Raw genomic sequence first — 111,553 nt, 5'->3', positions numbered from 1 at the left:
GGTGGCGCGCACTGGCGCACTGACTCACCGCCGCCTGCCACCCCACCCACAAAACCAAGATCCAAATACGGGAACCTCGCCACCTGTGAAAGCTGCGACGAGCAGATGGTGATCCTCGCCGCCGGGCAGACCCGCCACCCCATGTGCTCCCCGCCGGCCAAGCCCGCACCCCCGCCGCCGACCCACGAACAGACCACCCTCACCGAGGCGACCCCATGACCATCCCAGCCTGGCTCCTCGCCAAGCTCGGCCCACACAGAGCCGCACACCTCGCCACATGTCGATGCGGCGCACCCCTGATATGCGGGCTCGATGCCGACAACGCGGGGTGGCCCGCTAAATGTGATCCCGGCCCCATAGATGAAATCGGCGAAGCAATCGCCCTCATGAATGGCCGCCCCACATACGACCTAACCGGCGACACAAGGAGAAAAGAATTGGAATACCGCTACGAATGGAACATTAAAAGGGCGCGGAAATACCCTGTGCTCGCCACACATAAATGCGGAGCGCCCCCGCTCCCAGCCGCGCCCCCGCCCGTCATCGAACCCTTCGCAGGAGCCGGCACATCCCCGCCGTTCTGACCCGCCAGGTCGAGCCGAGACGCAAGACCAGCCCGCCCGCCAACCTCCGCAAGACGTTAAGCGCCGAATCGTGCATCCTTCCGGCGCCCTGACCACCAGCACACCCCGGGGGACCCGATGACCCAGACCCGAGCAGCCGAGGCACTCACCGCCCTCGCCTGGATTGACCACTACTGGCCCGATCTGGCAGAGTCACGATCACCGGGAACGGCACGACCGAGGCGGCGGCACGAACCCTCACCGGAACGGCAGAGACTCGTCGACGCCGCAGCGCACATCGAACGGCTTGAGCGCAGCCCGCTCGCCCTCGGAGAGAGCCCGGCCCCCCTCGACCTCGACGCCCTCGTCCTCATGGCCGAGATCAACACCGGACTCCTCGGCCTGACCCACTTCCTCCCGGGCATCGACGTCCGAGCGCTCCCGCGCTACGCCAACGACGCCGACCCCACCGAGCACATCGCCGCCGTGACCGAAGCCCTCCGCGCCATCGACACGCCCCTGCCACGCGATGACGACGGCGACTTCAACGACAACGCCTACCTCATCCAGCAGGCCACAGACATCACCACAGACCTCGCGCAGCGCCTCGCCAGCTATCTCGGCATGGTCTACGACGGCCAACACCTGGCCGTCGTCTGCCCGTGGTGCCACGGCATCACCGCATGGGCTCCTGAGGGCGGGGAACACACCTGGCGGGTCAGGATCCTGCCCCCGGAGCTGATCTCGATTGTGTGCGAGTCGGGGACGTGTGAGCCGCCGGCGGATGAGATCGGGACGTGGTGGCGGTCGTATCCGGTGTGGCCGATCTGGCGCTGGGAATGGCTCGCGCAGCGTCTCAGTTCGGCGAACGCACAATCAGACCTAGCTGCGCGTACGGGAAGATAGCCCGATGACCGACCACGTCATTCCCGGCATACACACAGCTATGGGCAAGCGTCCTGATATCGACGGCAAGATGATGGCCATCATCGAGACCGTCTCAGCGACGATCGGCGAGCAATCTCTCGCGTCCTCAGCCATCATCAAGCAAATGCTCCTGGAGCTCTTCCGGTCGCAGGACCCTCAGAACCTGGCTCACATAAACGCCGCTCACGTGCGGGTCACCCTTCACGTTGTCGAGCACCTCGCCAAAGCTCTTGGCGTCACTCCGCAGGAAGCTTGGGCATCAGTGGCCAATGATCTCCGCAGGGAGCTCGCCCAGTAGCCCTCGCGGCCTGGCTTGACGATCATCCTGTGGATAACCCATGATGTGAGCCACGCGAAGCATGCCCGCACCTACAAGGTGGCGGGCATTCGTCGTTCCCGGGGGTGCCCATGTCCCCCCGCTGCCTCCCTTTCACCCACGACTGGCGCCTCATCGAAGCCATCGGACGCGTCCGCACGCTCCGCTGCGCCCGCTGCCCAGCCACCAAGGTTCGCGTCCGGGGGTGAGCTCGTGTGCCCCAAGGACGCCCCCTCGACCCCACCGTCGAACAAGCCATCCTCGCCAGCATCGACGCCGGCCTCGCCCGCAACGCCGTCGCCCGAGAGCACAAGGTCAGCCCCTCGACCGTAGGCAAGGTCGCCGAGAAACACGGGCGCACCTTCGACCGGGCGAAGACCAAAAAGGCGACCGAGGCCGCCGTGGCCGACAGCAAGGCCGCCCGCGCCGTCGAAGCCACACAGACCCTCACCGTCGCGAAATGGCTGCGAGAGAAGATCTCAACCGCCACCACCGGCCGCGACGCCCAAGGCTGGGCCACCGCCTACGGCATCCTCATCGACAAGCACGCCATGCTCGACCGCTTCGACCACGACGGCGGAGTCGAGCACGGCAAGTCCATGCTCGGTGAGCTCTCCACCGCGCTCCGAGCCATCGCCGAACAGCTGCCGCCCGATGACGACGCTTAACCTCGAACCCGCGCTGCGGGTCATGTCCGCCAAGCAGATCCGCTCCATCGTCGGCGTCGAAGACACCCCGCAGATCGCCCTCTGGGCCGGCGCGGTCTCCTCCGGGAAGACCATCGCGAGCCTGCTCGCCTTCTTCATCCAGGTCGCCGCCGCACCCGACCACGGACTGATCGTCATCGTCGGCCGCACACTCCAGACCATCGAGCGGAACATCATCGAGCCCCTCGAATCCAGTCACCTGTTCGGCTGGCTCGGCACTCTGATCAAGCACACCCCCGGCTCCACCACAGCCGTCATCCTCGGCCGCACCGTCCACCTCATCGGCGCCAACGACGTACGCGCCGAAGGACGCATCCGCGGCTCCACCATCGCCCTCGCCTACGTCGACGAAGCCACCCTCATCCCCCAGAGCTTCTGGATGATGCTGCTCTCCCGCCTACGTGTCCGAGGCGCCCGCCTGCTCGCCACCACCAACCCCGACGGGCCGGGCCACTGGCTGCGCAAGGACTTCATCCTGAAGGCCGGCGAAGTCGGCGCCCGCCACTGGCACTTCACCCTCGACGACAACCCGTCCCTCACCCGCGACTACGTCGACCGGCTCAAGGCGCAATACGTCGGCCTGTGGCACCGCCGCTTCATCAAGGGCGAGTGGTGCCTCGCGCAGGGCGCCGTCTACGACATGTGGGACTCCGACCGGCACGTTGTCGAGAAGATCCCGCCGATCGTCCGCTGGGTCGCGGCCGGCGCCGACTACGGCACCGTCAACCCCTTCCACGCGGGCCTGCTCGGCCTCGGCCAAGATGGGCGGCTGTACCTCACGCACGAGTGGCGATACGACTCCAAGCGCGAACTCCGGTCGCTCACCGACGCCGAATACTCGGTCCGCTTCCGAGGCTGGCTCAACGGCGTGGACATCGGCGGGGGCACGAGGGGCGTCCAGCCCGACTACGTGGTCATCGACCCGAGCGCGGCGTCGTTCCGCGTGCAGCTGAAGGACCACGGGCTCAACTCGGTTCTCGGCAAGAACGAGGTCGTCCCCGGTATCCGCACCGTCGCCTCCCTACTCGCGACCGACCTGTTGAAGATCAGCGCGGACTGCCCCGAGATCATCAACGAGTTCCCCGGCTACAGCTGGGACGACAAGAAGGCAGAGAAGGGCGATGACGAGCCGGTCAAGGCCGAAGACCACGGCCTGGACATGATCCGGTACATCGTCCATACGACTCAGTCGACGTGGCGGAACCATCTGCGCGAGCGCGTTCTCGTGGCCGCGTGACGTTGCGTATTTGACGGCCATTTGATGGACGTCACGCACCGTATTCCCGCAGGTCAGGACACCTAGCCACGCAACAGACCATGCATTCTGTCCGGTATAGAAATCGCATCCCATCCGAGAGGGATCCTCATGCACCTGCCCGCCGGCACCAAGTCGGAGATCTTCCAGCTCAGCCGCTACTTCGACTACGAGCACCTCCCCGCCCACCTCCAGAAGGTGAGCAAGCCCGTCCACGACCTGGCCGAGCAGATGATCCTCGTCATCGGCTCCGGCCCGGAGCTGCACGCCGGACTGCGGAAGCTGCTGGAAGCGAAGGACTGCCTGGTGCGCGCGGCGCTCGACAAGCAGGTCTGATCATGGCCGACGAGAACCCGATCTACCGCGAGCGCGCCCACCTCATCGCACACCTGGCCACCGTCTACCCGGCCGTCATCGTCCTCGGCTCCGACCGCGAGAACCCGACCTGGCCGGTCATCTTCGTCGACACCCCGCAGGGTCAGCTCTCCTGGCACCTGTCCGGGGACGACATGGACCTGTTCAAGCACGTCCGCATCACCACGGGCGAGCACGCGCCTGCCTGGGACGGCCACACCACCCCGGAGAAGTACGAGCGCCTCGACGCGCTCACCGCCGACCGAGTCAAGGCCGCCCCCGACGGGCCCGACGCGCTGCCCAGCCTGGCTACTGGCTCCATCGTCCTTGTGATGGGCAAGCGGTACGTGATCGACAAGAGGCGGCACTTCTCCCTGGCGGACGGGCTGCCGGTCCACGTGGAACTGGAGCTCATTCCGGACCGCGACGGCGAATGATCGCCCGCCTCATCGCGGTCATCATCCACGAGATCCGCGAAGAACTCCGCGCCCTTGAGGACAAGCCCGACCACCCCGAACACATCCAGGTCACCACCCTCGAGACCGAACCCGCCGACCAAGACGAGGCCAACGAGCTGCGCTCCGGCTTCACCACCTGAAGGAGGGACTCCCCATGCCCCTCCCCGCAGGTGGCGGCACCTGGCCGCCCAAGCAACACGAACCGATCCTCGCCCACTACAACACGTTGAACACCTGGTACGAAGGCGACCCCGACGCCCTCGCAGCCCTCTACGGCGACCCCACCGCCACCGGCCAACGCCCCACCAACCGCCCCGCGCAGTACCGAGGCGGCCTCGTCGGCTGGACGGCCCGCAAATTCTGGGGAGACCCCACCCCGGATGGCGAGAAGCGCCGCAAGCTGCACGTGCCGGTCGCGTCCGACATCGCCACCATGAGCGCGGATCTCCTGTTCTCTGAGCCGCCGGCCATCACCGTCGAGAACACCACAACCCAGGCCCGGATCGACGAGATGATCCCCGCGTTGCAGGCCACCCTGCTACGCAACGCCGAAGTCGGCGCGGCTCTGGGCGGCTACTACCTGCGCGCGGTGTGGGACAAGGAGATGGCCCCCGGCCCGTGGCTCGACGGCGTTGACGCCGACACCGCGATCCCGGAGTGGCGCTGGGGCAAGCTCCACGCCGTCACGTTCTGGCGGGTGGTCGAGCAGCAGGACTCCACGTGGCTCTACCACCTCGAACGGCATGAGCCCGGCTGGATCCTCCACGGGTTGTACCGAGGCTCGATGTCCGACCTCGGCACGTCGATCGCCCTCACCGAGCATCCCGAGACGGCGAAGCTCCTGCCCGCGATCAAGACCGAGCTGACGCGCTGCACCGCCCGCTACATCCCGAACATGTACCCCAACCGCACCTGGCGGCGTGTCCCCGCCGGCGCCAACTTGGGACGCTCGGACTTCGACGGCCCTGTCATGGACCTGTTCGACCGGCTCGACATGGTGTGGACGTCGTGGATGCGGGACATCTACCTGGGCCGTGCCCGACTGATCGTCCCCCGCGACTACCTCCAGAACCAGGGCCCAGGCAAGGGCTCCGCGTTCGACCTCGACAGAGAGATCTACGAGGCCGTCGACGGCCTGTTCAACGGCGACCGCCTGGAGATCAGCGCGCAGCAGTTCGCAATCCGCGTCGTCGAGCACCGCGACACCCAGGCTGAGATCCTCGCCGCGATCCTGCGCGCGACCGGCTACTCGGCTCAGTCGTTCGGTCTGTCGGGTGATGTGGCCGTGACCGCTACCGAGGTGTCCGCCAAGGAGCGCAGGTCGCTCACCACGCGCGGCAAGAAGGGCCTCTACACGACGCCCGAACTCGCGGCCGCGATCGAGATGCTGCTCCAACTCGAATCCTCCATGTTCAGGACGGGCGTGGTGCCAGAGCTGCCGACGATCGCGCTGGCCGACTCGGTCAGCCCGGACATCATGCAGCTCGCCCAGACCGCCCACCTGATGCGCCAGGCCGAGGCCGCCTCCGACGAAACCCTGGTGCGGATGCTGCATCCGGACTGGGACGAGACCGAGGTGCAGGCCGAGGTGGATCGCATCGGCGACGCCCGACCTGACCCCGTTGTGGATCCGCTCGGACTCCCGATGACGGGCGGCGGGCCCGGCGAACCAGCCGAGGGCGAGCAGCCCGTCGAGGAGGAGTGATGTGCCGAGAACTCACCTGCCTGTACCACGGAGAGGCCAACCGCGCCCGTCGCGTAGAGGCCGTCGAGGAGCCCACCCCGGCTGAGGGCGAAGGCGAACCCTTAACCGAGAGTTAACAGTTCGCGGGGAGGTCCTCCCCGATGGCTGTGGACCAGGACCTCCTCGACGACATCGCCGCCTCGGTCGCTGACCTCTATCGCTCGGTGGAGACCGCGCTCGTCAAAACGATCGCCGCCCGGTTGCGCGCCGACCTCGCCCTCCCCTCCCCCTACCAGGAAGACAAACTCGCCGCGGTGCGCCCGCTGCGTGAGGCGGCCGTTTCGGTCATCTCCGCACTCCAGGCGTCCAAGCACCAGACCATCCGTGATGCGGTCGCGGGCGCCTACCGGCACGGCAGCGGCTCCGCGCTCACCGACCTGCCCGACGCCTTCTTCCCGAAGAGCGGCATCGCGAGCAGGGCTGAGGCGGCACGCAAGACCATCCCGAACACCGCCGTCATCGAGAACATCGCCGGCGCACTCCACCGCGACCTCGGCCGTGTCGAGGGCAACCTGCTGCGCAACGTCCTCGACGCCTACCGCAGCGTCCAGGCGGCCACAGCCGCGAGGATCGCCACCGGCACCGAGACCCGTTTGCAGGCCTCGCAGGCGGCGTGGCAGGCCCTCACCGACAAGGGCATCACCAGCTTCGTCGACTCGGCCAACAGGCGCTGGAAGCTCAGCAGCTACGCGGAGATGATCGGCCGCACCAACATCGCCCGCGCAGCCACACAAGGCCAAACCGACCGCCTCGCCTCGCTCGACGTCGACCTCGTCTACGTGTCCAACCACGGCCAGGAATGCAAACTGTGCCGCCCCTTCGAGGGCAAAGTGCTCTCGCTCAACGGCCCGACCGGCGACATCGAGATCGAGCACGCCACGCGGGATGACGAGATGGTCACCATCCACGTCACCGCCACCCTCGCCCAAGCGCAGTCCGCGGGCTTCCAGCACCCGAACTGCCGGCACAGCGTCTCGGCCTACACCCCGGGCCTGACCCGCATCCCCGACGCCACCGCCGACCCCGAAGGCGATGAGGCTCGCCAGCGCCAGCGCGCGATCGAGCGGGCCATCCGCAAGCACAAGGAGCGCGAGCAGGCCGCCCTCACCCCGGAAGCCCGGAAGGCTGCTGCAGCGAAGACGCGCGAGTGGCAGAAGGCCATGCGCGACCACCTCGCCGCGCATCCGAAGTTGAAGCGGCTGCCGTACAGGGAGCGGATCGGCGCTGGGAACATCCCGCCCGCCGGCGGCCCTCAAGGCGGCCCGGCCGAGGGCCTCGGCCCGGATGTGCAGCCGACGCTGGACGGCGGGCCCGCGCCCACGCCAGCCCGCCGCACCCCTGACCAGGCTTTTTCGGCGATCACCGAAAAAGCACCTGGGCAGCTCGACCTCGACGACGCCATCATCGAGACGCCCGCGCCCGCTGCTCCGCGCCGTCAACGTCAGCGCGCGGTCCCGAAGGGTGCGAAGCCCTACCACCGCGCCCTCGACGGCGACCAGCGCGCCCTGGCCGACGCGCTCAAGCCGAAGAACCTGCCCGATGACGACTACGACGAGAAGCGCGCACGCCGCCTCGGAGGAGCATCCGCTGAGACGTTCCTCGTCGACCTGGCCAACGGCATCAAGGTGATCAGAAAGAGATCCAAGCCGGGGCTCGACGAGATGCAGGACGCGGACGCTGAGCAGGCCGCCTACATGGTCGCCCGCGCCCTCGACCTCCGCGCCCCCGCCGTCTACCGCAGCGACGACACCAACCTGTGGATGCGCTATGTCGACGGCCACACCTCGCCCGAAGACGCAGCCGAATGGGGCGACGAAGGTCTACCCCGCGGCTTCGAACACCACCCCGGCACGGACGAAGGCCGGCGGCTCGGCCTGCTCGACGTGCTCACGGGCAACATCGACCGCAACATGGGCAACTGGCTCGTCGACTCCGAAGGCCACGTCGTCCCGATCGACCACGGGCTCGCCTGGGGCGACGCCTCCTACGACCCCACGTTCAAGTTCATCCGCAACCCGTTCACTGAGGGCATGGAGCAGGAGAACCCGTTCACGGCCGAGGACCTGGCCGAAGTACGGCAGCGCCTTGAGCAGTTGCGCCCGGACTTCGAGCACCTCGGCAAGACGAGCTGGTTGGACTACACGTTCAAGGCGCTCGACTACTTCGCCGAGCGGGCGACGGGCACCCGGAACCTGATCGCCGGTAGCGTGACGCCATGACCGTGATGCGCATCGTCTCCGTAGCCACTGGCGCGGAGACGTCCCGGGCCACGATCAACCCCGACGACACCGTCACCTACACCGGCGGAGACTCCGCAGCCTCGGCCGTGCTCCGCTGGCGGCACCACAACCGCAGCGCCTCGGAGGCCGACGCCGTGCGCGCCCTCATCCGCGACGGCTGGTCGAACGGCTACCAGATGGTCAAGCTGGACGACACCACACCTTGACGGCCTCCAGGATCAACGCGGCGCCCTCGCTGTTCACCGTCGCGTTGCCCCCAGAGAACCGAGCCTCGATGTTCGTCAGCACCTGGGCTTCGCTCTTGCCCTGCTGAATATCCAGGCAGGTGTTCTCTCCCCGGCGCACCGCCCGGGCCTCGTTCACGACCAGGCCCTGATCGATCGAGCCCATCGTCGCCAGATACACGGCCCGCTGACCGGCGGTCAGATCTGACTTCTCCGGCACCAGCTGCTCGACGGCCGGCGTGTCCGGCGTCGGAGCAGGTTCCGGGCCTGAGGCCAGGAGCCAGCCGACGACCAGGAACGCCACCACGCCCGCGGCGATCCCGCCCAGCACCTTCCAGACCACGCTCTTCTTCGGCGGTGGCGGAGGCGGGGCAACCATCGTCGGCTGCTGCATGTAGGCCGGCTGCTGCGGAGCTCCTACCGGCATCGTCTGCGCGTGCTGCCACTGCCCGCCCTGCGGCTGGAACGGCTGATATGGCTGCTGCTGCTGCTGTGGCTGCATAGCCCGCACGGTACGGCCCGACAGGACCCGATCTGTCCAGATCTGTCCAAACGCAGGCCCGAAACCCACAGTCTTGAACCCGCCGAAAGGGGGCCCAATCCGCCAGGCGCGGAGAAGGCCCCCTTTCACACATCGGGCCCTGGCCAGGCGCCAGAGCCGCTCACCACCAGCGCACCCCAGGAGGGTCCGCATGACCATGCCCACCCCGCAGCCGACGCCCACACCGGGCCCGGCGCCCGACCCGACCGGCCAGCCCCCGGCGCCTCCCGCGCCCGCTCCGGTCAACGCACCACCGGCCCCGGTCGCTCCCCCCGCGCCCGCGCCGATCCCCACCCCGCCCACGTGGACACCGCCACCCCCGGCGCACGTCGACGACGGCGGCATGGACGACATCAGCAAGCTGCCGAAGAAGTGGCAGAAGGAGCTCACCGAAGCCCGGCAGGAAGCCGCCAGCAACCGGGTCAAGGCCCGGACCGAGACGGTCATCCGCCACGCCTTCACCACGGCCGGCCAGCACGGCGTCAACCCTGAGGCGCTGCTCGGCTCGGTGGCGTTCCAGACCGCCGCCGCGCAGCTCGACCCGAGCTCCGAGGAGTTCCCGGCCAAGCTCGCCGACGCCATCAAGGGCGCGCTGACCGCGAACCCGTGGATGGCCGCCCAGACCGGCGCCGCGCCTCCCGCACCGCCCGCGCCCCCGCCTGTGAGCGGCGGCGACTTCACCGGCTCCGGTTCGACCGGGCCGACCCTCGATCAGCAGATCGCCGAAGCCGAAAAGGCCGGCAACCACGCCCTCGCCATCGCCCTCAAGCGACAGCGCGCGCTCCCCCCACCGCCCCAGTAACGCCCCACAGATAGGAGTGGCCCCGTGTCCGGTATTACCGCGATGGGCACCACCTTCAACCTGCCCAACTACACGGGCCAGTTGTTCGGGCTGACCCCGAACGCCACTCCGTTCCTGTCCGCCATCGGCGGCCTCACCGGCGGCGGCATGGTCACGAGCACCGAGTTCGAGTGGCAGACCTACGACCTGCGTTCGCCCGGCCAGAACACCAAGGTGGAAGGCGCGACCGCGCCGACCGCCGAAGGCCGGGCCCGGGCGAACGTGAAGAACGTCGTGGAGATCCACCAGCACAAGGTCAGCCTCAGCTACACCAAGCAGGCCGCCACCCAGCAGCTCGCCTCCCCGCAGTCCGCGCCGTTCAACCACCCCGGCGGCGGCACCAACCCCGTCGGGAACGAGCTCGACTGGCAGGTGCAGCGGGCCATCGAGCAGGTGGCGCTGGACGTGAACTGGGGGTTCCTGAACGGTACCTACCTGCTGCCGACCGACAACACGACCGCGCGCCGGACTCGGGGCCTGTTCCAGGCCATCACCACCAACCGGATCAGCAAGGCCGGTCTGACCATCACCGGCCTGTCGTCGGCGACGGACACGATCTCGGAGACCACGACCGGCGTCGCCAACAACGACAAGATCGTGTTCGTCAGGACCGGCGACGCCACGAACATCGTCGCGGGCCGCGTCTACTACGTCGTCAGCAAGGCCACCGACTCGTTCAAGGTGGCCACCAGCCAGGGCGGCTCCGCGATCACGCTCGGCACCTCGACGTCGAACATCGACTACGTCCGGCCGCGCACCAGCGCCCTGACCACCACCGAGATCGACGACCTGATCCAGATGGCCTACGACAACGGCGGCCTCCAGAACCCGGAGACCGCCACCATCCTGGTCAACAGCACGCAGAAGCGCGCCATCACCGCCGCGTACGCCGACGCCTACGGCAAGACCGTGACGATCACCGAGGCCAACCGGCGGGTCGGTGGCGTCGCCGTCGACGTCATCGAGACGGACTTCGGCCGGCTGAACATCATGCTCGACCGGCACGTTCCCTCCGACGCCATCGCCGTCGTCTCCCTCGACCAGTGCCGCCCGGTCCTGCTGAACACCCCCGGCAAGGGCGTGTTCTTCGAGGAGCCCCTCGCGAAAACCGGCGCGAGCGACGACGTGCAGATCTACGGCGAGATCGGCCTCGCCTACGGCAACGAGATGGCGCACGCCCTCATGCGCGGCCTGGACGTCTAATGGCCCTCTACGAGCGATACGACGCCGACGGCGTCAAGGTGGGCCGCGCGTTCACCGTCCCCGGCTCAGCCGACGACATCGAGCACCTCGCCAAGGCGCAGGCCGGGATCGAGGGGTGGCGGGTGGCCGACGAGCACGCGGTCGAGCAGACCGGCGAGCTCTACGACCCCAGCGGCGACACCGTCCCCGGAGTCCTGGCCTACCTCGAAGAGGCTGACGCCGACGAGGTCACGCGCGTCGGCCTGGCCGAGGCCGAGGGCAGGAACCGCGCCGGGGTCATCGACCAGATCGACAAGATCCTCGCCAGCAAGCAGGAGGCCTGACCCATGGCGCGCACGCTGATCACCCCCACCCGCGTCACCCTGGCCGGCGTCGACCCCGCCGACGTCGACGTCGCGGCCGAGATCACCGACGGCAACATGTTCGTCTACAAGGACGGCCGTGAGCTGTACGTCATGAACGGCGACGACGCCTCCCTCCAGGTCACCATCCCGACCCCGATCACCATCGGCAAGGGCGACCTCGCGGTCCAGGACACCATCATCGTCATCCCGGCCGGGAAGCCCCGCCGGATCAAGGGGTTCGGCCCGGAGCACCGCCAGGAGGACGGCACGGTGCACGTCGACTACTCCGGCACCACCCCGGCGTCGGTGACGGTCGCCGTCTTCGACTAAGGCTCGCGGGCGGGCGGGCCCTCATCTGAACGTGCGCTCCCGCCTGCCCGCGTTAAGAAAGGACCAAGATGCCGATCCGCATCAACACCGCCGCCCGCAACGCAGGCCTGGCCGCCATCCTCGCCCTCATCGACGGCGGCTCCGGAGCAGGCGTGCTCCGCATCTACTCCGGCAGCCAGCCCGCCACCCCGGCCACCAGCCCATCCGGGACGAAGCTCGCCGAAATCACGCTCTCCGATCCGGCGTTCGGTAGCCCCAACACCGGCAGCGCGGACATCGACATCACCCCGGCCCTCGACGTCGACGGTCTTGCGACTGCGGCCGCGGGCTGGTGCCGCTTCTGCGACTCCACCGAGGCGGCCGCGACGGGGCTGGGCGTCATCGACGGCGAAGTCACGTTGACCGGCGGCGGCGGCCTGATCACCCTCAACACCCTGGCCATCAGCACGGGTGTGGGTTTCCTGATCACCGGCGGCAGCATCAGCCAGCCCGCGAGCGCGTAGCCCCGGGAGGGTGAGATGGCCGCCCCCACCTACCGGTCGCCAGGTCTGGGCGGCACCAGCACCACCACCTCGACCACCATCACCAAACCTTCGGGTATCGCCGACGGCGACACCCTGTACGCCCTCGTCGTCAACGGCGGCGCGGCCTCCGCGCCCTCTACCGTCCCGTCGGACTGGTCGCTGGTCGACTCCAAGAGCATCAGCACGACGTTCTGGGCGGGCGTCTACGAGAAGAAGATCACCAGCGCGAGTGGCGAACCCGCGAACTACGTTTGGTCCGGGTTCACCGACTCCTGCGCGGGCTCGATGGTCGCCATCCCCGGAGCGGACACCACCAACCCGGTACACCTGTTCACCAGCCGGGCCAACACCAACGCCCACCCCGGCTGCACCGGGCTCACCACCACGGTCGCCGACTGCCTGATCATCGCCCTGGTAGGCACCGACGATAACCAGCTCATCACCGACGCCTCATGGGCGTGCGCCACCAACCCGACCACGCTCACCGAACGCACCGACCTGCTCTCCTCCGGTGGCGCGGACACGGCCTCGGCCATCGCGACCGCACCGCAGACGAGCACCGGCGCCACCGGAGCGTTCAGCGCGACCCTGGCCGGGACCCGCGACAACATCACCTTCCTCCTCGCCATCCAGCCACCCCAAGCTGGCGGCGACGTCACCGGCACCCTGGCCGGCACCCTGCCCGCTCTCACCGGCGAACTCACCGGCTCACTGCTCATCGAGGCCCTGCTGGCCGGGAGCCTGCCTGCCATCACGGGCGCGCTCACGGGCGACGTCACCGTGGCCGGGGAGCTCGCCGGCCAGCTCCCGGCGCTCACCGGATCGTTCGACGGCCGCGTGGTCGTCGAGGGCTTGCTGGCCGGGACACTCCCCGCGCTCACTGGCGGTCTTGACGGCCGAACGACCGTCACCGGCGAACTGGCCGGGAACCTGCCTGCCCTCACCGGTGAGCTCACGGGTGAGGTCGAGGTGTCCGGCGTCGTCGGCATCCTGGCCGGCGTCCTGCCCGCGATCACCGGATCGCTCGAGGGCCACCTCGTCGTCGACGCCACGCTGGCCGGGCAACTCCCAGCCATCACCGGAACCCTGACCGGCGACGTCTCCATCGAGGCAGCGCTCGGTGGCCAGCTCCCCGCACTGGCCGGAAACCTCGCCGCCCTGGTGCACGTCGACGGCCTACTCGCCGGGACGCTGCCCGCGCTCACCGGCGGCCTGGCCGGGGAACTGCTCGTCGAGGGCACCCTCGCTGGTGCGCTCCCGGCGATCACCGGTTCGCTGACCGGCGAGGTCGAGGGCGACGACACCGTGATCGGCACCCTCAACGGGGTGCTGCCTGCACTCGTCGGCAACCTCACCGGGCACGTCCACGTCGACGCCCTGCTCTCCGGATCTCTCCCCGCGCTCACGGGCGCGCTGCGAGGCGGCACCACTGTCCTGGCCACGCTGGCCGGGAACCTCCCGCCCATCGTCGGCGCGCTGACCGGCCAGGTGGGCGAACCCGTCTACCAGCCCGGCCAGCTCGAGGTCTCCACCCGGGCCCCCGTGCTCGAGGTCGTAAGCACCGGCTCGACGCTCACCATCGAGACCCACAACGCGGCGACGCACACCTACATGTAGGGGAGGGCCACAGTGCCGGACGTCGGCGACTCCGACATCATCGTCATCAAGGTCAACCCCCACGACGGCAGCACGTCGCCTGTCCTCATGGTCACCCGGCCCGACCGAACCACCGACGCCCCCGCAGTCAGCCCCGGCGACGACGCGGGCACGTGGCAGGCCCCGGTCGACTACACCATGGCGGGGATCTGGATCCTCCAGTGGACGGTCACCGGCACCGGCCGAGGTACTCAGGGCAAGAGCGTCGCGGTCTCCCCGCTCCCGACGCTCGACGGCCGGACGTATGCGACCACGACGCAGCTGGCCGACTGGCTGACCGAGGCCCCGCCGCTCGACGCCGCCCGGCGTCTGGTGCGGGCGACCCGCTACCTCGACGCCAACCCGCTCAAGACGGCGGTCTACGACGTCGACGACGACGGCCTCCCCACCGCCGCCAAGGTCATCACCGCGCTCATGGAGGCGACCTGCGCGCAGGTCGAATGGTGGATCGAGCACGGCGACGACGGCACCGGAGCAGGCGCCGACTACACCAGCGTCACCGCGGGCAGCATCTCCTACTCGCGCGCGCCCGGAGGCGCAGGCGCACCGAAGGATCCCCGCCAATCCCCTGAAGCGTGGGAGATCCTCGACGCCGCCGGCCTCACCGGCCACGCACCCCGAACCGGGTACTGCTGATGGCCGGGATCCCACCCATCCTGCTGGCCGGGATGGGGCAAGACGTCACCATCGAACCTTTCCTCGGTGCGAGCGGGCGCGGCCCCACCTACGGCCCCGCCGTCGTCGTGCGCGGCCTGGTCGAACGAAAGCGAAAACGCACCCGAGGCACCGACGGCACCGACACCAGCATCGAGACGATCCTGCGCATGCCGCTCGACACCGTCTGCCCCGTCGACTCGCGAATCACCATCGCGGGCGAGACGGCCACAGTGGCGGCCGCCGTGCCCTTCGACGGCGGGTCCCTGCCGGTGCCGTCGCATCTGGAGGTGGTCCTGTCGTGATGGCCCAGCGCTCCTCGCTGAAGTGGAACGGCCCTCAAGTCGCGGCCGCCGTCATGAAGGCAGCCGAGAAAGGCGTGAAGCTCGCCGCCGAGCACCTCCTCGAGGAGAGCCGCAAGCTCGTCCCTCACGAGGAAGGCACCCTCGAACGGTCCGGCACCGTCAGCGCTGATGGCCTGCGTGCGGCGGTCTCCTACGACACCCCCTACGCGATCAAGCAGCATGAGGACCTCAACCTCAAGCACGACGACGACCGCGAGGGCAAATACCTGGAGAAGCCAGCGCGCACCCAGGCGAAGGCGATGCAGGACATCATGGCCGCGCAGATCAGGCGGGCCATCCCGTGAGCTGGGAAGCCGACTTCCTGGCCGGGCTCGCACAGACTCTGGCCGACGCCGACATCGCGACATGGAGACCGGACACCGCCTACGCGGCGGATGAGACGGCGATCGTGCTCAGCGTCGTCCCCGCCGCCCCGGACAAGGTCATCACCCTGTCGCTCTACCTCGACGAGCCCGTGCCCGGCCTCACCGACGTGACCGCCGCCGTACAGATCCGCTTCCGCGCCGGCACCGACCCCAACGACCTCGCGGACATGGCCGACGCCGTTTACCAGCTGCTGCACGAGTCAGGCCCCCACGTCTGGGGCGTCGCGTACGTCACCCGGCTCTGGCGTGACTCCGTCGCCCCCCTCGGCCAAGACCCCCTCGGCCGCCTGGAGCGCGCCGACAACTACTACCTGCGCGGGCACCGTCCGCACTCCCGCCTCGAATAGGAGACCCTGATGACGACGCCCGCTGAGACCATCACCGCCCTCGCAAGGCGGTACCGCCTCGACGTCAACCTAGGCACCGCCCTGGCCCCGAACTGGACGTTCCTCCCGGCCATCCGCGAATTCCAGCCCGTCTACGAGCCGGTCATCGTCGACGACCGGACGTACGACGACGAGGGCGCTCCCCGCAATGTCAAGACGGCCTACAACTGGAACGTCACCCTCAAGATCAGCCACCGGAACCATCCCGAGACGGGCGCCTGGAACGCGGCGCAGGAGAATCTGCGGATGGCCGCTGAGGGCTTCAACGACGCCTCATACGCGCACGTCCGCTGGTACGACCGGGACGGCAAGCCTGAGGCCTACGAGGGCCTGGCCCTGGTCACGTGGACGCCCGACGGTGGTGACGGCACCGCGACCGACGTCGTCACCGTGCTCCTCACCGGGCACGGCGTCCGGCAGCCGATCGACAACCCGATCGTCGAGGAAGAGGAGTAATGGCGGCCGATTTCGAGGACCTCGACACCTTCTTCGACGGCAGCCTCAAGCTGCCGATCGGCGGCAAAACGTACCGCATCCCGTCCCCTGACGGGGAAACCGGGCTCAAGATCCAGCGCTGGTACGACGCCCTCTTCAAGGCCACGAAGGACCGGACCGACTCCGACCGCCAGGTCCTCGCCGACGCCGACGAGAACGACCTCTACGCGCAGGCCCTCGGCCCGGTCAAGGCAGAGCTCCTCGCAGACGACGTGGACTGGGAGAAGATCAAACACGTCGCGCTGACCGCCGTGGTGTGGATCGCATCGAGTGACGCGTCGGCGGCGAAGTTCTGGGCGCGGCCGGGAAAACAGGAGAAGACCCCGACGCCGAGCTCGACGAGGAAGCCCTCTACGGCCGCGGCGAGCAAGACCCGACGACGGGCCTCTACGAGTGGTACGAGTACCCCCCCGGCTGGGACCTCGGCCTGACCTGGCCGAAGATCCTCGCCAACTGGGCTCTGATCGAACAGGACCTGCACCAGGTGTACGGCGTCGACGTCGACGAGCCGGGCCTGCTGCGGTCCCGGTCGTGGCGTTGGCTGCGTTCCCGGATCTTCGGCCTGCTCACCACCGAATCCCGGCTGCGAACCGTCCTCATCCCCCGCAAGGAAACGCCTAGGAGGTGACCCTCCATGGCGCTCACCGTCGGCGAGCTGGTCTCATACATCGACGCGGAAGACATCGGCTTCGCCCGCACCCTGACGGACGCTGGGCAGTCGATGAACCGCCTGGAGTCCACAGCGACCGGCGCGACGCGGCGGCTTGAGGACAACGTGGCCGGCAGCATGTCAGGCATCGGGCAGGCGCTCGTCAACGGCCTCGACCCCACGGCCGCGATCAGCGATCTCGACCGGCTTGAGCTGGCTCTCGACGACAGCCTGCGGGAGATGCTGTCCGGTGCGGACTCGTTCGCGCCCGAACTCCGAGCCGCAGTAGAAGAGGCCTTCGACCTCGACGACGAGGCGCGCCGTGGTGGCCAGCGCGCCGGCGAAGCAGCGGTGGACGGCCTGGACTCCGTGCGTCCCGAGGCCCGGCGCGCTGGTGACCGAGCGGGTGACGCGTTCGGCGACGGCGTCGAATCCTCAGCCCGCCAGAGCGGTTCAGGCGCAGCCGACGGCCTGATGTCGACGATGAAGGGCGCTGGGTGGGCTGCGGCTGGCGCGGCGATCGGCGCCGCGCTGATGGAAGGCATGTCCAAGGCGCTCGAAAAGGACGCCCTGTTCACCGAACTCGCGGTGAAGGTAGGCGCGTTCGGCCCGGAGGCTGAACGCCTCGGCCGGATCGCGGGCGAGCTGTACGCGCAGGGGTACGGCGAGAGCCTGGGCGAGGTCACCGACGCGCTGGCCAAGGTCCTTCAGGGCGTCGACGGCGCCGGGAAGCTCGGCGACGACGCCCTGTCCGACATGACCGAGCAGGCGATGACGGTCGCCAAGGTGATGGACGACGACGTTAGCCGGGTTACCGCGGCGGTAGCGAACATGCTGCGCACGGACCTGTCGCCATCGGCTGAGGCCGCGTTCGACACCCTCGTCAGAGGCCAGCAGGACGGCATCAACAAGTCGGAGGATCTGCTCGACACGTTCGAGGAGTACTCGACGCAGTTCCGCGAGATCGGGTTGGACGCTGATACCGCGCTCGGCCTCATGTCGCAGGGGTTGAAGGCCGGCGCGCGTGACGCTGACACCGTCGGCGACGCGTTGAAGGAATTCGCGATCCGGTCGAAGGACGGGTCGAAGACCAGCGCGGACGCGTTCAAGGCGATTGGCCTCGACTCGGACAAAATGTTCAAGATCTTCGCCGAGGGCGGGCCGAAAGCCCAAGAGGCCATGGGCGATGTCATCGATCGGCTCCGCGACATGAAGGACCCGGTCGAGCAGGACGCCGCCGCAGTCGCATTGTTCGGAGGTAAGGCCGAGGACCTCCAGGACGCCCTGTACGCGCTCGACCCGGCCACGGCGGTAGAGGGTCTGGGCGAGGTCGGGGGTGCGGTCAAGGCAGCCGACGAGGCACTGTCCGGCTCCGTGGCCAACAGCGCCGAGCAGTGGTCGCGCGGGTGGGGTGACGCCCTCGCCTGGGTCGGCGCACAGATCATGGATTTCCTGATGGAGCTGCTGCCTGATCCGGCGGCGGCGATCGAGGAGTTCACAACCGGCTGGCAAGAGACGATCGTCCCGTTCTTCTCAGGCCTGTGGGAGGACGTCTCCACCACGACCGAAGAGGCGTGGAACGGGCTGATGGAGTGGCTGTCCGCTGTTCCTGGCGAGGTCGGGGAGTTCTTCTCCGAAGGCTGGGAGGCGGTCAGTTCCTCGACGGCCGAGTGGTGGGGGGAGATCACGTCGTCCGCCACCGCGAAGGCCGACGAACTCGTCGCAGGCGTGCAGGGCATCCCCGGCGAGGTCGGAGCCTTCTTCTCCGAAGGGTGGGCGAACGTCAAGTCGACCACGTCGGAAGCGTGGGAAGGCATCAAGCAGGCGGCGAAGGACAAGGGCGTCGCCCTGATCGCGTGGGTGACCGGTTTGCCGCCGCAGATGGTGTCCGCGCTGGGCAACGTGGGGACGCTGCTCTACAACTCCGGCGGGAAGATCATCGGCGGTCTGCTCGACGGTCTGCGGGCGAAGGCGGGCGAGATCGGCGGGACGATGGCCGGGATCGTGCAGCAGATCAAGGACTATCTGCCGTTCTCGCCTGCGAAAACCGGCCCGTTCTCAGGCAGCGGGAACCCCTACTACTCCGGCATCTCGATCATGACGCTGCTGGGGGACGGCCTGCTGAGCAGGCTCCCGAACATCAAGTCGATCATGACGTCGTCCGCTGAGGCCATGATGGACAGCTGGCGCGACGGCATCAACGCGAAACGCGACACCATCCTCGACGCCGTCAAGGTCATCGCCGCCCAAGCGCGCGCGATCATGAACGAATCCACGATGAAGACGTTGCAGCCCGGCACGTCGCAGGACATGTACGACCGGCTACAAAACCGGCCCACCGGCCAGCAGCCGGCACCGGTGAACCTGTCGGTGGTCAAACCCAACGACTCCGCCGGCAGTAGCGGGACGACGGTCAACATGTACGGCACCGTCTTCCAGGAGAACGTCGACATCGACCGCTTCAACTCGGACGTCGCCTTCGAGGTCGTCCACGCCCGCGGCTCATAACCCCTTTGCCCCCGCCCTCCCAGGAGGTGTATTTCGCATGCCCGAAACGACGCCCTACCGCGACAGCCTGCTCGGCGTTCAATCCAACTTCGGCCGCACTCGGCCGGTCCGCAGGGAGACCCGCGACGGCAACGGCCGCATCCGCCGCGAGGTGTCCCGACCGACCGACGCCGGATCCGACGTCACGGTCACGAACAGAACCGACCGGCGTGGTCGTGAGCATCAGGACGTCCACGTCGAGGCCGCCGTCATCGTGCAGGAGGCCTCGTGAGCCAGGCGAGGATCAAGGCGCGACGCCTGTCCGAGGAAGCAGAAATGCTCACCACCGTCGCCGACCTGCAAGAGGCCCTGGCCGACGCGAAGACGGCGCACGAGGCCGAGCAGACACCGGAGTCGCTCGCAGCCAAGCGGACGGCGATGGAGAACACCACCGAGTTCCGGTCGTGGGTGCGCGGTGTGGCCCGGCTGCGCAAGGTCCGAGCGAAGCTCGGAGACCCGGAGCTCACAGCGGCCAGGCGCGAAGCCTACGAGGCCGAACTGCCCGGTCTGGAAGAACGGTGGGCCGAGCTCGAAGCCGTCCTGTCCGAGTTGAAGCCGACGGCGGGCCCAGTGTCTCTGCCTGACGGGTCGGCGGTCGCGGCCCCCGAGCCCGTACGCCTGCGTTCGCAGGTCAACAGTCCTGGGGGTGCCTGATGGCGTGGGTCGGATCTGGTCTGATGATGGCCACGCAGGTGGACCAGTGGGACCCCAGCGCCTTGGCGATCGATCTGACGGCGGAGGACGGCAAGCTCGCCCTGTGGGGATCGTCGATCACCCCCAACTTCGCTACCGACACGACGTATAACTCCGCGCCGTGGAACAGCGGCCAGTCGACGGGCGCGGGCTACACGACCGGCGGGCCTCTCGCTCTCGGGTCCACACTCACCGTCTCCTCGGGCTTCGCGAAGTACGACCTCGACAACATCGAGCTGACCGAAACCACGCTGATCAGCGAGGGCGGCCTCCTCTATTTCCCGAACAAGAGCAACAGGGCGCTGCTCGCCGTCTGGTGGGGCGAAGCCCTGGAAACCCAGGACGGCACGTTTCTGATCACGTGGCACTCAGACGGTGTGGCGCGGCTCTCCAACTGACGCAGGGGGTGAGCCGTGCTTCTCGCTAACAGGTTCTCCGGCGGGACCGCAGGGAACGCCATCACCACCGGAAACTCCGGCGGAACATCCGGCGACGCGTTCACCGCCAAAGACGGGTCACCCGCCTTCAGCAGCACCAGCGCCACCGGACAGCGCGCACCCCTGGTCGGGCGCTTCCCCGTCAGTGAGGGTTTCGCCGCCCTGCACTGGAACATCACCTTGGCGGCCCGCACCCTCTACATGCGGTCCTACTTCCGCTTCCCGACCCTGCCCTTCTCCACGGGCGCGATCTTCGTGGCGGGGAACGTCTCCCTCACCCTGTTGACCAACGGCATCCTCCGACTGGTCAACACCGCCACCTCAACCACCCTCCTGACCCTCGCCGAGGACATCCCCACCAGCCAGTGGGTCCGCGTCGAAATCCGCATCACCTACGGCACCACGACCGGCAACGGATCCGTCGAAGCGCAGCTCTACCTCGACGCCGACACCGGAACCCCTTCCGACACCGGCACGGCGTCCAGCCTCAACACCGGGACCTCGGTGCCGACCACCGTGGCGTGGACCAACATCGACCTCATCGAGCACTTCCTCGATGACATCGCCGTAGGGGACGAGGGGTGGATCGGCGGCACGGCCGTCCACCAGGAGGCCGCACCCAGTTCGGTCACCGGCACGTGGAACATCCCGGTGCCTGCCATCGCGGCAGGTTCCAGCACCGCACCGGAAACCGTCGACGGCACCTGGTCCGTCCCCGCCCCCGACGTGCTGGCCCTCGATGGCGGGGCTCCGGCCCACGCGCAACCCGACCTCATCACCGGCACGTGGGACATCCCCGCCCCGACCGTGCAGGCGTTCAAAAACGTCGAAGTGTCACCGAACCCCATCACCGCCACCTGGCAAGTCCCCCAACCGGCCGTCGGCGGCTCCCAGGTCCCCGGCCAGCAGATCTACAAGCCCGGCCAAGGCGAATGGCGCGGCCTCCTCCTCGGCGGCGGCACCCCCTACAGCCTGAAAACGCTCGACGGCTGGTACAGCCTCCCCGACATCGACCCCGGCAACGTCCCGCACCCCACCAGGTCCGGGTCCTATCCCGGCCGGGACCTCGGCCAGGAGCGTTATGTCATCTGGGCAGGAACCGCGTCCGCGCCCCGCGATCAGTGGGAAGACGTCATCGACGAACTGCGGCTGCGTTTCGGCCTCAGCCCGGACGACACCGAATACCCGCTCGCGATCCGGCTCCTGGAGCGGACGTGGATCGGTTACGGGAAGGTGAGCGGGCGCGGCATCCCCGTCGACCCGGATTTCCGGATGGGCCGAGCGAACGTCACGTTGAAGTGGACGTTGTCCGATCCCCGCCTGCTCTCCCGGGAGCTGGCCAACGCGGTCGTCGCCGACGGCGCCACCGTCTCCCTCGCCTCCGTAGGCAACGCCGACGCACGACCAGAGATCCGCATCCCCGGCCCGGCCACCGACCCGGAGCTGCTGATCGAGCAGCACGTCGGCAACGAGGTCGTTAACGAGAAACTCCTCGCCTTCGACCTGACGATCGGCTCCGGGGAACGCCTGAGCATCGACGTCCACCTCGGCATCGCCTCCGTCGACGGCGAGGACGTCATGAACCACCTCACCCAGACCAGCGCCCCCGTCACCGACTTCGTTTTCCCGCCCGGCACCCTCGATTTCTCCTACACGAGCGCCGGCGGATCCGCCCCGGCAGCAACCGTTCTGTGGCGCCACGCCGTCGAGTAAGGAGGTGACGGGTTGCCATCGATCCGCACCGCCTACACCGTCGTCATCTCCGGGGCCAGCGACACCATCCCCGCCCCCGGGAACGCACGCCCGGGTGACGTCATCCACGTCTTCCAAGGCGTGGATGAAGGTTCCGTGGGGCAGATGGGGATCAGCGGCGGCCCCGCCTGGTCCTCGCCCTACGACCTGACGCCGATTCCAGGGCAGTTCGTCACCAAGGTCCACCGCCGGATGATCACCTCATCCGAGCCAGACGAATACGAGGTGACCCAGGCGCCCGGGTCGGTCGGCGTCGCCACCGTCCTCGTCGTCCGCGACGCCTCCTCGTCCGTCGTCATCGCAGGAGAGTCCCTCGAAGCATGGGACGGCGGCCTCGACGGCGTCGCGACCCCGGGCGCGAACCCCGCCTTCGGCTCCGGCTCGAACTTGGACGTCCGGGTCTCCTACGCGTTCGGGTACGGCAACACCGACTGGGACGACCCCAGCGGCTACATGCCAATCACGAGCGGGAACACCGGGTACGTCGCCGCGCACGTCGCCGCCCGGGCCCTCTACTCCTCGTCGCCCGTCGGCCCGCGCACGTTCGAAACCGATGGGTACGTCGCCGGTTCGGCCGGCTACACGCTGATCTTCTCCCAGGGTGAAGCCGTACCACCGCCGCCGCCTCCGCCCGGCTTCACCCCCGGCCTCGGCATCAGCCCCTACCGGTACACCGCGCACGACCTCCTGACCGGCGACTACATCACAGACGTCGAGCTCACGAACGTCCATTTCGACCGGCGGATCGGTGAGCCGGGCACCTTCTCCGCGATGATCCCGCTCGCCAACCCGGTCCAGGCCGCGAAAGCCCGCAAGATCGTCCCCCGCAAAAGCTCGGATCTGTCGACCGGGCCGGGCCGGACGACGATCCGGATCTGGCGGGATGGGGATCTGTGGGGGGAGTACTGGCTCCACGGCGCCCGACCAGGCCGGTCCCGTCGAGGCACGGAAACCATCACGCTCCGCGGCTCGACGCTGGACGCCTACATCCTGAACACCCAGATGGATCTCCCCATTAACTTCACCGGGGAGCAGTTCGCGAACTTCCGCGCTTTGCTGGCCCACCTCCAGGGCGACTTCCACGCCGACATCGGCCTGGCCCTCACCTCAGGCAGTTCGTCGGTGATCCGGCCCCTCACCGCACAGCCTGAAGACCGACGGACGCACGGCGCCATCATCACCGCCTACGCCCGGGAAGCCGGGGAGAACGGTTTCGAGTTCTACTGCGATCCGCGCATCTCCGGGACCAGCGTGGACCGGCGGATCGTTGTCGGCGCCCCCCGGATCGACACGGGCGTCGTCCACCTTTTCGAGGAGTCACCGCGCGGCGGTTCGATCGTCGAACGAAGCGAGGAAATCGATGCCCTACGCGCCGGCACACGCATGCTCGCCCGGGGCGGCACCCCGGAGACGACGGATGCCACCCAGTCGGCGGTCCCCACCGTCAGCACGTGGGTGGAGGCGACCGCACACTATGAGGCGGGCTGGCCTCGTATCGACAGGGTGATCGACCACCCCCTCCAGTCGACCGATTCGGGCACCCTCGACGACTTCGCCGCGCGGTGGATCAACACGTTCGCCGGCGCTCTGCGCGTCCACAGCGTGACCGTGGTCCTCGGCAAAAAAACCACGCTCACGCCGTCCAGCTTGGGTGATCAGGTGCGCCGGAAGATCGTCAGCGTCTGGCACCCGTACATCGACGGCGAAGTCTCCTTCGACGAGAGCCAGCGCCTGCTGGGGATCGGTATCACGCCGATTTCTCGGATGTCCGGCAAGGAAGAAGCCCAGCTGATTCTGGAGGAGCCGACCCTATGAGTTCCGACCAGATGCCTGGCGGCCTGGACAGGATCATCAACGACCTGCGACGCGACGTAGCCGAGCTGAAGCGCCAGGCGGGGATCAAGACCGGTCTCCAGATCAAGCAGTCGTCCGGGGCGTTCAACGTCGTGTCGAGCTCCGACCCGGGGACGCCGGTGTCGGGCTGGCACCTGTGGTCGGACTCCGGCACGTTCAAGATCAAGCACAGCAACGGTGTGGTGCGGACGATCCCGGCGGCAGGCGTCAGCAACGCCTCGTTCAGCTCCGGCAGCATCTCCAACCCGCCGACGCAGGCCCAGGTCACCAACGTCCAGTCGGGCGTGTCCAGCGCGGTGACCACGGTCAACAACCTGCTCGCTGTGCTCCGCGACGCGAACCTCATCACCAGCTGACCGGCCCCCACGAACGTGCCGTCTCCCGGGAGCTCGGGCCCGGGGGACGGCACCACCCCCTTTGCAGGAGAGCGATGAACGACGGCAGCGGAGACCTGTCCCTCTACGAAATGGCCAGAACCTTGGTCCGGATGGAGGGGGAGATCAACCGCCGCTTAGGTGACGTGGCGCAGACCTTGAGCCAGATGGTCACCCGCGACCTGCACGACGCCCACAGGGCGGCCATGCAGCGCGATATCGACGACCTGGTCGCCGAGATCCGCGCCGAGCGGGAACGCCGAGCCGCCGACAAACGGATGGTCACGGCCGCGTTCATCACCGCCGGCCTGTCTCTCGTGGTCGCCGTCGTGGCGGCCGCCCTGCTGATCTCCCCCAACCTCCCAGGAGGCTGACGTGCCGGACCCTCCCCTGACACAGGCCGCCCTCGACATCCTGCGCAGCCACATCGGCTACCGCGAACGCGGCACCAACGACACCATCTTCAACCGCGAATTCGGGAAGCTCCCCGGCTACCCCCATGACGGCTACGGCTACCCCTGGTGCTCGTCGTTCCTGTCCGTCTGCCTAGAGCGCGCTGGCCTCGACCCGGGCGTCGACTTCCCGTGGACTGCAGGGTGTGAGGCCGGGGTGGTGTGGTTCAAGGCCCGCGACCGGTTCGGATCCACGCCCCGCGTCGGCGCGCTCGTCTACTACGGGCCCCGCGGCGGCACCCACGTCGAATGGGTGGCCGAGGTCACCCAGACCACCATCACCACCATCGGCGGCAACACGTCCGGCTCGCTGGACGGCCGGTTCCACAACGGCGACGGCGTCTACCGCAAGACGGTCGCCCGCAGCAGTGACCGGATCTACGGCTACGGCTACCCCGTCTACCCGGCGCCGGGCCCGGTGGCCGCGACGATGACGCCGACGGAGGCTCTCATGCGCCAGCTCCCGCTGATCAAGGTCGGCTCGAAGGGCTGGGCGGTGAAGCGGGCGTTCTACCTGCTCATCTCCCACGGCCAGAAGCTCGACCCGAAGGTCCTGGACGACACCGTTTTCACCCCGCAGATGGAGACCGCGGTCAAGGCGGTCCAGAAGCAGAACGGCAAGAAGGTCGACGGCGAGATCGGCTCGGAGACCTGGGCCGTACTGGTCCTCCCGTAACACCCACCCTGAAGGAGAGTCCCCGAGATGACCGATCCCCACCTGTACCACAGCCCGCGCACGGCGGCGAAGGTCGAGCCGAAGGTGAAGGCCGCCACCGTCGGCTCCTACCTCGGCCTGCTCGCGATCCTCGCCCCGCTCCAGGCGGTCAACGCCGACCTCGACCTGATCGCGTTCCTGCCCGACTGGCTGGAAACCCTTGCGGTCCCGCTGCTGCCCGGCCTGGTGACCTACGTGTCGGGCTACGTGGCCCGGCACGCGCCGCGCCCGGATCTGCCGGCCTCGCAACGCTGACCTACGCAGCGCAGCGCCCCCGCTCCCCTCCTCGTGAGGGTGGCGGGGGCGCCCTTTTCGCGTTCCCGGGGGCTACTTGGCGTTGTGGGCCTCGTCGAGGTGGGCGGCCCAGACGTGCTCGGCCAGCTGCATGTCGGTCGTCTCCGGAAGCGCCCCGGCGAGCTCGTCATCCATCTGGCACGGCGCGTGGGAGCTGATGTGGGCGAGCAGCTCGGCGCGGGTGCCGGGGATCTCTCCGATGATGATGGCGCGGAGGAACACCCAGTGCTCAGCGTCCTCGACCGGGTGGTAGAAGCCCTGCTCGGCCTTGGCGCGGGCCTGGAGTACGGTGCCGCGGTGGCGGAGCTGGCGGGTGTGCTCCCCGGTGACGGGGTGGAAGACGTTGACGATCTGGAAGCCGACGCCTTCGACGGTGCGCTCGGCGGGGATGTTCTGGGTCATGATCTTGCCCTTCTGGCTGGTGGTTTTCCTGGCCGGTTCGGGGCTCTCACCCCCCGTTCCGACACCTCAAAATCTACAGCACTGAGACTGATCTGTCTAGGGGTACCCTGAAATTGGCCAACCTGGCTGGTGGGCCACGCGAGCCCGGCGGACTCTCACCCCGCCCCCGACCTCGGTCGAGGGCGGGACACCCGCCGGGCTCGTTCACTTCTCCCGGGGCCGAGGCGGCCGGCCCGGCTCCCCCGGATTCTCCTTCCGGTGCACCAGCTCCCGCCGGCGGAAATGCGTCACCCCGCACACGTCGACGCGCGTGAGCCGCCCCTCGGTCGCGTAGGCCCGCACCGTCGACGTCCCGACGTCAAGCACCTCGGCCGCCTCGTCCTGGTCGAGCAGGTCGAGCGGATCCGTCCTGGTGCCGACGCGCCACACCGGCAGCTCCCGGCCGGCGGCGAACGCCTCCCACTGCGCGCGGTCGTAGAGGGGCCGGCGGGCGCCCTCCTTGAACGGCTTGGGCGCTCCCGGCAGCTCCCACAGGCGGCGGTTCTGGACCTGCTTGCGGGTGAGGCCGTAGATCTCGCCGATGCCGCCGGTGTCGATGGCTGTGCGGCCTGCGGGGATCATCTCGGGTGGTCCTTCCATGCGGGAGGCCCGCCCCCGTCGAGGGAGCGGGCCCGGGCGGGTTCTAGTAGGTGCAGCCGCGGACGAGGTCCAGCAGGACGGTCTCGACGCGCTCGCGGGTGAACCAGCGGATCTCCTGGGGCACCCGGTCGTACCAGCAGCCGTCGGTGCCGAGCTTCTGGGGGTAGTTGGCGTGCTCGATCGTGAAGACGCCCCCGGTGCGGACCACGAAGACCACGTCGTCGGTCCCGACGGTCAGGGTGACGCCGTGGGCCCACTCGCCGTCCATCTCGACTCGCATGTCGTGGCGGCACAGTGCGGCGCGGAGGTCGCGCTGGGCTCGGGGGGTGAGGGCCTCGTAGCGGGTGCGGGCCTGCTCGTCGGTCTGGTTGCGCCAGTCGGTGGCGGTCTGGGCGTCGCTGGCGGCGGTGAAGGTGGCGCTCATGGTGGGCTCCTTGGCTGGTGGTGTGGTGTCTTCCGGGGCTCTCACCCCCCGTTCCGACACTTCAAAATCTACAGCATTGAGACTCATCGCGCAAGTCTCAGCGCTGCAAATTCCGAAAATCCCTATCAGCCCTGCTCGGGAGCCCCGTCGCCCTCGGCCGGCACCACGAAGCTGCCCATCCCGCGCACCCGCCGGGTCAACCCCGCCTCGACCAGCGCCTGGAGGGCCTTCGCCGCCGTCCGACTGTTGATTCCGAACTCAGCGACCAGCTTCAGCTCAGACGGCACCCGCGTCCGGGGCGGGTATTCGCCGGACGCGATCCGCGCCCGGAGGATGGCCGCGACCTGCTCAAATTTCGGCTCGTCAGGAGCCAGCTCGGTCATGCGCGTCACAGTAGGTCGCCATCCCGCAGCGTCCCAATGCATGCGGCAGTGTGGTGCAGTATGCGGCACCTAGGTTAACCTGCGGTTTAACCGGACCTTCCCCCTTGAGCCCGGAGCCGCCGCATGGGCGTAGCCCTCCCCTCCGTTCACGGCCCGCACGTCCCCCAACATCCGCAGCCGCAGCCTGAGAAACTGCACTGGCGCCTCGGCACCTCCACGAACCGCTGCACACGCGAGCGCGTCATCAGTCACACCTGCGAGTGCCGGACCGTGCTGTTCGAGCTCCGGGCCGCCGGCGGCGTCTACTACATCCGCCGCACCGACCGCACCTCGGATCCGGTCGGCCTCGCATTCCTGGCTCGGGCGGTGTGGGAGACGGAGGGCTACCTCCATCGGCGGGCCTTGGAGGTCTGGGATCGGCTGCTCGTCGGCCTGGCCGTATAGAGGGAGGGGCCGGTGCGCGTGACGGCGCACCAGACCCCTCGGCCACCGCTGTACCCCGCTTCACCCCTACTCACACCTGCCTACGCCTAGGGGTGCCGACGCCTGATTGCAGGGGCGTACAGGTGTGCACCTAGGGTCCTGCGCATGGAATGGCGCGAGGACCTGCCGCGGTGGCAGCAGGTGGCGAGGATTGTGGAGCAGCGCATTTCCACGGGCGTTTATAAAAAGGGCCGTCTCATTTCCGAGAATGGCCTGATGCAGGAGTTTGGAATTGCGCGCTCGACCGTTCGCAAGGCGACCGCGCACCTGCGTTCCGAGGGGTTGATCTACACTCGCCCGAACCTCGGCAGCTTCGTGGGTCCCGACCCCGATGCCGAGCCTGCCGGGGATGGCGAAGCCCCGGGCGCCTGAGGGCGGTTCCGGGGCTGTACGGTGCTTGACCTGGGCTTTAGGGAAGATCAGCGACGCCGGGTTAGGGCGTCTGATTCGCGTGCACACTGGTGGCTGCTCATCTGCGTATTCGCAGGACTGCACACAGGTGGATATCGGATAATCCGTAGTCAGATGCTCTATCCATTGAGCTACGGCTGCTTGCAGAACTAAGCATAGCGGGTCCCGGCCCCTACTCCGAACCGGTTACCCCAAGACACCCGTCCCCCAACTCCCGGCCAAAATCCGGACCCCACCGCATACCCCCGATCACCGCCGGTTAAGAACCGACATAACCGCACAGATCAGGGGCCTAATGTGCTGAACCTGGGCGTCCTCGCCATCGTCATCCTGCTAGCCACCACAACGATCATCCATCGCAGAAAACGAAGACGCGCCGAGGAGGCCGAGCACCTCCTGGTCGAGCGCATCAACGGCGTCCTCGGCGCCGATCACCGCAGTCTCACCGACCCGATGGACCTGTTCCAGCGTGGCAAGCAAGCAGGCCTGACCACCCGTCTCCACATCCAGGGCCCCGCTAGGGACCTGCCGAGGGACGTCGACCTGGCCGGCTACAGAATTGTCCAAGAGGCGCTGACCAGCGCACTTGAGCACGGCACCACGTCGGCCACGGTCATGATCTCCTACCTGCCGTCAGCGATCACGCTGACCATCGACAGCCCGATCGGGGTCCGGGCATCCCGTCGGTCCGGGGTCAGGCTGATGCGGGCCAGGGCCGCCCCCTTGGGGGGAAGTGTCCACGCCGGGCCGCACATGGGGGGTTGGCGGGTCATCGTCCGGCTTCCGACGGAACTGACGCCCCAGTGAGTCGGCCACCGGCCAGATGAGGGCGATCAGCGGTACCTTCGCGGCGTTCAGCATGAAACCGGTCAAAGCTGAGGTCCGGGAAGCGTCCCCCACCATGACGATGGCGCCGAAGAGCAATACGCACATGATCGTGTACGCTCCGGCGATCCTGATCCAGATCGCCCACTCGCTGAGTACCTTCGGCGGCTTCTTGAAGCCCCGGGCGACCCACTCGTCGGCCCACTTGACGGTCCGGTGGCCGAAGACGACCGAATAGGCGATGTACGCCCCCGCCAGCCCGTGCTGCCAGGTCGCCACGGCCCCCGAGCGCATGTCGATCACGGCCGCCACGAGCAGCACGACGTCCAGCACCGGGGTCAGGGCCAGAAGGGCCCAGCTGGTGCGGCGCAGGCGTAGGCCGTACCGGACGGAAAGTCCGGCGGCGAGGATGATCCAGAAACCGGCCTCGGCCGCGATGATCAACCACAACAATGGAATCCACCTCCGGAAACCATGCTCGTGCCGCCGGAGTCGGCGAACCTCACCGCTGGGGACGAAGTCCCATACATCTAAAGATGTATGCCCATTTCAGGCGGCTCGTGGTGAGATGAAACGCATGACTCCCAACCGGCAGGACACGCTGATGGCCGTGGCGGCCTTCGCCGTTGGGGTCGTCCTGCTGATCGCGGGGGCTTACGACCACAAGTCGGGCGTTCCGCTGCAGCTGTTCCTCATCCCGCTCGCGATCACCTGTGTCGGTGTGGTGATCCGCCGGAGGAGGCCGGTGACGGCGCTCGTCATCGGGGTGATCGCGCTGGTGGCCGACGCGTCGATCGGGCCGTCGCTCGGGACGGCCGTCGTGTTCAGCGACAACGTCTACGCGGCGTCCCTCTATGGGCCCCGGAAGCTGATGACCCTTCTGCTGCGCATCAGCCCGGTTTGGGCGTTGGCCGCGGGGGCCGCGACGGGCTTGCAGACGCATGATTGGGGGTGGGGAACGGTCATGGCCTTTCAGGTCGGACTGATCACTGTCATGCCGGTCACCACCGCCGCGATCGTCAGGAATCACCGCGACAACGCCCGGCAGGCCGCGATCATGGCCGAATTCGATCGAAAGGCAGCGATCTCCGCCGAACGCACCCGGATGGCCAGGGAACTGCACGATCTGGTCGCGAACCACTTCAGCGCGATCGCCATCCAGTCGAGTGCTGTTCTGTCCAGGAAAGATTTGGACGCGAAGTCCGTCCGGGAAATCGTCGAGTCGATCCGGGAGAACAGCGTCCAGGGCATGGCCGAGATGCGCGGCATGATCGGGCTGCTCCGGGCCGAAGGCGAGTGCGAGGCCCTCCGGCCGAGCCTCTCCGCAGTCGACGACCTGGTCAAACGCTCAGGGATGACGACCACCGTCGACGTCCTGGGCGCACCGAGAGATCTTCCTCCGGCGGTCGATCTGGCCGCGTACAGAATTGTCCAGGAGTCCCTGACGAACGCGCTCAAACACGGCTCCGCGCCCGTTTCCATCGCGATCGACTATCGTCCCGACGAACTGGCGCTGACCATCAACAACCCGGTCACCGACCGGCCCCGCGACCTGCCCGGCGCGCGGGCCGGCCTGATCGGCATGCACGAACGCGCCACCCTGCTCGGTGGCACGTTCGAGGCGGGGCCGAGTGAGCGGGGCTGGCGGGTCAGCGCGATCCTGTCGACATGATCACGGTACTGATCGCCGACGACCACGCGGCGGTGCGCATGGGAATCCGCCTGGTCCTGGAGGGCGCCAGCGACATCCGGGTCGTCGGCGAGGCCGCGGACGGCCGGGCCGCCGTCACCCTGGCGAAGCAACTTCGTCCCGATGTGGTGATCATGGACATCAGGATGCCCCGGCTCGACGGCATCGCGGCCACCCGGGAGCTCGCCGGGCTGACGGAGATCCTCGTGCTGACCACTTTCGACCTGGACGAATACGTCTTCGGCGCACTACGGGCCGGCGCCGCCGGGTTCCTGCTGAAGAACACCGACGCCACCACGCTCGTCGAGGCGGTCCGGCTGGTCGCGGGCGGCGACGGGCTGATCTCCCCGCAGGTGACCAGAAAGCTCATCTCCGCGTTCGCCCGCACGAGACCGGTGAGAGCCCCCGACAGCCTCACAGCCCGGGAACGGGACGTCCTCAACTGCCTCGGGCGCGGCCTGTCGAACGCGGAGATAGCCCGCGAACTCGACATCGCCGAGCCGACCGTGAAGACGCACGTCAGCCGGGTGCTGGCCAAACTCGGGCTGCAGAGCCGGGCCCAGGCCGCCGCCTACTACGCCGGAATGTAGAGAATCAGCTGCTCGGCGACACAGGCCGGTTTCGGTACGCTCTCGACCTCGATGATCAGTTTGAGCGTCCCCAGCACACCTTGGGCCGTATCGGTGAGTTCCACGATCTCGCCCCCCGCCCGGACGCGCGATCCGACCGGGACGGGCGCGGGGAACCGCACCTTGTTGAGCCCGTAGTTGATCCCCATGGCCAGCCCCTCGACCCGGATGAGCTCGCTCATCAGCCCCGGAAGCATCGACAGCGACAGGAACCCGTGGGCGATCGTCCCGCCGAACGGCCCCTGGGCCGCGCGCTCGACGTCGATGTGGATCCACTGGTGGTCGTCGGTGGCGTCGGCGAACAGGTTGACCTGTTCCTGGGTGACGGTGCGCCACTCCGTGAAGCCGAGATGCGTACCTTGAGCGGCTTTGAGCTCGGCGATATTCGAGAAGATCCGCATGACTCGAACTTTATTCTGCTGCCAACTCATGTGTCGAGATAAAGGCAGAAGGGATGACCGGCCGGATCCAGCATGACGCGGACATCGTCCTGGGGCTGGAAATCAGCGACGGTCGCGCCGAGTGCCAACGCCCTGGCGACCTCTTCTTCCAGGCCCGTGACGCCCACGTCGACGTGCAGCATCATCTGCTGCTTCCCGGGCGCGTTCGGCCAGGTGGGGGGCTCGTAGTCGGGCGAGGTCTGGAAGGCGACGTACGACGTGCCCTCGCCGGGGTGGACGGCCTCGCCGTCGTTGATCAGCTCCCAGCCGAGGAGGTCGGCGTAGAAGCGGGCGAGCTTTCGCGAATCAGGAGCATCCAGAACGACACCCCACCAACCGGTAAGCATGCCCTGGAAATACCCAAGGCTCGGGGGAAATGTCGGAGTCTTCCGATGAAACGTACACGCCCGAGAACGCTGTTCAGCGGTCGGCCGCCCGATAGCTGGACTTCGTGAAATCCGAAATCTACCCTCCGGGCCTCGGTAATTCCGAACCGGATGAGGTGTGAATTGATCACGCACTCGAAATGGCGCACATCGATCGCCGCCGCGCTCGCCACCCTCGCGCTCGTCGTCCTGCCGGCCGCCCCCGCCCACGCGACCTACGGCCCCGACCAGACGGTCTACGTCCAGCTGAACGCGACCGGCACCGGGCAGAACCTGGCCCTGCTGCAGGGCGTCGTCGCGTTCGACGACGGCAACCAGCGGTACCGCTACACGCTGAGCCTGTGCTGGCAGAGCGGCGCCTACCCGCAGCCCTCCTTCCTCATCGTCGTCAACGGCTCGACGACCCAGTCGCCGGTCTACACGGGGATGAGCTCGGCCCCCGGGTGCCAGTTCGTCTACAACTACTACTCCGACACCAACTTCGGCGGCACCGTCCAGAACGTCCGCTTCGACGTGACCGCCGGCTGGTTCGGCAACATGGGCCAGTACATGATGCGGACCCGGAGCAGCGGGACCTACGACAATCCGTACAACTAGAGAAAAACCTATACTTTAGGTAGGGAGTACATGCAATAAGAGGGAGACGCACGTGGCCAGGCATGAGGTGGATGTCGTCGTCGTCGGTGGCGGCGGCATGGGATCGGCGGCGGCCTGGCGGCTGGCCGGGCGCGGTGCCGATGTGGTGCTGCTGGAGCGGTTCGAGCCCGGCCACGTGCGCGGCGCCTCCCACGGCGCGTCCCGGATCTTCCGGGTCTCCTACGGCGAACCGGTCTACATCCGGCTCGCCCAGGAGGCCCAGGAACTGTGGCGGGAGCTGGAGTCCGAGTCGGGGACGCCGCTGCTCACCATCATCGGCAGCGTCAACCACGGCCGGACCCCTGACCTCGACCTTCTCGCCGCCGCGGTCGAGGCGGCGGGCCTGCCGGGCGGCTGGCTGACCCCCGAGGAGGCCGGCGAACGCTGGCCCGGCCTGCGCTACGACGGCAAGGTCTTCTTCCATCCGGCGAGCGGGCGGCTGCACGCCGACCACGCGGTCGCCGCGCTCCAGGAGCGCGCCGCCGCGCTGGGGGCCGTGGTCCGGCACAGGTCTCCGGTCGTCTCGATCGTCGTGAAAGACGACGATTCCGTGGACGTCATCACGGACGACGACGTCTACCACGCCAGGCGCGTCGTGGTCGCGGCCGGCGCGTGGGCGGAGAAACTGCTCGGCGGCCTCGTGCCGCTGCCGCCACTGCGGGTCACGCAGGAACAGCCCGCCCATTTCGCCCCGCTGCGCGCCGACGACGAGTGGCCCAGTTTCGGGCACCACTTCGACGAGGAGACCCTCGCCGCCACCGGCTTCCTCAGCGGCATCTACGGCCTGGCCACCCCCGGCGAGGGGATCAAGGTCGGCTTCCACGGGACCGGGCCGGTGGTCGACCCCGACAACCGCGACTTCCTGCCCGAATCCCGCCACGTGCGCGCTCTCCAGGACTACGCGCGCGCCTGGCTGCCGGGGGTCGATCCCGACGCCTACACCTCGATCAGCTGCACCTACACCACGACGCCGACCTCGGACTTCGTCCTCGATCGGGTCGGGCCGGTCGTCGTGGCGGCGGGTTTCTCGGGGCACGGCTTCAAGTTCGTGCCCGCGGTGGGCCGGGTGCTCGCCGATCTCGCCCTCACCGGCGAGCGCCCCGACGCCCGCTTCAGGCTGGGGTAGGCAGAGCGAGGTGCTCGCGGAGCGTGGTGCCCTCGTACGCCGTACGGTAGGCGCCCCGCTCCTGAAGCTCGGGCACCAGTTTGTCCACGACGTCCTCCAGTGACGACGGGACCAGGTGCGGGGTGATGTTGAAACCGTCCACCGCGCGGGTGCGCACGTAGTGCGTCCACTCGTCGGCGATCTGGGACGGCGTGCCGACGAACGTGCGGTGTTCGGGGGTGACCCGGCGCACGAGCTGGAGGATCGACAGGTTCTCCGCCTCGGACAGCGCGCGCCACTCGGCGATGAGAGCGTGCTTGCCGGTACGGCGCTCGATCGGGATCGTGCCCCGCGACGGGTCGAGCTCCCCCTCCGACGGCTCGATGCCGGGCAACGGGCCGTTCGGGTCATAGGCCGACAGGTCGGTGTTCCAATACTGCTCGAGGAAAGCGATGGCCCGCGGCCCCGAGATCTGCTCCTCGCGCACCCACCGCGCGCGCTCGACGGCCTCCTCCGGCGTGTCGCCCAGGATCACCGACGCGCCCGGCAGAATGCGCAGCGAGTCGGGCGAACGGCCGTGCCGGGTCAGGCGGGCACGGAGGTCGGCGGCGTAGACGACGGCCTTGTCGTAGTCGGTGTTGGCGGAGAACACCACGTCGGCGTGCCTGGCCGCCAGCTCGCGACCGCCGTCGGAGTCGCCGGCCTGGAATAGCACCGGTCGTCCCTGGCGGCTCGCGGGGACGGTGGCGCGGGCGTGAAGTCGTACAAGATCAGAATCTTTCTGTACGTCATGCACCGCGCCCGGCCGAGCCCACGACTTGGCCTCGGCCGAGTCGGCGACGGCGTCGGGCTCCCACGACGACCACAGGGCCTTGGCCGTCTCGACGAACTCGGTGGCCCGCTCGTAACGCCGCTCGTGCGGCAGCCAGCCGCCATGGCGGAAGTTGGCGCCGGTCCAGGCGTTGTCGGTGGTGACGACGTTCCACCCCGCCCGGCCGTCGGACAGCAGGTCGAGGCTGGCCAGGCGACGGGCCAGGTCGGCAGGGTAGTTGTACGTCGTGTTCTGGGTGGCCACCAGCCCGATGCGCTCGGTCACGGCGGCCAGCGCGGACAGCTGGGTGATCGCGTCGGGCCGACCGGCGACGTCGAGATCGTAGATCCGCCCCTGGTTCTCCCGCACCCGCAGCCCCTCACCGAGGAAGAACGCGTCGAAGAGACCGCGCTCCAGCAACTGCGCCACCTCTGTGAAGGTCTCGATGGCGACATGCGGCTTGTTGCCGGTGCTGGTCCAGATGAGCTGCGGACCGACCCCGGTGTAGAAGACACCGAGGTGGACCTGGGCGTTCGGGTCATACGGCGTGGTCATGGCTACCTCCGGGCGAAACGACTGGCGGGGCGGGGCAGGCCGAGCGTCGATCGCAACGTGGCCCCCTTCTGAGGCGGCGGGAACAGCCCGGCGACCTCGCGCGCGAGAATCGGCAGGTCGACGGCCAGAGTCGCGGGATGCAACCGCACCCCGTCCACCGCCGGAGGCAGCGAACGCAGCAGATCGACGAGCGCCGCGACCGACCCGGTGTGCCGCAGCCGCCCAGAATCAGGCCACGGACTCGCGCCGTCGAGTTCGGCCAGCCGTTCGTCTCCCGGCGCACCGGCGTCCAGCACCACTTCGATCTCAGCGAAGACCAGCGGCGCCCCCGCCTCCTTCGCCTGTACGGCCCTGGTGAAGTCCCGCCCGACGAGCACGATGTCGGCCTGGAAGTCGATGTCCAGCTCGGCCGGCGCCAGCACGACGACCTGCCCCTGCGGCGGCCGGGGAGTGATGAGCGGCCCGGTCACCGAGAACGAGGCCCCGGCGTAGTCGACATGGTGAACGCGGTCGGCGTCGAGATACCGCCCGGTGGCGACATCCTTGATCACGGCGTCGTCCTCCCAGGAATCCCAGAGCCGGCGCGCGACCTCGACGACCTCGGCCGGGTCGGTCGGACTGTCGGCCCCGACCGTGGCGAGGTCGTCCGGATCACTGGCCGTGCCGACGACCCACCCCGCGCGGCCGTTGCTGGCGTAGTCGAGGCTCGCCAGCTGGGTGGCCAGGTGAAACGGCTCGGTGGTGGAAACGTGCAGCGTGGGGGCCAGGCCGATCCGGTCGGTCAGCGGCGCGACATGCGCGGCCCGGGTGCCCGCCTCCAGCCGCCCCGCCGCCTCCAGCCCCCGACTTGGTGGCAGCGGCGAGTCGGCGAAGGTCGCCAGCGCGAATCCGGCCGCCTCGGCCGCGCCGACGACTTCACGCAGCGCGGCTGCCGTCAGCACGTCACCCGGCCGCCGGCCACTGTGCCGCCAGGCGGCCGGATGGGCGCCGTCACCATCCAGGTCCACCGCGATCAGCATCATCGATCCCCTTAATTAGCGACATTTTTGGTAGGAATACCATAAATCACACCGCGAAGGGAGACCAGCAGGGCGAAGGTGGCCACTGCGGCACAGGTGAGTACCGCGTGGAAGAAGGCCAGGTCACCCCCGTTGAGATAGATGCCGGAAACCGCGGATATGCAGATGGCGGCCGCGATGCGCTGGGACATCTGCAGGATGGCCCCCGCCACTCCCGCCGCCTCCGGCGACGCGTGCCGCAGCACCTCCGCCTGCAGCGGCGCGATGACCAGCCCGGCGGCTGCGTTCTGCCCGGTCGCCGCCAACGCCAGCAGGACGGGCAGGTGCTCTCTCGGCGCTGCCAACGCGATCAGACCGCTGACCAGGGCGAATCCCGCTGTCAGCGCGAGCCCGGCCGAGATCGTGTGCCGGCCGAAACGCCGGGCCACTCGCCAGGCGAGCGAGGAGGTGATCACCATCGCCAGCGCTCCCGGGAGGGTGACGAAGGTGGCCCCGAGCGCCGAGAGATGCAGCTCCTCCTGGAGGAACATGACCAGGACCAGCGAGTACGCGAGACCTGAGCCGAAATAGCCCATCGCGGCGACGGTGCCGGCGACGTACGGGAGCGACTTTCCCAGCGCCGGGGGGATGAGCGGCCGACGGCCGGAACGGGCGTAGTGACCCTGCCACCTGAGGAACGCCACGGCCAGGACGGCCACGACGGGCAGCCAGAAGAGCAGGCTCTGCGACGGCTGGACGAACGGGATCATGAGGGCCAGGGTCAGGCCGCCCATCAGGAGCAGGCCGACGAGGTCGAGGTCGGGCGCCCCCTCTTTGCGGGTGGAAGGCAGGTGGCGTCCGGCGAGAAACAGCGTGACCAGTCCGACCGGCACGGCCAGGAACAGGACCAGCCGCCATCCCACTTCCGGCCCCACGGCCGCGATGACCGCGCCGCCCAATGGCGGGCCGAGCCCGGCGGCGGCACCTCCGGTGACGGCGTACAGCCCGAGGGCTCTGGTTCGCGCGTGACCGGTGAAGGTGTCCTGCATCGTGCCGATCATCTGCGAGTTGACCAGGCCCGCGCCCAGACCTTGGAGCAGGCGGGCGGCGACCAGTGCGCCGGCGCTCGGCGCCGCTCCGGCGATGGCGGCGCCTACGGTGAAGGCGGCGATTCCGGCCAGGAAGAACGGCTTTCGGCCGTGTACGTCGCCCAAGCGTCCGCCGGGGACCAAGGCCAGGCCGAAGGCCAGGGAGTAGCCGGCGACCAGCCATTGGATCTGGGTGGGGTCGGCGTGGAGGGATTGGCGTAAGGCGGGGAGGGCGACGGTGAGGACGGAATTGTCCAGCAGCGTGGTGAACCCGCCGAGCGCGCAGACCACGAGGACACGGCGACCGGCGGCGTCGAAGCCGGTGGATGGCGTTTTGACGGGATCCCCCAGGAGCGTCGACATCTCCTGGCCGTAACTGCGGAGAGATCTCCTTTATTTCCGGTAGGAAAACCCTTTTTATCGCTTGCCTCAGCTCAGAAGGCGGAGCGAATGGTGCCCCCGTCGACGCGGATGGTGGCGCCGCTGACGTAATCGGCATGAGGTTGTGGCGGGCGGCGAGCCCGGCCGGATCCGCTTCTGACGACTACATGACCGACTCTCTAGCTGACGGGGAGGCGGAGAACGAATCGTGCACCATGGGGGCTGTCCTCGATCTGGAGGGAGCCCTGGTGGGCCTCAGCGATCTGCCGGGCGATCGGCAGGCCGAGTCCGGTGCCGCCGGCACCTCGGTCGCGGGCGGTGTCGAGGCGAGCGAAGCGCTGGAAGACCAGTTCTCGCTTGTCCGGGGCGATTCCGGGTCCGTCGTCGGTCACCTCCAGCAGGGCGATGCCGTGCGGGTAATGGTGGGCGTCTCGTTTGGTGCTGGGCTCTTGTCGTAGGTGGAAGGTGATGGTGGCGGCGGCATGTCGTTCGGCGTTGTCGATGAGGTTGGTGAGCAGGCGGGACAGCTCGGCCGGGTCGCCGTTCACCGTGATGCCGGGTTGGAGGGCGTAGGTGAAGTTCTTGTGGGGGTGGGGACGCCGTTCGCCTTCTGCGGTCACGAGTTCGGTCAGGTCGATCGATTGATGGGCGAGGATCTTGCCGGCGTCTGACTGGGCGATGTTCAGCAGGTCGCCGATGATGGCCTCGAGTCGGTCCAGGCTGGGCAGGATGGTGCCGGTGAGAGTGAGCACGCTGGTGTCCTGGGGTGCCAGTTGTGCGTCTTCGACCTCGGCGCGTATCGCGGCGATGGGGCTGCGTAGTTCGTGGGAGGCGTCGGAGGTGAAGGTGCGCTGCTGTTCCATCGCGGCCTGCAGGCGGGCCAGCGTCCGGTTGGCGCTGTCGGCCAGGTGGTGGATCTCGTCTTGGCTGGGCGGGTAGGGGACTCTGCGCTGAGGGCAGGTCTCGTTGATCTCGTCGAGTTCGGCGCGGATGGCGGTCACCGGCCTGAGGCAGGTGGTGACGATCCGATGGCCGAGTGCGGTGATGGCCGCGGCCAGCACCAGCGTGGCGGCTGCCACCGTGGCGGCCAGCCACGGATTGACATAGAGCGGGACGGCGGGTGAAGCGCCGTAGACGATCCAGTCTCCGTCCGGTCTGTGTGCCGACTCCGCGACCACGATGTTGCATTCACCGGACGGGAAGACTCCGCCGCAGACGATGGACCTGGTTATCTTCCTGTCGTCGGTGAAGTGCGCCATGGCGGGCTTGCCCCGAAGCTGCGGCGTGGAGTCGACAACCACGCCGCGCGGATCCACGATCTGCATGTTGCGGTTGCTGAGCTCGGCCAGCGGAGTCGGCAACTGGAGTCGCTCCACCTCCCTGGCCACCCGGTCGGTGGCGGCCCTGACCTCCGCGGTGACGGATTCGGTGACGTACCGCTGGAAGACGGCCATGATCATTATGGCCAGGAGCGTGGACATCAGCACCGCGACCACTCCGGTGAACAGGGTGATCCGCGCGGTGATCGTCCTAGCGTGTCGGAAGTGCATGTTGCCATCCCCCCCAGCCAGTCGAACACATGGGCGTTCGCATCCGGTGAAGGGGGAGGGCGGGGTTTCGTTTGGTGACATCAAGACGTCGTCAACACAAGGCATAACGAACGGCAGGCGCCCAGTTGCCTTCCTCAGAGAACACAAAAAGGCCCTCGTCCCGTTAAGGGAAGAGGGCCTCTGTACTGCGGAGGTTCGGGGATTTGAACCCCGGATGGGCTTGAGACCCAAACCGCATTAGCAGTGCGGCGCCATAGACCGGACTAGGCGAAACCTCCTGGTAGCCATATCGGCTCCCGACAGAGTACCGGCGATCCGCCGACGCGGCAAAGTGGATAGCCAGCGCGTCGCACAGACCTTATCCACAGGCTGTGGATAAGGTCTGTGCGCAAGCACACAAGGGTCAGGCCTGGCGAGAGGCTTCGCCCTCGATCTCGATCTTGATCTTCTTGCTGACCAGGACGCCGCCGGCCTCGAGGGCCTGGTTCCAGGTCAGGCCGAAGGCCTCACGGTCGATCTCGGTCTCGGCCGAGTAGCCGAAGATCTCCTGGCCCCACGGGTTGGTCGCCGCGCCGCCGAACTCGACCTTCAGGGCGACTTCCTTGGTCACGTCGCGGACGGTCAGCTCGCCGACGAGGGTGAACTCGTTGCCGTCGACGTTCTCGACGCGGAGGCTCTTGAAGGTGATCTGGGGGAACTTGTCGACGCCGAGGAAGTCGTCGCTGCGGAGGTGGGTGTCGCGGTCGGCGACGTGGGTGGTGATCGAGGTGGCGTCGAGGGTGACGTCGGCGCTCGACTGGAGCGGGTCCTCCGCGACGGTGATGGTGCCGTCGAACTTCTCGAAGTTGCCCCGGACCTTGCTGACCATCATGTGCTTCGCCACGAACCCGACGCGGGTGTGCGCGACGTCAAGGACGAAGGTGCCGGCCGCGGGGATGGTCTGGCCGTTCCACTCGCGAGTGCTCATGATCCATAACTCCAGAAGAGGCGGTAGTTGTCCTGCGGATGTTTGCTCCAACAAATGTCTACAGCAGAGATATTCCTGCCGTCAACCATCGTGGCGTACAGTGGACTCATGGATCCATTCGACGACCCTCGGCTGACCGCGATGGGGCTGTTCGCCGAGGTCTACACGGGCATCGCCGACAAAAATCGGCGAGCCTTCGCGGAGGCCGGCCTTTCCGACGTCGACTTCGAGACGCTGATCCGCCTGGCCCGATCCCCCGGCCAGGGGCTGCGCATGAGCGACCTCGCCGCTCAGACCAACCTATCCACCAGCGGCATCACCCGCGTCGTCGACCGGCTGGAGCGTGAGGGCCTGGTCGCCCGCGAGGCCTGCGTGACCGACCGCCGCGCCTTCTACCCTCGCATCACCGAGGCCGGGCGGGCCCGGCTGATGGAGGTGCTGCCCCGGCACCTCGAAGACATCGAGCACTGGTTCACCGGCCTGCTGCCCCCGGCCGAGCTCGACCGGTTCCTGGAGAGCCTTCGCCTCATTCGAGATGTCGTACGGCCCTGCGCGACAGCGGGTGCGGAGGAAGTCGAACCTGCCACCTAAAAAGGAAAGGTGGTGATATGCCCCGACACGGGGGACATGGGATTCCATCCAGTACGAGGATTCTGATCCCGCTCGGCACCCAACGCCTGAATTATGCCTCTATTAGGGCAGACGACATGTGAGGCTACAGAGCGTGGGGATACCAGCGAAACGCCGGAGAGCCTTGGCATCGGCCGTGCTCGGCCGTGAGCTTGAGCCGCCGCGTGCCAGCGCCGAGAACGGGGTGCTGCTCGACGCGGTCAGCGGGACCATCCTCGACGTCAGTCCTCACCTGATCATCATCGAGAACGACGAGGGCCGCGAGGAGCGCCTGGTCATCGCCCACTGGGCCAAGGCCTGGCGAGGGGCCTTCATGGCGCCGGCCGACTTGCCCGTGGGCGCCCGGGTGATCATCCGGGCGCTGCGGCAGGGCAAGGTCGTCGACCGCATCTGGGCCGATGTGACCAGGATGACCGGGGTCATCCTGTCCGTCTCCGGCCGGGACGACATTTCCGTCGTGCTCGACTGCGGGCCCCATCGCGGACGCCGTTCGATCGTGATCCCCTACCGGTCGTCGGGCCGGGTCCGGGTCCGCTATCCGCGTCTCGAACCCGGCTACCTCTTCGACGCGATCGGCACGGTCGAGGGCACCAGCGTGCTGGCGCAGATCCCGGCCACCTCGCAGCCCGCCTACCGGGCGGTCCATGTTCCTGACCCACCGGCGGCTTTCGGCGGCGTACAGGCGAAGATCTCCGGTACGGCCGTCTGGTCAGACCACATCGAACCGGGTGTGGCCTACCCGATGCTGGAGCAGTCGGACACCGGCTGCGGCGAAGCGAGCGTCTCGTGCGCCGCTCTCCCCTATCTCGCGCTCGGTTCGAGCGTTCATGTACGGAATGTCTGCGCCGATCGCGCGACCGTGCTTCCCGTGGTGGCCTGCGGCTGCATGGCGGGCAAGTTCTGCGACCGATGCGTGGAATGCGGCACCTCGCCCCGTGGGCGAGTGGTGGAACTGTCGGCCACGTCCTATGTCGAACTGGGCGGCGACCTGACCAACGGCTGCTTCAACGTGCGGGTGGGATTGGGATGAGCGGAATGATCGCCGCGGCGGCGCAACCGATTCTGCTGGTCGTGCTGGTGCTCGGTGGCGCGGCCAAGTTGGTCACAGCCGGGCGCGACTCGGAGCCGGGCGCCCTCGGGCGGCTCGGTCCGGCCGTGCTGGCGCCGGAGAGGTGGCGCAAGAACGCCCTCATCGGCTGCGCGATCGGCGAGTTCGGCCTGGCCGGAAGCCTGTTCCTGATCGACCACCCGGCTCCGCGCTGGATGACGGTGGCGTTCTTCACGGTCGCCACCTATGTCCTGTGGGACCTGCGACGCCGTCGTCCCGACGCCGGCTGCGGCTGCTTCGGGGACGTGAGCGCGACCCCGGTGGGCCGGCGGGCGATCAGCCGCACCGTCCTGCTCAGCGCGATGGCCGTGGCCGTCGCCCTCGACGGCGCTCCCGGCTGGCCGGTGCTGAACTGGCAGGTCATGGCCTGGCTGGCCGGTTTCATCGCGGTTCAGCTGGCGCTGTCGCCGGAGATCGAGGAGACCTACGCCCGGCTGAAATATCGCGCGCCGTGCGAGTTGCGCCCGTTCGCGCCCGAGAAAGCAGCGGCCCGGCTCCGGTCGAGCACCGCCTGGCGGCACCACGCGCACCTGCTCGGCAGCGAGATGCCGAGCGACTCGTGGCGCGAACTCTGCTGGCGCTTCTTCGTCTTCGAGGCGCTCAACGGCTCTGAAGTGGTCTTCGCGGTCTACCTGAGCGGGCGGCGCCCGCCGGTCCGCGTCGCGGTCGTCGGCGGGCACGCGCCCATCCAGGAATCTATCCCTGTATCGGCTTCGCTTTAGAAACCCTTATACATAGGTCGATTTAGCTCTCTACGGCTCTCTAGCTTCCCCTCTAGAAAGCCGTAGAGAGGTCAAGGGGATCAGACGGGCTGCGCTCGCAGGAACCGGCCGAAGTGGGGGACGGTGAACGCGATCAGGCCGCGTTCAGCGCTGTAGATCAGGCCTTTCTTGATGAGGCTGTCGCGGGCCGGGGACAGACTCGACGGTTTTCGCCCCAGCGCGTCGGCCACCTCGGCGGTCGCCACCGGGTCGTCGCCGAGCTGCGCCATCGCGTGCATGTAGTCGCGTTCGGCCGGGGTCGCCCGTTCGTACCGGCTCCCGAAGAAGCCCACGGCGAGCTCCTCCTCGGCCTCCGGCGCCGACACCTTGATGTCTTCGGCGGTGATCGGACTGCGCGGCGCCAGATCCCAGGCGACCTTGCCGTAGGCCTGGACGAAGTAGGGATAGCCGTCAGCCGCCTCATAGAGGGCGTCGAGGGCGTCGCTGGTGAACTCCACGCCTTCTTCCTCGGCGGGAACGATCAGTGCCAGGTCGGCGGCCTCCCGGTCGAGGCGGTCGATTCTGGCGTAGCGGAAAAGCCGTTCCGAATAGCTCTTGGACGCCGACAGCACCGACGGCAGATGCGGCAGCCCCGCCCCCACCACGATGAGCGGCCCGCCGATCTGCGACAGCTCATGACAAGCGGCGCAGAGCGCGGAGATGTCGGTGGCCGGCACGTCTTGCATCTCGTCGATGAACAGCGCGATCCCGACCCCGAGATCGGTAGCGACCCCGGCGGCATCGCTGAGCAGCTCGGTCAGGTCGATCTCCAGATCGCCGGAGTCGGCCCGCCCCCGCGCCGCCGGGACGTCGATGCCCGGCGACCAGTGGGTCGTGCCCTTGGCGGCGGAGGGATCGCGCATCGCGAAGGCCTTGAGAACACCGAGGAACTCGTCGATCCGCTCGGGAGCCCGATGCCGGGGCGCCAGCTCGCGGACCGCCATGTGCAGCGCCGCCGCGACGGGCCGCCGGATCGACTGCTCAGGCCGGGCCTCGATCTTGCCGGTGCCCCACAGCCGCTGGATCGCCATGGACTTGAACGTGTTGAGCAGAACGGTCTTGCCGACACCGCGCAGCCCGGTGATCACCATGCTCCGCTCGGGCCGCCCGCGGGCCACCCGCTCCAGCACGATCTCGAACTGCTGCAGCTCACGATCGCGCCCGGCAAGCTCGGGCGGACGCTGCCCCGCACCGGGGGCGTAGGGGTTGCGCACAGGATCCACGCTGTCGGACTTTATGACCGGATATAGCGGCCGTCGTAGATTTCCGTAGAAAGGCCTACGGCGTGTCGCGCCACGCGGCCCCGACACCAGCCCGACCGCCATCGCACACCACCTACCAGGGCTTTCGCAGGGAACATCTGTTCGATCTGATGCGCTCGACTGTAGCGCGGGATCGAACATGCGCGCGAGTGTTTCTCCGTAAAACCCTGACGATGGCCGGAAAGTACGACACCCGCGTGGGTACGCTCGAAGCATGTCAATCCGCAGGTCAGCGCTGGCAGTGGGGCTGACGGTCAGTCTGGGAGCCGTCGCGTGCGGCGCCGAGACCAACACCGGCGTCGCCTCGACCACCCCGATCGTCTCGGAAACCCCGACAACGAGCCCGGTGGCGAGCCCGTCGGCATCGCCGACTCCGACGGCTCCGCCGGAGTTCACGTCCAAGATCACGAAGGTGACCCGGGACCAGGTCAAGTATTCGTGGCGCCCCGGCTGCCCGGTGAGCTTCAACGACCTGCGGATGATCACGATGACGTACTGGGGCTTCGACGACAAACCCCACACCGGGCAACTCGTCGTGAACGCCTCGGTGGCCGAGCCCGTGGCCTCGGTCTTCAAGAAGTTGTACGACTTCAGATACCCGATCAAGCGCATGGAGCCGGTCGACAAGTACAAGGCCGACGACTACGCCTCGATCGACGCCGACAACACCTCGGCCTTCAACTGCCGCGCGGCGACGGGTTCGACCAACTGGTCCCAGCACGCCTACGGGTTCGCGGTCGACCTGAACCCGCTGGAGAACCCCTATGTGGAGGCGGACGGGGCGCACGCGCACGGCAACGCCGACAACTACGTGGACCGGCCGCTGAAGAAGCCCGGCGTGATCAACGCCGGCGACCGGGTCGTGGAGGCCTTCGCGGGCATCGGATGGGGCTGGGGCGGCGACTGGAACGGCACCAAGGACTATCAGCACTTCTCGAAGTCGGGCCGTTAGAACCTGCGGAGGGCCGTCTGTGGCTACGGCTGGTGCGGCACCGTCAGAACCGCTCTCGGACCCACTGTTCGAAGGGCACCGGCTCCCGCCCCAGCAGGTCACTGACCACTGAGGTGGCCGGGTGCGGGGTGCGCTGCCACGCGGCGAGCACCTCGACCAGCTCCTCGCTGTGCCCCGCCGCCCGCCACCGCTCCCGCGCCTGCTCCTCGCTCAGCTCGGCGAACTCCAGCCGCCGTCCCAGCGCGTTCCCGATCACCGCGAGCCGATCCCGCGCCGTCAGCCCGACCGGCCCGGTGATCGTGTACGACCGCCGCGCGTGCCCTCCGTCGATCAGGACCCGCGCCGCCACCGCACCGACGTCGCCCTCGTGGACGACCGCCACCCGCACATCCCCGAACACCTCCTCCACCCGGCCCTTCTCGATCTGGGGAAGCCATTGGAGGGTGTTGCTCATGAAGTCGGTCGGTTCCAGCCGGGTCCACTCGACCGGGCCGGCGGCGAACGCCTCCTCGACCGGTCCGACCTGACCGTTCCACAGCAGGGCGACCCGCCGGACGTCCGCCTCCGCGAAGAGGGCCACCAGCTCGGGGCCGGTGGTGAGGGTGGCGTAGTCGTCCCCGCCGGTGGTCAGCAGATGGACGCCGACGACGCCGCGCAAGGCGTCGCGCAGCGAATCGGGGTCGGTGAGATCGCCCCGCACCACCTCGACCTGCGCGGGAAAGATCACCTTGCCGGGATGCCGGGTCAGCGCGCGCACGCGCTGCCCTTCGGCCAGCAGCCGGTCCACGACGTGGCGTCCGGCTTTCCCCGTCGCCCCGGTCACGAGAAAGGTCATGCGCCCGAGGCTACGGACGCCCCACTTTCGCCACCTCGGCCAACGGTCTGAGCCGGACCTCGGACTTTGGACCCGAGTGACAAGCGGCCTCTGCGTCCGGCGCCTCCGCAAGCGCAGCCCGTCATGGCGGGCATGTCCCGCTATGAGAGGCTGCGCACGTGAAGATCAAGGCCGCGGGCGCGCTGATCGCCGCACTTCTGCTGACCGGCTGTTCGGACCAGTTAGGCGACCGGGGCGGCAACGAGAACGCCCCGCCCGACAAGATCGGCGACGTCGACTACGTCGAGATCTTCCGCAACGCGGACAACTTCCCCAACGTGGCCCGGATCTGCATCGAGGGCCTGGCGTTCGCCAGCACGTCGAGCGGATCGCGCGGCGAGAGCGTCGCGAACCCGGCGCTGCTGCGAGTCCCCGAGTGGGACGCCAAATGCGCCGCCGTCAGTAAACCACGGTGATCTTCCGGGCCGGCCCGTCGATCCGCATCACCCCTCCATAGGGGATGACCACCTGCGGGTCGGTATGCCCGAGATCGACGTCGAAGACCACCAGCGCCTCCGGTGCGTAGGCGGCCTGCGCCCTGAGGATCGCCTCACGCTGCTCCCGCGCGTAGAGCGCCTTGGCGTCAGGCCCGTTGCGGTTCTCGAACGACCAGGTCTTCGCCCGCCCGCACACCACCGCCGCGAACCGCCCGAGGATCCCGCGCTCCCCCAGATTGCGCAGCATGCGGAACACCTCGGTCGCCGAGGGCATCTCCTCACTGGTCTCGATGACCAGGATCATCCCGTCGTACGCCTCCGGCGCGGCGATGTCGCGGTCGGCGGCCAGCATCCACGTGAGGATCTCCAGATTGCCGCCCCACGTGACGCCCTCGACCACCTGATCGTCGTTGTGCCATATCCAGCCCGCGCATTCCTGCATCGCGGGTTCGGTATCAACGAATCGCGGATCTTCCCAGTCCTGCTCGACATCCCCGTATTCCGGGGACTCGCCGAGTTCGAATGGACCGGAGGTAAAAAGCGCGGCATGTAAAGACGCCTTGGTGATCGGATGCACGGCGCCGCCACGGCCTAATTGCACCATCACCGAACCCCCGTGATAGCTCACGACACCCAGCCGCCACAGGTGTGCGAGCAGGTTGGTGTTGTCGCTGTACCCGAAGAAGGGCTTGGGGTTTTCCTTGATCACTTCGTCGTCGAGATAGGGGATGACGGTGATCTGGTCATCGCCTCCGATGGCCGCGATGACCGCCTTGATCGAGGGATCCGCGAACGCGGCGGTGATGTCGGCGGCCCTCTCCTGTGGCGTCGCGTCCATCCTCCTGGTGGTCGGAAACTCCACCGGGACCAGGCCGAACAGGTCTCGGAGGCGACTCAGACCATGATCGAACGGGATGGGGAACACCTCCGGGAGACCTCCCGAAGGCGAGACGACGGCAATTCGATCACCCTGCTGGGGCTTCCTTGGGTAAAGCATCCGCCGACGCTACCACCCCCCTCCGACAGGCCCAGAGCACGCGATCCCCTTGTTTCCAAGGGAATTGGCCAAAGGTAAAAACGCTTCATCGAAAGCAATAAACCAGGTAAAGAGTAAAGAACCCCGCGAACCGTTTGACCTCTGCTTTGGCGTGGATAGATTGGGACCTGTCGCGGTAATCCGTGACCAAAGTTGCCGCAATGATCGCCCCTCTCCGGTGCCCACGCCGGTAAAGCGAGAACTGCCCCACTGTCTACAGAGAGCGAATCCGATCTACCGCCTGCGGCGCGGTTGATTCACCGGATCGGAAACGTTCAGGATTCCCATGACGAACTATGCTGACGCGCTGATCAACATGGCCGGTTCCCAGATGGGTTACGCCGAGGTCAACGGATCATCCAAGTTCGGCGAGTGGTTCGGCCAGAACGTCGTCAAGAAGCCCGGCTACAAGGACGCCGCCTGGTGCGACATGTTCGTGTCCTGGGCCGCGCACCAGACCGGCCAGGCGCAGGACGTCGGCCAGTTCAGCTACACCCCGCAGCACGCCCAGTGGTTCAAGGACCAGGGCGCCTGGGGGACCACGCCCGTCCCCGGTGCGATCGTCTTCTTCGACTGGGGACACTCGAAGAACATCAGTGCCATCGACCACGTCGGACTGGTCAAGAAGGTCATCAACGACCACACCGTCCAGACGATCGAGGGCAACATCAGCAACGCGGTCGTCACCAAGACCCGGACCGACAGCGCGATCGTCGGCTACGGCTACCCGGAGAAGATCCGCGAGAAGGACCAGGCCAGGGAGAAGGCCGCCACGGTCAAGCTGGCCGCCAAGAAGACCGCGGCCGAGACGACCCAGTCGATGACCGCCCAGAAGGCCAACCCCGACGACTTCCACGGCATGATGACCGGCGCCCCGGAACCCGTTGCCGCCGGCACTCTCCTGCTCCCCGTCGCCCTCGGCCTGGCCGCCGCCAAGAAGAGCGGCGCCCTGAAGAGCGGCGCGTGGAAGAAGCTCCTCCCTTCCTGGGTCGCGTGCGGCAAACGCTGACCCACCCGCGACCGGGGTGAACGTCGGGATTCCCCTGCCCGGCGTTCACCCCGGTCGTTTTTTGTACGAGTCGACGCACTATTCGTACGGCTCCACCGGCTGCGGGATCTCGGTCACGTCGACCGCGGTCATCTCCGGAGCGGCCGTACCCGGCGGAGGCGCGCCTTCCTTCGGCGGCACCCAGGTGCCGGTGACCTCGATCCACTGGTCTTCCTCCGGGGCGGGCATCCCGAGGACCGCCACCTTCAGCGGTACGGCATCGGCCGCGCAGCAGGCGATCTGCATCCGTGCGACATACCACTGCCCGTCCTTCTTCGACGGCACCGCGAACCCGGTCAGCTTCACCTGTTTGCCCGCCATCGACTGGGTGCTGTCACCCCACGCCCGGCCGAGGAACTCACCGATGGTCATGTCGGAGACCGGCTTGGTCAGCGGCGTGTATGCCGTCAGCGCCGACGCCGCCGGTCGCGCGGGCGCATCCTCCGACCGGGCGGCGTAACTGCCCAGCGGCGGCGGCGCGATCAGGAAGATCGCGAACACGGGCAGCGTGAGCAGCCAGGCCACCCCCGGCCCGCGATGGCCGTCTTCCTTCTTGAAGAGCCCGGCCACCCCGAGGATCAGCACGACCGCCCCTGCGGCGATCAGGAGGAAGCGGAAACCCGGCTTGACGTAGTTGAGGTATTCGCTGGACACCGTGGTGATCCGCAACACCGCCCCGCCCAGCAGGATGAGCAGCAGGCTCTGGGTCATCCGGTTCACAGCAGCACCGTCCCGGTGACGACGCTGACCAGCACGGCCAGCGAGAACGTGAGTGGCACGAACCTGACGGTGAACCGGCGGCCGAACGTACCGGCCTGAAGCGCGATCAGCTTCAGGTCCACCATCGGCCCGACGACGAGGAACGCCAGCCGCGCGGTCGGCGAGAAGGCGGTCAGCGAGGCCGCCACGAACGCGTCGGCCTCCGAGCAGATCGACAGGATCACCGCCAGCAGAGCCAGCGCGAGCACCGACACCCAGACGTTGTCGGCGAGCGCGTTGAGCCACTGGCGAGGCACGATCACGTTCATCGTGGCCGCCGCCATGCCGCCGACGACCAGGAAGCCGCCTGCGTGCAGCAGGTCGTGTCGCATGGCCTCGGCGAAACTCGCGTGGTCGTGGTGCCGCCGCGCCTGCAGCCACTCCCCCTTGCCGAACCGCAGCCAGATCCACCCGACCAGCACCGCCACCGCGAGCGACGCCACGAACCGCGCCACCGCCATCATCGGCTGACCGGGAAACGCGACCACGGTCGCCACGATGACCACCGGATTGATCGCCGGCGAGGACAGCAGGAACGCCAGCGCCGCCGCCGGAGTCACCCCGCGCGAGATCAGCCCGGACGCCACCGGCACCGAAGCACATTCACACCCGGGCAGCACGGCCCCCGCCACCCCCGCCACCGGCACGGCCAGCGCCGCCCGTTTGGGCAACGCCCGAGTCCAGAAGGAAGCCGGGACGAAAGCCGTGATCGCCGCAGAGAGCAGCACCCCGAAGACCAGAAAAGGCAGCGCCTGGACGCAGATGGCGACGAAGACCGTCGACCAGGTCTGGAGCGCCGGAGAGGTCAGATACGGCGCGTAGACGAACTGCCCGAGCAACAGCAGGCCGAGCACGGCGATGAACACCCACGGCCCGAACGACGGCTGACCCTTCCGCCCCCAATCAGCGGGCGGAACCTCGGCAGGGGGAACCTCAAGACGCTCGACCACGGGCTCGATGCTTCCAGATCACCGACCACACCACAGGCGACAACGCGGACTTGTGGAAAACTCCGGAACAAACAGCGTCTGTGGAAAACCACCAGACCGCGCATGGCCACTGGCTTTGGTCATGTCCCGCGACCGAACCCCCGACGTTCCGGCCACGATCCCGCCCGGCCAGAACCTCCGGGAAGCTGCCCCAGCAGCCACTTCGGCCCGGTCACCAGTGCGCCTTCGGCCAGCACTCGCTCCCGCAGCCCCCGGTCAGCCGTCACCACCAGCACCTTCTCCCACTCCTGAGCTCCTCGGACGACGCCCACGATCGCGTCGTCCCCGCTCCCGGCTGCCGCCCGTACATCAATCGGGCCCTCGGGAACCGCGGCGCCTCGCGCCGCGCCTTCCACAACCACGACGATCTGTGGAAAACGCCGGGTCAGCGACGGCAGTCCTTCAACGGGAGCGACCACCCCGGCACGGGCCAGATCGGCGAGCTCGGCCAGCAGTCGCGACGTCGCCCCGGCCCGGTCGCGCCACCACCCGTGTTCCGCCCTTGCGCCGATCACGTTGGCCGCGTCGACCACCACGACCAGCGGTTTCAGCATTTCGCTCACCACTGGCCACGTCTCCGCGAATCCGGGGTGCAAACGCCGGCGGGGCAGTTCGGCCAGGCTCACCCATCTGAGAGCGATGCTCTCCAGGTTCAGGCGCACGGGGAGCTTTTCCACAGCCGTCGCGATGACGGTCTGGTAGGTCCAGGCGCCGTGGTCATCTAGGTACACGCCCTGCACCCGCAAGGCCTCCCGAGGAAGGGCGGCCTCTTCACGTGCCTCACGCAACGCGCCGGTGATCGCGTCCTCGTGACTGTCGATCGCACCCCCGGGAAGCCCCCACGTTCCGCCGTGGTGGCTCCACAGGGCTCTTTTCTGCATCAGGACGAAGGGACCCTTCGCCGTGTGGTGCACGACGAGCAGGCCGGACGCTCCGTAGACGCCCCAGTGCTGGTGACCGCGTTCGCAGGAGGCCCAGCCGTCCCCATCCTTGGCTGCCATGAGGTCAATAATCGGCTACCAGGACTCCAGCGGAACCACCGCCTTGTGGTCGAAAAGGACGGCCCCGTCGTCGATCCGGACGACGGTCACATTGGTGGCCCACCCTGACGACATCAAGTTCTCGGCCGACTCCAGCGCCAGTTCGGCGAAGTGATATCGGTCAACAGATGTGAAATCGGGTGCCGGTCTGGTGCTCTTCACCTCATACCGGTCAGTCGGCCACACCTGCTGTAGCGGGGTCGAGCGGCGCCACTGTTGCATCGTTATCTCTCCCTGTCGCGCCTGTCACCTTTAACCTGGGGCGCCGACTGAAGTTGACCCTGAGCGGGACTGCTACCGGCTGGTTGTGACGGGCCCGATGGCTGATCGTTATGGACTGGTAAGACATCCTTCCCGACCCGTCCGGATAGGACGACTAACGTATGGCTCCTCACCTGCGAACCGCACTCGTCGACATTTCACGACACACGGCAGCGGGCTGTCCATAGCACGGCAATCCACGCCCGCCCTTCCCACGGGAAGGGTGGGCGCTAGGGTGATTTTTCATGATTCGACTCGCTACCACTCTCGCTGTTGCCGTCATCGCCGTCGCAGGATGCGCGGGAGACGCGGAGACGGCGACCCCGGCGACGTCAGAGGCACCTCCGGCCGCAGTCCAGGCCAGCCCGACGGAGATCACGATCGCCGCCGCACCCGAACCTTCAGAAGCACAGAAGAAGGCGTTTTTCACCGCACTGGCCTCTATCGACCCCGCTCTCGCGACCAACCAGGAGCAGGCCCTCACCATCGGCTCCCAGGTCTGCGAGAAGATCCTCTCTTCACCCGAAGACCCCATGCAGTTCTCCACGTTCGCCGCCGAGCAGCTCTCGGTGGCGGCGCCGACGGCGGAGGGTTTCGTCGCCGCGGTCGCGGAGTGGTGCAGCCCCGAATAGATCGGTCCCGCGAGGTTGCGATAAACGGCGGCCCGCCTACGTCCGGGCCGCCGATGCGTCAATATCCGTACGTCCATCGGCACGCCGCAGCCCCATAACGCCCCATCGGGGTGTCCGATCGCCACAGGTCACCGCCGCAGCCGCCCGATGGGCGAATTTCGGACCGGCGGGTGGACGCGACCTCACCCGCCGGAGCCAAATGGAGGACCAGCGTCACTCCGAGCCTTCCGGGAGATCATCCGCGTGCATCGCGCCCTCACCGGGCGCCCCGGACAGGTACGCGTGCTGGTGGCCGTAACCGGCCTCGACATTGAGCTGGTCGAGCTGGGTGGCGGCGACCGACCAGATCGTGATGCCGAGAGTGCGCTGCCGGGTGGCCAGCTCGACGTACGTCGCCCGATCGGCCTCAGGCAGCTTCTGGGCCGCGGCGAGCAGGTCGACGGAGATCGACAGAGCGTTCACCGCGCTCTTGAAGCCACCTCTGGCCACATTGGTCTCGGTCATCCCGCTTGGCGTCTCAGCGTGGCGTTCAACCGCTTTGCGAAGGGTCTCCTGCCACACCGCGATGTCCGGCGGCCCGCTTTCGGCCATGGTGGGCAGGATCTTGTCCAGTTCCTCGACCGTCTCACGGGCCTGGCCGGTCAGCGTCTTGATCTGCTCGGCGTCCCGCTTGAGGTCGGAGATCTGCATCTTCTCCACCTCGTCGGGAGTCCCGACCAGATAACCGATGCCCACACCCGCGGCCAGCACGATCACGAGCAGCACCGCGATGAGGTACGGCTTGCGCGGAGCCGGCGCAGGCGGGGGTACCGGTCGGCGGCTTACCTTGACAGCCATGGGGCGACGTTACTTCTTCTGCCGAAGATCGTCCACCTTTTGTACGTTGAGAATCGAAACTCGGCGACGCGCCGCGACGACCCGGACGACCAGAGCCGCCAGCACCCCCAGCAACACCACCAGCGCGATCCCCGCCCCGAGCAGCGCACCCAACTGCTGGTCGCCGGCCCGATCCGGCACCCAGTCGACGGCGACCAGGCCATACCAGCCCTCAGCGTGCAGAGGCCCGAACACCAGCAGCCCCGCGACCGCGACCTGCACCGCGATCGCGATCCCGACGAGCTGAATTCTCGTGTACGTGTGCACGGCGCGCGGCAGCGGATCCACACCCGCGACCACGACGAAGAACACCAGCCCGGCCACGACCTGGACGACGACCACGGTCAGGTGCAGAGCGTGGCTCGACTGGGCGAGCTCGAAGAAACCGAGAACGTAGAGGAAGACAGGCGAGGCGACATAGAGCCCGAGCGCGACGGCCGGGTTGGCGAGGAACTTCGGCAGCACCTCACGCCCCTCAGCGAGGCTGATCGGCGCACCGAACGCCATCAACGCGGGAGCCAGCGTTCCGAGTAGCGCGTACTCGACCGAGACGACCGAGAAGACCGCCGGGCCATAGGCGGACAGACCGCCCGTGGAGGCGTAGAGGAGAACCAGCAGGCCCAGGAACCAGACCAGTGTGCGGCCGACCGGCCAGACCTGGCGGCGCAGCCCGACCAGGTAGGCGATCGCCAGCCCGGCGACGCCGAGCAGCAGGATCGGGTCGAGCCGGGACTCGGAGAAGAGCCGGTCGAGCGAGATGGGCGGCAGCGCGTAGCCGAGTGCCTGGTTGACGTTGGGAATGTCAGCGGTGGTCGGCGGCGCGGTACGCGACAGCCCCACGGCGAGCGCCATAGTGGCGGTCATGATCGCAACCTCGACGGCAGCCAGCCGAAGGAAGGGCCGACGATCATCCTTCGCGGACTCGTCGACCGAGATATCCGCGTCAGCGACCGCCACAGACCGGTCATCGGCGGCCACCGAATGCTCCTTGGTCGGCTCGCCCTCAGACGTATCGCCCTCAGACGTATCGCCCGCAGAGGGCGCAGCCTCGTCCGAGTCGTTCCCAGGCAGTCGATCCTCAACTCGCTGCCCATTGGGCAAATCTCCCTCGAGCGATTGCTCCTCGGAAGGCCTGGCGTCCACGCCATCTGCCGAGTTCGCCTTCCGGCCGGCCGCAGTCAGGGCACCGGCCTCCAGCTGGGCGATCGTCACCTTCCGGTGCCGCCAGCCGAACCAGCCGAGGACCGCCAGAGCCGCGACCTTGGCGAGCACTAGCAGGCCGTACCGAGAATCGAGCAGTGTCGTCAGCCCGCCCAGCCGGACCCAGGCGTTGATCAGCCCCGACGCACCGACCGCCGCGTAGGCGCACAGCGCCACGGTGCTGAACCGGCGCACACCCCACACGAGGTCGCGGTCTCGCCGCACCAGGGTCAGTACGCCGAACAGGCCGCCCACCCAGACGGCGGCGGCGCCGATGTGCAGCATCAGGCTGGACACGGCGAGGTTGTGATCGGCGGCTGAGGCCGAATGTCCGACATACGCGGGCGGTAGCGCGGCGAAGATCGCAGCGCCCAGGAGCACCAGTTCGGCCCCCCGGAGCATGGCGCAGACCGCGATCACGATCGCGATCATGGCCACGAGCAGGAACGCCTGCCCCTGCGGGATGTAGAGGACGAACGTCTGCAGCACCCCCGCGCCCAGAGCTTCGTGGACCGGCAGGCCGAGGAAGTCCGACAACGTCAGCGCGATCGTGGCCAGCGCGGTCAGCGCCCATCCGGAGGCCCACCACACGACCCCGCGCCGCGCCCGCGAGCGGATCTCCTCGTCACGGGTGAAGGCGACCGACGTCAGCAGCAGTCCGACCGTCGCGACCGCGCAGATGTCGTGCAGCAACCTGACGAACGGGAGCCCCCATTCGGTCAGCAGGCCCGGCGAGGGCAGCCCTTCGACAAGCGCCGCGGGACGCCCGCCGCCATACCAGAGGACCGCGAACAGGACCGTGACCGTCGCGACGACGGTGACGGCCACCTGGGCACGTGGGGGGAACCTCATATCCAGCCTTCCGGGGGTAAAGCCGGTGAAAGTACTTCTGGGGGTGAAGCTAACGATCGTGCTGATGGGATGAAAGCGACAAATGCGCTTCCAGGGCAAGGTCAAAGCACACACTTCTGGAACGGCGCCAACCGGGACGAAGACGGCGAGCACATTGTCCAAGGTGAGCCGCACCCGCCTTTTGGACAATCGGCACCGGGCCCAAGGAGCCCCGATGTCCAAGCCGAGCCCACGGTTGGCACCGGTGATCACGATCCTTGGACGACATCGGCGACCGGACCTTCGAGATCAAGCTGCCTCTCGAATGTCCGGCGACCCTGTCCCCGGCTCAGCCAGGCGACCCAGGACCACAGCCCTGGAGCCGCGCGCTCGCCGCAACCGCCGAACTGGCCGGGCCGGGAAGATCACGCCGTCCCAGAACCCGATCACCGTACGGCCGTCAGGTGCCGGGAAGGCGCGTCAGTCGCCCTTGTTCGGTCTCCGTCTCGTCGCCGTGACCACGGCCGCCACCGCGACCACGCCCACGCCGATCGCCAGGATGATGAACCCGCTGCCCCCGCCGGAGTCCGCGTCTTCGGCGGCGCTTTGCGGGGTGGCGGCCACCGGTTGCGGCGTCTGCACCGCCACCGGCGTCGGCTCCGTCGTGGCGGGGGCCGTTTCCGAGGGTTCGGGGGACGGGGACTCCGACGGTGTCTCCGCGGCGAGCACCGTGAACGGGACCTCGCCCGTCCTCGGATGTCCGTCCGACGACACGATTCGGTAAGCGATCACGTATTTCCCGGCCGGCAACGGCCCGGACACCGCTTGGGTCACCTTGTTACCGTCGCGCTCGGCCTCCCCTGAGGCGTAGTTCTTGTCATCGGGGCCGTTGACGACGACCTTCGGGAAACTGACCTTGCTGCTGAATTCCAGCACCACCTCGGTCAGCTTCTCGACCTTGGCGTTTTCCTTCGGGTTACTGGATTTCAGTACGTCATGCGCCAACGCCGACGATGCGGGCAGGAGCGTGGCGGCCGCCAGGAGGATGACGGCCGCCGTTTTGCGAAGCAGCATGAAAAACTCCGTCCGATGGAGTCAGGTCACCATTCGACCGGCAGCGAGTCGAGGCCGTAGACGATCGCGACCTGGCGATACGCCGGTTCGCCCGCGAGTCGGAGGCCGGGGAAACGCCGCAGCAGGGCGGGGTAGGCGACGCGCATTTCCATCCGCGCCAGAGGGGCGCCGATGCATCGATGAATGCCGTGGCCGAAGGCGAGATGGGATTTGAGTTCCCGGCGGTTCGGGTCGGCGGTGTCCATGTTCTCGCCGAGGATCGCGTCGCGATTGGCCGCCGACAGCGAGCAGAGCACCATTTCGCCCTTCGCGATCGGCTGCCCGGCGAGTTCGAGATCCTCACGCGCGAAACGCGGGAACGCGACCTGGACGACGGTCATGTAACGCAACAGCTCTTCCACGACCTGGTCGATGTGGTCGTCGCCGTCGCGTACGAGAGCGAGGAACTCGGGGTTCTCCAGCAGCCAGAGAGTGCCGAGCGCGAGCATGCTCGTGGTCGTGTCGTGGCCGCCGGTCAGCAGGCCGTCGGCGAGACTGGCCAGCTCACGGTCGGTGACGTCGTCTCCGTGCTCCCGCAGCAGCGCCCCGAGCAGACCGTCGCCGGGCGCGCGGCGTTCCCGCGCGACGAGCTCGGTCAGATACGCCATGGCGTCGTTGATGGCCTGCAGAGAGGCCTCAGGACCGGCGGAGAAGTCGAACCGGTCGGTCGAGAAGCGCAGGAAGTCGGCACGATCCTCGTAAGGGACGCCGAGCAGTTCGCAGACGACGAGAGACGGGATGGGCAGCGCGAACGACGGCACGAGGTCGGCCGGCGCGCCTTCCTTCTGGATCAGGTCCAGCTGCTCGTTGACGATGGCGGTGATGCGGGGTTCGAGCCGCCGCAGGCGGTGCATCGTGAACTCGGGCGTGAGCATGCGGCGCAGCCGCGTGTGCACAGGAGGGTCACTGAACCCCAGGCCGCCCGGGTCGTCCTGATTCGACCCCATGCCGGTGATGTTGCCGAAGTCGTTGCTGAACCGCGCGGTGTCACCCAGCACAGCCCGTACGTCTTCGTATCGGGTCACCAGCCACACCGTCGAGCCGCCCGGAATGGTCAAAGGATGAACGGCGCGTTCGGTGCGGATCTGGGACAGCTCGGCTATGGGATCCATCCGGTCGCGCAGGAACTGCACAAGCGGAAACTCGGAATCGGACATTACACGTGGTTCCTCATCGTCAAGGGTGGAAGGTGCGTACGGCCTCAGAGAGGTGGGCCACGCCCTTCGACAGGATGACGATAGGTGCTCTTCACGACAACCGACGTGAGCAGCACGGGAACGCCTGTTACCGAAAGAGGTCGCGGAAGCGACAGAACGCGGACAATCCGGCTGCCCAGACGGCGCAGCAGCGTCCAGAACAGTTCCTCGCCCCGGCCCAGCCACCACGCGGTGACGACGACCGCCCAGACATGCAGGACGATCATGCTCAGACTCGGCATGTGCAGGTGGCCGGCGAGGCGCTCGGGCGAGGAGACGTGCAGAACCGAGAAGAGCAGGTGCAACAGAACCTGCATGATCCCGAGGACGGGCACGATCCCGGCTGCGGTGCGCTCCCGCGCACTCAGCGGAAACGCGGCGACCAGCGTGAGGCCGAACGCGAGAGACAACCCTGGAGCGGTGACCGATCCACCGGCGAAGCCGTGGGCGACAGCGGCAAGCCCCGAACACACCACGGCGAACACCGTGGCACGGGCGAGACGAAAGGGCAGCGCCGCAGACATAGCCCCGCAATCATCGCACGCGCACCAGACATCCGGCTGCCAGAGCCGATCAAGACAGAGCCACTTCCGCGCCGAAGCGAGAACAGCGTCGAGCCGTCAGCAGACGGAACAAGAGCTCGAACCACCCGGCAGAAGAACCCAACGCCCGGCCCTCACCAGTTCAACGGCAACGGCAGCCGCTCAGCCCCGATCCGTGTCGCGCCGTCAGCTGCCGCAAGGGGCTGCCGTCAGGTCGAAGGGTGCGGCCGATCCCGCGAGGTCGTCGATTTCCGACAGCATGGCGCCGATCTGGGGGTCGTAGGCCGTCAGCCCGGTCGCACGTTCGATGATCTCGGAGACCGCGCGCAGTTGGGTCGCGAGCTCCCCAGCCGCCTCGCCCGAGGGCCAGTAGGGGACCGAGACGCTCCACTGGCCCAGGTAGCAGGCGGCCTGGAGGCCAGTGGAGAGCTGGGTGACCTCGCAGTTCAGGAGGTCTTCCGAGGCCACGCCGAGCACCCCGTGCGCGGCGACCGCGACGACCGACCAGACCGCGTAGTCGACGGTCTCGGGGGCCCGGGTCGCCAGCGCCTCGTGGGCGTCGTGCCAGGTCTGGCCGGGCTCGCGGCGCAGGAAGCTGATGCCGTAACTCATACGAACACGCTATCGAGCGCCACCGACAAAACCCGGGGCGAAACCCGGGCTCACCCGTGCAGCAGGCCGAACGCTCCTCGGATGATCGCCAGGTATTCGGTCGCGGCGGCCATCTCGGGGAAGGCCTTCTTCTCGTCCGTTGCCTCGACGACCACGACCGCGATCTTGTCCTTGTCGGACTTGGCCAGGTAGCCCAGCGTCAGCACCCCGGGCTCGGAGCCGCCCTTGAACCACACCGTGGGCCAGGTCTTCTCGTCGAGCCCGAGGCCGGCGTCGGCGGTGCTCATGACCTCGTTCAGTTCGGGGCCACTCAGTCCGTCGAGGTTGACCAGGGCCCGGCACATGTCCGTCGGGCTGCCGAACCATTCGATCGTGTTGACCTCGCGCGGGGTCGTCCAGGCCTTGATCTGGCTGGTCGGGACCTTGTCCACGGTGTCTTCGAGGTAGGCGCGTTTGTCCGGGGCCCGCAGGTATCCCTTGGCGTACTTGGGATAGTCGGCGCCCTTCAGGACGAACAGCTCCCGGGTCGTCAGGAGGGGGATGTTGCGGTCGGCGTGTGCGGACCAGGTGCGGATGACGCCCTCCACCGCCGGTTTGCCCACCCGGTTGATCAGCAGGTCGGTGGCGGTGTTGTCGCTGATCGAGATCATCAGTTTGGCGGCCTCTTTGACCGGGACCTTCGTTCCGTCGGGACGGTCCTGCAGCTCGCCGCTGGGCAGGCTCTTCTCGGTGTCGGTGATGGTCAGCTGGTCGTCCCAGGAAAGGCGGCCGGCTTTGATCTCCTGGGCGACGGCGCCCAGAACGTACAGCTTGAACATCGAACCCAGGGGGCGGACCTGGTCGGCGGCGATTGCGTGGACGGGTTTGCAGTTCTCGCCGGCGGCGAGGAAGCTCGACGAGCCTACGGCCGCGAGGCGGGTGTCGATCTCGCCCCAGCTCGCGGGGGTGGGTGAGTCCGGCGGGGCGACGAGCAGGCCGACGATCTTGCCGGACGGGTCGACGGCCATGGTGAGTTTCGCCTGGTTCGCCCCTGACTGGACGAGCGTGACCAGGTCGGTCTCGGTGGCGTGCTGGATCTCGACCACGCGCAGGCCCTTGAGCGTGGTGCTGACCTCGTTGATCTGGTCGGCGGGCACCTGCTTGAGGAACGACGGCGCGAAATGCTGCTCGATCTGGTCGGCGGGGATCGGCAGCGCGTCGAGCGCGCCCAGGTACCAGGTGAGTTTCCTGCCCACGGCGGTGGTGGGGATGGGAACGCCGGTGGACGAACCCGCCGCGGCGGCCGGCGGGGTCTCGGCAGGCGCGGCCCGTTCGGTCGTCGCGCATGCGCTGAGCAGCAGTGCCAACGGAAGCATGAGTTTCGCGGTCCTCACGGCATCTCCCCCAGTCGATGAGCCGGTGCCGTTCTCGGATACCCGCAGTCACGAAGGTCATCCGTCCGGTAATCGTCCAAAAGAAAAATCCCCGTCCAGCTGGAGCGCTGGACAGGGATTTCGGACAATCCATCGGCTAGTCGGTGCCACTTTCCATGGCGGCCGCGTCGAGGAACGCGTCGTCGGCCGAGACCTCGCCGCGCGACGCGATCACGTTGGCGCCGCCCTCGGGCATCGCGCCGATCAGCTCGGTCGGGGTCGCCTGCAGGGCGATCAGGTCGCCGTGGGCGCTGCCGACCAGGCCGAGCCCGGCGTACTGCTCCAGCTTGGCGCGGGAGTCGGCGATGTCGAGGTTGCGCATGGTCAGCTGGCCGATGCGGTCGAGCGGGCCGAACGCGGAGTCTTCGGTGCGCTCCATCGACAGCTTGTCGGGGTGGTAGCTGAACGACGGGCCGGACGTGTCGATGATCGAGTAGTCCTCACCCCGGCGCAGCCGCAGCGTGACATCGCCCGTGACGGCGGTGCCGACCCAGCGCTGGAGGGCCTCGCGGAGCATGAGCGCCTGGGGGTCGAGCCAGCGGCCTTCGTACATGAGCCGGCCGAGGCGGCGGCCCTCGTTGTGGTAGCTGACCAGCGTGTCTTCGTTGTGGATGGCGTTGACCAGGCGCTCGTAGGCGGCGTGGAGCAGCGCCATGCCGGGAGCCTCGTAGATGCCGCGCGACTTCGCCTCGATGACGCGGTTCTCGATCTGGTCGGACATGCCCATGCCGTGGCGGCCGCCGATGGCGTTGGCCTCCAGGACCAGGTCGACCGGCGAGGCGAACTCCTTGCCGTTGATCGCGACCGGGCGCCCCTGCTGGAAGCTGATCGTCACGTCTTCGGGCGCGATCTCGACCTTCGGGTCCCAGAAACGGACGCCCATGATGGGGTCGACGATCTCGATGCCGGTGTCGAGGTGCTCCAGCGACTTGGCCTCGTGGGTCGCGCCCCAGATGTTGGCGTCGGTCGAGTAGGCCTTCTCGGTGCTGTGCCGGTAGGGCAGATCACGCTGCTGGAGCCACTCGGACATCTCCTTGCGGCCACCGAGCTCGTGGACGAAGTCGGCGTCGAGCCACGGCTTGTAGATGCGCAGCGACGGGTTGGCCAGCAGGCCGTAGCGGTAGAACCGCTCGATGTCGTTGCCCTTGTAGGTCGAGCCGTCGCCCCAGATCTGGACGGCGTCGTCGAGCATCGCGCGGACGAGAAGTGTGCCGGTCACCGCGCGCCCCAGCGGGGTGGTGTTGAAATAGGTGCGGCCACCGGACCGGATGTGGAAGGCCCCGCAGGCCAGCGCCGCGAGCCCTTCTTCGACCAGGGTCACACGGCAGTCGACGAGCCGGGCGATCTCCGCGCCGTATTCCTGGGCGCGACCGGGCACGGACGCGATGTCGGGCTCGTCGTATTGCCCGAGCTCGGCCGTGTATGTGCACGGGATGGCCCCTCGCTCGCGCATCCACGCGACCGCGACGGAGGTGTCGAGGCCACCGGAGAAGGCGATCCCGACTCGTTCACCGACAGGGAGGGAATTCAGCACCTTAGACACAAGAGGAACTATACACAGTCATGCATGACCATGCAATCAAGGCCCCTGACCTGCCCACTCATGCCTCACCAGCCACTTCAATGCTGCTCAACATCGGGTCCCTGGGTAGGGAGAACGGCATGGGATCCGAATCCGGCCACACGCACACCATCGGGCTGGTGGCGCATCCGCGTAACCCCGTCGCCGGTTCCGTCACGCTAATCCGTGAGTTCGCGGCGACCCGTGGTGCCACGCTGATCGCGCCCGAGGCCGACGCCGCCCGGCTCGGGGCCGACGTTCATCCCGTCACCGCCGCCGAGTTCGCCGAGCGGGCCACCGCCGTGGTCAGTCTGGGGGGTGACGGGACGATGCTGGGGGCGATGCGCCTGGTGGTGGGGCGGCCGACGCCGGTGTTCGGGGTCAACCACGGCAACCTCGGGTTTCTCGTGGAGGTCTCGCCCGCCGAGCTTCCGGTCGCGCTCGACAGGTTGACCAGGGGTGACTTCCTGCTGGAGCCGCACAGTTGCCTGATGGTCGACGGCGCGGCGGCGTTCAACGACGCGGTGGTGACGGGGACGCGTCAGTGGGCGACCGTGAACGTCGATCTGGCCGTCCACGGCGTGCAATACGGCTACTACCGGTGTGATGCGGTCGTGGCCTGCACCCCCACCGGGTCGACCGCCTACAACTACGCGGCGGGCGGGCCCGTGTTGTCGCCTTCCGTCCCGGCGCTGGCGTTGACGGCGGTGGCGCCCATGACGGGCATCGATCGCACGGTCGTGTTCGGCGTCGACGACGCGGTGACGCTGACGAACCGGTCGGGCGAGACCGCCAGGGTGCTGCTGGACGGCGTGCACACCCGCGATCTCTTGCCAGGCGCCGGGCTGGGGGTGCGGCTGCATCAGGACGCGGTGAACCTGGTGCGCTTCGACGCGGCCACGCACGCCCGCCGGAACCGGGTCAAACTCAGCCTGCTCGACCTGCCGATGCGGCCCGACCAGTTGCTGGAGCTCGTGCCGGAGGAGATCAGGGAACAGGCTCAGCGCCTGCGGAGCAGATAGGTGTCCATGATCCAGCCCTTGCGTTCCCTCGCTTCGGCGCGCAGTTTCCTGATGCGCGGGCCCGCTTCGGCCACCGGGCCAGAGACCAGGATCTCGTCGGGGGTGCCCAGATAGGCGCCCCAGTAGATGTCGAAGTCGTCGAGGCCCTCGAAGGCCAGGCGGGCGTCGAGCATGATGACCATGTCGTCGGCGCTGGGGCCCTCGTCGGCGAGGCGGCGGCCGGTGGTGAGGTGAACGGGGCGGGCGATCCGGGTCAGGCCGATCCGGTGGCGGGCGGTGAGGGCCGCGACCGCGCTGATGCCGGGGATGACCTCGATCTCGAAATCGGCCGGGAGTTGTTCCAGGGCGGCGAGCGTGCTGTCGTACACGCCTGGATCTCCCCAGATCAGGAACGCGCCGGTCTGGCCCTCTCCGAGGGCGTCGTCGATCATCCGGTGGTAGAGGACGCCGCGGCGCTCGCGCCAGTCTTCGACCGCTTCGGCGTAGGCCGTCGCGGTGCGGTCGCGCTCGGGGTCGGTGGCGGTGACGATCCGGTAGGGGTCCCGCGCGTGATCCTCGATCATCTGGTGGCGGAGGTCCGTCAGGTCGCGCTTCTCCTCGCCCTTGTCGACGATGAAGAAGACGTCGGTGGCCGCGATGGCTTTGACGGCCTGGAGGGTGAGATGGTCCGGATCGCCGGCGCCGATCCCGATGAGGAGGAGGCGTTTCACGCAGACGAGTGTGTCATCGCGTCGCGGCGGCGATCACCCGGGTCAGCGCCTTGTGCAGGTCTTGCAGTTCGGCCACGTCCATGCCGAGGCGTTCGACGATCGTGGCGGGGATCTTCTCGGCCTCGGCGCGGAGGGCGCGGCCGGTGTCGGTGAGCGTCACCGCCAGGGAGCGTTCGTCGGTGCTCACGCGCCGCCGCTCGACGAATCCGGCCGCTTCCAGCCTTTTGAGCAGCGGCGACAGCGTGGCCGGGTCGAGCTGCAGCAGGCCGCTGAGGTCTTTGACCGACAGGGGCGCGCTTTCCCACAGCGCCAGCATGACCAGATATTGCGGGTGGGTCAGGCCCATCGGCTCCAGCACCGGCCGATAGAGCCCGATCACCGACCGCGAGGCGACGGCCAGGGCGAAGCAGACCTGGTTCTCCAGGGACAGCGGATCAACGGTGTCGCCCATCTCACTCAAGTAAGCCTCCTCGGAACTAGTACACTAACAATTAGTGTACTAACTACTCCGTCCGAGGGATGGTCATGATGCGGAAGCCCCTGGAAGAGCGGATCGCCGACCGTCAGGCGAAGCGCCCTCCCCTCAAGGAGGACAAGACCTTCGAGCACGGCCCGGCGAAGTGGCTGTTCGTCGCGTTCATGGTGTTCATCGTGCTGATCCACCTCGTCGGGCTCATCATCGTGATGGGGATGGAGAGCTGAGCTACCCCTGGGCGGGGATCCAGCCGGCGCTAACGGCCAGGATGACGAACGCCCCGAGCACGAGCCGGTAGATCACGAACGGGGTGAACCGGTGGGTGCTGATGTAGCGCAGGAACCACGCCACCGCCGCGTAACCCACGAAGAACGAGATCACCGTCGCCAGGATCGTCGGGCCCCACGCGGGGGCCTGGCCCTCGCCGATCTCGAACAGCTCCAGCCCGCCCGAGGCGAGCACGGCCGGGATGGCCAGCAGGAACGAGTATCGCGCGGCGTCTTCACGCCGGTAGCCGAGCAGCAGACCCGCGGTCACGGTGCCGCCCGAGCGGGAGACGCCGGGGATCAGGGCCAGCGCCTGGGCGAAGCCGTAGCCGATGGCGTGGCGGGTGTTGAGGTGGTTCTGCAGCGACAGGGTGTTGCGCGCGGTGTGGTCGGCCCACCACAGGATGAGCGCGAAGACGATCAGCGTGACGCCGACGATGCGCAGGTCGCGGAAGACGCCCTCGATCTGGTCTTTCAGCAGCAGGCCGAGCACGCCGATGGGCAGGGTGCCGGCGATGATGTACCAGCCCATGCGGGCGGGGAAGGTGCCGCGCAGCTCCTTGTTGAACAGCGAGCGCGTCCAGGTCGAGATGATCTCCCAGAGCTCTTTCCGGAAGTAGATCAGCACGGCGGCCTCCGTGCCGAGCTGGATGACCGCCGTGAACGCCGCTCCCGGGTCGGGCCAGCCCGCGAAGGCCGAGACCACCCGGATGTGGGCGCTTGAGGAGATCGGCAGGAACTCGGTGAGCCCTTGGATCAGCCCGAGAATGACTGCTTCGAACCAGCCGATCACGGCCGCACCTTCCTCTGTTCAAGTGGGGGAGCGGCCAGGCTAGCGGATCTCAGGAGGCCCGACGGCGACGCAGGATCGGCCGCCTGAGCCCTGTCAGTCTCCGGCGAGTGCCGTGTGGACGGACGAGACGGCGCTCGCCCCCTCTCCGACGGCCGTGGCCACGCGTTTGGTCGATCCCGAGCGGAGGTCGCCGACCGCGAAAACCCTGGGCGCGCTGGTCTGGAAGGGCAGGGACGACTCGGTGCGGATGAATCCGTCGTCGGCTGTGGCCACGCCGGCCAGCCAGCCCGACACCGGGTCGGCGCCGACGAAGCAGAACAGCGCCCTGCTGGGCAGCCGTTCCGAAGACTCGACCACGATCGACGTCAGGACGTCGTCGCCGGCCAGTTCGAGGATCGTGCCGCCGGTGTGGACCCGGATCCGCGGATGGGCCAGGATCCGGTCGGCCAGGTAGGACGACATGCGCAGCTTCAGGTCGTGCCCCCGGATGACCAGGTCGACGTGAGCGCCGTTGGCGGCCAGGGAAAGAGCCGCCTGCCCGGCCGAGTTGGCGCCCCCGACGACGGTCACCGGGTGGTTCTCGTAGCCTCGGACGTCCGACTCGGTGGCGGCGTAACGGATGCACCCGGACTTTTCGAACCTCGCCCAGCCGGGGATGTCGAGACGCCGGTATTGGGCGCCGGTGGCGGCGATCACCGCACGGCACGGGATGCGTTCCCCGTTCTCCAGCACGACGACCGGGCGTCGCTCGTCGGAGAGGTCGAGGCTCGCCACGGCGCAGGGGGCGTGGATTCGTACACCGAATTTGAGGGCCTGAACCATGGCCAGGCGGGCCAGGTGCAGGCCGCTGACCCCCTCGGGGAAGCCCAGGTAGTTCTCGATGCGGGCGCTCTTGGCGGCCTGGCCGCCGATGCCGCTGCGGTCGAGCAGGACGGTGACCAGTCCCTCGGACGCGCCGGAGACGGCGGCGGCCAGTCCCGCCGGGCCGGCGCCCACGACGACGAGGTCGACCGGGCGGTCGCCGGGGCGGTAGGTGAGGCCGAGCGCCTCGGCGAGGGTGCCGGGGGTCGCGCGCCGCAGCGACGAGCCGTTGACGATCGCGGCCGGGAGGTCGTCGTCGGCGCTGTCCGCCTCGCGGAAGGTGTGCGGGAGGAGTAGTTGCTCCACGTAGGTGCGCAGTGCCAGGGTCGCCGCGCTGTCCGGGTGACCGATGATCTCCAGGGCGCCGCCGGCGGCGGAGCGGATGGCCTCGCGGCGGTCCCGGAAGGCGGTGAGCAGCACGTCGGCGATGTCGACCTGCTCGGCGAGGGCGCGGCGGAGCCGCTCAGCGTCGATCCGGACCACGGTCCCGGCGGCGACCACCCGGGCGGTCAGGTAGACGTGCTGGCCGGTCAGCAGGCTGAGCTCGCCGAGGAAGTCGCCGGGGAGGGTCCGGTAGATCACGTGGTCCGGTTCGAGGACGATGTCCACTTCCGCCGTCAGGAGCAGGAAGAGGTCGTAGGAGTCGTCGCCGGTGGAGTACAGGTTCCAGCCGGGCTCCACCTGCTCCGCCTCGCCGTAAGCGGCAAGGCGGAGAAACTGCTCCTCGGTGAGGACCTGGCCGCGCTCAGCCTGCGGCATGTCTGATGAGGTCGGCCGCCGCGCTGGGCTGGGAGATCATCGCGACGTGGGAGGCGCCGACCTCGTCGATGTGCGCACCTGCCCGCTTGGCCATGAACCGCTGCGCGGCGGCGGGCAGCACTTGGTCATTCTTGGCGACCAGGTAATAGGAGGGGATGGTCTTCCAGGCCGGGACGCCCGAGGGCTCGCCGAGCGTGCGGGCGTCGGCGGGGCGCTGAGAGGCCTGCATCACCTCGGCGGCCGACTTCGAGACGTCGCCCGCGAAGACGTCGCGGAAGAACTCCTTCTTGATGTACCCGTCGACGAGGCCCTCGGCGTAGGGACGGAAGTCGAGCGCCGCCTCGTTGAGCCGGCTTCCGGGGAACTGCGTCTGCATCTGGAGGAGCGACTCACCCTGGTCGGGGGCGAAGGCGGCGACGTACACAAGGGCTTTGACGTTGGGGTTTCCGGTCGCGGCGTTCGTGATCACGATCCCGCCGTAGGAGTGTGCGGCCAGGACGATCGGGCCGCTCAAGGTGGCGAGGATGCTGGCCAGGTAAGAGGAGTCGGAGGCCACGCTGCGCAGCGGGTTGGCCGGCGCGATGACCGGATAGCCGTCGCGGACGAGCTTGGTGGCGACGCCGTTCCAGCCCGAGGCGTCGGCGAAAGCGCCGTGCACGAGCACCACCGTGGGTTTGGGCCGGGAGTGCGCCTGGGCTTCGGAGGTTCCCAACAGGGCGCCGGTCGCGAGCGCGGCGGATCCGGCAAGCACTGCTCGGCGAGTCGTTGTCATGGACTCAATTGTTCAACTGGAGCACTTGACGATCACTGAACGGACGGTTCAGTCACCGTCCACTGGGCGGCATCAACATTGGGGTTCCTGACACAGGCTGGCAGGTATCGGGCCCAGGATCGATTCCATGACGACGATCGCGAAACTGATCGCAGTGACCATCGACTGCGCTGAGCCCAAGACCCTTGCCGAGTTCTACGCCACGATCCTCGGCTTCGAGGTCCAGCACTCCCAGGACGAATACTCCGCGATCGGCGACGGCACCACGAGCATCTACTTCCAGCGCATCCCCGAACGCACCCCGGCGGCGTGGCCGGGGCCGGGCAAGCAGTTCCACTTCGACGTGCGGGTCCCGGACGTGGCCAAAGCGGTGGAGGAATATCTCGCGCTGGGGGCCACCAAGCCCGAGTTCCAGCCGGGCGAGGAGAACTGGACGGTCATCGCGGACCCCGAAGGACACCTGATCGACGTTTGCCCCGAACGTTGAGTTCTTCGACGAGAAGCCCTTCCGGCGCCGATCCGGAAGGGCTTTCGCAGGGGGTGGGTCAGACGCAGATGGCGTACACCTTGAGCTTGGCGCTCTCGCGGTCTTCGAGCAGGAGCTTGACCGACCAGCCGGTGCCGTTGGGCTTGCTCATGGAGACGAGTTTGACGTCGTCGGCGTCGTGAGTGATCTCGTAGCCACCGCCGATGAGCTTCTTGCCGGCGTCGCAGTTGGTCGTGACGGCAGACGAACTGTTGGTCACCGTGGTCTCGTTGCCGATCTTCACCGTCGGCGTGACGGTGCCGGCAGCGCCGGGAGCGCCGTCCTTACCGTCCTTGCCGTTCAGACCGTTCTGACCGTTCTTGCCGTCTTCGCCCTTCGGACCGGCGGGGCCGGTCTCGCCCTTGGGACCCTGCGGGCCGGTCGCGCCCGTCTCGCCCTTCGGACCCTGGGGACCCGCCGGGCCGGTCTCACCCTTCGGGCCCTGCGCGCCGGTCGCGCCGGTCTGGCCCTTGGGACCCTGCGGACCCGTCTGGCCGCGTAAACCCTGCGGGCCCTGGGCACCGGTCATGCCCTGGAGGCCCATCGGGCCCTGCTCGCCCTGGCCACCCCAGCTGATCTTCGTCTCGGTGACGCGGCACTTGGTGGTCGCGGTCACGACGCGCGCGTACCGGGTCTTCTTGTTGACACAGGCGTAGATGACGGTGTCAGCAGCAGAAGAAGCGGTCGCCATACCTCCGACGGCGAAAATCGAACCCGCAAGCGCACCGACGGTCAAAATCCCGATCGAGCGTCCGCCCGGCAACCTGATAGCCACTGAACTTCCTTCCGAGAAAAACGTGTGTCCTCTTGTTACGGAGGAGAATCATGTGGTTGACGGTCCACCGTTACTCGCGGAGCACACGTCACACATCACATCTCGATATCAGTAAGTGGTCATAGTCCTTAATGGCCGCGACTTACATCGGCGCGTGAAATCTGACTGACCCATCTGACCCGGCCGATACGGAGCAAGTGAATTTGTTGCCGGTAAGGCCACGGCGAGGAAACGCGTTTTGTACGTCCCCACAAAACGACTGACCCACTGAAATGGCGCGTTCTCAGGCCCGGGGCAGCATCGATCCGGTCAGCTTACCGCGGGGGTCGTAGACCACGCACATGATGTCGCGGTCGCCGTCCGCCCAGGTCTCGGCCGTCGGCAGGATCGGGTAGTAGTCGAGCTCGCCCCTCGCCGCATCGGGCCAATAGTGCACGAACCCCCGCTTGCAGCTGCTCCAGCCGAACGCGGCCAGCGCGGCGCGGTCATAGCGCCCTTCGTCGGCGTGCACGAAACCGTAGGACTGGTTGTCGGCGTGCTGGTCGCAGGTCGTGTAGAGGACGATCTCCTCACCCGAGGCCGGGGAATACTCCGGGTCGGTGAAGCACTCGCCCGCCTCCAGGTTGAGCACTCCGGTCGTCTCCGGGGTCATGAAGTCGTCGCCCTTGTGCACGGCCGGCGTCGCCGGGACGACGAAGAGCGCGCCGAGCGCCAGCACGGCCGGCGCCATCGTCAGAAGGCGGAACGGCCGGCGGGCGGCCTGCCGGGCTACGGTCATCGACACCTGTCCTGACGGGCGATCATGCTGATCCCGCCAGATTGGCGGATCCAGTGAAATATCACCGCAACGCCGGGTGTCGGCCGTGCGGAGTCCGGATGACGGCTCGGCTCACCGGCCTGACCTCGGGTGACCTTGCTCACAACGGCGCGGGAGAGATCGTCAGTTCACGTCGCGGCAAGGTTCTGGCCGGGCTTTGGTCAACCGATTCTGCGTGGATTCGGACATCCCACCGTGCTCCCTCGGTGGGGTGATGTCCCCTTCCTCAGGAGTGAAGCTCGACGTGAGTGACGCCACCCGACCCTGGTCCCTGCGGACCCGGCAGGGCAAACTGATCGTGATCGGCGCCAGCGCGCTGCTCGTCGGCGGTCTTGCCTTCAGCCCGATGGCGTTCGGCGCTGCCGCACCGCCGAAGTTCCCCGCCGCCGAGATCCACAAGCCCACCCCGGTGCCCGACCGGGTCATCCTCACCCCGACCGCCACGCCTTCCTCGTCCCAGAAGGTCACCTGGCGCGCCGAGACCACCGCCGAGTTCGCCCAGGCCGAGATCCTGGAGTCGCCTCGCGCGCTGGGCGAGGTCGCCCCCGCCGCCGGCGCCGTCACCAACGTGAAGGCGCAGTCGAGCACCCCGGTCAACACCACCCTCGGGTACGCCTCGACGTACCACACGGTGGAGTTCGCCAGCCTCAAGCCCGCCACCCGGTACACCTACCGCGTCGGCGACGGCACCAACTGGAGCGAGTGGAACGACTTCACCACCGCCGCCGCCGGTTTCCAGCCGTTCTCCTTCATCTACTACGGCGACGCGCAGAACTACATCGACTCGTCGGTCCCCCGCGTGTTCCGCCAGGCGTTCGCCGACCGGCCGCAGGCCAAGATGATCGTCAACGCCGGTGACCTCATCGACTCCGCCAACAGCGAGGAGCAGTGGGGCCAGTGGTTCAAGGCCGGCGGCTTCATCGACAGCCAGGTCAACAACCTGTCGATCACCGGTAACCACGAGTACAGCGGCGCCTCGCTGTCGTCGTTCTGGGTTCCGCAGTTCCCCTACCCGGACAACGGCCCGGCCTGGACCGACTACCCGGGCGCCGAGAACATCGCCAAGACCGCGTACTACGTGGACTACCAGGGCGTGCGCTTCATCGGCCTGAACACCAACGTGCAGTCCATCCCGGACCTGATGGCCAAGCAGACCGCGTGGCTGGAGGGCCTGCTCAAGGACAACCCGAACAAGTGGACCGTGGTGACCTTCCACCACCCCGTCTACTCCAACACCGGCACCCGCAACAACCCGGTGGTCCGCGCCCTGTGGGCCCCGCTGCTCGAGAAGTACGGCGTCGACCTGGTGCTGCAGGGCCACGATCACTCCTACGGCCGCGGCAACCTGAAGAGCGCCCGCCAGTCCGCGACCACGCACAACGGCGTCTCGTACGTGGTGTCGGTCTCCGGCGGCAAGATGTACGAGCTCAACGGCGGCGTGAACTGGACCGGCAACGGCGCCGAGGTGATCAGCACCAGCGAGAACACGCAGCTGTACCAGATGATCGACGTCGACAAGGACCAGCTGCGCTTCGAGGCCCGCTACGCCAACGGCGAGCACCACGACGGCTTCCTGATCCGCAAGAACGACGCGGGTGAGCGCACCGTCACCGAGCTCGGCACCGGCAACACCGGCGAGCAGGTCACCGTGGACAAGACCAGTGTCGAGCCGGGTGAGCAGCTCACCGCCACCGCGTTCGGCTACGACCCGGCCGAGAAGGTGAAGGTCTACCTCCTCCGTACCAAGGGCACGGTCGACAACCGGATCTACGTCGGCGCCCAGACCGCCGACGCGCTGGGCAAGCTGAGCTACGGCTTCAAGCTGCCGGCCGACCTCGACAAGGACAGCACCTACCGGGTGTACCTGGAGAGCGCCACCCAGAAGATCACCAGCCCGGTGATCACGGTCAAGTAGCAGCCCCACCGGATGCGGCCTCGCCCCGGTATCGGTCCTCCGGGACGGTACCGGGGCGCGGCTCGTCCCCGCGGACCGGGCCGGCGTACCGCGCCGGCCCGGCCGCTCGACAGGAGATCCCGTGACCTTCCGTACCCGTCTGGCGGGCGCGCTGCTCGCCGGGGCGGCGGTGGCCGCCGTGCCGTCGGCGCCGGCCGCCGCCCATCCCTTCGGCCCGCCGTCCACCGCGCGGATCAGCGTCGACGGCTCGCACGTGGCCATCGCCTGGCTGGCCGCCGAGGACGACTGGGTCGCACTCGGCCAGTCGGTCGGCGCGTTCGAGAACCCCGCCACCGAGTCGGTGTCCACCACCCTCACCGGCGAACAGAAGCTGCAGCGGTCCGCGGCGGTCCGGGACTACCTGCTCGGCCGGATCACCGTCGCGCAGGGCGGCACACCGTGTCCCGGCCAACTGGAGTCGCTGGAGCAGTTGGTCGCCCAGGGCGCCCGGCTCACCTTCGACTGCCCCGGCCCGGCCGTCGACCTCGACGTCACCGTGAGCGCCCTCACCGACCTCGACGAGAACTACCGGACCATGCTCACCGCCGAGACACCCGCCACCCCGGCCCAGACGCTCTACACCGCACAGCAGCAGACCACCCGGCTGCGCTTCACCGCCTCCGGCGGCGGCACGACCGCGGCCGTGACCACCGTCGCCGCAGGCACCGCCGCCGCGGCCGTGATCATCGGCGTGCTGGTCCTGCTGCGGGCACGACGCCGGAAGGACGCGCAGGCATGAACGGAATGGGCGGGGCGGACAACCGCCTGATCGCGATGTTCGACGGCGGCACGGCGTTCTGGCTGGTCCTGGCAGTGGCACTGGGCGTCGGCGTGGTCCACGCGGTGGCTCCCGGGCACGGCAAGAGCATCACCGCGGCGTACCTGATCGGCACCCACGGCCGATACCGGGACGCGGTGCGGCTCGGGGTGATCGTGGCGGTCATGCACACCTTCTCGGTGCTGGTGCTGGCGGTCGCGTGGGTGGGGCTCAGCGACGTCGCCGGCCTGGGCACGGAGAGCATCACGGCCTGGCTGCAGGTACTCGCCGGGCTGGTCGTGATCGGCGTCGGCGCCCACCTCGTCTACCGCCACCTGCGTGAGCGGCGAAGCGGAACAGGCCATGGTCACGGTCACGGACATGGGCACGGGCATGGACATGGGCACGGGCACCCCGGAGCCGGGCCGGAGTCGCCGGTTTCCGTCGAGGCGCACGGCGACGTCGTGACGCGGTCGCCGACCGATCCGTGGTCGCGGCGCGGGCTGGTCGCGCTCGCCCTGTCGGGCGGGCTGCTGCCCTCGCCGTCGGCCTTCATCGTGCTGGTGAGCGGGCTGCTCACCGGGCGGGCGCTGGACGCCGTCGTGCTGGTGATCGCGTTCGGGGTGGGAATGGCGGCCACCCTGACCGCCGTCGGCGTCGTGACGATCAAGGGTGGCGGGCTGCTGGCCCGGCGCGCCCACCACTGGTCGCCGGCCGCTGTGGTAGCCGGTTGGCTCCCCGCCATCGCCGGCGTCGCGGTGTCGCTCGGTGGTTGCCTCTACCTGTACGCGGCCATCGGCGTGCTCGCCGCGTGACAGGTCAGGCCATGACGAGCTCCTAGGCAAGCCACGCTTCCACGGCGATGCCGGTCAAATCGGTGGAACCGGTGACCAGTTGCGCGACGACCGTGGCGGTGCGGCCGTCGGAGAGGGCTATCTCCACCACCGCCTCCTGCCCCTGCGCCACCAGTCTCACGGCGGCGTCCTCCATGGCGAGCCGATCACGTTGACACAGCTCCGGGGGCATTGGCGTGGAGGCTGGAACGGCGGCGGCTTCACTCGTCCGCGCCGACTCCAGGAATTGTCTGTACAGGGCCCGCTCGCGGGCGGTGCTCAGGTCGAGCAGGCTCTGCTCGACTTCATGGGCCGTCTGCCGGACCATCGCCGTCATCCGCGTGCTCATCCGCTCGGACAGAGAGGCCATGGCCACGACCCCTTCCACCCGCCCGCTAAGCGGGTTGAGCACGGGGCTTCCCACGGCGGCGTACCGCTGGAATTCCTCCCAGAGGTGCTCTTCTCCCAGGACCTGGCAGGTGCGCCCCTCCATCAGGGTCGAGCCGATGGCGTTGGTGCCGATGTCCGACTCGGCGTAGCTGAAGCCGGGGAGGACACCATGGGCGTCCACCGCTGTTCGCATCGCCGTGTCGCCCAGGACGCGCCGGAACAACACTCCGGACGCGTCGCCCAGGAACATCGCCGACGGGGTGTCGGCGATGGCGATCTGCACCTGGTCGAGCACGGGCTGTGCCGCGCGGGCCAGGACGCTGTCGAGATCCAGGTCGTCGAGCAGGCGTGCTTTGACCTCGGCAGGGTTCAGCCCGGCGTCCTGACAACGCCGCCACGAATTCAGGATCGGTAGGCGTACCGCCTTCTCCGCGGATTGTCTGCTCAATTCAACTCCATGGTTCTCGCCTGTCCGCGAGAAAAGGCCGCCGCACGGACTGTCGCAACATTTCACGATAAATCTGAGTAGCGCGAGTTAATGCATGAGCCGGGTAAATATTCATGCTGGACGGGCAAAGAATCACGTCCCGGCCAGCGGGAGGCGCAGGACGAAGCGTGCCCCGGTGGGGGCCGCGTCCTCGACGTGGAGGGTGCCGTGATGAGCCCGGGCGATGTCGCGGGCGATGGCCAGGCCGAGTCCGGTGCCGCCGCGATCGCGGCTGCGGGCGCTGTCCAGCCGGGTGAAGGGCTGGAAGATGTGCTCGCGTTCCGACGCGCGGACGCCCGGGCCGTCGTCGATGACGCTGAGCTCCGCGATGTCGCCGGTGCGGCGCACCGCCACCGTGACGCGGTGTGCGGCGTGCCGTTGCGCGTTGTTCAGCAGGTTGTTCAGCACCCGGCAGATCTGAATGTGGACGACGTCGGCCAGCGCGCCGGGGACGAGGTCGAGCCGTACCGGGTGAGGATCACCGATCCGCCGGGCGATGTCGGCTTCGACGAGTTCGGCCAGGTCCACGGGCTCCAAGGCGGTGAGCGGGCGGGCCTCGCTCCTGGCCAGCGAGAGCAGGTCGGTGAGGATGGCCTGTAGCCGGTCGACATCGGTCAGCGCGTGGCGGAGCAGGTCGGCGAGATCGGTCTGATCAGGGTGGAGCTGGGCCTCCTCCAGCTGGATCCGCAGTCCCGCCAGCGGAGTGCGCAGTTCGTGGGAGGCGTCGGCGGTGAACCGCCGCTGGTGGTCGAGCGAATGCCGCAGTGACGTGGTGGCGTCCTCCAGTTCTCTGGTGATCGCGCGCTCATGGGCGTAGCGGCGGGCGTTGTCGACGCACACCGCCGCGCGGTTGACCAGTTCCTCGGCCAGGGCGAGGTCGTCCTCCTCGAACGGGTTCCTGGCCGCGGAGCGGTAGAAACTGACCACACCGAGTGTCATGCCGCGGGCCCGCATAGGCACCGCCACGAGGGAGTGGATGCCGTGCTCGCACGCTGTCCGCCCACGTTCGGGATCTTGCGCCAGCCAGCCGATGTCAGTGGACAGCACCGGTTCGATCACCGGCTGCCCTGTGGCCATGCTGCGAGCCTGCGGCGTGGAGGGAAGCAGCAGAATCGGCGCGTCGACCGGATGCAGACCCGAGCCCTCTCGTATACCCGCGAAGGCGGCCCGGCGGAGAACCTCCTCAGGGGTGGTGGGCTCCTGTCCCCGCAGCACCCCGTCGTACAGATCGACTCCGGCGTAGTCGGCGAACCGCGGGACGGCGATCTCGGTCAGTTCTTCGGCGGTCCGGGTAACGTCCAGTGAGGTGCCGATGTGGGAGCCGGCGTCGCACAGCAGGTTGAGCCGTTCGCGTGCCCGCAGGGCGAGCCGGCCCATTCCCGGCTCGCTCACGGCGAGCAGCCACCTCTCGCTCACGGCAGCCGGTGCGGCCGGGATGAACGGGGCGGCGGGCTCCCCGGTACGCGGCTGCGTCGCCTTGCCGCGCCTGTGGTTCGAACTCACCACCCGCGCGCCCTCCGTCCTCTGAACTCGACGTCCGGCGCCGGCTGCTTCGACGGCCTCCCCGGAGAATTCGGCGTTCCAGCTCCTGCCCTACCGCCATGGTGTTGGTGCGTTCGTGGGCCAGAAGCCCGTCCTTCCGTCTTTATCCCTCTATGTGTACTCAACATCGACAACTGAGCCCATACCGATTTACCGAATCCATTACCGATTTCAAGCAAATGAGGTGATTTCTTGGTCGGCGCCCGGGAGGTCAGGGGCGTCGCCGGGCTGCCGACGTCCGGCCCGCCGAAGCTCGGCCATCCGAGAGCGAGTCATCGCCGGAGACCGGGAACCAACGGCCAAGGTGCGGGCCACCGGTTCGGTGGTCCACTCGTGGGAGAGGTGAGGCGAATGAGGTCAAGATCACCCCGTGCACGCCCAGGGAATGATCACCCAGGCCAGACCATATTTCCAAGCTAGGCGGAGAGCGTGGGATTCGAACCCACGAGGAATGTCGCCACCCCTAGCGGTTTTCAAGACCGCCGCCATCGTCCACTAGGCGAGCTCTCCAGAACCCCCCACAAGAGGGGTTTCAAAACGCAACCCTACTCTCTCCCGCCCCCACCAGAGGACGGGAGAGCCACGCCATCAGATGTGGTCAGGAATCTCGGAGTACCGCCGCTCCCCAACCCCAGGCGCCCCCGCGAACCCATCCCCCACGCAAGCAGCCAGCCTCAGGAAAGCAGCCCGAGTAGGCTCCTGCAGCCGCTCCAGATCGATCTCCGCCCCTTCCTCAAGGTGCGGGTCATAGGGCACCCGGACAACAGCCCGGCACCGAGCCGCGAAGTGCGCCTCAAGCCGCTTCAGGTCCACAGTCGACTTGGACCGGGGCCGTACGCTGCACAGCACCACAGTCGCCGACTTGACCAGGTCCCCGTAGTGGTGAGCCTCCAGCCAGTCCAGCGTCGCCGACGCCGCCCGAGCCCCGTCCACAGAAGGACTGCTCACCAGGACGAGCTGGTCAGCCAGCCCCAGCACGCCGGACATGGCCGAGTGCAGCAGGCCCGTCCCGCAGTCGGTGATGGCGATGGAGTAGAAGTTCTCCAGGACGGTCGAAACCGACTGGTAGTCCTCGGCGGAGAACGCCTCGGACACGGAAGGGTCCCGGTCAGAGCCGAGAATCTCCAGCCTGGAGGGCGTCTGTGAGGTGAAGGCCCGGATGTCCACGTACCGCCGGATGTCCCCGCGCTCGTTCAGCAGGTCGCGGATGGTCGCCGACGTCTCCAGCTCCACCTTGTCCGAGAGCGTTCCACGGTCGGGGTTGGCGTCGACGGCGATCACGCGGTCGCCGCGCACCTGTGCCAGCGTCGCGCCGAGGCCCACGGTCGTGGTCGTCTTGCCGACGCCGCCCTTGAGGCTCAGCACGGCCACGCGGTGGTGCCCGGCCGAGACGGGAGTGCGCGCCCGCGCCACCAGTTCGGCCCGCTTGCGGACCTCGGGCGCTTCACCGGGTTTTATCAACCCGGCCGTCGCCTTGAATATCACCCGTCGCCAGCCGGTGGCCGGCCCGTCCTTGCGCCCCTTGAGGAGGGTCGCGGGGTCGAGGCTGTCGGGAGGCGGCTTCGTCGAGCGGGGCACCAGGGCCCGTGACGTCGAGGTGAAGGCCGGGGCGGGCAGGTTGTCGGGCTGCCGACGCCGAGCCTGGTAGGGCTCCCGCTCCGCGATCTCCCGCGACTCCGAGAGCGGCGGCTGAACTTCTCTCGTGTACGACTCCAGCGCCTCCCGCGCAGACGATCGGAAGGCCTCTCCGGGTCCGGCTGCGGCTTCGGCCGACTGGTTGAGGTTGTCTCGCAGCGAGCCTCTTAACGGCTCGTCGGCGTCCCGGATGGGACGGAACCGGTCGCCGGGGTCGGTGTCCTCGGCGGCCGGGGTCTCCTCGGCCTCCGTGCCGGGCCAGGAGAACCGCCCGGATTCGTTGTCGGGGCGCGAGAAGTCCGTGCGCCCGAAAGCGCCCCCGGACTCCGGAGCAACGCGGAAGGGGCCCGAGTCGGAGTCCGAGCGCCCGAAGCCGCCGGAGTCACTGTCGGGGCGGGAGACCCTGAAGCCGCCTGAGTCACTCTCGGGCCGCGAAACCCGGTCGGTGTCGGTGCGGGAGAACCCGAAAGCCCCGGAGTCCTCGTCGGCGCGGGAGAACCCGAAGCCGCCGGAGTCGCCTTCGGTACGCGAGAACCCGAAGCCCCCGGAGTCACTGTCGGGGCGCGAGACCCTGAAGCCACCGGAGTCGGACTCCGATGACCGTCCAAGATCCGCGACCGTCTCCGGTGAGAATCGTCCCGTCTCCGCGTCCGGCCGCGGGAATCGTCCCGACTCGGCCGGTTCGTCGTGCACGGGAATGGCCGGCTCGAGCCAGCCCCGTACCGGCTCGTCGGAACCGTCAGGCTCGGCGGGAAGCCGCTCCCCGAACGCCCCCACGTTGTAGGAGTCGGTGTCGACCGGTGTGTCGGCGAACGCCCCGCGCCCGTTTCCGAACGGCAACGGATCAAGTGTCTCCACCCCGCTGTCGGAAGCGGGTGGCTCTTCAGCCGCGGCGACAGCCCGGAACGGCGCCGGCTCGGCCGGAACCGACCGCCAGGGGTCCTTCGGGTAGGGCGAAGGCACCTCGTCCGTCGGCGGCGCAGGCTGTGGAGCGGCCAGAGATGACGCCGTCACCGCGGATACCGCGATGTCGACCTCGTCGGGCATCTCCTTGATCGCGTCGAGCCAGGCCAGCTGGTCTTCGAGCGAGTGGGGATCCTCACGATCGTGTCGTGCCACCGTGTTTCCCCCTCGGGATGGGCTAAAGGGGCAGCAAACACATTGCAGATTAGCGCCCCGTATACAGGCGAACGCGGCCAACCGTCGAGTTGGCTGCTCGGTTACTTTAGGTCACATGCGTGCGATCGTGATTTCTAGCCCCGGTGGGCCCGGCGTTCTGGAGTGGCGCGAGGTGCCAGATCCGGTTCCCGCCCGAGGTGAAGTGGTGATTGAGATCACTGCGTCAGCGGTGAATCGAGCCGATCTTCTGCAGCGGCAAGGACTCTACCCGCCTCCACCCGGTGCGTCTGAAATTCCCGGGATGGAATGTTCTGGGGTGATCAGCGAGGTAGGTGAGGGTGTTGACACCCTCACGGTAGGTGACGAGGTCACCGCGCTCCTCGCCGGCGGCGGGTATGCCGAAAAGGTGGCAGTTCCGTGGCAACAAGTGATGCCCGCCCCCACCTCCCTGGCTGAATCGGCCGCGCTGCCCGAAGTGGCGTGCACGGTCTGGGCCAACGTCTTCATGGCTGCCCGCCTGCGAAAGGGCGAAACCCTGCTCGTCCACGGCGGCGCGAGCGGCATCGGCACGATGGCGATCCAGCTCGCCAAGGCCTTCGGATCGCGGGTGATCGTCACGGCCGGCTCGGAGGCGAAGGTCGAGCGGTGTCTGGCACTCGGCGCGGATAGAGGAATCAACTACCGAGTGGAAGATTTCTCCCAGGTACTCGAAGACGATCGCCCCGACGTGATCCTCGACATCATGGGCGCCAAATACCTCAAATCCAACGTCGCGATCCTCGCCAAAGGTGGACGTCTGACCATCATCGGGATGCAGGGTGGCACCAAGGGCGAACTCGACATCGCCGCGCTGCTGCGGAAGCGTGCGACCGTCATGGCGTCGGCGCTACGGAGTCGTACACCCGACGAGAAGGGCGTGATCTGCCGGGGTGTGACCGACAGTGTCTGGCCGCTGGTCAGCGCGGGTGCGATCAGTCCCGTCATCCACGCTGAGATACCGATGGAACACGCTGCGGAGGCCCATCGGATGCTCGAAGCCGGGGACCACATCGGCAAGATCCTGCTAGTAGGTTGAGGGATATGAACGCTGACGAGAGCACTCCACACGTCGTGGTTCTTCCGTCCGGGGAAGAAGCGCCGGAAGGTGAAGAGCGGTCGGTCGCCGACCTGGTGGAACAGCCCGCGAAGGTGATGCGGATCGGCAGCATGATCCGCCAGCTTCTCGAAGAGGTCCGCGCGGCCCCCCTCGACGAGGCCAGCCGCAAGCGTCTCATGGAGATCCACCAGAGCTCGATCAAGGAACTCGAAGACGGCCTGGCCCCCGAACTCGTCGAGGAACTGGAGCGCCTCTCGCTCCCGTTCGCGACCAACGGCACCCCGCCCAGCGAGGCCGAGCTCCGCGTGGCCCACGCCCAGCTCGTCGGCTGGCTGGAAGGCCTCTTCCACGGCATCCAGACCACCCTGTTCGCCCAGCAGATGGCCGCCCGCGCCCAACTGGAGCAGATGCGCCGCGCCCTCCCGGGCGGCTTCTCCCAGGGCCAGGAAGACCAGGGCCGCGGCGCCTCGGGGCCCTACCTCTAAATACCGCTTTCCTGTACGGGCTGGGCGACCCCCAAGTCACCCAGCCCGACCTTCATGTCAAGACCCACTCGCCTCAGGCCGCGGGAGTCACCCCGTACAGGCGCTCCAAAACGACAGCCACCCCGTCGTCGTTGTTGGCCGCCGTCACATGGTCGACCGCCGCCAGCACGTCAGGGTGAGCGTTGGCCACCGCCCATGACGTCCCGGCCCACCCCAGCATCGGCAGATCGTTGGGCATGTCGCCGAAGGCCACCGCGTCCCCCGGTGTGATCCCGTTACGCGAGGCGAACCGGGCCAGGGCCGTCGCCTTGGTCACCCCCACCGCGCTCATCTCGATCAGCGCCCGCCCGCTCGAATGGGTGGGCGTCACCATCTCCCCCACGAGCGCCACGACCTGCTCGTAAAGATCGTCGGCAGCCATCGTCTGGTGGTAGGCGAGGAGCTTGGCGCAAGGTCGTCCGAGAACGGAGGCGACAGGCGGACGCCCGTCGCCGAAACGCCGGTCCCAGCTCCCCAGCGGGAAGTCGCTCTCGTAGGCGTACCCGTCCTCGTACTCGACGGAGAAGGTCAGCGAAGGCACCGCGCCCCGCAACAGCGAGACCGTCTCGGCGACGACTGACGCGTCGATCAGGTGGGAGTCGGCGATCGACTCGGTGTGGAGGTCGTAGAGGAGTGCGCCGTTGGCGCAGATGGCCAGGCCTCGGTGGTTCACGACGTGGCTGACGGAGGTCATCCAGCGCGGCGGCCGGGCGGTGACGAAAACCAGGGTCGCCCCTGAGTCTTCGACGGCGGCGAAGGCGGCGGCGGTGCGGGCCGAGATGGTGCCGTCGGAGCGCAGTGCGGTGCCGTCGAGATCGGTGGCGATGAGTCGCGGTGGGGCCATAACAGGACCCAGTTTGCCCTGCCGCCGAGACGCACCGGACAGGGGGATCTCAGGACAAGAATTCTCCCCCGGACAGGGAACATCTTGGGGCTCTCATAGTGTTAGATATGGATCGCGTTGTATTAGCTGTTCCCGATAGCGAAAACCAGCTTGACTGTTATGAGCCACCCGGGGAGCTGTGCGACACACCGGGGTTCACGAGGTGTGTGCCCCAAGATTCACTTCCTTAGGGAGAGCGTTAATGGCTCAGGGAACCGTCAAGTGGTTCAACGCTGAAAAGGGCTTCGGCTTCATCGCCCCCGACGGCGGCGCGCCGGACGTGTTCGTGCACTTCTCTGCCATCACCGGTTCCGGTTACCGGAACCTCGAAGACGGTCAGCGTGTGGAGTTCGAAGTGACTGAGGGCCCGAAGGGTCCGCAGGCTTCGCAGGTCCGCGCCCTTTAGACCAAGACAGCCTGAAGGCCGGAGTTCTTTTCGAGAACCCCGGCCTTCAGTGTGTTTATTTGACCGGTTCGAGAACGTCGAGCCCGACAAAGGGCCGCAGCGCCTTCGGAACCACGACCGAACCGTCGGCCTGCTGATGGTTCTCGAGAATGGCGACAATCCACCGGGTGGTGGCGAGTGTGCCGTTCAGGGTGGAGACCACGCGCGGCTTACCGTCGTCGTCGCGGAATCGCACCTTGAGGCGGCGCGCCTGGAACTCGGTGCAGTTCGACGTCGAGCTGAGTTCGCGGTAACGCCCCTGCGTGGGGATCCAGCCTTCGCAGTCGAACTTGCGGGCGGCCGACATGCCGAGGTCACCGGCGGCGGTGTCGATGATGCGGTAGGGAAGCTCGCACTTGTCGAGCATCTGCCGCTCCCACCCGAGCAGTCGCTGGTGCTCTTCGGCCGACTCCTCCGGCTTGCAGTAGGAGAACATCTCGACCTTGTCGAACTGGTGCACCCGGATGATGCCGCGGGTGTCTTTCCCGTACGACCCGGCCTCCCGGCGGAAGCACGACGACCAGCCGGCGTAGCGATAGGGCAGCTGGGGGCCGTCGAGGATCTCGTCGGCGTGGTAGGCCGCGAGCGGCACCTCGGAGGTGCCGACCAGGTAGAGGTCGTCTTCGGGCAGCCGGTAGATCTCGCTGTCGTGGGCGATCGTGAAGCCGGTGCCCTGCATCGACTCGGGCTTGACCAGCACCGGAGTGATCATCGGCGTGAACCCGGCCTCGATGGCCTGCTGCATGGCCATGTTGAGCAGCCCGAGCTGGAGCCGGGCCCCGGCGCCGCGCAGGAAGAAGAAGCGGGAGCCCGACACCTTGGCGCCGCGCTCCATGTCGATCGCGCCGAGCAGTTCGCCCAGCTCGAGGTGGTCGCGCGGGGCGAAGTCGAACTCCCGGGGGGTGCCGACGTGTTCGAGGACGACGTAGTCGTCTTCGCCGCCGTGCGGCGCGGCCGGGTCGACGATGTTGGGCACCGACATGGCCATGGCCTCGAGCTCGGCGCCGAGCCGCTCGGCCTCCGCCTCGGCCGCCTTCACCTGCGCCGCGAGATCCTTCGCCCGGTCGAGCAGCGCCTGCCGCTCCTCACCGGACGCCCGGGAGACCGACTTGCCCACGTTCTTCTGCTCGGCGCGCATCGACTCGAAGGAGCCGAGCGCACTACGACGACGCTCGTCGAGGGAGAGCAGCGTGTCGACGACGGAGTCGTCCTCCCCGCGGGCGCGCTGCGAGTCACGCAGCCGGTCGGGATCTTCGCGTAGGGTTCGCAGGTCAATCACAGAGCAAACGCTACCGTTGCACGGAACCTGACCGCATTCGGCTTAGCCACCCGGCGGCTTCGGCGAAATCGGCGTCGGCGACGCCCCGCTTGATCTGCGTCGGCACCTGGTCGGCCCGAGGGTAGCTCCCGAGGAACCGCAGATCGCCAGAAACGCGGTGCAGCCCGGAGATGGCCTCACCCACCCGGGCCTCGGCGATGTGCCCCTCACAGTCGAAGTGGAAGAAGTAGCTGCCGATCCCGTCACCGGTCGGACGCGACTCGATTCGGGTCAGGTTGACGCCGCGTACGGAGAACTCGGAGAGCATTTCCAGCAGCGCGCCCGCGTGGTCGTCGCGCAGGAAAGCCACCATCGACGAACGGTCGGCGCCGGTCGGCTCGGGGAGCGTGCCGGGGGCCGCGACGCGGACGAACCGGGTCACGGTGTCGTTGCGGTCGCCGATGTTGGAGGCCAGCTCGGTCAGTTCGTAGATCTCGCCCGCGATCGACGGCCCGATGGCGGCGTCGTAGGGGGACTCGGGGTTGGCGATCTCCTGGGCCGCGCCGGCGGTCGAGGAGGAGTGGACGACCACGGCGCCAGGAAGCTCGCGGTCGATGAAGTCACGGCACTGCGTGTGGGCGGCGGGGTGGGTGAAGATGCGCTTGATCTGGCGCGATTCGGTGCCCGGACGGACCAGGAGAGCGAACTCGACCGGCAGCAGCAGTTCCGCGACGATCAGCAGCGGCTGCCCCCAGGCGAGCTCGTCGAGCGTCTGGGCGATGCCACCTTCGAGTGAGTTCTCCAGGGGAACGACGGCCCCGTCGGCCTCACCTTTGCGGACCGCGTCGAGCGCGGCACGGACGTTGGCGCACGGCAGGCGCTCGGCCTCGGGCGCCAGCACACGGAGGGCGGCCTCACAGAAGGTACCCTCGGGGCCCAGATAGGCGAGCTTTGACATAAGACCAGGTTAGCCACAGTCGGCCGTGGTGTATGCGCATCCTTACGACTTCAGCGCGCGGAGTTGCTCCAGAGACCTCCGGCGGGTCGCAGCAGGTCACCGTCGGCCACCTCGACTTCGGGCCCCAGCCCGAGCCGGGCGGCCCGCACCGCCTGCTCCTCTTCGGGCGAGAGGGGCTGGAGCCCTCTGCCGCCTCTAAGGGCCCTGACATAGGTACGGGTTTCGGTCCGCCCGTTGATCGAGGTCAGCACGATCCCGTCGCCCAGCCCGTTGATCAGCGCGACCGAGAACGACATCCGCCCGGTCATCTCCTCCAGGGCGTCGTAGCGGAAGACCGCGACGTCGCGGATCGCCTTGGTGTCGACGACCCCTTCGACGGCCGCCCGCCTGGCCAGGACGTCGAGGCACTCTTCGACGGCCGCCCGCGCGTTGCGCAGCGTGTAGAGCCCGATGGCGACCCCGGTGAAACCGGCGAGCAGCCCGACGATCACGAAAGCGGTAACCAGCACGCGACCGAGCGTAATGGCGCGGTCACGCTTTCGCCCGCTTTCGGGCAAGGAGGAACACGAGCGCGATGGCCCCGAGCCCGAAGGCGTTTTGGACGATCTTCCCCAGCGTCGGGGACAGCACCGGGATCTCCCACATCTTGATGTAGGCCCCCCACCACGGGATCGGCAGCACGTAGAACACCCACGTGGCGACCTTCTCCCTGATCTCGGGCAGCGCGGCGATGACGACGACGATCCAGGCGAGATGGTGAATCCACGCCACCGGCGACAGCAGCACGGCCATCAGCCCGGTGAGCGCGACGGCGGTGAGGGTGTGGCCGTCGAGGTAATGGCGACGGGCGGCGCGGAAGCCGTACCAGCCGATAAAGGCAAGGGCGGCGAGCCAGAGCACGGTGGTCAGCGCATCGGGCCAATAGAGCCGCAGCAGCATCCCGCGCATCGACTGATTCGTCGTCGCCGTATTGGCCCCGAGCCTTTCCGAATCGAGCAGCGCCCCGAACCAGAAATCGACGGCGTCCCTGGGGATGACGAGAAACGGAATGACGGTGAGCACCGCCGCGGTCCCCGACGCCGTGAGGAACGCTTTCATTTCCTCATTCCGGTACGGCTTCCGCCACGCGACCAGCAACAAGAGGATGAGGAACACCCCCGGCGTCAGCTTGACGGCGGTCGCGATACCGATGAGCACCCCGCGCGGCCACCACGGCCTTTTCACCGCGACGTCGAACAGGCACAACGCCACGAGAAACAGATCGACCTGCCCGAACCGGATCTGGTCGCGGATCGGCATGAGGTAGAGACACGCGATCGTGAGCAGCGGCAGCCATTTCCGCTGCTCGGGAAAGGCGACCCAGACAACGGCGGCGAGGGTGGCGACGATGGCCGCCGTCCACACCCACTGGAGCACCGGCCACGGCAACAGCGCGAGCGGCACCGCGAACATCGCCGAAATGGGCGGATAGGTAAACGGAAGCAGCTGCGGCGCCGGCGTGACCACGCCGTAAACAGGCAGCCCGTCGAGCAGCGCCTGCCCGCCGAGCCGATAGACGTCGAGGTCGACGAGCCGCTGATCCTCAGGGTTGGTCAGCCAGTAATGGACGAGCGGCGCGGCCGCGGCCAGCACGAGAAGCAACCCCAAGGGCCACCAGGCCGACCGGCTCCGCACGACGCTCCACACGACGAGGCAGGCTACCGTGTGACCCGCTATCAGACCGCAGGGAAGGACCCTCCGTGCACAGACCCTCCCCACACGTGGCCGCACGGGGCAACGGTCTGACAGCGAGCGCGGAAGGCACCGCCCCTCATCGACTGGGTGGTGGCGATCCCTCCTCAAGTGCCGCAGCCCCACCGGTGCGCCGGGCCGTCTGGGTCCTGTTGGTCTCCTTCCTCGCAGGAGTCTTCGGGTTGCCGGGAACCGCGCTCGCGGCGCCGCCGGGTCAAGTGGTGATCATCGGTGTTCCCGGGCTGGAGTGGGCCGACCTCAGCTCCACTCGCACACCCCACCTGTGGAAGCTCGCCGAGAACGCCGGAGACGCCTCGCTGTCGACCCGCGCCGTGCCCCTCGAAGGCCGTGGCATCACGTGCCCGGTCGCGGGCTGGCTGACGGTGTCGGCCGGGCAGCGGGCCGCCTCGCCCGGCTGCGAAGCGCCCGCGCGGCCCACAGGCAACGCGGTGCCCGACTGGCGGGCGCTCGTCGCGTTGCAGCAGCAGTCGTCGTTCCAGGCCGGGATCGGCACGCTGGGCCAGGCCGTGCAAGACGCAGGTGGCCGGGTCGCCGCCGTCGGCCCGGGTGCGGCGCTAGGCGCAGCCGACATTTCCGGAAATGTCACCACCTACTCCGCCACCATCGACGACCTCGACCTCACCGGCTACCAGCTCGTCGTCACCGAGGCCCCCGAGATCTCCGACGCGTGGCTCGCGGGCGGCATGACCGACCGGGGCAGAGAGCAGGCCGTCGCCGCCGCCGACGCAACGGTCGGCGCGATCCTCGCCAAGGTCCCCCAGGGCGCCACGATCCTGGTCGGGGGCATCTCCGACGCCCGTACCGCGGCGCATCTGCACGTCGCCATGGCCACCGGCCCCGGGTTCGGCAAGGGGCTGCTGACCGCGGCGTCCACCCGTCAGGTCGGGCTGGTCACGATCACCGACCTGACCGCCACCGCGCTGACCGCGCTCGCCCTCCCCATTCCCGACGGCGTCGTAGGCCGCGCCTGGACCTCGACGGCCGGCCCCGCCAGTCCGACAGACCTGGCGGACGACGATCTCGCCAGCCAGGTCCTCAGGGACGTCCGGGAGCTGTTCTTCTTCTCGCTGGTCATGATCCAGGTCGTCTTCTACGCCGTCGCGGCGTTCGTCATGCGCCGCCAGGTCGCCGGTGCCGGACGCGCCATGATGATCGTCGGCGTGGTCAGCGGCGCGGTGCCGATCTCGACGTTCCTGGCGCAGCTCGTCCCGTGGTGGAGCGTCGCGCATCCGATGCCCGCGCTGGTCGGCACCATCCTCGGCTTCGCCCTGCTCATCGCCGCCGTCGCGTTCGCCGGGCCGTGGCGCCGCGACCCGCTCGGCCCCCTGGGCGTCGTGGCCGGCGTGTCGTCGATCGCGCTGCTCCTGGACGTCATGACCGGCTCGTCCCTCCAGGTCAACGCGGTCACCGGCTACGAACCGGTCACCGGTGGCCGGTTCTACGGCTTCGGCAACATGGCCTTCGCCGTCTATTCGACCGGCACGATCCTGTTCCTTGCCGCCGCCGCCCACTTCATCCGCCGCCGTACGCTGGCCCTGGTTTTCTGCGTCCTGTACGGCCTTCTCGCCATCGCCGCCGACGGCTGGCCCTCCTGGGGGGCCGACTTCGGCGGCGTGCCGTCGTTCGTCCTCGGTTTCGCGGTGTTCCTGCTGCTCCTGGCGGGCCTGCGGGTGTCGGTGACCAGACTCGCCCTGATCGCCGTGGCGGGGGCGGCCCTGATCACCGCGATCGCGCTGGCCGACTGGTCGCGTCCGAAAGAGCAGCGCACCCACCTGGGCGCGTTCGTCCAGCAGGTCATCGACGGCGAGGCCGGTGGGGTGCTGGCCCGCAAGCTCGGCGCGATGCTCGGCACGCTGGGCAACTGGCCGCTGACCCTGCTGTCGCTGGTCGCGCTGGCGTTCCTGTTCCTCGTGCTGGCCAGGCCCAGGGAGATGAAGGTCGCCGCGCTGAGCGTGGCCTACGAGAAGGCCCCGGAGCTGCGGGCCGGATTGATCGGCGCGCTGACGGCGGCGTTCGTCGGCTTCCTGATCAACGACTCGGGGATCGCGATTCCGGCGATGGCACTGACGGTGGCCGTACCGCTGACCCTCGCGGCAGCCGTACGAGCAGAAACACCACCACCCCCAGCAGCAGCCACGGAACGACCTGCGCCCTGACCACATCGACCAGCCACTCAGAACCGGCGGGCTGGTCGAACTGCCGCGCCGGCAGATACGCGAACGACAGCAGCGAGATCCGGGCGACCATCGCGTAGTCGAGCCACGACCTCGGAATGAGCGCCAGCAGCGCGAACGCGAGCCCGTCGTACCAGGGCAGCGCGTAGGGCGTGGAGAAGAGCCACGCGACGGAGAACGCCACGGCGACCCGCGCGGCGTCGAGCGGCGCCAGCGCCCGCAGCAGCAGCGCGGCCAGCGCGGCGAACAGGATGATCGACCCGATCTGGATCCAGACCCGGTAGGCGCCCGACCCGAAGATCTCCTGCAGCCCGTATTGGACCAGCTTCCACGGCGTGGCCCACGAGATCGACTTGCTGGCGTTGAGCACCTGGTCGAACGAGTTCGGCCCCGCGAGCCAGTAGGCCACCCCGCACACCGCCAACGCCGTGCCGGCGACCAGGGCCAGCCTGCCCAGGTTCTTGCGCAGCTCCCACGCGACCCCGAGCGCGACCACCCCGACGGTCACCTTGGCCGCGACCCCCAGCCCGAGGAAGACGCCCTTGAACCGGGTGACCAGCGCGGCGACCACGAAGGCGATGGCGAGCGTGTCGGCGTGCATGCCGGCGACCAGATGGAAGACGACCAGCGGATTGGCCGTCCACAGCACGACCCCGCGTGACCCCAGCATCCAGGCGATGGCGAGGAACGCGGCGGCGTTGACGAGCGCCATCACGAACACGGTCAGCCGCACGGAGTCGCCGCCGATGAAACTGGCCAGCGCCTGCACCCCGGTCGTCACCGGGCCGTAGACGCTCGGCGTCGCGGCCCACTCCTCGACCGCCCCCAGAACGGGGTCACCAGGGATTCGGTCAGGGGTGACCGAATAAGGGTCATGCCCCAAATTGAGCAGCCGCCCGTAGGCGGCGTAGTTCAGATGATCAGACGACCCGATCGGCGGCAGAAACGCCAGCACCACGACGGCGCCGATCCCCAGCCACCGCAACACCCGCAGTGAAGGCGCGCCGTAGAGCCCCAGCAGCACCCCGGCGGTCCCGAAGACGACCACGGCAGCGGCCAGCCCGATGGCCGTCCACCCGGGAAGCCCGGCGTCGACGAAGAACGGCACCCACCCGGTCCCGGCGAGCCGAGGCTGGAAGGCCGAAGGCCCCAAGAGGGCCAACAGCACCGTCAGCCCAAGGGCCGCCGCCACACACCCGACGGCCAGCCTGCCCGCAGCCACACGCTCCACGCCGAGAAGCCTAGGGGTGAGTCCCGAACGTCAACCCCGCCCGGCGGCAACCTGTGAATAGCTCCAGGCCCTGTGGAAAACACGTGCGCCCGCGTCAACCCGTACAGAAAATCTCAAGGGCGGGTCTGTGGCCGGAGGCCCTCGATCGTCTCCATGGCCTTGACCACCGTCGGTTCCCGAGCCGCCAGCGCCCGCGACACGTCTCGCAGTTGCTTGGCGCGGTGCAGCTGGGCCCGCCAGTCGGTGCCGGTGGCCCGGTGGGCCATCTCGACCTCGACCTCGACCACCCGGAAACCCTTCCGGATGAGGTCGACCGTTAACCCGGTCTCCACGCCGAACCCGGCGGCGAGCGGACGTGCCGCCTCGAAGGCCGCGCGGGTCAGGCAGCGCTGACCGTTGAGCGGCTGCACGGTGTCGAATCCGGTCAGCCGTTTGATGCCGTCGCGGGCGACCCGAACCACGACCCCGTGCCCCCCGAGCTTCACCCGGGTGGCGAAAGTCGCGATGGTCATGTCGGCGGCACCCGAAACGACCGGCCCGAGAAGAGGAGCCGCCGCGGCGGCCGTCTCTCCCAGGTCGGCGTCGAGAAAGAGCAGGTGGCAGTCTTCGTCGAGGAGCCGGACGGCTTCCGCGCCGCTCTCCATCGCCGCGGCCTTGCCGCGATTGCGGCTGTGGCGCACGACGCGGGCACCGGCGGCCCGCGCCACCCGCCCCGTCTCGTCAGACGACCCGTCGTCGACGACGAGAACAAGGGCGACGCCAGGCAGGCGGAGAGCAGCGGTAACCGTCGCGGCGATGCGGTCGTCCTCATCCTTGGCGGGGATGACGACCGCGGCGTCCGAGCGGGGGGAAAGACTGCTCATCCGGTCAGTTCGGCCAATTCCGCCGGGACGCTCTCGTGCACGGTGAACACCGAGTCGAGACCTGTCACCTGCAGAATCTTGCGGACCGCTGGACGTGGCGCGGCCACCTCCAGCACGCCACCGCGTTCCTTGAGGCGCTTGAGCGCGGACAGCAGCACGTTCATGCCCGTGGAGTCACAGAACTCCACGCCGGACATGTCGATGACAACCCGGTCAAGCGCGGACTCTTCGAGCACTCGGGTGAACTCCGACTGCAAGCGAGGCGCGGTATACAGGTCGATTTCTCCGGATACGGCCATCACAGCGTGACCCGCATGCGATCGAGTCGAGACTTTGAGCTCCACAGCGCGCACACTAGCGCCGGTCGGGCGCTGGGTCACGTTCCTCTGGGATTACCGAAGAGTCGTTCGCCCTTTGTCCCCGATTTCGGTCCCATGTAAACGCAGAGTGCGCGAAGCTTGACGCTATGGAACCGGCTCCCGCCGGAGCCGGAGGAGGAGCGGCGCTCATGAACACGGAACTCCCTGAAGATCCACAGAGACGTCGGCTTCGTGAGCGGCTGGAAGTCATCCAGATCCGCGCCGACAAGGCGAGTTCGTGGCGTGATGCGGTCAGACCGCTGAGGCGGCTGCTCAACCGTGAGGGCTTCGTACCGATCAAGACCCGGCTGGCCTCGACCGACCTCGACTTCCTCGAATCGTCCCGCGATGACCTGCTGGCCTTCTCCGAACTGTCGCTGCGCCTGATCGACCTGCACCAGCCGCGCGACGCGGGCGGCATCACGAGCGACACGGCCCACCCGATCCTGCGCTGCCGCAGTTGTATGTGGCGCTGGCCATGCCCGACGTTCCGGGCGATCACCGAGGCGTTCTCGATCGGTCACGAGACCGGTTCGTAGCGGTAGCCGACGCCCCACACCGTGATGATGCGGCTGGGATCGGTCGGGTCGTGCTCGATCTTCTCCCGCAGCCGGCGCACATGGACGGTCACCGTCGAGGAGTCGCCGAAGGCCCAGCCCCAGACCCGGTCGAGCAGGTCGGTGCGGCTGAACGCCTGGCGCGGGTTGCGCAGCAGATAGACGAGCAGATCGAACTCGCGGGCGGTCAGGGTGACCTCCGCGTCGCCGAGGAGCACGTGGCGGGCCCCGACGTCCACCACGAGGTCGGCGTCGTGCAGCACACCCGTTCCGGCCGGCACGATCGATCCTCGGGCTCTGCGGAGCACCGCCGCGACGCGCAGGGCCAGCTCACGGGGGCTGAAGGGCTTGGTGACGTAGTCGTCGGCGTCGGCGTCCGGGTCGAGGTCGACCAGGTCGATGGCCTCGCCGAGGATGATCACGGGGACCGGCCAGCGGGCGCGCAGCTTGCGGCCGACGGCGAGCCGGTTCATGTCGAGGATGAGCAGGTCGGGCGGGTCGATGCTGTTCAGGACGTCGTCACCGGCACACTGCACTTCATGGCCGTCGCGTTCGAGATAGCGGGCGATGACCTCGGCCACGGCCGGATCGTTGTCGACGACGAGGACACGGGCGGCGGGACTTACGGTCACACCCCAAAGACTAGGTCGCACGGAGATCGGCGAACGCGTAGTTTGTCAGCCATGACCCGTACTGTTTTTGCGGTCGTGGGGATCTTCCTCGCCATCTGGCTGGTGGTTGGATTCGTCATCCCCGCGCTCTTCGCGACGCTGAAGTTCCTCCTGGTGATCGCGCTGATCGCGGCGGTCGTCGTCGGAGCGATCACCCTCGTGGCCAAGAAGAAGTAGCGCATGTTCGTCCAGGCCCTGCTCGGTGCGCTCGCCATGCCCGGTGGCATCGCGCTGCTCGCCGTGCTGGGCCTGCTGCTCCTGACGTGGGCGCTGCGCCTGCTGGCCGCCGCGCCGCGCGTCGGTCCCGCGCCGCTGGGCGCCGGGGTCGAGGCGGTTTCTGTACGGCTCCGCCACCCCAATTCACCAGGCCGCACCCGGTCAAGAGCTCCAACAGGAAACCCGGCGCCCCGCTGATCGCCATTGATCGGCACGGGCGCCTTCGTCATGCCCAAAGCGAGACGCGGACGGCCGAAGGCCGGCCGTGGCTCGCGCTGTGAATCTGCCTCAGAAGCAGAGTGACGAAAGGTTCCTGAATCATGTTCGACTTCGTACTCGGACCGGCCTACCACGCCACGGCGGCGCTGGCCGGTCTCGTCGGCGCCGCGCCGGCGATCGTGCTGCTGACCCTGCTGGTCCGCCTCGCCCTGCTCCCCCTGGCGCTCCGGCAGGCGAAACTCCAGCGCCTCCGCGCGAAACTGGCTCCCGATGTGGCGAAACTCAAGAAGCGCCACGCCAAGGACCCGGAACGGCTGGTCCGGGAGACACAGGCCCTCTACGCCGGCGCGGGCACCTCGATGTTCGCCGGCGTCGGGACGGGCCTGGCCCAGATCCCGTTCGTGTTCGTGCTGTACAACCTGTTCACCCACCCGGTGATCGCCGGGCAGCAGAACGTGCTGATGACCCACAGCGCGCTGTCGGTGCCGCTGAGTGACCATCTCGGAGCGGTGATCGCCCACTCGGGTTTGTTCGGTGCGCCCACTCTGGTGTTCGTCGGCCTGATCGTGCTCATCGCATTGGTGGCCTGGCAGTCGTCGCGACTGGTGATCGGGACGCCTGAAATGCCGGGTAGTGGGCTGTTGAAACTGCTTCCGTACGGAACCGTGCTCGCCGCCGCGTTCCTGCCCTTCGCGACGGGCGTCTACCTGCTGATCAGCACCGCGTGGACGACGACCGAGCGGCGACTACTCACCGCTCAGACGACCTGACTTATCGCGCTAATTTCGGACTCACCGGACTGCCCATTTCGGGCAGGATGAGGGCAGTGGACGATGGCCCAAACGGTCGTCGTCTCGCCCTCGTGGCGAACCCCCCAGCGCTCTGCCAGAAACTCGACGATGCCGAGCCCCCGGCCCCCCAGAGACGAGAGAGTAGGCCGTCCGGCCCGCGGCTCGGTGGTCGCGCCACCGTCGCTCACGGCTACTTCTATATGTCCGTCACCGCAGGCCCATGTGACTCTGAGCTGCCCAGACGCAAGGGGGTGTGCGTGACGTAGGGCGTTGCTCAACAATTCGCTCATCACCAGGACCGTGTCGTCGACCGCCGCATCGAAAACTCCGGACGCGAGCAGGTCGGCGCTGAGGCGCTGACGCGCCACAGCAACGCTCGCCAGAGCGTACGGCAGCATGATGACGCTCGACGCACTCACCTCCCCGTTCTCCCGAACCCCCTGAAGATGGTCACCCCAGTACGACCGAAATGCCCCGTTAGCTGACTCTGGAAACCGAGACCTGATTACAGCTTGTGCACATTGGACAATAGGTCAGCTTCGGTGTTACCCCGGCCTTACCGCCCCGGTGTGTCGGGTGCGGTGACAAACCCCTCTCTGCGGAGCACGAACTGCATACGTGTACCACCCTCGGGTCGGGGCAGTGCGGCCACCTCCCCGCCTTGGGCCCGCGCGAGGCTCCGGACGATGTAGAGACCGAGCCCCACCCCGCCGAATCGGCGGCGATCACCGCTCTCACCTTGGACGAACCGTTCGAAGACGCGTTCCCGGTCGGCCGGAGGGATGCCGATGCCCTCGTCGTCGACCGTGAGGACCACTTGGGTCTCCTCTGACCAGGCGGAGACCTGGATGAGGCCGCCGTCGGGCGAATATTTGAACGCGTTCTCCAGTAACTGGTCGAGCAGTATGTCGGTGGCGAGCGCGTCGCCGCGTACAAGAGGAAGGTCTTCGGGGACCCGCACCTCGACGCGGTGGCGGTCGGACAGGACGGGGAGCCCCAGAGTCGCGGCCCGCACGCGTTCGGCCAGGTCGAAGGCCTCGTCACGGACCGAAGGCTCGGCCGCGCCGGCGCGGGCGCCCAGCAGCAGGTGGTCGATCAGCCGCCCGAGCGACTTGGCGCGTTCGGCGATGGTGTGGACGTGGGCCCGCCGGTCGCTGTCGGAGAGTTTGTCCCACCGGTCGGCCAGCGTGCTGGCGAAGCCGGTCACGACGGTGATCGGGGTGCGCAGTTCGTGGCTGGTGGTGGCCAGGAACAGGTCCTTGGCCTCTTCGAGCTCCTTGGCGCTGGTGATGTCGCGGAAGTCGGCGACGATCTCGCCGGTCTCCGGGATCGTCGCGCAGAGCACGTCGAGCCAGCGGCCCGATTCGAGCTGGAAGGTCAGTTTCTCGCCGGGTTTGGGCAGGTTGAAGGGAGGTGGACGGCCGATCACGTCCTCGTAGGCGAACCCGGTCAGCTCAGCCGCCTTGGGGTTCCATCGGGTGACCGTGCCGCTCTCGCTGAGCACCGCGATGCCGTCGGCGCTGGCGTCGAAGACCGCGCGCTCGTGGGCACGCTGCCGGACCGCGTCCTGGTAGGCCACCGCGTTGCCGACCGCGATCCCGGCGTGCCCGGCGAGCAGTTCGAGCAGCTCGAGCTCAAGGTGGCCGGGCTTGCGCCGGGCGAACAGCGCGTAGAGGGCGCCGTAGGGCCGGCCGCCGACAGCCGCGATGCCGACCGCGATGGTGTGGAGGCCGTCGAGTTGAGCCCAGATGAGATCCTGCAAACCCTCGGGGCCGGTCTCGAGGATGACCGGTTTTCCGGTGCGCAGCAGCTTGCCCACCAGGCTGCTGCCCAGGTCGGCGGTGGCGCCCTTCATGCCGCCGGGTAGCCGGTGGGAGCTGACCAGCCGGAGCTTCTCCCCCTCGATCAGCACGAACCCGCCCGCGTCCGCCCCGGTCAGCTCGGTGAGCGAGGCCGCGATCCGGTCGAGCACCACGTTCTGGTCGAGTTCGGCGTTGATGTCGCCGACGACGTCGGTGAGACGGCGGACCAACTGGGCCCGGCGGACCGACCGCGCCCGCGCGGCCTCGTTGTCGTCGCGCAGGTGGTAGACCCCGACATACCCGAGCAACGCGCCCGAGGGTGTGCGCAGCCCGCTGATGTCGGCCTGCACCTCGATCAACGCGCCGTCACGCCGGAACCTGCGGGTTCTCAGCTGGACGTTGCCGCCCGTGCGCACCCGTTCGAGCACCGCGTTGTGCTCGGCCATCAGCTCATCGGGCACGAAGGGCGGCCGGCGGCCGACGATCTCGTCGGCGGGCCAGCCGAACAGCCGTTCCGCGGCCGGATTCCACGTGACCACCGTCAGATCGCGATCGAGTGCGACGATGGCATCGGCCGCGCTGGCGACTACCGCCCGCGCGATCCCTTCGTCCTCGTCGTCACGTTTGTCCCAGTGGTCACATTCCACGGATCCATCGTGCCGCTTTTCCGATCGTGATCATGGCCTTTTCCAATGCTCCGATACGCTGCCCTCGAACCCGGGGAAGGGAAGTGCCATGGACGCGTCGGCCGCATCGGGCGACCTGGAGGCACTACTCCGGGTCACCTCACCCACGTACGTCGGGGAATCCGCCCCCACCATCGCCTTCGGCACCCACGACACGATGGCCGGACGGCTCGTGCTGGCCGTCACCTCGCGGGGTGTGATTGCCACCACATTCGACGACGAACACGAGGTGTACGCGCGGGTCCACCGGGAGGTCGGGTCGTTCATCGGCCACGACTCCAAGCGCCTCGATCCGCTGAAGCGGGAGATCGACGCCTACTTCGACGGGCGGCTGCGCACCTTCACCCTCGCGTTCGACCTCCGGCTGGCGACGGCGTTCGCCCGGAGCGTGCTGCAGATGATCACCTCGACGCCCTACGGCACGACCACCACCTACGCCGCGGTCGCCGCCCGCATCGGCCGGCCCCAGGCGCTGCGCGCGGTCGCCAACGCGATCACCGAGAACCCCGTCTGCCTGCTGGTTCCGTGTCACCGGGTCGTCGGCGGATCGGGGACGCCGGGGGCCTACGCCGGTGGAAAAGCCGCCAAAGAGATGTTGCTGAACCTAGAAATGGCTTAGCGCAACGGGTCTGTCCCCACACAGTAAACCTGCGATCACTCAATGTGATAGTAATCTCACGCCGAGCAATCACCAGGTCACTAGTGGGGAGTGGTCATGCTGGGATTCATCGTCGCCGTGGGGTCGGCGGTCGCAGTGGTGGCACTGTCGGCGTTCCTTTTCAGAAAGTTCGGCGCCGGGAGTGAAGACTCCGACCCCGGCGGCCCGACGGTCGGCCACGCCGGAGCGATGTTGTCGGCGCTGTTCCTGCTGGTCTTCGCCATCGCGATCGTGGTCCCGTGGACGACCGCCGACGCCGCCCGGCAGAACACCTACACCGAAAGCCAGTCGGCCGTCGAGGCCTACTGGGCCGCCAACGAGCTGCCCGCGCCCGCCGCCGCGCAGGTCCAGGCCGGCCTGCGCGACTACGTCGGTTTCGTGGTCGACCGGGAATGGCCGCTGATGGCCGACGGCCAGCTCAGCGCCGAGGGCACCACGCGCCTGAACACGCTGCGCATCCAGGCGTCCGGCCTGGTCGTCGACGGAGACGACCAGGAAGACGCCAAGGCGGCCGTGGTCGACCAGATCTCCCAGCTCAGCTCGTCGCGGCGGCAGCGCGCCGCCGACGCGGGGGCCACGCCGCCGACGATCCTGCTGGCGCTGACCGTGGTGACCGGCCTGATCGTGCTGGTCTTCCCGTTCCTGGCCGGGGCCCGTCCGAGGGGCATGGCGCTGCTGCCGATGCTCGCGATGGCGGGGCTGCTGGGGGTCGGCATCTACATGGTCTTCGACATCATCCATGTGTTCGACGGCGGGCTCGCAGTGATGCCCGACGCGTTCACCAGCGCACTGGCCGAATTCGGCCGAATCTCAGGGTTGAGCTGATGACAAGCCGAATAACCGCCGCGACACTCGGCTTCCTGATGCTGGCCACCCTGTCGGTGGCCTCGGCCCCGGCCGCGACGGCCGACGACATCCTCGGGGTCGACGTCGGCATCGGGCCGGGCGTGGGAGTGTGCGTCCAGGTCGGGGTGATCCTCGACGTGGAGCTGGGGGTCGGCATCCTCCAGCAGCCGCCGTGCGACCCGCCACCACCGCCACCTCCTCCGCCCCCGCCGCCACCGGCGCCGGTCGAGGAGCCACCGGCGCCGACTCCGTCGGAGACGCCGTGCCCGCCGCCCCTGCCCGAGGAGCCGGAGGTGCAGCCACCGCCGCCACCCCCGCCGCCTCAGGTCGAGGAACCGCCACCACCGCCACCGCCTCCTCCGCCGCCCCCACCCCCGCCACCGCCTCCTCCGGTGCAGGAGCCGAAGCCGCGGGTGGAGCAACCGGCCAGGGTCATTCCGGTACGACTGCCGAAACCGGCCCCGACCACGAAGAAGCCGTCGCCGCGTCCCAAGCCGACCCCGTCGGCGACGCCGGAACGGCGTGAACCGAGGGTCGCGGCCGTGGCCAACCCGAAGAAGCGGGACAACCCGCTGAAGTCGGTGCTGTTCATGGTCGTCCTGTCGACCGTGATCGCGTCAGCTGCCGCGGTGGCTTTCACCCGCATCAGATAGTCGCGGCCGAGCGCCGCGTGAGGCTCCGATCGCCAGCGTGACCAGCGCGGCGACCAGGAACGAGCCGAGCGCGGCGCTCATCCACGGCGCGGGGGTGAACCCGACGGCATCCCGCGCCGACACCCAGATGTCGCGCCACCAGGGCACGTCGGGCAGCGCGCCGAGCATCCACCAGGCGGCGAACCCGAGCACCCACGGAACCGTCATCAGCCACCGCGACGGCGCGGTCACCGAGGTGTCCCACCTGCGCGAACCGCCCAGCAGGAAGTAGTCGACCACCAGCACGGCGAACATCGGCACGAACACCGCCCCGATGATCCCCAGGAACGCCGAGTAGGTGTCCGCGCTGACGAAGATCGCCAGCAGCGTGACCAGCGTCCCGATGACGACCGAGAGAATGCGCCGGTCGACCCTCGGCACCAGGTTCTGCAGCGACATGGTCACCGAATAGACGTTCACGAACGACTGGTCGGTCTCCCGCAGCACCAGGATCCCGAAGAAGACCGCCCCGAGCGACGCGGTGACGAACGGGTCCCAGACCTGGTTGGTGTCGTTCCCGACCAGCGCCAGCGCCGCTATCCCCAGCGCCAGGCAGGAGACCTGGGCGATCGTGTAACCGCCGACCACCCCGCCGAACGCCGCCCTGCTCGACTTCGAGAACCGCGAGAAGTCGGCCGCCAGCGGCACCCACGAGACGCTCAGCGCGATGACGTAGTCGACCGCCGGCGTGAACGCCTCCCACGACCCGGCGCCCAGTGAGGGCCCGCGCGAGATCAGCTCGTACGCGAAATAGATCATCGCCAGGACGACGCCGACGGTGACGTACCTGCGCAGAATCCTTACCGCGCCCAGCGGTTTGATGGTGAGCGCCGTGGTGATCACGCCCGCTATGACGACCCAGACCGCGTAGGGCACGGTGACCCCGAACTGCCCGGCGATGGCCTGCGCGCCCTGGGCGATGACCCAGAGTTCGAAGGCGCCCCAGCCGAGCATCTGGATGATGTTCAGCACACTCGGGAGATAGGAGAGTTTCGCCCCGAAAAGCCCTCTGAGCAGCATCATCGCCGGGGCGCCCGTCTGGGTGCCCGGAATGGCGGCCAGCCCGACCATGGCCGTACCGATGAGACTGCCCACCACGGCGGCCGTCAGCGCTGCGACGAAGCTCAGCGGACGGTCCCCGAGGGGGTTGACGAGTGCGATCGCTCCTGAGAACCCGAGCAGTGATACTCCGAGGTTGGCCCAGAGTGCGCCCTGGTCGAGGAGGCCGAGTGTTTTCGGCGGAGCCTCGTCAAGGGTGAGGGGGGCCTCGGAATCGATGACAACTGTCATCCCACACGCTCCCTACGCCGGCATTACCCGGACAGGTTCATGCGGTCGGCGACGCTGGTCGCCCTCTCAGCCCGGTTACGCCCGAGCTCCCGCGGTTCTTAGGTTGTACGCGAACCGGGATCATCCCAGGTCGCCCCCACATGATGCATCATGAGCCCCCGTTCGGCCACCCTCAGGTGCCCCGATTCCGACGGGCAGCAACCGTCCGCCGGGTACGCAGAAGTACAGCCACATCCGAGGTGGTAGCTGTACTTTCGAGCTGTACGAAAGGCCTACGGTTGCACGCTGACCAGGCAACACACTCCGGACCGCCTGTGCTCCAACGCGACTTGACCCACGTAGGGCCCGGCCTACGTCCTTGCAGCCCACAGCCCAACTCCGCCGACGGATTTACACTCTCACGGCAAATTGTCGCTGGCCTGCAGCGATAAAGAGTCGGCCACCTCCAAAGGAACACCGCGGGAATTGCACCATCCGCGAGCCTGGCCCGAGGCGCCGGCAGCTCGTCAACAGCTTGGGAAGCCTTTCAAGATCATGGGTCCTACCTGTGGAAACAGTGAACAGGTCGAGTGTAGATCCAAATCCACTGAGTCCGCGTGATTCTCCGCTGGTAGCTGACCATACGGGCATGCATCGGGCACACGACTTGGGTGGACTTGAAAGATCATTGTCCGTTTGAGCTGCAGGACTGTTGAGCGTGCGTGTCGCCGTGGATCCCCCTAACCATCGGCCAGGCGGGCGCCTATCTCGTCGCGTTGTCAACTTGGAGCACTCGGGAGTGGGACGCGTTTCCTGTATGGGCTACTTGTCACGTTGTCGGTGAGTATGCTCCAGGGGCAGGATTACTCTCTACCCTACCGGAGAACCACTTGAGCTTTAGCGACATAGTGGGAATTGTCGGATTGATAATATCATTGATCGGAATTCCCTTAACATTTATATTGGCAAGGCGCGGGCGCCAGAAGCCCGAGATTGCCTTCGGGATTGATTTCGATGTTTTGATACGACCACATAATGGTCTGCTGGATAGTGGATTAAAGCTAAGCTTTCACGACGAGGATCTTATTCATCTTAGTCTTTCCCGAATAGCTATATGGAACCGTAGGGGCGACACGGTAAGGGGGGCGGACGTTGTTGACACGGATCCATTAAGGGTTCAGTTTGCCGATTCAGATAAAATCTTACAGGTGCGCTTAATTGCTTGTAGTCGAAAATCCCTGGGCATTGCACTTGTGCGTACTTCGTCCAATCCTTCCGGGGTGGTCATTGACTTTGATTTTATGGATGCGGGAGATGGTGCGATCGTTGAAATTCTTCATGAAGGCAAAAGGGCTCCGACAGTCACCGGCACTGTACGTGGTACAACTCTAAAAAATTATAGATCTCTTAAATTGAATGCCGCGGTTTTCGAAATTATCGAGGCTGGCTCCGGAATTAAAGGGTTCATCAAGGCGAGAGGGGGGTGGAGGCCGCTACTGCCAATGCTGTTACTTATAGCTACAATTATTTCCTTCTCTGTTAAAGATATCATAGATGGCATAAATGGCGGCAAGTTGGTAGATGTTAAGGGATACCGTCTAGACACAGTGGAGGGTCAGGCAAAATTTGCGAATGAAGTTAACGAGTTGGGAGTCCAGGAGCCGTGGACTTTTGTTAGCTACGCATCTTTAGTCGGTATCGTAATCGTCCTTCTTTTGTTTATGAACTATGTTGGGGGTCGTCGTGTGATTCCACGGACCATCCTCAAAGACCGAAGCGTTGAGGAGTAGACGGCATTCTCCTCTTGTAATCACTCCTGCCTGTGCCTCATCCCGTCTGCCCGTCGACCCACCGCGGAGCGGCAGCGGGCCGGTGACGGAGGTGTAAGCCCGGCTTGACGGGTCCCTGAGCCAGGCATCTTCCGCGGTCATCGGACGCCAACGGCCACAGCCGGGGCTTGTGGCGGAGGGCTCCTGATCCCGTGTCGGCTCATTACGCCAGCTGTGGGATCTGGTTGGGCCTTCAACTGAGAAGAATCCCCGTCCGTTGACAGAGGTGACAGCGTTGACACTGTCGTTCATTTCTCAAGCTCACAGCTGCTGCATAGTTGTGGTGACAGACATTGACAGCGAACCAATCAATCGGACTCTGTCAACGAGCGTCATCGCGTGTCAACGCTGAACAGAACGTCCCACCACGCTCAATGAGCAGGTTGAACACATCACCGTGTCATCGCTGTCACCTCTGTCAACGGGCTAGAGGACCAGAACAGCCTCGCTCTATGCCGGGACAGGCCTTTCAATCGCCAGTGTCGTCAGACACGTCACCGATGATCTGGTTCAGCAACCCAAATGGCGCCTGCGGTGGCAGCGCCGCCGCCCAGAATTGCCCCGGGGGCCGCCCTGGTGCCTGCGGACCGATGGTTTCTCAATCAAGTTATGGCACTTCGATGCAATCGGTAGAAGCCAAGGCAGCGACTGAACTGCTTATAAACCGGATCTCATCCGCCATGCCACCCGACTAATCAGCCATAAAACGCCTGATCCAGTCCTGCACTCGACGACCATTGCAACAGCGAGTATGGTCCGACTAACGTACTTCATGGGCTGTAGAGGACAGGTTTTCAAAGAAATCGCCCTGCGTCAGGTCCGAGCCGGACACTAACATTCTGACTAGCCAAGTGCAGCAAGTATTAAGCCAGAGGTTTGCACCAAGCTTCTCCTGGGACCAAGGTGAATATCAGAGTTAACGTCGAGGGGGAAAACAGATGGATACTAATGGATGGGCCCTGCTTGGGAATGGGCTCACTCTCGACCAGGTGCGTCAAGCCGCGAAATCATCCGAGATATCCGCTACAACTGGCTGTTGGCGAAACACTTATCGATCATGGATTCTCCTTACAAGATGAATGGTCCTATCCGGACAAGTACACAGGCTAGACCAGAGGCATCGACGTTCTCGCATCCATGCCACTCAAAGAGCTTCCCGCGAAAGAGAGTCGGATCCGCCCGCACTTGACGTCCATAGTTGAGCGCAAGAAATCGGAAATGCCCTACGTCTTCTTTCGCGCCAGAAACCCGCCAGGCCTTGACTTTCCCCTCATTTCTGGACTCCGGGCGGATAGAATACACATCAAAACGGATGACGATAGATCCACATGGAGCTATCCGGTTCTGTACACGCTTGAGATGGATAGCGACAGTCATATCAGCGATGCGGTATTTTCAAGCGTATTCAGCAAATGCGTGAGACGAGGGACGGAAGTTGAGCTCTCTGGGAGCGAGGCTTACACGAGTACGGTATTCCCGCTCGCTAGTGCAGTACAAAACTTCAAGGAAGTTTGCACCCCTCCAGACACATGGCACTGGCTCGATGTCCACCTCACAGTTTGTCTTGTTGTTCTGGATGCTCCCATGATTGCCCTCGCACCGGCAGCTGGAGCCGAGGATGCTGTACCAATACCTTGGGTTCGCGTCTTACGAAATGAACCCGCCGAAAAAGACTCAACCCTTCGCGAGGATCAGCCAATTGTGGGCGATCGAGTTCGTGCACAAAGACTTCTTAGGGAGCTACATCCGCGACCATGCACTTCCTTACGCTCACACATTCGCGGAGAAATCATGTCGCCATGACCGCGTACTGGCCGATATGCGGGCGTTCGCTAAGGGCTGTGGGAAGAATAGTCACTCTGGAATTGAGGAAAGGCTCAGGCCTGCAAAGAGATAGGATCACCTGAACGGTATTCAGTCCTTCGGCTGCACCACCAAAACGGCCGAGGAACCATCGTGTCGCTTCGCACGATAAGGCGGCACGTGATCTATACAGTGCTGCGCCCAAGGCAAGGACGCACGACGTCCAGTCGAACACCGGAACGCGGCCCGCCGGCGGCGCTGCTGCGCGGTCGGCAACTGCTGCGACCAGACCCTCGAGGAGAACTCCGTCCAGAAGGCGGTGAAGATCCTCCGGAGTCTGCTGTCCAACGCGATCTCCGAAGACCTGATCAGCAAGAACGCCGCTGCGGCGGTACGACTGCCGACCGTACGCAAGCGCCGAAACAGCGCCTGGTCGGTGGACGAGGCCCGGCGACTACTGGAGAGCGCGCGGGACGAGGCCGACCCGCTGTACGCGGTCTACGTGCTGACCCTGGTGCTTGGGCTGCGCGAGGGAGAGGTCTTAGGGCTGGACTGGAAGTACGTGGACCTGGACGCCGGAGAGTTGTACGTCGGGGGGAACAGCTCCAGCGAGTCCGTGACCAGCTCCTACGGCGGCCGGTGAAGACGGAAGAGTCCGAAGCCCCGCTTCCGCTCCCCGGCATCTGCCTGGCCGCGCTCAAGCTGCGCAAGAAGCAGCAGGAGCACGACCGGCAGGCAGCCGGGAACGACTGGCGCGACACCGGCCTGGTGTTCACGTCGCCTCTCGGCAAGCCCCTTGACCCGACGAAACTCAACGGCCGATTCGACGCCCGGATCGAACGGGCCGGCGTGCGACGCATCACTGTCCACGGCACGCGCGGCACGTGCGCCACCCTCCTCGCTGCCCTGGACGTCCACCCACGCGTGGCCATGCGGATCCTTCGCCACAGCAATATCAAGATGGCGATGGAGGTCTTCACCAGCAACACCCACCGCGCCGACGCCCTGCAACCATGGCTGGAGCACTACAACACCCGACGACGTCACAGCTCACTGGACGGTCACCCTCCGATCAGCCGACTGTCACCAACGTCATGACCGAGTACATCTAGCGCCAGCTCAGCCATTCGTCCTTGGCCAGACTCGCCGCCTTGAGGGGATAGTTAGCCAACGACGACGGCAAATATGGGTTTGCGGCGATCTACCTACCAACCCATCGGGGGCTCAGATTTAACTTTGACCCATTTTCGCTTATCGGGATGCCAATCGTACACAGGTTCATATTTTGGCATATCGGGCACTGCCCATCTAAGCGGATTAGCGACATCACCCAAATGCAACTCCTGATCCTTTCCATTTATGTTCGCAAATATAATTAATATACCGTCATAAAGATACCCCCTTCGAGAATCGATGTGCGCCAGCACACCCTCAACTCCTCCGTCTTTAAGCGTGATTGTGGCTGGCGGCATTCGACTCGATTTATCCGACCCGGAACCCCACACATGCGTCGTTCGCTTAACAGTGTCGAGCACTGCCTCATAACCCTCCCAACCCCCGGCACCATACTCGCAACGAATAAATACGAAAGGTTCTTGCAAGCGCGTGCGATTCAATATTCTCAAATCGATCTTATATATCGATACTACATCTGAACTGTCAGCTATTAATCGTGCGACGATGGATGGATCAAGCGCATAGATCCGCTTATCTGTCGACAAGAAATCTTCCCACCAGACGCAATGAGAGGCCGAATATTCCTTGTCGAAATACGGCGCTTCCGGCAGATCGGCGACACTGCCGACGAAAAGTGGATTGGTAATTCCCCAGCTCAGGCCAATATTGGCGAACCTAGGCCTTGGCGTTATACTCAGATTTTTACTCTCAGCACCTCCCTCTGCTACACGAGGGTTCGATTTGGGCATTATTTGAAATATGGCCACAAAGAGGCTCAGGGTTCCAATTACTGCGCCGACACCTTGCCACCAGCCTCGACCCAGAAATATCCGCATACAATTGCGGACCGGCAGCCTCCGAGGCGATTGGTAATTATAAACAGCAATTCGATCACGAGCATTGATCCATTTGAGAGGATCCTCTCCACATGCTCGCACGAAGGCTTCAATTGTTTCCGCCTTAGGTAATTCATGCCCACCTCTGACGATCCGCTGAACCGTAGTTGGACTCAGCCCGGCGGAGCGACAGAACTTAGCGAGTCCCGAAGTCTGCCTTTTATATAATTGGGCCAATTGAGCAACAAGATCTTGCTGAGTGACGATCCGCTCAGGATCAATGTCTGTCACGGCACCGTTCAACCCCTAGAGTCTGCGATGCAGACAGCACAGCATGGTAATCATGATCGAGATAGAGGAGTGCTTCGCGCCTCTCCTTCTTGCGATCAGGGCAGTCTTAGATGCGCTGACTGAAGAGATCTCTTGAGTGACCCGGCTCTGGGATGACCTTCTACATCGGTCAGCCACGTGCAAAGCACCGCCGACTCCGATGGGCCGTAAACCCCGTAGGACCGCGCCGGCCCGGGACCGTCTGATCAGCCACAGCGGGCATGTCTTGGGGGTCGACCTTCCGCCCCGACGATCACGCATCGCCACCGTCAACGAAGACGGAGCGCGGGTCGCTGCGAGTCGCCAATGTGATGCAAAAACGAGTGGCTGCTGTACTTCGTTGCTGTACGAGGAGCCAAAGAGGTGCCTACCAGCACCTAGCAAACCCCTGACCTGAGCACCAACAGCACCGCACGCGGAGGCCGCACCATCCGGACAGGTCAATGCGGTCGGCGACGCTGGTCGCCCTCTCAGCCCGGTTCGCCCCACTTGGTGCACCATGCCCCCTCGCACGGCCACCCTTGGGTCATCTCTTTCGCTGCCGATAACGACGAACAGGACGGATATAAAAAGAATATAGGCCACAACGGCAGGCTCAGCCGAAACCTCCGTTGCCATCTCTGACCTGGTCAGAAGGATGGCAACCCATCACGAAGGAGAGCCTGTTGCGCAAGGTAACCTCAGTCATGGCCCTCGTCAGCGCCATCGGCGTGCTGGCGCTCGCGGCGCCCGCGTCCGCCCATGTGACGGCCGTCGAAGTCAAGAACACGAAAAACATCAAGGTTGGATCGGCCTCGGTCAACTCCTCCCACACGGTCTTCTACGCCTGCGACATGCTGCCCGACAATGTGGGCGTCTACGGCCGCATGAGGCTCTCCAACGGCCAGATCCGGGACGTCGCCGACGGGAACGGCAGCGCGGACGGTTGTGGTGTCGGGAACGCGCCCGCCGGCACGACCATCGTGGCGATCGAGGCCGTCTGGCGTGGGGGGACGACTTCCGGCTGGAAGGCCACCTGAGATTGAGCCGTTCTCGCCGTTGCCTACGAGTCGCCGTGTTCGGTCACCTGTCCGGTCGTCCGGGAGCCGGCCAGTGTCGTGAGCTGGGCCACGTCCAGCCCGTCGCAGGTGAGTTCCGTCGAGGCGAGCGTGGCGCGGATGACGGGATCGGCGGGTCCCGGCACGGCCACCGTCGCGGTCTGCATCGCCGCCCAGTCGCGGAGCGCGTCGATCGACGGCTGCGGCAGCTGCGGCGAGTACTGGACGATCAGGGCGTTGTCCAGGGTGAGCAGGTGCTCCAGGCTGGCGCCGTTGGGCACGTCCTGGTCGGCCGGGGCGTAGAAGGACCGGTCGGGGTGGCGCCACTCGGTGTCACCGGACGTGGCCAGAGACGTACGCGGCCCTGATTCGCAGGTGACCGCCGCCGGCGCGGGATCGGCCGGGGTGCCGCACGCGGCGCACAGGACGAGCGCGGCCACGGCGGGGATGAGAGAGCGGCGCATCGATCCACTTCTGGTTGTTCGCCAGGCCGGTGGCCCGAAGTACTCGGGCCACCGGCGGTGAGACGGATGGGTCAGCTGACCTGCAGGACCGCCGAACGCGAGATGATCGCGCCGGTCGGGTCCGTCGCGCGGACCCGGTACTCGGAGCCGTCCAGTTCCGGCGCCGCGACCACAGCGATCGCGAACGAGGTCTGGCCGGGCACGTCCGCCCAGTCTGCCGAGCCCGGTGCCTTGACCTGCCACTGGTAGGTGACGTTCTGGCCGTCGGCGGGCGCGGCGAAGACCGCGTCGTCACCGGGCTGGTGGGTGGCCCCCGCCGGCTCGGACACGAAGCGCAGGATGACGGCGTCGTCGGCGAGCACCTTCATCCACTCGGCGAGCTCCTTGGCGCGCTCCCGGATCGGGGTGTTGTCGGGACCGGGCAGGTTGGCCTTGACCTCGCGGCGGACGACCTTGGCCTGCTCCATGGCCTCGACGTAGTCCTTGACCAGGTAGGCGTTGTACGAGGCGTCGATCGCGCCGTTCAGCGTGGCGGCCAGATCGGCCCCGACGGACCCGTCGGTCACTCCGGCGGCGACCAGCCCACGCATCTCGAGGTGGGTGGAGCAGTTCCCGGACGACTCGCCGGCGGCCCACTTGATGCCTTCCAGGATGTTCTGCTGGAAGATCGGGTTGGCGGTGAGCTGCCAGTTGTGCAGGAGCGCCTGGGTGAAGGAACGCCCGCCGTCGTAGTTGACACACCACGAGATCGGGTGGTCGGCGCCCTCGATCCGGCCCGCGCTGTTGCCGATGCCGGACACGTAGGTCGACTCGGTCAGCGTCTGCAGGATGTGCCCCTTCTCGCGGGGAAGGAAGCCCCGCCAGTTGTAGAGCTCGTCCGAGATCGTCATCTTCTTGTCGAAGTGACGGGTGGCCGGGTGAGTGCCGTCCTCGGTGACCAGTTCGGCGACGAGGCAGCCGCCGCAGGTGTTCTGGATGCCACCGGCGTTGGAGCCGTGGTTGTCGAACTCGCCGCCGACCAGGTTCTTGTACCAGTCCCAGTTGTGCATCGAGTCGGTGGCGCCGTGGATGGCCACGAAGCCGCCGCCGTTGCGGATGTAGGTCTGGAGCGCGGCCTGCTCGTCGACGGTGGCGCCGGGGGTGGTCGTCGAGGGGCGGTTGGTGACGAACACGTCATTGCCGACGCTGGAGACGCCGACCAGGGCGTCGTACTGCGACAGGCGCTCGGCGCTCTCGAACGGGTTGCCCTGAACGGAGACCTCGGGGCTGAGGTAGTCGTAGACGTCGACGTCGAAGGAGTTGGCCCGGCCGAGGTCCTGGATCGTCGCCATCGTCAGCGGGATGTGCTCGTGCCGGAACGCTCCAGGGCGGTTGCCGAACAGCAGGATCTTGAACTTGGGCCGCTTGTTCCGCACGGCCTCGCCCGGAGCCCGGAACGGGTAGCGGTCCAGGCCCTTGCCCGCGCTCACCGCGATGCCGGTGACGACGTCGGGGTGGTCGACGCCCTGGAGTTCCTCCACCAGGTAGGCGGCGTCCTTGACCAGCGAGTCGCGCATGTAGCCGGCGGGCGTCACCTTCGCGGCCAGCGCGCCGAACTTGACCAGCGCCGCCTCGGCGGCGCCGCCTTCAGCTTCGGTGAGCAGCGCCAGCAGGCGAGCACCGTTGGGCGTGGAGACCTTCCCGGCGGTCACGTAACGCTGGACCAGGGCGCGCAGGTCCGCGATCGAGGTGGTGATCTCGAAGGTCAGCGTGTACTTGGCGCCGTTGCCGGCGGAGTCGCCGAGGTTGACCGCCCAGGTGTGCTGACCGACGGAGAGGGTGGCGAGGTCCAGCGGCATCGGGTAGGTCCAGACGCCGTCGATCCACATGTCGCGCACCGCCGCGCCGCCCGAGCCGGGGGTGGCGTCGGTACGGGTCGGTGAGATGGCGGCGGGGAGCGCGCTGTGCGCGACCTTGCCGTTGGGGATGCCCGGCCAGGCCGCGACCGGCGCCTTGGTGTCGATCCGCACGGTGATCGTCCGGGCGGCCGAGGCGTTGCCGGCCGCGTCGACGGCGACATAGCTCACGCTGCTGTTGCGGTCACCGCTGATCACGTGCGCGGCCGTGCCCCGGGTTCCGTTCTGCACAGCGGGCACGTCGACCGCGCTCCCCGCGATGGTCACCCGGAACAGGGCCACGGCGTCGTCGTCGGTCGCCGACAGGTTCAGCGTGACGTCGTTGCCGGTGAACCAGCCACCGGCGCCGGTGCTGCTGGAGGTCACGTAGGCGTTGTTCGCCACGCCGTTGTAGTTCAGGACGGGGGCCACCGGGGAGAGGGTGGCGACGTCGAGGACGGGCGGGGCTCCGGTCTCGGCGGCGAAGGCCACCCCGGGCGTACCGATGAGCAAAGCAGGCACTGCGAGTAGCGCAGTAGCTAATGATCGTTTGGCGTGGAGTGGGCGAGAGGACGGCATGTCGCTCCTCTTGTCGGGTCTTACAGGAACTCCACCGCGCGCGTTCGGTGCCGACCCAATGCCTAACGCGATGAATGTCGGAAGTGTGAGCTTCGTCGCACACATTTGTCAACGATCTTACGAACTTCTGATTTTCATCGGCGAAAGTTTTCACCTAAAAGTTTCGTCTGATCACCCGCCGTACGCGTCCCCGAGAAGGTAGCGCTGCAGGGTCGGCCCCAGCCAGGCGACGACCTCCTGGTGCGTCATCTCGACGACGGGCGGCAGGCGCAGGACGTAGCGGCACAGGGCCAGGCCCAGCATCTGGGTGGCGACGAGACCGGCCCGGCGCGCGGCGCTCCCCGGGTCGCCCGACAGACTGACCGCCAGGGGGCCGAGCTGGCCCGCGAAGATCTCGCGCATCCGTCCGGCGACCTCCTCGTTGGTGACGGCGGTACGCAGGAGCACCATCAGCGCCTCGTCGGCCTCCCAGCGCTCGACGAAATGGGCGGCCAGTGTCGCGCCGATCCGGTCTCGGGGGACGTCGGCCAGGTCGGGAAGCTGGAGGTCGAAGTCGGCCGCGGCGGCGAACAGCTTCTCCTTGTTCCCGAAGTAGCGCATCACCATCGAGGGATCGATGGCGGCGTCGGCGGCGATGGCCCTGATGGTCGTGCGGTCGTAGCCGTCGGCGGCGAAACGCTCCCGGGCCGCGACCAGGATCGACGCCTTGGTGTCCTCGGACGATCTCCTCATGCCAACAAGTGTAGGCCAACATGTGTTGACATTGACCGAACGGTCGGCGCACACTGATGCCAACAAGCGTTGACATTGGAGGTCATCATGCTTCCCACCACCACCGACGTCCTGGTCGTCGGGGCCGGGCCCACGGGACTCACCGTGGCGGTCGGGCTCGCGCGGCTGGGCCGCCACGTCACCGTCGTCGACGGTCAGGCGGAGGGGGCCAACACCACCCGGGCCGCCGTCGTGCACGCTCGCACCCTGGAGGTGCTGGAGCCGCTCGGCGTGGTCGACACGCTCGTCGCCCAGGGCCTGCACGCGAACCGCTTCACCGTTCGTGACCGCGACCGGGTGCTCGTGCCGGTGCCGTTCGGGGGGCTGCCGACGGCCTATCCGTACACGCTGATGATCTCCCAGGAGGTCACCGAGGCGGTGCTGCTGGCGCGGCTGACCGAGCTGGGCGGGCGGGTGCTCCGGCCGTACACCGTGACCGGGGTCGAGCAGGACGCGGCCGGGGCGACCGTGACGTTCGCGAGCGGCGAGAGCGTCCGCGCGGCCTACGTGGTCGGCGCCGACGGCATGCACAGCACGGTGCGCGCACAGGCCGGCATCGCCTTCACCGGGAGTGCCTACCCGGAGTCGTTCAGCCTGGCCGACGTGCGGCTTTCCGGAGGAGTGCCGGACGACGAGGTGATCCTCTACTTCTCCCCCGCCGGGGTGCTCGTGGTCGCGCCCCTTCCCGGTGGCACCTACAGGATCGTGGCGACCGTGGCCGAGGCGCCGAAGGAGCCCGACGTCGCGTTCGTCCAAGGCCTGCTCGACACGCGCGGGCCCGAGGCGAGCCGGGCGGTCGTCAAGGAGGTGGTGTGGGGCTCGCGGTTCCAGGTTCACCACCGGATCGCCGACACCTACCGTGAGCGGCGGATCCTGCTGGCCGGAGACGCCGCTCACGTGCACAGTCCGGCGGGCGGGCAGGGCATGAACGCCGGGATCACCGACGGGGTCGCCCTCGCCCAGGCGCTCGACGCGGTTCTCGGCGGCGGCTCCCCCGACCTGCTCGACGCCTACGGCGCCACCCGCAGGCCGGTGGCTCAGCAGGTCGTGTCCCTCGCCGACCGGCTCACCCGGCTCGCCACCGTCGACCGGCGGGTCCGGCCGGTCCGGAACGTCGTCCTGCGGCTGCTCGCCACCATCCCGGCCTTCCGCCGCCGGCTGGCCTGGCGTCTGTCCGGTCTCGTCTATCGGTGACGCGTTCTACGAACTCTCGCGGGCCAGGACCGTACGGGCACAGTCCAGGAGGGCCAGGACGGTGTGGCTGGTGTTGCCGGGATGCCAGGCCAGCGCGGCGGTGCTGTCCGGCAGGTCGACGACGTCGACATAAGCGATGCCGGGGCGTGGGTAGAGGCGGCGCGCGGCGGCCGGCAGGAACGTGATCGCCTGACCCCGGGCGACCGCCAGCAGCATCGTCTCGATGTCGTTGGCGATCGGGCCGAAGCGCACGGACGTCCCGTCAGGGCGCGGGTTGATCGCCCACTGGTCCCACCAGGAGCGAGGCACGTCCGGTACGACGTCCACGAAGACATGCCCGCTGAGCTGCGCCAGCGTGATCGACGTATGGGCGGCCAGTGGATCGGCGGCGGGCAGGCAGACGACCCTCGGCTCGATGGCCAGATTCAGCGTGCGCAGCGTGAGCGGCAGCGGCGAGCGCAGGAACGACGCGTCGACCTCGCCGTGGGTGAGCGCGTCGAACTGGTCGATGTAGTCGACGTTGCGCATCTCGACCGAGATCGCGGGATGCCGCGCGGCCAGTTCGGCCAGGATCGCGATCGTGTACGGCATGGCCGCCTCACCGCCCACCACTCCCAGCCGGAGATGCCCCTTGATCTCCCGGGCCAGCCCGGCGGCGACCCGCTGGAACTGGCCGATCGCCTGCACCACGGCCAGGGCCTCCGGGACCAGCGCCCGGCCCGCGTCGGTGAGCTCCGCCCGGCGCGACGTCCGGATCAGCAGATCGACGCGTAATCGCTCTTCCAGCGTGCGGATCTGTCTGCTGAGGGCGGGCTGGGTCATGAACAGGCGAGCGGCCGCACGACCGAAATGCAGTTCCTCGGCGAGCACGAGGAAGAGCCGCAACTGGTGGGGGCTGGGTTCGCGGTCGGCGGCGAGAGCGGCATAACAAGCGGGATCACCGAGATTCATGCATTTCAGGTTATCGATCTTGCGGCAAAAGCAATCGCCCGGACCTATCGGCGCGGGGGCCGTCGCGGGCAC

123 protein-coding genes, 2 tRNA genes, 3 pseudogenes and 1 riboswitch (1 of these 129 only partly in view) are annotated in these 111,553 nt (G+C 67.6%); of the genes and pseudogenes, 70 read left to right on the top strand and 58 right to left on the bottom strand.

Annotated features, from left to right (window positions below):
• From AW272_RS01485 to AW272_RS01440, 11 genes are all read left to right on the top strand, one after another.
• Positions 1-219, top strand: the final stretch of a protein-coding gene (locus AW272_RS01485) for an AAA family ATPase (RefSeq protein ID WP_066360298.1). It extends 2,577 nt beyond the left edge of the window; 219 of the gene's 2,796 nt are visible here — the last part of the coding sequence; the start codon falls outside the window, past its left edge; its stop codon occupies positions 217-219.
• 482 nt (positions 220-701) lie between these two features.
• Positions 702-1,469, top strand: a complete 768-nt coding sequence (locus tag AW272_RS01480) for a hypothetical protein (RefSeq protein ID WP_066360297.1) — start codon at positions 702-704, stop codon at positions 1,467-1,469.
• A gap of 4 nt (positions 1,470-1,473) precedes the next feature.
• The gene (locus AW272_RS01475; RefSeq protein ID WP_066360296.1) at positions 1,474-1,788 is read left to right on the top strand and encodes a hypothetical protein; all 315 of its coding nucleotides are present in this window, start codon (positions 1,474-1,476) and stop codon (positions 1,786-1,788) included.
• A gap of 233 nt (positions 1,789-2,021) precedes the next feature.
• Positions 2,022-2,474 (top strand): hypothetical protein, encoded by a 453-nt coding sequence (locus AW272_RS01470; protein ID WP_066360295.1) that lies wholly within the window; start codon positions 2,022-2,024, stop codon positions 2,472-2,474.
• A complete protein-coding gene (locus tag AW272_RS01465; RefSeq protein ID WP_066360293.1) occupies positions 2,461-3,750 on the top strand; it encodes a PBSX family phage terminase large subunit in 1,290 nt (429 codons plus the stop codon). Before AW272_RS01470 ends, AW272_RS01465 begins: the two co-directional genes overlap by 14 nt.
• Before the next feature lie 129 nt (positions 3,751-3,879).
• Positions 3,880-4,104: a hypothetical protein gene (locus AW272_RS01460; protein WP_066360292.1), complete on the top strand. Its 225-nt coding sequence runs from the start codon at positions 3,880-3,882 to the stop codon at positions 4,102-4,104.
• Positions 4,105-4,106: 2 nt separating this feature from the next.
• Positions 4,107-4,559, top strand: coding sequence for a WDGH domain-containing protein (locus tag AW272_RS01455; protein ID WP_066360291.1), 453 nt, complete (start codon positions 4,107-4,109; stop codon positions 4,557-4,559).
• The gene (locus tag AW272_RS41660; protein ID WP_157518137.1) at positions 4,556-4,720 is read left to right on the top strand and encodes a hypothetical protein; all 165 of its coding nucleotides are present in this window, start codon (positions 4,556-4,558) and stop codon (positions 4,718-4,720) included. The genes AW272_RS01455 and AW272_RS41660 overlap by 4 nt, the downstream gene beginning before the upstream one ends.
• Before the next feature lie 14 nt (positions 4,721-4,734).
• Positions 4,735-6,285, top strand: coding sequence for a hypothetical protein (locus AW272_RS01450; RefSeq protein ID WP_066360290.1), 1,551 nt, complete (start codon positions 4,735-4,737; stop codon positions 6,283-6,285).
• Positions 6,286-6,425: 140 nt separating this feature from the next.
• A complete protein-coding gene (locus AW272_RS01445; protein WP_066360285.1) occupies positions 6,426-8,543 on the top strand; it encodes a phage minor capsid protein in 2,118 nt (705 codons plus the stop codon).
• Positions 8,540-8,770, top strand: a complete 231-nt coding sequence (locus AW272_RS01440; RefSeq protein WP_066360284.1) for a hypothetical protein — start codon at positions 8,540-8,542, stop codon at positions 8,768-8,770. Before AW272_RS01445 ends, AW272_RS01440 begins: the two co-directional genes overlap by 4 nt.
• On the opposite strand, the gene AW272_RS01435 is transcribed toward AW272_RS01440, so the two are convergent.
• Positions 8,745-9,290 carry a DUF732 domain-containing protein gene (locus AW272_RS01435; protein ID WP_157518134.1) on the bottom strand — a complete coding sequence of 182 codons (546 nt, stop codon included), beginning with the start codon at positions 9,288-9,290 and terminating at the stop codon, positions 8,745-8,747. The two genes, AW272_RS01440 and AW272_RS01435, sit on opposite strands and share 26 nt — an antisense overlap.
• Before the next feature lie 190 nt (positions 9,291-9,480).
• Here AW272_RS01435 and AW272_RS43965 point away from each other — a divergent pair, with 190 nt between their 5' ends.
• The 23 genes from AW272_RS43965 (at position 9,481) to AW272_RS01320 (ending at position 26,220) form a co-directional block, all read left to right on the top strand.
• Entirely contained in the window at positions 9,481-10,131 is a 651-nt protein-coding gene (locus tag AW272_RS43965) for a hypothetical protein (protein WP_218010757.1), read from the top strand.
• A gap of 24 nt (positions 10,132-10,155) precedes the next feature.
• Positions 10,156-11,373 (top strand): SU10 major capsid protein, encoded by a 1,218-nt coding sequence (locus tag AW272_RS01425; protein WP_066360280.1) that lies wholly within the window; start codon positions 10,156-10,158, stop codon positions 11,371-11,373.
• Positions 11,373-11,696 (top strand): hypothetical protein, encoded by a 324-nt coding sequence (locus AW272_RS01420; protein WP_066360278.1) that lies wholly within the window; start codon positions 11,373-11,375, stop codon positions 11,694-11,696. Before AW272_RS01425 ends, AW272_RS01420 begins: the two co-directional genes overlap by 1 nt.
• A gap of 3 nt (positions 11,697-11,699) precedes the next feature.
• The gene (locus AW272_RS01415; protein ID WP_066360273.1) at positions 11,700-12,047 is read left to right on the top strand and encodes a hypothetical protein; all 348 of its coding nucleotides are present in this window, start codon (positions 11,700-11,702) and stop codon (positions 12,045-12,047) included.
• Positions 12,048-12,115: 68 nt separating this feature from the next.
• Entirely contained in the window at positions 12,116-12,550 is a 435-nt protein-coding gene (locus AW272_RS01410; protein WP_066360271.1) for a hypothetical protein, read from the top strand.
• 15 nt (positions 12,551-12,565) lie between these two features.
• Positions 12,566-14,188 carry a translocation/assembly module TamB domain-containing protein gene (locus AW272_RS01405; protein ID WP_066360269.1) on the top strand — a complete coding sequence of 541 codons (1,623 nt, stop codon included), beginning with the start codon at positions 12,566-12,568 and terminating at the stop codon, positions 14,186-14,188.
• A 12-nt stretch (positions 14,189-14,200) separates the two neighbouring features.
• Positions 14,201-14,863, top strand: a complete 663-nt coding sequence (locus tag AW272_RS01400) for a hypothetical protein (protein ID WP_066360267.1) — start codon at positions 14,201-14,203, stop codon at positions 14,861-14,863.
• A complete protein-coding gene (locus tag AW272_RS01395) occupies positions 14,863-15,186 on the top strand; it encodes a hypothetical protein (protein WP_066360264.1) in 324 nt (107 codons plus the stop codon). The genes AW272_RS01400 and AW272_RS01395 overlap by 1 nt, the downstream gene beginning before the upstream one ends.
• Positions 15,186-15,530 (top strand): minor capsid protein, encoded by a 345-nt coding sequence (locus tag AW272_RS01390; protein WP_066360262.1) that lies wholly within the window; start codon positions 15,186-15,188, stop codon positions 15,528-15,530. Before AW272_RS01395 ends, AW272_RS01390 begins: the two co-directional genes overlap by 1 nt.
• Positions 15,527-15,958 carry a minor capsid protein gene (locus AW272_RS01385; RefSeq protein ID WP_066360260.1) on the top strand — a complete coding sequence of 144 codons (432 nt, stop codon included), beginning with the start codon at positions 15,527-15,529 and terminating at the stop codon, positions 15,956-15,958. Before AW272_RS01390 ends, AW272_RS01385 begins: the two co-directional genes overlap by 4 nt.
• A gap of 9 nt (positions 15,959-15,967) precedes the next feature.
• Positions 15,968-16,453, top strand: coding sequence for a phage tail tube protein (locus AW272_RS01380; protein WP_066360258.1), 486 nt, complete (start codon positions 15,968-15,970; stop codon positions 16,451-16,453).
• Positions 16,453-16,923, top strand: a complete 471-nt coding sequence (locus tag AW272_RS01375; RefSeq protein ID WP_066360254.1) for a DUF7426 family protein — start codon at positions 16,453-16,455, stop codon at positions 16,921-16,923. The genes AW272_RS01380 and AW272_RS01375 overlap by 1 nt, the downstream gene beginning before the upstream one ends.
• Positions 16,924-16,976: 53 nt before the next feature.
• A complete protein-coding gene (locus AW272_RS01370) occupies positions 16,977-17,120 on the top strand; it encodes a hypothetical protein (RefSeq protein WP_218010756.1) in 144 nt (47 codons plus the stop codon).
• Positions 17,121-17,126: 6 nt separating this feature from the next.
• The gene (locus tag AW272_RS01365) at positions 17,127-19,649 is read left to right on the top strand and encodes a phage tail tape measure protein (RefSeq protein ID WP_066360247.1); all 2,523 of its coding nucleotides are present in this window, start codon (positions 17,127-17,129) and stop codon (positions 19,647-19,649) included.
• 37 nt (positions 19,650-19,686) lie between these two features.
• Positions 19,687-19,920, top strand: coding sequence for a hypothetical protein (locus AW272_RS01360; RefSeq protein WP_066360245.1), 234 nt, complete (start codon positions 19,687-19,689; stop codon positions 19,918-19,920).
• Positions 19,917-20,342 carry a hypothetical protein gene (locus tag AW272_RS01355; RefSeq protein ID WP_157518131.1) on the top strand — a complete coding sequence of 142 codons (426 nt, stop codon included), beginning with the start codon at positions 19,917-19,919 and terminating at the stop codon, positions 20,340-20,342. Before AW272_RS01360 ends, AW272_RS01355 begins: the two co-directional genes overlap by 4 nt.
• A gap of 26 nt (positions 20,343-20,368) precedes the next feature.
• A complete protein-coding gene (locus AW272_RS01350) occupies positions 20,369-20,779 on the top strand; it encodes a hypothetical protein (RefSeq protein WP_157518128.1) in 411 nt (136 codons plus the stop codon).
• A 15-nt stretch (positions 20,780-20,794) separates the two neighbouring features.
• Positions 20,795-22,531 (top strand): hypothetical protein, encoded by a 1,737-nt coding sequence (locus AW272_RS01345; protein ID WP_066360239.1) that lies wholly within the window; start codon positions 20,795-20,797, stop codon positions 22,529-22,531.
• Between the two features lie 12 nt (positions 22,532-22,543).
• Entirely contained in the window at positions 22,544-24,385 is a 1,842-nt protein-coding gene (locus AW272_RS01340) for a hypothetical protein (RefSeq protein WP_066360237.1), read from the top strand.
• Entirely contained in the window at positions 24,382-24,780 is a 399-nt protein-coding gene (locus AW272_RS01335) for a hypothetical protein (RefSeq protein ID WP_066360235.1), read from the top strand. Before AW272_RS01340 ends, AW272_RS01335 begins: the two co-directional genes overlap by 4 nt.
• 74 nt (positions 24,781-24,854) lie before the next feature.
• On the top strand, positions 24,855-25,172 hold the full coding sequence (locus tag AW272_RS01330; protein ID WP_066360233.1) for a hypothetical protein: 318 nt from the start codon (positions 24,855-24,857) through the stop codon (positions 25,170-25,172).
• A 1-nt stretch (position 25,173) separates the two neighbouring features.
• Positions 25,174-25,926, top strand: a complete 753-nt coding sequence (locus AW272_RS01325; RefSeq protein ID WP_066360228.1) for a C40 family peptidase — start codon at positions 25,174-25,176, stop codon at positions 25,924-25,926.
• 27 nt (positions 25,927-25,953) lie between these two features.
• Complete coding sequence (locus AW272_RS01320; RefSeq protein ID WP_066360225.1) at positions 25,954-26,220, top strand: hypothetical protein; 267 nt, start codon at positions 25,954-25,956, stop codon at positions 26,218-26,220.
• Between the two features lie 72 nt (positions 26,221-26,292).
• Here the strand turns inward: AW272_RS01320 and AW272_RS01315 are convergent, their stop codons facing one another.
• From AW272_RS01315 to AW272_RS01300, 4 genes are all read right to left on the bottom strand, one after another.
• The gene (locus AW272_RS01315) at positions 26,293-26,661 is read right to left on the bottom strand and encodes a hypothetical protein (protein ID WP_066360224.1); all 369 of its coding nucleotides are present in this window, start codon (positions 26,659-26,661) and stop codon (positions 26,293-26,295) included.
• Positions 26,662-26,865: 204 nt separating this feature from the next.
• Positions 26,866-27,282: a helix-turn-helix domain-containing protein gene (locus AW272_RS01310; protein ID WP_066360220.1), complete on the bottom strand. Its 417-nt coding sequence runs from the start codon at positions 27,280-27,282 to the stop codon at positions 26,866-26,868.
• A gap of 61 nt (positions 27,283-27,343) precedes the next feature.
• Complete coding sequence (locus AW272_RS01305) at positions 27,344-27,724, bottom strand: hypothetical protein (protein ID WP_066360218.1); 381 nt, start codon at positions 27,722-27,724, stop codon at positions 27,344-27,346.
• Positions 27,725-27,849: 125 nt separating this feature from the next.
• Entirely contained in the window at positions 27,850-28,107 is a 258-nt protein-coding gene (locus AW272_RS01300) for a GntR family transcriptional regulator (RefSeq protein ID WP_066360208.1), read from the bottom strand.
• Positions 28,108-28,230: 123 nt separating this feature from the next.
• Between AW272_RS01300 and AW272_RS41655 the strand changes: the two genes are divergently transcribed.
• Both AW272_RS41655 and AW272_RS01295 read left to right on the top strand, forming a co-directional pair.
• Positions 28,231-28,551: a hypothetical protein gene (locus AW272_RS41655; protein ID WP_157518125.1), complete on the top strand. Its 321-nt coding sequence runs from the start codon at positions 28,231-28,233 to the stop codon at positions 28,549-28,551.
• 144 nt (positions 28,552-28,695) lie between these two features.
• Positions 28,696-28,962 (top strand): winged helix-turn-helix domain-containing protein, encoded by a 267-nt coding sequence (locus AW272_RS01295; RefSeq protein WP_066360206.1) that lies wholly within the window; start codon positions 28,696-28,698, stop codon positions 28,960-28,962.
• A 372-nt stretch (positions 28,963-29,334) separates the two neighbouring features.
• Here the strand turns inward: AW272_RS01295 and AW272_RS41650 are convergent, their stop codons facing one another.
• Together AW272_RS41650 and AW272_RS01285 are read right to left on the bottom strand one after the other, a co-directional pair.
• Positions 29,335-29,481 (bottom strand): hypothetical protein, encoded by a 147-nt coding sequence (locus tag AW272_RS41650; protein ID WP_157518122.1) that lies wholly within the window; start codon positions 29,479-29,481, stop codon positions 29,335-29,337.
• 153 nt (positions 29,482-29,634) lie between these two features.
• Positions 29,635-30,279 (bottom strand): hypothetical protein, encoded by a 645-nt coding sequence (locus AW272_RS01285; RefSeq protein WP_157518119.1) that lies wholly within the window; start codon positions 30,277-30,279, stop codon positions 29,635-29,637.
• 124 nt (positions 30,280-30,403) lie between these two features.
• Between AW272_RS01285 and AW272_RS01280 the strand changes: the two genes are divergently transcribed.
• Together AW272_RS01280 and AW272_RS01275 are read left to right on the top strand one after the other, a co-directional pair.
• Positions 30,404-31,498, top strand: a complete 1,095-nt coding sequence (locus AW272_RS01280; protein WP_245657157.1) for a sensor histidine kinase — start codon at positions 30,404-30,406, stop codon at positions 31,496-31,498.
• Positions 31,495-32,106, top strand: coding sequence for a response regulator (locus AW272_RS01275; RefSeq protein ID WP_066360200.1), 612 nt, complete (start codon positions 31,495-31,497; stop codon positions 32,104-32,106). Before AW272_RS01280 ends, AW272_RS01275 begins: the two co-directional genes overlap by 4 nt.
• Here the strand turns inward: AW272_RS01275 and AW272_RS01270 are convergent.
• Positions 32,091-32,546, bottom strand: coding sequence for a MaoC family dehydratase (locus tag AW272_RS01270; RefSeq protein WP_066360198.1), 456 nt, complete (start codon positions 32,544-32,546; stop codon positions 32,091-32,093). The genes AW272_RS01275 and AW272_RS01270 overlap by 16 nt on opposite strands.
• A 26-nt stretch (positions 32,547-32,572) precedes the next feature.
• Positions 32,573-32,932 (bottom strand): VOC family protein, encoded by a 360-nt coding sequence (locus AW272_RS01265; RefSeq protein WP_066360195.1) that lies wholly within the window; start codon positions 32,930-32,932, stop codon positions 32,573-32,575.
• A 162-nt stretch (positions 32,933-33,094) separates the two neighbouring features.
• On the opposite strand from AW272_RS01265, the gene AW272_RS01260 reads away from it, so the two are divergent.
• Both AW272_RS01260 and AW272_RS01255 read left to right on the top strand, forming a co-directional pair.
• Complete coding sequence (locus AW272_RS01260) at positions 33,095-33,568, top strand: hypothetical protein (RefSeq protein ID WP_066360194.1); 474 nt, start codon at positions 33,095-33,097, stop codon at positions 33,566-33,568.
• Positions 33,569-33,620: 52 nt separating this feature from the next.
• Positions 33,621-34,733, top strand: coding sequence for an FAD-dependent oxidoreductase (locus AW272_RS01255; RefSeq protein ID WP_083957808.1), 1,113 nt, complete (start codon positions 33,621-33,623; stop codon positions 34,731-34,733).
• Here AW272_RS01255 and AW272_RS01250 read toward each other — a convergent pair.
• The 6 genes from AW272_RS01250 to AW272_RS01225 all read right to left on the bottom strand — a co-directional run bounded on the left by AW272_RS01250 (position 34,720) and on the right by AW272_RS01225 (position 41,062).
• The gene (locus tag AW272_RS01250; RefSeq protein ID WP_066360193.1) at positions 34,720-36,078 is read right to left on the bottom strand and encodes an NtaA/DmoA family FMN-dependent monooxygenase; all 1,359 of its coding nucleotides are present in this window, start codon (positions 36,076-36,078) and stop codon (positions 34,720-34,722) included. The genes AW272_RS01255 and AW272_RS01250 overlap by 14 nt on opposite strands.
• 2 nt (positions 36,079-36,080) lie before the next feature.
• On the bottom strand, positions 36,081-37,097 hold the full coding sequence (locus AW272_RS01245; RefSeq protein ID WP_218010755.1) for an LLM class flavin-dependent oxidoreductase: 1,017 nt from the start codon (positions 37,095-37,097) through the stop codon (positions 36,081-36,083).
• A gap of 11 nt (positions 37,098-37,108) precedes the next feature.
• Positions 37,109-38,527 carry an MFS transporter gene (locus tag AW272_RS01240; RefSeq protein WP_083957806.1) on the bottom strand — a complete coding sequence of 473 codons (1,419 nt, stop codon included), beginning with the start codon at positions 38,525-38,527 and terminating at the stop codon, positions 37,109-37,111.
• A gap of 197 nt (positions 38,528-38,724) precedes the next feature.
• Complete coding sequence (locus tag AW272_RS01235) at positions 38,725-40,095, bottom strand: sensor histidine kinase (RefSeq protein WP_066360186.1); 1,371 nt, start codon at positions 40,093-40,095, stop codon at positions 38,725-38,727.
• A 188-nt stretch (positions 40,096-40,283) separates the two neighbouring features.
• Positions 40,284-40,373, bottom strand: a tRNA-Ser gene (locus AW272_RS01230).
• A 125-nt stretch (positions 40,374-40,498) separates the two neighbouring features.
• Positions 40,499-41,062, bottom strand: a complete 564-nt coding sequence (locus AW272_RS01225) for a YceI family protein (RefSeq protein ID WP_066360182.1) — start codon at positions 41,060-41,062, stop codon at positions 40,499-40,501.
• Positions 41,063-41,170: 108 nt separating this feature from the next.
• On the opposite strand from AW272_RS01225, the gene AW272_RS01220 reads away from it, so the two are divergent.
• The 3 genes from AW272_RS01220 to AW272_RS01210 all read left to right on the top strand — a co-directional run bounded on the left by AW272_RS01220 (position 41,171) and on the right by AW272_RS01210 (position 43,522).
• Positions 41,171-41,653: a MarR family winged helix-turn-helix transcriptional regulator gene (locus AW272_RS01220; RefSeq protein ID WP_066360180.1), complete on the top strand. Its 483-nt coding sequence runs from the start codon at positions 41,171-41,173 to the stop codon at positions 41,651-41,653.
• 163 nt (positions 41,654-41,816) lie between these two features.
• The gene (locus AW272_RS01215; RefSeq protein WP_245657156.1) at positions 41,817-42,722 is read left to right on the top strand and encodes a hypothetical protein; all 906 of its coding nucleotides are present in this window, start codon (positions 41,817-41,819) and stop codon (positions 42,720-42,722) included.
• Positions 42,719-43,522, top strand: coding sequence for a MauE/DoxX family redox-associated membrane protein (locus AW272_RS01210; RefSeq protein WP_066360176.1), 804 nt, complete (start codon positions 42,719-42,721; stop codon positions 43,520-43,522). Before AW272_RS01215 ends, AW272_RS01210 begins: the two co-directional genes overlap by 4 nt.
• 80 nt (positions 43,523-43,602) lie before the next feature.
• Here AW272_RS01210 and AW272_RS01205 read toward each other — a convergent pair whose 3' ends face one another.
• Complete coding sequence (locus AW272_RS01205; protein WP_066360174.1) at positions 43,603-44,784, bottom strand: ATP-binding protein; 1,182 nt, start codon at positions 44,782-44,784, stop codon at positions 43,603-43,605.
• 253 nt (positions 44,785-45,037) lie between these two features.
• Between AW272_RS01205 and AW272_RS01200 the strand changes: the two genes are divergently transcribed.
• Positions 45,038-45,775, top strand: coding sequence for a M15 family metallopeptidase (locus tag AW272_RS01200; protein ID WP_066360172.1), 738 nt, complete (start codon positions 45,038-45,040; stop codon positions 45,773-45,775).
• Positions 45,776-45,818: 43 nt separating this feature from the next.
• Here AW272_RS01200 and AW272_RS01195 read toward each other — a convergent pair whose 3' ends face one another.
• Entirely contained in the window at positions 45,819-46,610 is a 792-nt protein-coding gene (locus AW272_RS01195) for an SDR family oxidoreductase (RefSeq protein ID WP_066360170.1), read from the bottom strand.
• Between the two features lie 158 nt (positions 46,611-46,768).
• On the opposite strand from AW272_RS01195, the gene AW272_RS01190 reads away from it, so the two are divergent.
• Positions 46,769-47,065 carry a hypothetical protein gene (locus AW272_RS01190; protein WP_218010754.1) on the top strand — a complete coding sequence of 99 codons (297 nt, stop codon included), beginning with the start codon at positions 46,769-46,771 and terminating at the stop codon, positions 47,063-47,065.
• On the opposite strand, the gene AW272_RS01185 is transcribed toward AW272_RS01190, so the two are convergent.
• On the bottom strand, positions 47,049-48,083 hold the full coding sequence (locus AW272_RS01185; protein WP_066360168.1) for a S66 family peptidase: 1,035 nt from the start codon (positions 48,081-48,083) through the stop codon (positions 47,049-47,051). The two genes, AW272_RS01190 and AW272_RS01185, sit on opposite strands and share 17 nt — an antisense overlap.
• 325 nt (positions 48,084-48,408) lie before the next feature.
• On the opposite strand from AW272_RS01185, the gene AW272_RS01180 reads away from it, so the two are divergent.
• Positions 48,409-49,131, top strand: a complete 723-nt coding sequence (locus AW272_RS01180; protein ID WP_066360167.1) for a CHAP domain-containing protein — start codon at positions 48,409-48,411, stop codon at positions 49,129-49,131.
• A gap of 78 nt (positions 49,132-49,209) precedes the next feature.
• Here AW272_RS01180 and AW272_RS01175 read toward each other — a convergent pair whose 3' ends face one another.
• From AW272_RS01175 to AW272_RS01160, 4 genes are all read right to left on the bottom strand, one after another.
• Positions 49,210-49,881: a TIGR03943 family putative permease subunit gene (locus tag AW272_RS01175; RefSeq protein ID WP_169807470.1), complete on the bottom strand. Its 672-nt coding sequence runs from the start codon at positions 49,879-49,881 to the stop codon at positions 49,210-49,212.
• A 5-nt stretch (positions 49,882-49,886) separates the two neighbouring features.
• Positions 49,887-50,879: a permease gene (locus AW272_RS01170; RefSeq protein ID WP_083957803.1), complete on the bottom strand. Its 993-nt coding sequence runs from the start codon at positions 50,877-50,879 to the stop codon at positions 49,887-49,889.
• Positions 50,880-50,998: 119 nt separating this feature from the next.
• On the bottom strand, positions 50,999-51,919 hold the full coding sequence (locus AW272_RS01165; protein ID WP_066360162.1) for an NUDIX hydrolase: 921 nt from the start codon (positions 51,917-51,919) through the stop codon (positions 50,999-51,001).
• Between the two features lie 15 nt (positions 51,920-51,934).
• Positions 51,935-52,180: a hypothetical protein gene (locus tag AW272_RS01160; protein WP_066360160.1), complete on the bottom strand. Its 246-nt coding sequence runs from the start codon at positions 52,178-52,180 to the stop codon at positions 51,935-51,937.
• A gap of 284 nt (positions 52,181-52,464) precedes the next feature.
• Between AW272_RS01160 and AW272_RS01155 the strand changes: the two genes are divergently transcribed.
• The gene (locus tag AW272_RS01155) at positions 52,465-52,851 is read left to right on the top strand and encodes a hypothetical protein (protein ID WP_066360158.1); all 387 of its coding nucleotides are present in this window, start codon (positions 52,465-52,467) and stop codon (positions 52,849-52,851) included.
• Between the two features lie 213 nt (positions 52,852-53,064).
• Here AW272_RS01155 and AW272_RS01150 read toward each other — a convergent pair whose 3' ends face one another.
• The 8 genes from AW272_RS01150 to argG all read right to left on the bottom strand — a co-directional run bounded on the left by AW272_RS01150 (position 53,065) and on the right by argG (position 62,176).
• A complete protein-coding gene (locus tag AW272_RS01150; protein ID WP_066360156.1) occupies positions 53,065-53,688 on the bottom strand; it encodes a hypothetical protein in 624 nt (207 codons plus the stop codon).
• Between the two features lie 9 nt (positions 53,689-53,697).
• On the bottom strand, positions 53,698-55,779 hold the full coding sequence (locus AW272_RS01145) for a bifunctional copper resistance protein CopD/cytochrome c oxidase assembly protein (RefSeq protein ID WP_157518116.1): 2,082 nt from the start codon (positions 55,777-55,779) through the stop codon (positions 53,698-53,700).
• 459 nt (positions 55,780-56,238) lie between these two features.
• Positions 56,239-56,832 carry a copper resistance CopC family protein gene (locus AW272_RS01140; protein WP_066360153.1) on the bottom strand — a complete coding sequence of 198 codons (594 nt, stop codon included), beginning with the start codon at positions 56,830-56,832 and terminating at the stop codon, positions 56,239-56,241.
• 26 nt (positions 56,833-56,858) lie between these two features.
• Positions 56,859-58,028, bottom strand: a complete 1,170-nt coding sequence (locus tag AW272_RS01135; protein WP_083957801.1) for a cytochrome P450 — start codon at positions 58,026-58,028, stop codon at positions 56,859-56,861.
• Between the two features lie 44 nt (positions 58,029-58,072).
• Positions 58,073-58,591, bottom strand: coding sequence for a hypothetical protein (locus AW272_RS01130; protein WP_066360152.1), 519 nt, complete (start codon positions 58,589-58,591; stop codon positions 58,073-58,075).
• A 204-nt stretch (positions 58,592-58,795) separates the two neighbouring features.
• Entirely contained in the window at positions 58,796-59,221 is a 426-nt protein-coding gene (locus tag AW272_RS01125) for a hypothetical protein (RefSeq protein WP_066360151.1), read from the bottom strand.
• 50 nt (positions 59,222-59,271) lie between these two features.
• Positions 59,272-60,576: a serine hydrolase gene (locus AW272_RS01120; RefSeq protein WP_157518113.1), complete on the bottom strand. Its 1,305-nt coding sequence runs from the start codon at positions 60,574-60,576 to the stop codon at positions 59,272-59,274.
• A gap of 154 nt (positions 60,577-60,730) precedes the next feature.
• A complete protein-coding gene (argG, locus tag AW272_RS01115) occupies positions 60,731-62,176 on the bottom strand; it encodes an argininosuccinate synthase (protein WP_066360148.1) in 1,446 nt (481 codons plus the stop codon).
• Between the two features lie 119 nt (positions 62,177-62,295).
• On the opposite strand from argG, the gene AW272_RS01110 reads away from it, so the two are divergent.
• Positions 62,296-63,216, top strand: coding sequence for an NAD(+)/NADH kinase (locus AW272_RS01110; RefSeq protein WP_066360147.1), 921 nt, complete (start codon positions 62,296-62,298; stop codon positions 63,214-63,216).
• On the opposite strand, the gene cobF is transcribed toward AW272_RS01110, so the two are convergent.
• The gene (cobF, locus tag AW272_RS01105; protein WP_066360146.1) at positions 63,195-63,926 is read right to left on the bottom strand and encodes a precorrin-6A synthase (deacetylating); all 732 of its coding nucleotides are present in this window, start codon (positions 63,924-63,926) and stop codon (positions 63,195-63,197) included. The two genes, AW272_RS01110 and cobF, sit on opposite strands and share 22 nt — an antisense overlap.
• Before the next feature lie 13 nt (positions 63,927-63,939).
• Positions 63,940-64,377 (bottom strand): MarR family winged helix-turn-helix transcriptional regulator, encoded by a 438-nt coding sequence (locus AW272_RS01100; protein WP_066360144.1) that lies wholly within the window; start codon positions 64,375-64,377, stop codon positions 63,940-63,942.
• A 77-nt stretch (positions 64,378-64,454) separates the two neighbouring features.
• Between AW272_RS01100 and AW272_RS01095 the strand changes: the two genes are divergently transcribed.
• Positions 64,455-64,628, top strand: a complete 174-nt coding sequence (locus tag AW272_RS01095) for a hypothetical protein (RefSeq protein WP_245657155.1) — start codon at positions 64,455-64,457, stop codon at positions 64,626-64,628.
• Between the two features lies 1 nt (position 64,629).
• Here AW272_RS01095 and AW272_RS01090 read toward each other — a convergent pair whose 3' ends face one another.
• The 3 genes from AW272_RS01090 to AW272_RS01080 form a co-directional block, all read right to left on the bottom strand.
• Entirely contained in the window at positions 64,630-65,460 is an 831-nt protein-coding gene (locus AW272_RS01090) for an undecaprenyl-diphosphate phosphatase (protein WP_218010753.1), read from the bottom strand.
• Between the two features lie 93 nt (positions 65,461-65,553).
• Entirely contained in the window at positions 65,554-67,080 is a 1,527-nt protein-coding gene (locus AW272_RS01085; RefSeq protein WP_066360141.1) for an FAD-dependent oxidoreductase, read from the bottom strand.
• Positions 67,067-67,852 carry an alpha/beta fold hydrolase gene (locus AW272_RS01080; protein ID WP_066360140.1) on the bottom strand — a complete coding sequence of 262 codons (786 nt, stop codon included), beginning with the start codon at positions 67,850-67,852 and terminating at the stop codon, positions 67,067-67,069. Before AW272_RS01080 ends, AW272_RS01085 begins: the two co-directional genes overlap by 14 nt.
• Before the next feature lie 127 nt (positions 67,853-67,979).
• Between AW272_RS01080 and AW272_RS01075 the strand changes: the two genes are divergently transcribed.
• Positions 67,980-68,339, top strand: a complete 360-nt coding sequence (locus AW272_RS01075; protein WP_066360138.1) for a VOC family protein — start codon at positions 67,980-67,982, stop codon at positions 68,337-68,339.
• A 58-nt stretch (positions 68,340-68,397) separates the two neighbouring features.
• On the opposite strand, the gene AW272_RS45510 is transcribed toward AW272_RS01075, so the two are convergent.
• Positions 68,398-69,069, bottom strand: coding sequence for a collagen-like domain-containing protein (locus tag AW272_RS45510; RefSeq protein WP_066360136.1), 672 nt, complete (start codon positions 69,067-69,069; stop codon positions 68,398-68,400).
• A 367-nt stretch (positions 69,070-69,436) separates the two neighbouring features.
• Positions 69,437-69,931, bottom strand: a complete 495-nt coding sequence (locus tag AW272_RS01065) for a hypothetical protein (protein WP_157518110.1) — start codon at positions 69,929-69,931, stop codon at positions 69,437-69,439.
• A 283-nt stretch (positions 69,932-70,214) separates the two neighbouring features.
• Here AW272_RS01065 and AW272_RS01060 point away from each other — a divergent pair, with 283 nt between their 5' ends.
• The 3 genes from AW272_RS01060 to AW272_RS01050 all read left to right on the top strand — a co-directional run bounded on the left by AW272_RS01060 (position 70,215) and on the right by AW272_RS01050 (position 73,496).
• Positions 70,215-71,885 (top strand): purple acid phosphatase family protein, encoded by a 1,671-nt coding sequence (locus AW272_RS01060; RefSeq protein WP_218010752.1) that lies wholly within the window; start codon positions 70,215-70,217, stop codon positions 71,883-71,885.
• Positions 71,886-72,006: 121 nt separating this feature from the next.
• A complete protein-coding gene (locus tag AW272_RS01055) occupies positions 72,007-72,663 on the top strand; it encodes a hypothetical protein (RefSeq protein WP_066360132.1) in 657 nt (218 codons plus the stop codon).
• Positions 72,660-73,496, top strand: coding sequence for a nickel/cobalt transporter (locus tag AW272_RS01050; RefSeq protein ID WP_066360131.1), 837 nt, complete (start codon positions 72,660-72,662; stop codon positions 73,494-73,496). The genes AW272_RS01055 and AW272_RS01050 overlap by 4 nt, the downstream gene beginning before the upstream one ends.
• Positions 73,497-73,518: 22 nt before the next feature.
• Here AW272_RS01050 and AW272_RS01045 read toward each other — a convergent pair whose 3' ends face one another.
• The 4 genes from AW272_RS01045 to AW272_RS40230 form a co-directional block, all read right to left on the bottom strand.
• On the bottom strand, positions 73,519-74,352 hold the full coding sequence (locus tag AW272_RS01045) for a GAF domain-containing protein (protein WP_066360130.1): 834 nt from the start codon (positions 74,350-74,352) through the stop codon (positions 73,519-73,521).
• Between the two features lie 132 nt (positions 74,353-74,484).
• Positions 74,485-75,894: a GAF domain-containing sensor histidine kinase gene (locus tag AW272_RS01040; protein WP_157518107.1), complete on the bottom strand. Its 1,410-nt coding sequence runs from the start codon at positions 75,892-75,894 to the stop codon at positions 74,485-74,487.
• A gap of 460 nt (positions 75,895-76,354) precedes the next feature.
• A tRNA-Ser gene (locus AW272_RS01035) sits at positions 76,355-76,443 on the bottom strand.
• A 78-nt stretch (positions 76,444-76,521) separates the two neighbouring features.
• The gene (locus tag AW272_RS40230; protein WP_245657154.1) at positions 76,522-78,687 is read right to left on the bottom strand and encodes a MinD/ParA family ATP-binding protein; all 2,166 of its coding nucleotides are present in this window, start codon (positions 78,685-78,687) and stop codon (positions 76,522-76,524) included.
• 115 nt (positions 78,688-78,802) lie between these two features.
• Here AW272_RS40230 and AW272_RS01025 point away from each other — a divergent pair, with 115 nt between their 5' ends.
• Together AW272_RS01025 and AW272_RS01020 are read left to right on the top strand one after the other, a co-directional pair.
• Positions 78,803-79,762: an NAD(P)H-quinone oxidoreductase gene (locus tag AW272_RS01025; RefSeq protein ID WP_066360124.1), complete on the top strand. Its 960-nt coding sequence runs from the start codon at positions 78,803-78,805 to the stop codon at positions 79,760-79,762.
• Positions 79,763-79,767: 5 nt separating this feature from the next.
• Positions 79,768-80,268, top strand: coding sequence for a bacterial proteasome activator family protein (locus tag AW272_RS01020; RefSeq protein WP_066360122.1), 501 nt, complete (start codon positions 79,768-79,770; stop codon positions 80,266-80,268).
• 73 nt (positions 80,269-80,341) lie between these two features.
• Here the strand turns inward: AW272_RS01020 and AW272_RS01015 are convergent, their stop codons facing one another.
• Positions 80,342-81,151, bottom strand: a complete 810-nt coding sequence (locus AW272_RS01015; protein WP_066360118.1) for an HAD family hydrolase — start codon at positions 81,149-81,151, stop codon at positions 80,342-80,344.
• A 241-nt stretch (positions 81,152-81,392) separates the two neighbouring features.
• Here AW272_RS01015 and AW272_RS01010 point away from each other — a divergent pair, with 241 nt between their 5' ends.
• Positions 81,393-81,596 (top strand): cold-shock protein, encoded by a 204-nt coding sequence (locus AW272_RS01010; protein WP_030455233.1) that lies wholly within the window; start codon positions 81,393-81,395, stop codon positions 81,594-81,596.
• Positions 81,597-81,651: 55 nt separating this feature from the next.
• On the opposite strand, the gene serS is transcribed toward AW272_RS01010, so the two are convergent.
• The 4 genes from serS to AW272_RS00990 are packed head-to-tail and all read right to left on the bottom strand — an operon-like array spanning position 81,652 to position 85,537.
• Positions 81,652-82,914: a serine--tRNA ligase gene (serS, locus tag AW272_RS01005; RefSeq protein ID WP_066360116.1), complete on the bottom strand. Its 1,263-nt coding sequence runs from the start codon at positions 82,912-82,914 to the stop codon at positions 81,652-81,654.
• Between the two features lie 10 nt (positions 82,915-82,924).
• Entirely contained in the window at positions 82,925-83,851 is a 927-nt protein-coding gene (pheA, locus tag AW272_RS01000; protein WP_066360115.1) for a prephenate dehydratase, read from the bottom strand.
• A 50-nt stretch (positions 83,852-83,901) separates the two neighbouring features.
• Positions 83,902-84,360 carry a DUF4446 family protein gene (locus AW272_RS00995; protein ID WP_066360114.1) on the bottom strand — a complete coding sequence of 153 codons (459 nt, stop codon included), beginning with the start codon at positions 84,358-84,360 and terminating at the stop codon, positions 83,902-83,904.
• A gap of 22 nt (positions 84,361-84,382) precedes the next feature.
• A complete protein-coding gene (locus AW272_RS00990) occupies positions 84,383-85,537 on the bottom strand; it encodes a glycosyltransferase 87 family protein (protein ID WP_066360113.1) in 1,155 nt (384 codons plus the stop codon).
• Positions 85,538-85,764: 227 nt separating this feature from the next.
• Here AW272_RS00990 and AW272_RS44755 point away from each other — a divergent pair, with 227 nt between their 5' ends.
• Positions 85,765-87,759, top strand: a complete 1,995-nt coding sequence (locus AW272_RS44755; protein ID WP_157518104.1) for a hypothetical protein — start codon at positions 85,765-85,767, stop codon at positions 87,757-87,759.
• 502 nt (positions 87,760-88,261) lie between these two features.
• Here AW272_RS44755 and mptB read toward each other — a convergent pair.
• From mptB to AW272_RS00970, 3 genes and pseudogenes are all read right to left on the bottom strand, one after another.
• Positions 88,262-88,885, bottom strand: a pseudogene (gene mptB / locus AW272_RS44750) (polyprenol phosphomannose-dependent alpha 1,6 mannosyltransferase MptB); the annotation flags it as partial.
• Between the two features lie 236 nt (positions 88,886-89,121).
• Entirely contained in the window at positions 89,122-89,871 is a 750-nt protein-coding gene (locus AW272_RS00975; RefSeq protein ID WP_066360108.1) for a glycosyltransferase family 2 protein, read from the bottom strand.
• Positions 89,868-90,215 (bottom strand): STAS domain-containing protein, encoded by a 348-nt coding sequence (locus AW272_RS00970; protein ID WP_082801324.1) that lies wholly within the window; start codon positions 90,213-90,215, stop codon positions 89,868-89,870. The genes AW272_RS00975 and AW272_RS00970 overlap by 4 nt, the downstream gene beginning before the upstream one ends.
• Before the next feature lie 164 nt (positions 90,216-90,379).
• Here AW272_RS00970 and AW272_RS00965 point away from each other — a divergent pair, with 164 nt between their 5' ends.
• Complete coding sequence (locus tag AW272_RS00965) at positions 90,380-90,769, top strand: hypothetical protein (protein ID WP_066360104.1); 390 nt, start codon at positions 90,380-90,382, stop codon at positions 90,767-90,769.
• Here the strand turns inward: AW272_RS00965 and AW272_RS00960 are convergent.
• The gene (locus AW272_RS00960; RefSeq protein WP_066360102.1) at positions 90,751-91,419 is read right to left on the bottom strand and encodes a response regulator transcription factor; all 669 of its coding nucleotides are present in this window, start codon (positions 91,417-91,419) and stop codon (positions 90,751-90,753) included. The genes AW272_RS00965 and AW272_RS00960 overlap by 19 nt on opposite strands.
• Before the next feature lie 51 nt (positions 91,420-91,470).
• Between AW272_RS00960 and AW272_RS43040 the strand changes: the two genes are divergently transcribed.
• The 3 genes from AW272_RS43040 (at position 91,471) to yidC (ending at position 92,663) form a co-directional block, all read left to right on the top strand.
• Positions 91,471-91,635, top strand: a complete 165-nt coding sequence (locus tag AW272_RS43040; protein ID WP_169807468.1) for a hypothetical protein — start codon at positions 91,471-91,473, stop codon at positions 91,633-91,635.
• Positions 91,636-91,638: 3 nt separating this feature from the next.
• Positions 91,639-91,872, top strand: coding sequence for a DUF6412 domain-containing protein (locus AW272_RS00955; protein ID WP_066360100.1), 234 nt, complete (start codon positions 91,639-91,641; stop codon positions 91,870-91,872).
• Positions 91,873-91,994: 122 nt separating this feature from the next.
• Positions 91,995-92,663: a membrane protein insertase YidC gene (gene yidC, locus AW272_RS00950; protein WP_066360098.1), complete on the top strand. Its 669-nt coding sequence runs from the start codon at positions 91,995-91,997 to the stop codon at positions 92,661-92,663.
• Here yidC and AW272_RS00945 read toward each other — a convergent pair.
• Both AW272_RS00945 and AW272_RS00940 read right to left on the bottom strand, forming a co-directional pair.
• Positions 92,651-93,082, bottom strand: a complete 432-nt coding sequence (locus tag AW272_RS00945) for an ATP-binding protein (protein ID WP_066361169.1) — start codon at positions 93,080-93,082, stop codon at positions 92,651-92,653. The genes yidC and AW272_RS00945 overlap by 13 nt on opposite strands.
• Positions 93,083-93,240: 158 nt before the next feature.
• Complete coding sequence (locus AW272_RS00940; RefSeq protein WP_066360096.1) at positions 93,241-95,133, bottom strand: PAS domain S-box protein; 1,893 nt, start codon at positions 95,131-95,133, stop codon at positions 93,241-93,243.
• Between the two features lie 88 nt (positions 95,134-95,221).
• On the opposite strand from AW272_RS00940, the gene AW272_RS00935 reads away from it, so the two are divergent.
• The 3 genes from AW272_RS00935 to AW272_RS45505 all read left to right on the top strand — a co-directional run bounded on the left by AW272_RS00935 (position 95,222) and on the right by AW272_RS45505 (position 97,329).
• Positions 95,222-95,791, top strand: a complete 570-nt coding sequence (locus AW272_RS00935; protein WP_066360095.1) for a methylated-DNA--[protein]-cysteine S-methyltransferase — start codon at positions 95,222-95,224, stop codon at positions 95,789-95,791.
• 96 nt (positions 95,792-95,887) lie between these two features.
• A complete protein-coding gene (locus tag AW272_RS00930; protein ID WP_066361168.1) occupies positions 95,888-96,655 on the top strand; it encodes a bestrophin-like domain in 768 nt (255 codons plus the stop codon).
• Positions 96,655-97,329 (top strand): hypothetical protein, encoded by a 675-nt coding sequence (locus AW272_RS45505; protein ID WP_169807467.1) that lies wholly within the window; start codon positions 96,655-96,657, stop codon positions 97,327-97,329. Before AW272_RS00930 ends, AW272_RS45505 begins: the two co-directional genes overlap by 1 nt.
• Here the strand turns inward: AW272_RS45505 and AW272_RS00920 are convergent.
• Positions 97,294-98,658 carry a purine-cytosine permease family protein gene (locus tag AW272_RS00920; protein WP_066360093.1) on the bottom strand — a complete coding sequence of 455 codons (1,365 nt, stop codon included), beginning with the start codon at positions 98,656-98,658 and terminating at the stop codon, positions 97,294-97,296. The genes AW272_RS45505 and AW272_RS00920 overlap by 36 nt on opposite strands.
• Positions 98,650-98,761: riboswitch (TPP riboswitch) on the bottom strand. It overlaps the preceding gene by 9 nt.
• A 766-nt stretch (positions 98,762-99,527) precedes the next feature.
• Here AW272_RS00920 and AW272_RS41635 point away from each other — a divergent pair.
• From AW272_RS41635 to AW272_RS46275, 4 genes and pseudogenes are all read left to right on the top strand, one after another.
• Entirely contained in the window at positions 99,528-100,427 is a 900-nt protein-coding gene (locus AW272_RS41635) for a hypothetical protein (protein ID WP_157518101.1), read from the top strand.
• Between the two features lie 2,161 nt (positions 100,428-102,588).
• Positions 102,589-102,912: a site-specific integrase gene (locus tag AW272_RS41630; RefSeq protein WP_066360092.1), complete on the top strand. Its 324-nt coding sequence runs from the start codon at positions 102,589-102,591 to the stop codon at positions 102,910-102,912.
• A pseudogene (locus AW272_RS45500) lies at positions 102,909-103,235 on the top strand (tyrosine-type recombinase/integrase); the annotation flags it as partial. The gene AW272_RS41630 and the pseudogene AW272_RS45500, both read left to right, overlap by 4 nt.
• A 6-nt stretch (positions 103,236-103,241) precedes the next feature.
• Positions 103,242-103,367 (top strand): annotated as a pseudogene (locus AW272_RS46275) (integrase core domain-containing protein); the annotation flags it as partial.
• Positions 103,368-103,474: 107 nt separating this feature from the next.
• On the opposite strand, the gene AW272_RS41620 reads toward AW272_RS46275, so the two are convergent.
• Positions 103,475-104,584: a helix-turn-helix domain-containing protein gene (locus AW272_RS41620; RefSeq protein WP_157518098.1), complete on the bottom strand. Its 1,110-nt coding sequence runs from the start codon at positions 104,582-104,584 to the stop codon at positions 103,475-103,477.
• Between the two features lie 692 nt (positions 104,585-105,276).
• Here AW272_RS41620 and AW272_RS00905 point away from each other — a divergent pair.
• Positions 105,277-105,630: a hypothetical protein gene (locus tag AW272_RS00905; protein WP_157518095.1), complete on the top strand. Its 354-nt coding sequence runs from the start codon at positions 105,277-105,279 to the stop codon at positions 105,628-105,630.
• Positions 105,631-105,653: 23 nt separating this feature from the next.
• On the opposite strand, the gene AW272_RS00900 is transcribed toward AW272_RS00905, so the two are convergent.
• The 3 genes from AW272_RS00900 to AW272_RS00890 all read right to left on the bottom strand — a co-directional run bounded on the left by AW272_RS00900 (position 105,654) and on the right by AW272_RS00890 (position 109,297).
• A complete protein-coding gene (locus AW272_RS00900; protein WP_066360085.1) occupies positions 105,654-106,112 on the bottom strand; it encodes a hypothetical protein in 459 nt (152 codons plus the stop codon).
• Positions 106,113-106,183: 71 nt separating this feature from the next.
• Positions 106,184-108,508, bottom strand: a complete 2,325-nt coding sequence (locus tag AW272_RS00895) for a ThuA domain-containing protein (protein WP_157518092.1) — start codon at positions 108,506-108,508, stop codon at positions 106,184-106,186.
• A 228-nt stretch (positions 108,509-108,736) separates the two neighbouring features.
• On the bottom strand, positions 108,737-109,297 hold the full coding sequence (locus AW272_RS00890) for a TetR/AcrR family transcriptional regulator (protein WP_066360077.1): 561 nt from the start codon (positions 109,295-109,297) through the stop codon (positions 108,737-108,739).
• A gap of 87 nt (positions 109,298-109,384) precedes the next feature.
• Here AW272_RS00890 and AW272_RS00885 point away from each other — a divergent pair, with 87 nt between their 5' ends.
• On the top strand, positions 109,385-110,530 hold the full coding sequence (locus tag AW272_RS00885; RefSeq protein ID WP_066361167.1) for an FAD-dependent monooxygenase: 1,146 nt from the start codon (positions 109,385-109,387) through the stop codon (positions 110,528-110,530).
• A 6-nt stretch (positions 110,531-110,536) separates the two neighbouring features.
• Here AW272_RS00885 and AW272_RS00880 read toward each other — a convergent pair whose 3' ends face one another.
• Positions 110,537-111,481, bottom strand: coding sequence for a LysR family transcriptional regulator (locus tag AW272_RS00880; protein WP_066360075.1), 945 nt, complete (start codon positions 111,479-111,481; stop codon positions 110,537-110,539).
• Positions 111,482-111,553: the final 72 nt, after the last annotated feature.

Origin of the sequence: Herbidospora mongoliensis, assembly GCF_001570545.1 — a bacterium.
Taxonomy (GTDB): domain Bacteria; phylum Actinomycetota; class Actinomycetes; order Streptosporangiales; family Streptosporangiaceae; genus Herbidospora; species Herbidospora mongoliensis.
Note: the sequence above shows the minus strand (reverse complement) of the source record. Positions and strands in the feature narration are given on the sequence as shown.

Bases quoted from the DNA above. Each gene is read 5' to 3' on its own strand.
- AW272_RS01480 (WP_066360297.1), top strand. From the start codon at position 702: ATGACCCAGACCCGAGCAGCCGAGGCACTCACCGCCCTCGCCTGGATT.
- AW272_RS01475 (WP_066360296.1), top strand. From the start codon at position 1,474: ATGACCGACCACGTCATTCCCGGCATACACACAGCTATGGGCAAGCGT.
- AW272_RS01465 (WP_066360293.1), top strand. From the start codon at position 2,461: ATGACGACGCTTAACCTCGAACCCGCGCTGCGGGTCATGTCCGCCAAG.
- AW272_RS01460 (WP_066360292.1), top strand. From the start codon at position 3,880: ATGCACCTGCCCGCCGGCACCAAGTCGGAGATCTTCCAGCTCAGCCGC.
- AW272_RS01455 (WP_066360291.1), top strand. From the start codon at position 4,107: ATGGCCGACGAGAACCCGATCTACCGCGAGCGCGCCCACCTCATCGCA.
- AW272_RS41660 (WP_157518137.1), top strand. From the start codon at position 4,556: ATGATCGCCCGCCTCATCGCGGTCATCATCCACGAGATCCGCGAAGAA.
- AW272_RS01450 (WP_066360290.1), top strand. From the start codon at position 4,735: ATGCCCCTCCCCGCAGGTGGCGGCACCTGGCCGCCCAAGCAACACGAA.
- AW272_RS01445 (WP_066360285.1), top strand. From the start codon at position 6,426: ATGGCTGTGGACCAGGACCTCCTCGACGACATCGCCGCCTCGGTCGCT.
- AW272_RS01440 (WP_066360284.1), top strand. From the start codon at position 8,540: ATGACCGTGATGCGCATCGTCTCCGTAGCCACTGGCGCGGAGACGTCC.
- AW272_RS01435 (WP_157518134.1), bottom strand. From the start codon at position 9,290: ATGCAGCCACAGCAGCAGCAGCAGCCATATCAGCCGTTCCAGCCGCAG.
- AW272_RS43965 (WP_218010757.1), top strand. From the start codon at position 9,481: ATGACCATGCCCACCCCGCAGCCGACGCCCACACCGGGCCCGGCGCCC.
- AW272_RS01420 (WP_066360278.1), top strand. From the start codon at position 11,373: ATGGCCCTCTACGAGCGATACGACGCCGACGGCGTCAAGGTGGGCCGC.
- AW272_RS01415 (WP_066360273.1), top strand. From the start codon at position 11,700: ATGGCGCGCACGCTGATCACCCCCACCCGCGTCACCCTGGCCGGCGTC.
- AW272_RS01410 (WP_066360271.1), top strand. From the start codon at position 12,116: ATGCCGATCCGCATCAACACCGCCGCCCGCAACGCAGGCCTGGCCGCC.
- AW272_RS01405 (WP_066360269.1), top strand. From the start codon at position 12,566: ATGGCCGCCCCCACCTACCGGTCGCCAGGTCTGGGCGGCACCAGCACC.
- AW272_RS01395 (WP_066360264.1), top strand. From the start codon at position 14,863: ATGGCCGGGATCCCACCCATCCTGCTGGCCGGGATGGGGCAAGACGTC.
- AW272_RS01390 (WP_066360262.1), top strand. From the start codon at position 15,186: ATGGCCCAGCGCTCCTCGCTGAAGTGGAACGGCCCTCAAGTCGCGGCC.
- AW272_RS01380 (WP_066360258.1), top strand. From the start codon at position 15,968: ATGACGACGCCCGCTGAGACCATCACCGCCCTCGCAAGGCGGTACCGC.
- AW272_RS01375 (WP_066360254.1), top strand. From the start codon at position 16,453: ATGGCGGCCGATTTCGAGGACCTCGACACCTTCTTCGACGGCAGCCTC.
- AW272_RS01365 (WP_066360247.1), top strand. From the start codon at position 17,127: ATGGCGCTCACCGTCGGCGAGCTGGTCTCATACATCGACGCGGAAGAC.
- AW272_RS01360 (WP_066360245.1), top strand. From the start codon at position 19,687: ATGCCCGAAACGACGCCCTACCGCGACAGCCTGCTCGGCGTTCAATCC.
- AW272_RS01350 (WP_157518128.1), top strand. From the start codon at position 20,369: ATGGCCACGCAGGTGGACCAGTGGGACCCCAGCGCCTTGGCGATCGAT.
- AW272_RS01335 (WP_066360235.1), top strand. From the start codon at position 24,382: ATGAGTTCCGACCAGATGCCTGGCGGCCTGGACAGGATCATCAACGAC.
- AW272_RS01330 (WP_066360233.1), top strand. From the start codon at position 24,855: ATGAACGACGGCAGCGGAGACCTGTCCCTCTACGAAATGGCCAGAACC.
- AW272_RS01320 (WP_066360225.1), top strand. From the start codon at position 25,954: ATGACCGATCCCCACCTGTACCACAGCCCGCGCACGGCGGCGAAGGTC.
- AW272_RS01315 (WP_066360224.1), bottom strand. From the start codon at position 26,661: ATGACCCAGAACATCCCCGCCGAGCGCACCGTCGAAGGCGTCGGCTTC.
- AW272_RS01310 (WP_066360220.1), bottom strand. From the start codon at position 27,282: ATGATCCCCGCAGGCCGCACAGCCATCGACACCGGCGGCATCGGCGAG.
- AW272_RS01305 (WP_066360218.1), bottom strand. From the start codon at position 27,724: ATGAGCGCCACCTTCACCGCCGCCAGCGACGCCCAGACCGCCACCGAC.
- AW272_RS01300 (WP_066360208.1), bottom strand. From the start codon at position 28,107: ATGACCGAGCTGGCTCCTGACGAGCCGAAATTTGAGCAGGTCGCGGCC.
- AW272_RS41655 (WP_157518125.1), top strand. From the start codon at position 28,231: ATGGGCGTAGCCCTCCCCTCCGTTCACGGCCCGCACGTCCCCCAACAT.
- AW272_RS01295 (WP_066360206.1), top strand. From the start codon at position 28,696: ATGGAATGGCGCGAGGACCTGCCGCGGTGGCAGCAGGTGGCGAGGATT.
- AW272_RS01280 (WP_245657157.1), top strand. From the start codon at position 30,404: ATGACTCCCAACCGGCAGGACACGCTGATGGCCGTGGCGGCCTTCGCC.
- AW272_RS01275 (WP_066360200.1), top strand. From the start codon at position 31,495: ATGATCACGGTACTGATCGCCGACGACCACGCGGCGGTGCGCATGGGA.
- AW272_RS01270 (WP_066360198.1), bottom strand. From the start codon at position 32,546: ATGCGGATCTTCTCGAATATCGCCGAGCTCAAAGCCGCTCAAGGTACG.
- AW272_RS01265 (WP_066360195.1), bottom strand. From the start codon at position 32,932: ATGCTTACCGGTTGGTGGGGTGTCGTTCTGGATGCTCCTGATTCGCGA.
- AW272_RS01250 (WP_066360193.1), bottom strand. From the start codon at position 36,078: ATGACCACGCCGTATGACCCGAACGCCCAGGTCCACCTCGGTGTCTTC.
- AW272_RS01245 (WP_218010755.1), bottom strand. From the start codon at position 37,097: ATGCTGATCGCGGTGGACCTGGATGGTGACGGCGCCCATCCGGCCGCC.
- AW272_RS01240 (WP_083957806.1), bottom strand. From the start codon at position 38,527: ATGTCGACGCTCCTGGGGGATCCCGTCAAAACGCCATCCACCGGCTTC.
- AW272_RS01235 (WP_066360186.1), bottom strand. From the start codon at position 40,095: ATGCACTTCCGACACGCTAGGACGATCACCGCGCGGATCACCCTGTTC.
- AW272_RS01225 (WP_066360182.1), bottom strand. From the start codon at position 41,062: ATGAGCACTCGCGAGTGGAACGGCCAGACCATCCCCGCGGCCGGCACC.
- AW272_RS01220 (WP_066360180.1), top strand. From the start codon at position 41,171: ATGGATCCATTCGACGACCCTCGGCTGACCGCGATGGGGCTGTTCGCC.
- AW272_RS01210 (WP_066360176.1), top strand. From the start codon at position 42,719: ATGAGCGGAATGATCGCCGCGGCGGCGCAACCGATTCTGCTGGTCGTG.
- AW272_RS01200 (WP_066360172.1), top strand. From the start codon at position 45,038: ATGTCAATCCGCAGGTCAGCGCTGGCAGTGGGGCTGACGGTCAGTCTG.
- AW272_RS01195 (WP_066360170.1), bottom strand. From the start codon at position 46,610: ATGACCTTTCTCGTGACCGGGGCGACGGGGAAAGCCGGACGCCACGTC.
- AW272_RS01185 (WP_066360168.1), bottom strand. From the start codon at position 48,083: ATGCTTTACCCAAGGAAGCCCCAGCAGGGTGATCGAATTGCCGTCGTC.
- AW272_RS01180 (WP_066360167.1), top strand. From the start codon at position 48,409: ATGACGAACTATGCTGACGCGCTGATCAACATGGCCGGTTCCCAGATG.
- AW272_RS01175 (WP_169807470.1), bottom strand. From the start codon at position 49,881: ATGACCCAGAGCCTGCTGCTCATCCTGCTGGGCGGGGCGGTGTTGCGG.
- AW272_RS01165 (WP_066360162.1), bottom strand. From the start codon at position 51,919: ATGGCAGCCAAGGATGGGGACGGCTGGGCCTCCTGCGAACGCGGTCAC.
- AW272_RS01160 (WP_066360160.1), bottom strand. From the start codon at position 52,180: ATGCAACAGTGGCGCCGCTCGACCCCGCTACAGCAGGTGTGGCCGACT.
- AW272_RS01155 (WP_066360158.1), top strand. From the start codon at position 52,465: ATGATTCGACTCGCTACCACTCTCGCTGTTGCCGTCATCGCCGTCGCA.
- AW272_RS01150 (WP_066360156.1), bottom strand. From the start codon at position 53,688: ATGGCTGTCAAGGTAAGCCGCCGACCGGTACCCCCGCCTGCGCCGGCT.
- AW272_RS01145 (WP_157518116.1), bottom strand. From the start codon at position 55,779: ATGAGGTTCCCCCCACGTGCCCAGGTGGCCGTCACCGTCGTCGCGACG.
- AW272_RS01140 (WP_066360153.1), bottom strand. From the start codon at position 56,832: ATGCTGCTTCGCAAAACGGCGGCCGTCATCCTCCTGGCGGCCGCCACG.
- AW272_RS01135 (WP_083957801.1), bottom strand. From the start codon at position 58,028: ATGTCCGATTCCGAGTTTCCGCTTGTGCAGTTCCTGCGCGACCGGATG.
- AW272_RS01130 (WP_066360152.1), bottom strand. From the start codon at position 58,591: ATGTCTGCGGCGCTGCCCTTTCGTCTCGCCCGTGCCACGGTGTTCGCC.
- AW272_RS01125 (WP_066360151.1), bottom strand. From the start codon at position 59,221: ATGAGTTACGGCATCAGCTTCCTGCGCCGCGAGCCCGGCCAGACCTGG.
- AW272_RS01120 (WP_157518113.1), bottom strand. From the start codon at position 60,576: ATGCTTCCGTTGGCACTGCTGCTCAGCGCATGCGCGACGACCGAACGG.
- AW272_RS01110 (WP_066360147.1), top strand. From the start codon at position 62,296: ATGGGATCCGAATCCGGCCACACGCACACCATCGGGCTGGTGGCGCAT.
- AW272_RS01100 (WP_066360144.1), bottom strand. From the start codon at position 64,377: ATGGGCGACACCGTTGATCCGCTGTCCCTGGAGAACCAGGTCTGCTTC.
- AW272_RS01095 (WP_245657155.1), top strand. From the start codon at position 64,455: ATGCGGAAGCCCCTGGAAGAGCGGATCGCCGACCGTCAGGCGAAGCGC.
- AW272_RS01085 (WP_066360141.1), bottom strand. From the start codon at position 67,080: ATGCCGCAGGCTGAGCGCGGCCAGGTCCTCACCGAGGAGCAGTTTCTC.
- AW272_RS01080 (WP_066360140.1), bottom strand. From the start codon at position 67,852: ATGACAACGACTCGCCGAGCAGTGCTTGCCGGATCCGCCGCGCTCGCG.
- AW272_RS01075 (WP_066360138.1), top strand. From the start codon at position 67,980: ATGACGACGATCGCGAAACTGATCGCAGTGACCATCGACTGCGCTGAG.
- AW272_RS45510 (WP_066360136.1), bottom strand. From the start codon at position 69,069: ATGGCGACCGCTTCTTCTGCTGCTGACACCGTCATCTACGCCTGTGTC.
- AW272_RS01065 (WP_157518110.1), bottom strand. From the start codon at position 69,931: ATGACCGTAGCCCGGCAGGCCGCCCGCCGGCCGTTCCGCCTTCTGACG.
- AW272_RS01050 (WP_066360131.1), top strand. From the start codon at position 72,660: ATGAACGGAATGGGCGGGGCGGACAACCGCCTGATCGCGATGTTCGAC.
- AW272_RS01025 (WP_066360124.1), top strand. From the start codon at position 78,803: ATGCGTGCGATCGTGATTTCTAGCCCCGGTGGGCCCGGCGTTCTGGAG.
- AW272_RS01020 (WP_066360122.1), top strand. From the start codon at position 79,768: ATGAACGCTGACGAGAGCACTCCACACGTCGTGGTTCTTCCGTCCGGG.
- AW272_RS01015 (WP_066360118.1), bottom strand. From the start codon at position 81,151: ATGGCCCCACCGCGACTCATCGCCACCGATCTCGACGGCACCGCACTG.
- AW272_RS01010 (WP_030455233.1), top strand. From the start codon at position 81,393: ATGGCTCAGGGAACCGTCAAGTGGTTCAACGCTGAAAAGGGCTTCGGC.
- pheA (WP_066360115.1), bottom strand. From the start codon at position 83,851: ATGTCAAAGCTCGCCTATCTGGGCCCCGAGGGTACCTTCTGTGAGGCC.
- AW272_RS00975 (WP_066360108.1), bottom strand. From the start codon at position 89,871: ATGAGCAGTCTTTCCCCCCGCTCGGACGCCGCGGTCGTCATCCCCGCC.
- AW272_RS00965 (WP_066360104.1), top strand. From the start codon at position 90,380: ATGAACACGGAACTCCCTGAAGATCCACAGAGACGTCGGCTTCGTGAG.
- AW272_RS43040 (WP_169807468.1), top strand. From the start codon at position 91,471: ATGACCCGTACTGTTTTTGCGGTCGTGGGGATCTTCCTCGCCATCTGG.
- AW272_RS00955 (WP_066360100.1), top strand. From the start codon at position 91,639: ATGTTCGTCCAGGCCCTGCTCGGTGCGCTCGCCATGCCCGGTGGCATC.
- yidC (WP_066360098.1), top strand. From the start codon at position 91,995: ATGTTCGACTTCGTACTCGGACCGGCCTACCACGCCACGGCGGCGCTG.
- AW272_RS00945 (WP_066361169.1), bottom strand. From the start codon at position 93,082: ATGCTGCCGTACGCTCTGGCGAGCGTTGCTGTGGCGCGTCAGCGCCTC.
- AW272_RS00935 (WP_066360095.1), top strand. From the start codon at position 95,222: ATGGACGCGTCGGCCGCATCGGGCGACCTGGAGGCACTACTCCGGGTC.
- AW272_RS00930 (WP_066361168.1), top strand. From the start codon at position 95,888: ATGCTGGGATTCATCGTCGCCGTGGGGTCGGCGGTCGCAGTGGTGGCA.
- AW272_RS45505 (WP_169807467.1), top strand. From the start codon at position 96,655: ATGACAAGCCGAATAACCGCCGCGACACTCGGCTTCCTGATGCTGGCC.
- AW272_RS00920 (WP_066360093.1), bottom strand. From the start codon at position 98,658: ATGACAGTTGTCATCGATTCCGAGGCCCCCCTCACCCTTGACGAGGCT.
- AW272_RS00900 (WP_066360085.1), bottom strand. From the start codon at position 106,112: ATGCGCCGCTCTCTCATCCCCGCCGTGGCCGCGCTCGTCCTGTGCGCC.
- AW272_RS00890 (WP_066360077.1), bottom strand. From the start codon at position 109,297: ATGAGGAGATCGTCCGAGGACACCAAGGCGTCGATCCTGGTCGCGGCC.
- AW272_RS00885 (WP_066361167.1), top strand. From the start codon at position 109,385: ATGCTTCCCACCACCACCGACGTCCTGGTCGTCGGGGCCGGGCCCACG.
- AW272_RS00880 (WP_066360075.1), bottom strand. From the start codon at position 111,481: ATGAATCTCGGTGATCCCGCTTGTTATGCCGCTCTCGCCGCCGACCGC.